Annotated in this window: 118 protein-coding genes, 8 tRNA genes and 1 other RNA gene (2 of these 127 cut by a window edge); 72 read left to right on the top strand and 55 right to left on the bottom strand. The window is 36.4% G+C overall.

All coding sequences use genetic code 11. The features are described from left to right. On the top strand, window positions 1-999 hold the 3' end of the coding sequence (locus B8780_RS00960) for a carboxypeptidase regulatory-like domain-containing protein (protein WP_084272349.1). Its footprint begins 5,175 nt before the window's first position; only the last 999 of its 6,174 coding nucleotides appear in the window; the start codon falls outside the window, past its left edge; it ends in the stop codon at window positions 997-999. 7 nt (window positions 1,000-1,006) lie between these two features. Beyond that, window positions 1,007-1,792, top strand: coding sequence for a CARDB domain-containing protein (locus B8780_RS00955; protein WP_153274194.1), 786 nt, complete (start codon window positions 1,007-1,009; stop codon window positions 1,790-1,792). 8 nt (window positions 1,793-1,800) lie between these two features. On the opposite strand, the gene B8780_RS00950 is transcribed toward B8780_RS00955, so the two are convergent. Genes B8780_RS00950 through B8780_RS00940 form a run of 3 tightly spaced genes read right to left on the bottom strand, consistent with a single transcriptional unit; the run spans window position 1,801 to window position 4,639 of the window. Then, complete coding sequence (locus B8780_RS00950; RefSeq protein ID WP_011177589.1) at window positions 1,801-2,442, bottom strand: hypothetical protein; 642 nt, start codon at window positions 2,440-2,442, stop codon at window positions 1,801-1,803. A 54-nt stretch (window positions 2,443-2,496) separates the two neighbouring features. Then, window positions 2,497-3,639, bottom strand: coding sequence for an MFS transporter (locus tag B8780_RS00945; protein WP_084272347.1), 1,143 nt, complete (start codon window positions 3,637-3,639; stop codon window positions 2,497-2,499). 34 nt (window positions 3,640-3,673) lie between these two features. Further along, window positions 3,674-4,639 carry a VIT1/CCC1 transporter family protein gene (locus B8780_RS00940; RefSeq protein WP_084272346.1) on the bottom strand — a complete coding sequence of 322 codons (966 nt, stop codon included), beginning with the start codon at window positions 4,637-4,639 and terminating at the stop codon, window positions 3,674-3,676. A 130-nt stretch (window positions 4,640-4,769) separates the two neighbouring features. Between B8780_RS00940 and B8780_RS00935 the strand changes: the two genes are divergently transcribed. Beyond that, window positions 4,770-6,116, top strand: coding sequence for an acetyl ornithine aminotransferase family protein (locus B8780_RS00935; protein ID WP_084272345.1), 1,347 nt, complete (start codon window positions 4,770-4,772; stop codon window positions 6,114-6,116). Here the strand turns inward: B8780_RS00935 and B8780_RS00930 are convergent. Then, window positions 6,109-6,630, bottom strand: coding sequence for a PDDEXK family nuclease (locus tag B8780_RS00930; protein ID WP_084272344.1), 522 nt, complete (start codon window positions 6,628-6,630; stop codon window positions 6,109-6,111). The genes B8780_RS00935 and B8780_RS00930 overlap by 8 nt on opposite strands. A 4-nt stretch (window positions 6,631-6,634) precedes the next feature. Then, window positions 6,635-7,126, bottom strand: coding sequence for an acyl-CoA thioesterase (locus tag B8780_RS00925; protein ID WP_084272343.1), 492 nt, complete (start codon window positions 7,124-7,126; stop codon window positions 6,635-6,637). 103 nt (window positions 7,127-7,229) lie between these two features. Between B8780_RS00925 and B8780_RS00920 the strand changes: the two genes are divergently transcribed. Together B8780_RS00920 and B8780_RS00915 are read left to right on the top strand one after the other, a co-directional pair. Further along, a tRNA-Cys gene (locus tag B8780_RS00920) sits at window positions 7,230-7,301 on the top strand. Between the two features lie 366 nt (window positions 7,302-7,667). Further along, window positions 7,668-8,243, top strand: a complete 576-nt coding sequence (locus B8780_RS00915; RefSeq protein ID WP_084272342.1) for a hypothetical protein — start codon at window positions 7,668-7,670, stop codon at window positions 8,241-8,243. A 67-nt stretch (window positions 8,244-8,310) separates the two neighbouring features. Here B8780_RS00915 and B8780_RS00910 read toward each other — a convergent pair whose 3' ends face one another. Then, complete coding sequence (locus B8780_RS00910) at window positions 8,311-8,928, bottom strand: winged helix-turn-helix domain-containing protein (RefSeq protein ID WP_084272682.1); 618 nt, start codon at window positions 8,926-8,928, stop codon at window positions 8,311-8,313. Between the two features lie 56 nt (window positions 8,929-8,984). Between B8780_RS00910 and B8780_RS00905 the strand changes: the two genes are divergently transcribed. Beyond that, entirely contained in the window at window positions 8,985-10,130 is a 1,146-nt protein-coding gene (locus B8780_RS00905) for an MFS transporter (protein ID WP_236719339.1), read from the top strand. Window positions 10,131-10,155: 25 nt separating this feature from the next. Here B8780_RS00905 and B8780_RS00900 read toward each other — a convergent pair whose 3' ends face one another. Then, the gene (locus B8780_RS00900) at window positions 10,156-11,502 is read right to left on the bottom strand and encodes an MFS transporter (RefSeq protein ID WP_084272341.1); all 1,347 of its coding nucleotides are present in this window, start codon (window positions 11,500-11,502) and stop codon (window positions 10,156-10,158) included. A gap of 215 nt (window positions 11,503-11,717) precedes the next feature. On the opposite strand from B8780_RS00900, the gene B8780_RS00895 reads away from it, so the two are divergent. The 5 genes from B8780_RS00895 to sor all read left to right on the top strand — a co-directional run bounded on the left by B8780_RS00895 (window position 11,718) and on the right by sor (window position 15,842). Continuing rightward, window positions 11,718-13,358, top strand: coding sequence for a COG1361 S-layer family protein (locus B8780_RS00895; protein WP_084272340.1), 1,641 nt, complete (start codon window positions 11,718-11,720; stop codon window positions 13,356-13,358). A 30-nt stretch (window positions 13,359-13,388) separates the two neighbouring features. Next, window positions 13,389-13,874 (top strand): PadR family transcriptional regulator, encoded by a 486-nt coding sequence (locus tag B8780_RS00890; protein ID WP_161939660.1) that lies wholly within the window; start codon window positions 13,389-13,391, stop codon window positions 13,872-13,874. Window positions 13,875-13,894: 20 nt separating this feature from the next. Then, window positions 13,895-14,187: RNase P RNA component (gene rnpB / locus B8780_RS00885), an RNA gene on the top strand. Between the two features lie 44 nt (window positions 14,188-14,231). Then, window positions 14,232-14,666: an NUDIX hydrolase gene (locus B8780_RS00880; protein ID WP_084272338.1), complete on the top strand. Its 435-nt coding sequence runs from the start codon at window positions 14,232-14,234 to the stop codon at window positions 14,664-14,666. 255 nt (window positions 14,667-14,921) lie between these two features. Then, window positions 14,922-15,842 carry a sulfur oxygenase/reductase gene (sor, locus tag B8780_RS00875; protein WP_084272337.1) on the top strand — a complete coding sequence of 307 codons (921 nt, stop codon included), beginning with the start codon at window positions 14,922-14,924 and terminating at the stop codon, window positions 15,840-15,842. 2 nt (window positions 15,843-15,844) lie between these two features. On the opposite strand, the gene priS is transcribed toward sor, so the two are convergent. Next, complete coding sequence (gene priS / locus B8780_RS00870) at window positions 15,845-16,957, bottom strand: DNA primase small subunit PriS (protein WP_084272336.1); 1,113 nt, start codon at window positions 16,955-16,957, stop codon at window positions 15,845-15,847. 68 nt (window positions 16,958-17,025) lie between these two features. Here priS and B8780_RS00865 point away from each other — a divergent pair, with 68 nt between their 5' ends. The 3 genes from B8780_RS00865 (at window position 17,026) to B8780_RS00855 (ending at window position 18,828) form a co-directional block, all read left to right on the top strand. Further along, complete coding sequence (locus tag B8780_RS00865; protein WP_153274193.1) at window positions 17,026-17,370, top strand: hypothetical protein; 345 nt, start codon at window positions 17,026-17,028, stop codon at window positions 17,368-17,370. Between the two features lie 105 nt (window positions 17,371-17,475). Further along, window positions 17,476-18,180: an archaeal proteasome endopeptidase complex subunit alpha gene (psmA, locus tag B8780_RS00860; RefSeq protein ID WP_011177605.1), complete on the top strand. Its 705-nt coding sequence runs from the start codon at window positions 17,476-17,478 to the stop codon at window positions 18,178-18,180. 84 nt (window positions 18,181-18,264) lie between these two features. Then, on the top strand, window positions 18,265-18,828 hold the full coding sequence (locus B8780_RS00855; RefSeq protein WP_011177606.1) for a hypothetical protein: 564 nt from the start codon (window positions 18,265-18,267) through the stop codon (window positions 18,826-18,828). A gap of 4 nt (window positions 18,829-18,832) precedes the next feature. Here the strand turns inward: B8780_RS00855 and B8780_RS00850 are convergent, their stop codons facing one another. Then, the gene (locus B8780_RS00850; protein ID WP_084272334.1) at window positions 18,833-20,350 is read right to left on the bottom strand and encodes a site-2 protease family protein; all 1,518 of its coding nucleotides are present in this window, start codon (window positions 20,348-20,350) and stop codon (window positions 18,833-18,835) included. A 195-nt stretch (window positions 20,351-20,545) separates the two neighbouring features. Here B8780_RS00850 and fbp point away from each other — a divergent pair, with 195 nt between their 5' ends. The 3 genes from fbp to purQ are packed head-to-tail and all read left to right on the top strand — an operon-like array spanning window position 20,546 to window position 22,610. Continuing rightward, on the top strand, window positions 20,546-21,682 hold the full coding sequence (gene fbp, locus B8780_RS00845; RefSeq protein WP_011177608.1) for a fructose-1,6-bisphosphate aldolase/phosphatase: 1,137 nt from the start codon (window positions 20,546-20,548) through the stop codon (window positions 21,680-21,682). 42 nt (window positions 21,683-21,724) lie between these two features. Continuing rightward, entirely contained in the window at window positions 21,725-21,874 is a 150-nt protein-coding gene (locus tag B8780_RS00840; RefSeq protein ID WP_011178337.1) for a 50S ribosomal protein L40e, read from the top strand. After that, window positions 21,864-22,610: a phosphoribosylformylglycinamidine synthase subunit PurQ gene (purQ, locus tag B8780_RS00835; RefSeq protein WP_084272333.1), complete on the top strand. Its 747-nt coding sequence runs from the start codon at window positions 21,864-21,866 to the stop codon at window positions 22,608-22,610. The genes B8780_RS00840 and purQ overlap by 11 nt, the downstream gene beginning before the upstream one ends. Here purQ and B8780_RS00830 read toward each other — a convergent pair whose 3' ends face one another. From B8780_RS00830 to B8780_RS00810, 5 genes are read right to left on the bottom strand one after another with little or no spacing between them, the layout of a single operon-like run. Then, on the bottom strand, window positions 22,611-23,201 hold the full coding sequence (locus B8780_RS00830; RefSeq protein ID WP_048059473.1) for a dephospho-CoA kinase: 591 nt from the start codon (window positions 23,199-23,201) through the stop codon (window positions 22,611-22,613). It abuts the gene before it with no gap. Beyond that, complete coding sequence (locus B8780_RS00825; protein ID WP_084272331.1) at window positions 23,176-23,457, bottom strand: hypothetical protein; 282 nt, start codon at window positions 23,455-23,457, stop codon at window positions 23,176-23,178. The genes B8780_RS00830 and B8780_RS00825 overlap by 26 nt, the downstream gene beginning before the upstream one ends. A 40-nt stretch (window positions 23,458-23,497) precedes the next feature. Continuing rightward, window positions 23,498-24,415: a cobalamin biosynthesis protein gene (locus tag B8780_RS00820; protein ID WP_084272330.1), complete on the bottom strand. Its 918-nt coding sequence runs from the start codon at window positions 24,413-24,415 to the stop codon at window positions 23,498-23,500. Beyond that, a complete protein-coding gene (locus B8780_RS00815; protein WP_084272329.1) occupies window positions 24,405-25,814 on the bottom strand; it encodes a cobyric acid synthase in 1,410 nt (469 codons plus the stop codon). The genes B8780_RS00820 and B8780_RS00815 overlap by 11 nt, the downstream gene beginning before the upstream one ends. Continuing rightward, window positions 25,780-26,802, bottom strand: coding sequence for an aminotransferase class I/II-fold pyridoxal phosphate-dependent enzyme (locus B8780_RS00810; protein WP_084272328.1), 1,023 nt, complete (start codon window positions 26,800-26,802; stop codon window positions 25,780-25,782). The genes B8780_RS00815 and B8780_RS00810 overlap by 35 nt, the downstream gene beginning before the upstream one ends. 112 nt (window positions 26,803-26,914) lie before the next feature. Between B8780_RS00810 and B8780_RS00805 the strand changes: the two genes are divergently transcribed. From B8780_RS00805 to B8780_RS00795, 3 genes are all read left to right on the top strand, one after another. Further along, a complete protein-coding gene (locus B8780_RS00805; protein WP_084272327.1) occupies window positions 26,915-29,971 on the top strand; it encodes a S41 family peptidase in 3,057 nt (1,018 codons plus the stop codon). 49 nt (window positions 29,972-30,020) lie between these two features. Next, a complete protein-coding gene (locus tag B8780_RS00800) occupies window positions 30,021-31,460 on the top strand; it encodes an MFS transporter (RefSeq protein ID WP_084272326.1) in 1,440 nt (479 codons plus the stop codon). A gap of 35 nt (window positions 31,461-31,495) precedes the next feature. Then, a tRNA-Leu gene (locus B8780_RS00795) sits at window positions 31,496-31,580 on the top strand. A gap of 219 nt (window positions 31,581-31,799) precedes the next feature. Here the strand turns inward: B8780_RS00795 and B8780_RS00790 are convergent. Beyond that, complete coding sequence (locus tag B8780_RS00790) at window positions 31,800-32,006, bottom strand: hypothetical protein (RefSeq protein WP_084272325.1); 207 nt, start codon at window positions 32,004-32,006, stop codon at window positions 31,800-31,802. A gap of 168 nt (window positions 32,007-32,174) precedes the next feature. On the opposite strand from B8780_RS00790, the gene purB reads away from it, so the two are divergent. From purB to B8780_RS00770, 4 genes are read left to right on the top strand one after another with little or no spacing between them, the layout of a single operon-like run. Next, complete coding sequence (gene purB / locus B8780_RS00785; RefSeq protein WP_084272324.1) at window positions 32,175-33,530, top strand: adenylosuccinate lyase; 1,356 nt, start codon at window positions 32,175-32,177, stop codon at window positions 33,528-33,530. After that, window positions 33,523-34,101 (top strand): cupin domain-containing protein, encoded by a 579-nt coding sequence (locus tag B8780_RS00780; protein ID WP_084272323.1) that lies wholly within the window; start codon window positions 33,523-33,525, stop codon window positions 34,099-34,101. The genes purB and B8780_RS00780 overlap by 8 nt, the downstream gene beginning before the upstream one ends. Window positions 34,102-34,145: 44 nt before the next feature. After that, entirely contained in the window at window positions 34,146-34,805 is a 660-nt protein-coding gene (locus B8780_RS00775; RefSeq protein ID WP_011177619.1) for a chlorite dismutase family protein, read from the top strand. Beyond that, window positions 34,805-35,155 carry a rhodanese-like domain-containing protein gene (locus B8780_RS00770; RefSeq protein ID WP_011177620.1) on the top strand — a complete coding sequence of 117 codons (351 nt, stop codon included), beginning with the start codon at window positions 34,805-34,807 and terminating at the stop codon, window positions 35,153-35,155. Before B8780_RS00775 ends, B8780_RS00770 begins: the two co-directional genes overlap by 1 nt. Window position 35,156: 1 nt before the next feature. Here the strand turns inward: B8780_RS00770 and B8780_RS00765 are convergent, their stop codons facing one another. Both B8780_RS00765 and B8780_RS00760 read right to left on the bottom strand, forming a co-directional pair. Beyond that, complete coding sequence (locus tag B8780_RS00765; protein ID WP_011177621.1) at window positions 35,157-35,387, bottom strand: 30S ribosomal protein S17e; 231 nt, start codon at window positions 35,385-35,387, stop codon at window positions 35,157-35,159. A 37-nt stretch (window positions 35,388-35,424) separates the two neighbouring features. Beyond that, window positions 35,425-35,859, bottom strand: coding sequence for a universal stress protein (locus B8780_RS00760; protein WP_084272322.1), 435 nt, complete (start codon window positions 35,857-35,859; stop codon window positions 35,425-35,427). A 110-nt stretch (window positions 35,860-35,969) separates the two neighbouring features. Between B8780_RS00760 and B8780_RS00755 the strand changes: the two genes are divergently transcribed. Then, the gene (locus tag B8780_RS00755) at window positions 35,970-36,077 is read left to right on the top strand and encodes a 50S ribosomal protein L41e (protein WP_083750388.1); all 108 of its coding nucleotides are present in this window, start codon (window positions 35,970-35,972) and stop codon (window positions 36,075-36,077) included. Between the two features lie 37 nt (window positions 36,078-36,114). Here B8780_RS00755 and B8780_RS08050 read toward each other — a convergent pair whose 3' ends face one another. Continuing rightward, window positions 36,115-36,270, bottom strand: coding sequence for a hypothetical protein (locus B8780_RS08050; protein ID WP_153274117.1), 156 nt, complete (start codon window positions 36,268-36,270; stop codon window positions 36,115-36,117). A gap of 636 nt (window positions 36,271-36,906) precedes the next feature. On the opposite strand from B8780_RS08050, the gene B8780_RS00750 reads away from it, so the two are divergent. Further along, complete coding sequence (locus tag B8780_RS00750) at window positions 36,907-37,335, top strand: hemerythrin domain-containing protein (protein WP_011177624.1); 429 nt, start codon at window positions 36,907-36,909, stop codon at window positions 37,333-37,335. On the opposite strand, the gene B8780_RS00745 is transcribed toward B8780_RS00750, so the two are convergent. From B8780_RS00745 to B8780_RS00720, 6 genes are read right to left on the bottom strand one after another with little or no spacing between them, the layout of a single operon-like run. Beyond that, complete coding sequence (locus B8780_RS00745; protein WP_084272321.1) at window positions 37,336-39,051, bottom strand: proton-conducting transporter transmembrane domain-containing protein; 1,716 nt, start codon at window positions 39,049-39,051, stop codon at window positions 37,336-37,338. Then, window positions 39,048-39,656, bottom strand: a complete 609-nt coding sequence (locus tag B8780_RS00740) for an NADH-quinone oxidoreductase subunit B family protein (RefSeq protein ID WP_011177626.1) — start codon at window positions 39,654-39,656, stop codon at window positions 39,048-39,050. The genes B8780_RS00745 and B8780_RS00740 overlap by 4 nt, the downstream gene beginning before the upstream one ends. Continuing rightward, window positions 39,653-40,798 (bottom strand): NADH-quinone oxidoreductase subunit D-related protein, encoded by a 1,146-nt coding sequence (locus B8780_RS00735; RefSeq protein WP_084272320.1) that lies wholly within the window; start codon window positions 40,796-40,798, stop codon window positions 39,653-39,655. Before B8780_RS00735 ends, B8780_RS00740 begins: the two co-directional genes overlap by 4 nt. Beyond that, a complete protein-coding gene (locus B8780_RS00730; RefSeq protein ID WP_201788774.1) occupies window positions 40,785-42,125 on the bottom strand; it encodes a hydrogenase 4 subunit F in 1,341 nt (446 codons plus the stop codon). The genes B8780_RS00735 and B8780_RS00730 overlap by 14 nt, the downstream gene beginning before the upstream one ends. Further along, a complete protein-coding gene (locus tag B8780_RS00725; RefSeq protein ID WP_084272319.1) occupies window positions 42,097-42,705 on the bottom strand; it encodes a hypothetical protein in 609 nt (202 codons plus the stop codon). The genes B8780_RS00730 and B8780_RS00725 overlap by 29 nt, the downstream gene beginning before the upstream one ends. Next, on the bottom strand, window positions 42,705-43,658 hold the full coding sequence (locus B8780_RS00720) for a respiratory chain complex I subunit 1 family protein (RefSeq protein WP_084272679.1): 954 nt from the start codon (window positions 43,656-43,658) through the stop codon (window positions 42,705-42,707). The genes B8780_RS00725 and B8780_RS00720 overlap by 1 nt, the downstream gene beginning before the upstream one ends. A gap of 159 nt (window positions 43,659-43,817) precedes the next feature. Here B8780_RS00720 and B8780_RS00715 point away from each other — a divergent pair, with 159 nt between their 5' ends. The 4 genes from B8780_RS00715 to paiA all read left to right on the top strand — a co-directional run bounded on the left by B8780_RS00715 (window position 43,818) and on the right by paiA (window position 46,790). Further along, window positions 43,818-44,963 (top strand): acyl-CoA dehydrogenase family protein, encoded by a 1,146-nt coding sequence (locus tag B8780_RS00715; protein WP_084272318.1) that lies wholly within the window; start codon window positions 43,818-43,820, stop codon window positions 44,961-44,963. A 71-nt stretch (window positions 44,964-45,034) separates the two neighbouring features. Continuing rightward, window positions 45,035-45,646: a hypothetical protein gene (locus B8780_RS00710; RefSeq protein ID WP_084272317.1), complete on the top strand. Its 612-nt coding sequence runs from the start codon at window positions 45,035-45,037 to the stop codon at window positions 45,644-45,646. Window positions 45,647-45,680: 34 nt separating this feature from the next. Beyond that, window positions 45,681-46,310 carry a hypothetical protein gene (locus tag B8780_RS00705; protein ID WP_011177633.1) on the top strand — a complete coding sequence of 210 codons (630 nt, stop codon included), beginning with the start codon at window positions 45,681-45,683 and terminating at the stop codon, window positions 46,308-46,310. Window positions 46,311-46,442: 132 nt separating this feature from the next. Next, a complete protein-coding gene (gene paiA, locus B8780_RS00700; RefSeq protein WP_236719338.1) occupies window positions 46,443-46,790 on the top strand; it encodes a spermidine N(1)-acetyltransferase in 348 nt (115 codons plus the stop codon). A 628-nt stretch (window positions 46,791-47,418) separates the two neighbouring features. Here paiA and B8780_RS00695 read toward each other — a convergent pair. Continuing rightward, a tRNA-Val gene (locus B8780_RS00695) sits at window positions 47,419-47,490 on the bottom strand. A 39-nt stretch (window positions 47,491-47,529) separates the two neighbouring features. Continuing rightward, window positions 47,530-48,492 (bottom strand): aldo/keto reductase, encoded by a 963-nt coding sequence (locus tag B8780_RS00690; protein ID WP_084272316.1) that lies wholly within the window; start codon window positions 48,490-48,492, stop codon window positions 47,530-47,532. A gap of 78 nt (window positions 48,493-48,570) precedes the next feature. Between B8780_RS00690 and B8780_RS00685 the strand changes: the two genes are divergently transcribed. Then, the gene (locus tag B8780_RS00685) at window positions 48,571-49,629 is read left to right on the top strand and encodes an archaeosine biosynthesis radical SAM protein RaSEA (RefSeq protein ID WP_084272315.1); all 1,059 of its coding nucleotides are present in this window, start codon (window positions 48,571-48,573) and stop codon (window positions 49,627-49,629) included. Here the strand turns inward: B8780_RS00685 and B8780_RS00680 are convergent. Both B8780_RS00680 and B8780_RS00675 read right to left on the bottom strand, forming a co-directional pair. Further along, a complete protein-coding gene (locus B8780_RS00680) occupies window positions 49,606-50,241 on the bottom strand; it encodes a Rossmann-fold NAD(P)-binding domain-containing protein (RefSeq protein WP_084272314.1) in 636 nt (211 codons plus the stop codon). The two genes, B8780_RS00685 and B8780_RS00680, sit on opposite strands and share 24 nt — an antisense overlap. Next, on the bottom strand, window positions 50,232-50,750 hold the full coding sequence (locus tag B8780_RS00675; protein ID WP_084272313.1) for a chorismate mutase: 519 nt from the start codon (window positions 50,748-50,750) through the stop codon (window positions 50,232-50,234). Before B8780_RS00675 ends, B8780_RS00680 begins: the two co-directional genes overlap by 10 nt. A 118-nt stretch (window positions 50,751-50,868) precedes the next feature. Between B8780_RS00675 and B8780_RS00670 the strand changes: the two genes are divergently transcribed. From B8780_RS00670 to dnaJ, 4 genes are read left to right on the top strand one after another with little or no spacing between them, the layout of a single operon-like run. After that, window positions 50,869-51,816: a thiamine-phosphate kinase gene (locus B8780_RS00670; RefSeq protein ID WP_084272312.1), complete on the top strand. Its 948-nt coding sequence runs from the start codon at window positions 50,869-50,871 to the stop codon at window positions 51,814-51,816. 49 nt (window positions 51,817-51,865) lie between these two features. Further along, a complete protein-coding gene (locus B8780_RS00665) occupies window positions 51,866-52,405 on the top strand; it encodes a nucleotide exchange factor GrpE (protein ID WP_236719337.1) in 540 nt (179 codons plus the stop codon). Beyond that, window positions 52,383-54,224: a molecular chaperone DnaK gene (gene dnaK / locus B8780_RS00660; RefSeq protein WP_084272311.1), complete on the top strand. Its 1,842-nt coding sequence runs from the start codon at window positions 52,383-52,385 to the stop codon at window positions 54,222-54,224. Before B8780_RS00665 ends, dnaK begins: the two co-directional genes overlap by 23 nt. A gap of 8 nt (window positions 54,225-54,232) precedes the next feature. Beyond that, the gene (gene dnaJ / locus B8780_RS00655) at window positions 54,233-55,306 is read left to right on the top strand and encodes a molecular chaperone DnaJ (protein WP_084272310.1); all 1,074 of its coding nucleotides are present in this window, start codon (window positions 54,233-54,235) and stop codon (window positions 55,304-55,306) included. Here dnaJ and B8780_RS00650 read toward each other — a convergent pair. Together B8780_RS00650 and B8780_RS00645 are read right to left on the bottom strand one after the other, a co-directional pair. Continuing rightward, window positions 55,303-56,031: a hypothetical protein gene (locus B8780_RS00650; RefSeq protein ID WP_084272309.1), complete on the bottom strand. Its 729-nt coding sequence runs from the start codon at window positions 56,029-56,031 to the stop codon at window positions 55,303-55,305. The two genes, dnaJ and B8780_RS00650, sit on opposite strands and share 4 nt — an antisense overlap. Window positions 56,032-56,078: 47 nt before the next feature. Further along, a complete protein-coding gene (locus B8780_RS00645; protein WP_084272308.1) occupies window positions 56,079-56,708 on the bottom strand; it encodes a helix-turn-helix domain-containing protein in 630 nt (209 codons plus the stop codon). A 356-nt stretch (window positions 56,709-57,064) separates the two neighbouring features. On the opposite strand from B8780_RS00645, the gene B8780_RS00640 reads away from it, so the two are divergent. After that, window positions 57,065-57,149 (top strand) — tRNA-Leu (locus B8780_RS00640). Window positions 57,150-57,371: 222 nt separating this feature from the next. On the opposite strand, the gene B8780_RS00635 is transcribed toward B8780_RS00640, so the two are convergent. Next, a complete protein-coding gene (locus tag B8780_RS00635) occupies window positions 57,372-59,123 on the bottom strand; it encodes an APC family permease (protein WP_084272307.1) in 1,752 nt (583 codons plus the stop codon). A gap of 119 nt (window positions 59,124-59,242) precedes the next feature. On the opposite strand from B8780_RS00635, the gene rpe reads away from it, so the two are divergent. Then, on the top strand, window positions 59,243-59,887 hold the full coding sequence (gene rpe / locus B8780_RS00630; protein WP_084272306.1) for a ribulose-phosphate 3-epimerase: 645 nt from the start codon (window positions 59,243-59,245) through the stop codon (window positions 59,885-59,887). Here rpe and B8780_RS00625 read toward each other — a convergent pair. Both B8780_RS00625 and B8780_RS00620 read right to left on the bottom strand, forming a co-directional pair. Then, the gene (locus tag B8780_RS00625; RefSeq protein ID WP_084272305.1) at window positions 59,884-60,837 is read right to left on the bottom strand and encodes an alcohol dehydrogenase catalytic domain-containing protein; all 954 of its coding nucleotides are present in this window, start codon (window positions 60,835-60,837) and stop codon (window positions 59,884-59,886) included. The two genes, rpe and B8780_RS00625, sit on opposite strands and share 4 nt — an antisense overlap. A 56-nt stretch (window positions 60,838-60,893) precedes the next feature. After that, window positions 60,894-61,580 (bottom strand): tetratricopeptide repeat protein, encoded by a 687-nt coding sequence (locus B8780_RS00620; protein ID WP_084272304.1) that lies wholly within the window; start codon window positions 61,578-61,580, stop codon window positions 60,894-60,896. A gap of 92 nt (window positions 61,581-61,672) precedes the next feature. On the opposite strand from B8780_RS00620, the gene B8780_RS00615 reads away from it, so the two are divergent. Beyond that, on the top strand, window positions 61,673-62,710 hold the full coding sequence (locus B8780_RS00615; protein WP_084272303.1) for a polyprenyl synthetase family protein: 1,038 nt from the start codon (window positions 61,673-61,675) through the stop codon (window positions 62,708-62,710). On the opposite strand, the gene xerA is transcribed toward B8780_RS00615, so the two are convergent. Next, window positions 62,707-63,537, bottom strand: coding sequence for a site-specific tyrosine recombinase/integron integrase (xerA, locus tag B8780_RS00610; RefSeq protein WP_084272302.1), 831 nt, complete (start codon window positions 63,535-63,537; stop codon window positions 62,707-62,709). The two genes, B8780_RS00615 and xerA, sit on opposite strands and share 4 nt — an antisense overlap. Window positions 63,538-63,606: 69 nt before the next feature. Here xerA and B8780_RS00605 point away from each other — a divergent pair, with 69 nt between their 5' ends. The 5 genes from B8780_RS00605 (at window position 63,607) to B8780_RS00585 (ending at window position 67,310) form a co-directional block, all read left to right on the top strand. Next, window positions 63,607-64,659 (top strand): NAD(P)-dependent glycerol-1-phosphate dehydrogenase, encoded by a 1,053-nt coding sequence (locus B8780_RS00605; protein WP_084272301.1) that lies wholly within the window; start codon window positions 63,607-63,609, stop codon window positions 64,657-64,659. 100 nt (window positions 64,660-64,759) lie between these two features. Beyond that, window positions 64,760-65,191, top strand: coding sequence for a UPF0179 family protein (locus B8780_RS00600; protein WP_084272300.1), 432 nt, complete (start codon window positions 64,760-64,762; stop codon window positions 65,189-65,191). A 4-nt stretch (window positions 65,192-65,195) separates the two neighbouring features. Continuing rightward, entirely contained in the window at window positions 65,196-66,311 is a 1,116-nt protein-coding gene (gene ychF, locus B8780_RS00595) for a YchF-related putative GTPase (protein ID WP_084272299.1), read from the top strand. Between the two features lie 4 nt (window positions 66,312-66,315). Beyond that, entirely contained in the window at window positions 66,316-66,744 is a 429-nt protein-coding gene (locus tag B8780_RS00590; RefSeq protein WP_011177654.1) for a 30S ribosomal protein S12, read from the top strand. Between the two features lie 2 nt (window positions 66,745-66,746). Then, on the top strand, window positions 66,747-67,310 hold the full coding sequence (locus tag B8780_RS00585; protein ID WP_011177655.1) for a 30S ribosomal protein S7: 564 nt from the start codon (window positions 66,747-66,749) through the stop codon (window positions 67,308-67,310). Between the two features lie 7 nt (window positions 67,311-67,317). Here B8780_RS00585 and B8780_RS00580 read toward each other — a convergent pair whose 3' ends face one another. Further along, a complete protein-coding gene (locus B8780_RS00580) occupies window positions 67,318-67,632 on the bottom strand; it encodes a winged helix-turn-helix domain-containing protein (protein ID WP_084272298.1) in 315 nt (104 codons plus the stop codon). Window positions 67,633-67,886: 254 nt separating this feature from the next. Between B8780_RS00580 and smc the strand changes: the two genes are divergently transcribed. Genes smc through B8780_RS00550 form a run of 6 tightly spaced genes read left to right on the top strand, consistent with a single transcriptional unit; the run spans window position 67,887 to window position 76,892 of the window. Next, the gene (gene smc / locus B8780_RS00575; RefSeq protein WP_084272297.1) at window positions 67,887-71,339 is read left to right on the top strand and encodes a chromosome segregation protein SMC; all 3,453 of its coding nucleotides are present in this window, start codon (window positions 67,887-67,889) and stop codon (window positions 71,337-71,339) included. Continuing rightward, window positions 71,332-72,036 (top strand): hypothetical protein, encoded by a 705-nt coding sequence (locus B8780_RS00570; protein ID WP_011177658.1) that lies wholly within the window; start codon window positions 71,332-71,334, stop codon window positions 72,034-72,036. The genes smc and B8780_RS00570 overlap by 8 nt, the downstream gene beginning before the upstream one ends. A 24-nt stretch (window positions 72,037-72,060) precedes the next feature. Continuing rightward, window positions 72,061-73,194, top strand: coding sequence for a PLP-dependent aminotransferase family protein (locus B8780_RS00565; RefSeq protein ID WP_084272296.1), 1,134 nt, complete (start codon window positions 72,061-72,063; stop codon window positions 73,192-73,194). 4 nt (window positions 73,195-73,198) lie between these two features. Next, window positions 73,199-74,278: a CBS domain-containing protein gene (locus B8780_RS00560; RefSeq protein ID WP_084272295.1), complete on the top strand. Its 1,080-nt coding sequence runs from the start codon at window positions 73,199-73,201 to the stop codon at window positions 74,276-74,278. Further along, entirely contained in the window at window positions 74,275-75,627 is a 1,353-nt protein-coding gene (locus B8780_RS00555) for a TldD/PmbA family protein (protein WP_011177661.1), read from the top strand. The genes B8780_RS00560 and B8780_RS00555 overlap by 4 nt, the downstream gene beginning before the upstream one ends. 5 nt (window positions 75,628-75,632) lie before the next feature. Beyond that, window positions 75,633-76,892 carry a TldD/PmbA family protein gene (locus tag B8780_RS00550; RefSeq protein WP_161939659.1) on the top strand — a complete coding sequence of 420 codons (1,260 nt, stop codon included), beginning with the start codon at window positions 75,633-75,635 and terminating at the stop codon, window positions 76,890-76,892. On the opposite strand, the gene B8780_RS00545 is transcribed toward B8780_RS00550, so the two are convergent. Further along, window positions 76,889-79,258 carry a M1 family metallopeptidase gene (locus B8780_RS00545; RefSeq protein ID WP_084272293.1) on the bottom strand — a complete coding sequence of 790 codons (2,370 nt, stop codon included), beginning with the start codon at window positions 79,256-79,258 and terminating at the stop codon, window positions 76,889-76,891. The genes B8780_RS00550 and B8780_RS00545 overlap by 4 nt on opposite strands. A gap of 164 nt (window positions 79,259-79,422) precedes the next feature. Between B8780_RS00545 and B8780_RS08190 the strand changes: the two genes are divergently transcribed. The 8 genes from B8780_RS08190 (at window position 79,423) to B8780_RS00510 (ending at window position 84,041) form a co-directional block, all read left to right on the top strand. Then, the gene (locus tag B8780_RS08190) at window positions 79,423-79,581 is read left to right on the top strand and encodes a hypothetical protein (protein WP_011177664.1); all 159 of its coding nucleotides are present in this window, start codon (window positions 79,423-79,425) and stop codon (window positions 79,579-79,581) included. Window positions 79,582-79,878: 297 nt separating this feature from the next. Further along, window positions 79,879-81,261 (top strand): cytochrome ubiquinol oxidase subunit I, encoded by a 1,383-nt coding sequence (locus B8780_RS00540; protein ID WP_236719336.1) that lies wholly within the window; start codon window positions 79,879-79,881, stop codon window positions 81,259-81,261. A gap of 5 nt (window positions 81,262-81,266) precedes the next feature. Beyond that, window positions 81,267-82,244, top strand: coding sequence for a hypothetical protein (locus B8780_RS00535; RefSeq protein ID WP_011177666.1), 978 nt, complete (start codon window positions 81,267-81,269; stop codon window positions 82,242-82,244). A gap of 93 nt (window positions 82,245-82,337) precedes the next feature. Then, window positions 82,338-82,925, top strand: a complete 588-nt coding sequence (locus tag B8780_RS00530) for a DNA-directed RNA polymerase (protein WP_011177667.1) — start codon at window positions 82,338-82,340, stop codon at window positions 82,923-82,925. After that, the gene (gene spt4, locus B8780_RS00525; protein WP_011177668.1) at window positions 82,922-83,116 is read left to right on the top strand and encodes a transcription elongation factor subunit Spt4; all 195 of its coding nucleotides are present in this window, start codon (window positions 82,922-82,924) and stop codon (window positions 83,114-83,116) included. The genes B8780_RS00530 and spt4 overlap by 4 nt, the downstream gene beginning before the upstream one ends. Next, complete coding sequence (locus B8780_RS00520) at window positions 83,094-83,591, top strand: DUF359 domain-containing protein (protein WP_084272291.1); 498 nt, start codon at window positions 83,094-83,096, stop codon at window positions 83,589-83,591. Before spt4 ends, B8780_RS00520 begins: the two co-directional genes overlap by 23 nt. After that, window positions 83,578-83,886 (top strand): 30S ribosomal protein S24e, encoded by a 309-nt coding sequence (locus tag B8780_RS00515; protein ID WP_011177670.1) that lies wholly within the window; start codon window positions 83,578-83,580, stop codon window positions 83,884-83,886. Before B8780_RS00520 ends, B8780_RS00515 begins: the two co-directional genes overlap by 14 nt. Then, window positions 83,886-84,041: a 30S ribosomal protein S27ae gene (locus tag B8780_RS00510; protein WP_011177671.1), complete on the top strand. Its 156-nt coding sequence runs from the start codon at window positions 83,886-83,888 to the stop codon at window positions 84,039-84,041. Before B8780_RS00515 ends, B8780_RS00510 begins: the two co-directional genes overlap by 1 nt. On the opposite strand, the gene B8780_RS00505 is transcribed toward B8780_RS00510, so the two are convergent. After that, window positions 84,038-84,337: a DUF2175 family protein gene (locus B8780_RS00505; protein ID WP_011177672.1), complete on the bottom strand. Its 300-nt coding sequence runs from the start codon at window positions 84,335-84,337 to the stop codon at window positions 84,038-84,040. The genes B8780_RS00510 and B8780_RS00505 overlap by 4 nt on opposite strands. Window positions 84,338-84,427: 90 nt before the next feature. Here B8780_RS00505 and B8780_RS00500 point away from each other — a divergent pair, with 90 nt between their 5' ends. Further along, window positions 84,428-84,673 (top strand): hypothetical protein, encoded by a 246-nt coding sequence (locus B8780_RS00500; protein ID WP_084272290.1) that lies wholly within the window; start codon window positions 84,428-84,430, stop codon window positions 84,671-84,673. Here the strand turns inward: B8780_RS00500 and B8780_RS00495 are convergent. Both B8780_RS00495 and metG read right to left on the bottom strand, forming a co-directional pair. Beyond that, complete coding sequence (locus B8780_RS00495; protein ID WP_084272289.1) at window positions 84,660-85,892, bottom strand: replication factor C large subunit; 1,233 nt, start codon at window positions 85,890-85,892, stop codon at window positions 84,660-84,662. The genes B8780_RS00500 and B8780_RS00495 overlap by 14 nt on opposite strands. Further along, window positions 85,892-86,218, bottom strand: coding sequence for a methionine--tRNA ligase subunit beta (gene metG / locus B8780_RS00490; protein WP_084272288.1), 327 nt, complete (start codon window positions 86,216-86,218; stop codon window positions 85,892-85,894). The genes B8780_RS00495 and metG overlap by 1 nt, the downstream gene beginning before the upstream one ends. 93 nt (window positions 86,219-86,311) lie before the next feature. Between metG and B8780_RS00485 the strand changes: the two genes are divergently transcribed. The 3 genes from B8780_RS00485 to B8780_RS00475 all read left to right on the top strand — a co-directional run bounded on the left by B8780_RS00485 (window position 86,312) and on the right by B8780_RS00475 (window position 87,642). Continuing rightward, complete coding sequence (locus B8780_RS00485; RefSeq protein ID WP_011177676.1) at window positions 86,312-86,899, top strand: 50S ribosomal protein L15e; 588 nt, start codon at window positions 86,312-86,314, stop codon at window positions 86,897-86,899. 1 nt (window position 86,900) lies between these two features. Continuing rightward, a tRNA-Ser gene (locus tag B8780_RS00480) sits at window positions 86,901-86,982 on the top strand. Between the two features lie 12 nt (window positions 86,983-86,994). Then, the gene (locus tag B8780_RS00475) at window positions 86,995-87,642 is read left to right on the top strand and encodes a hypothetical protein (protein ID WP_084272287.1); all 648 of its coding nucleotides are present in this window, start codon (window positions 86,995-86,997) and stop codon (window positions 87,640-87,642) included. Here the strand turns inward: B8780_RS00475 and B8780_RS00470 are convergent, their stop codons facing one another. Genes B8780_RS00470 through B8780_RS00455 form a run of 4 tightly spaced genes read right to left on the bottom strand, consistent with a single transcriptional unit; the run spans window position 87,643 to window position 95,530 of the window. Further along, complete coding sequence (locus B8780_RS00470; protein ID WP_011177678.1) at window positions 87,643-87,879, bottom strand: hypothetical protein; 237 nt, start codon at window positions 87,877-87,879, stop codon at window positions 87,643-87,645. A 26-nt stretch (window positions 87,880-87,905) separates the two neighbouring features. Further along, a complete protein-coding gene (locus B8780_RS00465; RefSeq protein ID WP_084272286.1) occupies window positions 87,906-89,552 on the bottom strand; it encodes a glutamate--tRNA ligase in 1,647 nt (548 codons plus the stop codon). Next, window positions 89,515-90,489 (bottom strand): NOG1 family protein, encoded by a 975-nt coding sequence (locus B8780_RS00460; protein WP_084272285.1) that lies wholly within the window; start codon window positions 90,487-90,489, stop codon window positions 89,515-89,517. Before B8780_RS00460 ends, B8780_RS00465 begins: the two co-directional genes overlap by 38 nt. Window positions 90,490-90,526: 37 nt before the next feature. Next, window positions 90,527-95,530 carry an ATP-dependent helicase gene (locus tag B8780_RS00455; protein ID WP_084272284.1) on the bottom strand — a complete coding sequence of 1,668 codons (5,004 nt, stop codon included), beginning with the start codon at window positions 95,528-95,530 and terminating at the stop codon, window positions 90,527-90,529. Between the two features lie 91 nt (window positions 95,531-95,621). On the opposite strand from B8780_RS00455, the gene B8780_RS00450 reads away from it, so the two are divergent. The 4 genes from B8780_RS00450 to B8780_RS00435 all read left to right on the top strand — a co-directional run bounded on the left by B8780_RS00450 (window position 95,622) and on the right by B8780_RS00435 (window position 99,606). Further along, on the top strand, window positions 95,622-96,419 hold the full coding sequence (locus B8780_RS00450; RefSeq protein WP_084272283.1) for an aldo/keto reductase: 798 nt from the start codon (window positions 95,622-95,624) through the stop codon (window positions 96,417-96,419). Then, the gene (locus tag B8780_RS00445) at window positions 96,416-97,033 is read left to right on the top strand and encodes a hypothetical protein (RefSeq protein WP_011177683.1); all 618 of its coding nucleotides are present in this window, start codon (window positions 96,416-96,418) and stop codon (window positions 97,031-97,033) included. Before B8780_RS00450 ends, B8780_RS00445 begins: the two co-directional genes overlap by 4 nt. Before the next feature lie 87 nt (window positions 97,034-97,120). Continuing rightward, window positions 97,121-97,777, top strand: a complete 657-nt coding sequence (locus B8780_RS00440; RefSeq protein WP_084272282.1) for a hypothetical protein — start codon at window positions 97,121-97,123, stop codon at window positions 97,775-97,777. A gap of 29 nt (window positions 97,778-97,806) precedes the next feature. Continuing rightward, window positions 97,807-99,606 (top strand): helicase C-terminal domain-containing protein, encoded by a 1,800-nt coding sequence (locus tag B8780_RS00435; protein ID WP_236719335.1) that lies wholly within the window; start codon window positions 97,807-97,809, stop codon window positions 99,604-99,606. Here B8780_RS00435 and B8780_RS00430 read toward each other — a convergent pair. Beyond that, window positions 99,603-99,770 carry a preprotein translocase subunit Sec61beta gene (locus B8780_RS00430; protein WP_011177686.1) on the bottom strand — a complete coding sequence of 56 codons (168 nt, stop codon included), beginning with the start codon at window positions 99,768-99,770 and terminating at the stop codon, window positions 99,603-99,605. The two genes, B8780_RS00435 and B8780_RS00430, sit on opposite strands and share 4 nt — an antisense overlap. Window positions 99,771-99,877: 107 nt before the next feature. Between B8780_RS00430 and B8780_RS00425 the strand changes: the two genes are divergently transcribed. Further along, a tRNA-Glu gene (locus B8780_RS00425) sits at window positions 99,878-99,952 on the top strand. A 73-nt stretch (window positions 99,953-100,025) separates the two neighbouring features. Here the strand turns inward: B8780_RS00425 and B8780_RS00420 are convergent. Together B8780_RS00420 and B8780_RS00415 are read right to left on the bottom strand one after the other, a co-directional pair. Beyond that, window positions 100,026-101,522: a PQQ-binding-like beta-propeller repeat protein gene (locus B8780_RS00420; protein ID WP_161939658.1), complete on the bottom strand. Its 1,497-nt coding sequence runs from the start codon at window positions 101,520-101,522 to the stop codon at window positions 100,026-100,028. A 187-nt stretch (window positions 101,523-101,709) separates the two neighbouring features. Then, complete coding sequence (locus tag B8780_RS00415; protein WP_084272279.1) at window positions 101,710-103,050, bottom strand: dihydrolipoyl dehydrogenase; 1,341 nt, start codon at window positions 103,048-103,050, stop codon at window positions 101,710-101,712. Window positions 103,051-103,156: 106 nt separating this feature from the next. On the opposite strand from B8780_RS00415, the gene B8780_RS00410 reads away from it, so the two are divergent. From B8780_RS00410 to B8780_RS00400, 3 genes are read left to right on the top strand one after another with little or no spacing between them, the layout of a single operon-like run. Next, window positions 103,157-103,582, top strand: a complete 426-nt coding sequence (locus B8780_RS00410; RefSeq protein WP_153274121.1) for a CBS domain-containing protein — start codon at window positions 103,157-103,159, stop codon at window positions 103,580-103,582. Between the two features lies 1 nt (window position 103,583). Next, window positions 103,584-104,705, top strand: a complete 1,122-nt coding sequence (gene gltA, locus B8780_RS00405) for a citrate synthase (RefSeq protein WP_011177690.1) — start codon at window positions 103,584-103,586, stop codon at window positions 104,703-104,705. 29 nt (window positions 104,706-104,734) lie between these two features. Continuing rightward, on the top strand, window positions 104,735-105,256 hold the full coding sequence (locus B8780_RS00400) for a class I SAM-dependent methyltransferase (protein ID WP_084272278.1): 522 nt from the start codon (window positions 104,735-104,737) through the stop codon (window positions 105,254-105,256). A 9-nt stretch (window positions 105,257-105,265) separates the two neighbouring features. On the opposite strand, the gene B8780_RS00395 is transcribed toward B8780_RS00400, so the two are convergent. Both B8780_RS00395 and B8780_RS00390 read right to left on the bottom strand, forming a co-directional pair. Continuing rightward, window positions 105,266-105,348, bottom strand: a tRNA-Ser gene (locus tag B8780_RS00395). A gap of 39 nt (window positions 105,349-105,387) precedes the next feature. Then, on the bottom strand, window positions 105,388-105,831 hold the full coding sequence (locus tag B8780_RS00390; RefSeq protein ID WP_084272277.1) for an Lrp/AsnC family transcriptional regulator: 444 nt from the start codon (window positions 105,829-105,831) through the stop codon (window positions 105,388-105,390). A gap of 93 nt (window positions 105,832-105,924) precedes the next feature. On the opposite strand from B8780_RS00390, the gene B8780_RS00385 reads away from it, so the two are divergent. Then, on the top strand, window positions 105,925-106,878 hold the full coding sequence (locus B8780_RS00385) for an asparagine synthetase A (protein ID WP_084272276.1): 954 nt from the start codon (window positions 105,925-105,927) through the stop codon (window positions 106,876-106,878). A 35-nt stretch (window positions 106,879-106,913) separates the two neighbouring features. Here B8780_RS00385 and B8780_RS00380 read toward each other — a convergent pair. Both B8780_RS00380 and B8780_RS00375 read right to left on the bottom strand, forming a co-directional pair. Further along, window positions 106,914-107,000 (bottom strand) — tRNA-Ser (locus B8780_RS00380). 35 nt (window positions 107,001-107,035) lie between these two features. Continuing rightward, window positions 107,036-107,425 (bottom strand): CoA-binding protein, encoded by a 390-nt coding sequence (locus tag B8780_RS00375; protein WP_011177694.1) that lies wholly within the window; start codon window positions 107,423-107,425, stop codon window positions 107,036-107,038. A 75-nt stretch (window positions 107,426-107,500) separates the two neighbouring features. Here B8780_RS00375 and B8780_RS00370 point away from each other — a divergent pair, with 75 nt between their 5' ends. Both B8780_RS00370 and B8780_RS00365 read left to right on the top strand, forming a co-directional pair. Next, a complete protein-coding gene (locus B8780_RS00370) occupies window positions 107,501-107,806 on the top strand; it encodes a transcription factor S (RefSeq protein WP_011177695.1) in 306 nt (101 codons plus the stop codon). A gap of 34 nt (window positions 107,807-107,840) precedes the next feature. Then, window positions 107,841-109,211, top strand: coding sequence for a signal recognition particle protein Srp54 (locus B8780_RS00365; RefSeq protein ID WP_011177696.1), 1,371 nt, complete (start codon window positions 107,841-107,843; stop codon window positions 109,209-109,211). A 2-nt stretch (window positions 109,212-109,213) separates the two neighbouring features. Here B8780_RS00365 and B8780_RS00360 read toward each other — a convergent pair whose 3' ends face one another. The 5 genes from B8780_RS00360 to carA form a co-directional block, all read right to left on the bottom strand. Continuing rightward, complete coding sequence (locus B8780_RS00360; RefSeq protein ID WP_011177697.1) at window positions 109,214-110,407, bottom strand: digeranylgeranylglycerophospholipid reductase; 1,194 nt, start codon at window positions 110,405-110,407, stop codon at window positions 109,214-109,216. Further along, window positions 110,391-110,603 (bottom strand): DUF362 domain-containing protein, encoded by a 213-nt coding sequence (locus B8780_RS00355; protein ID WP_011177698.1) that lies wholly within the window; start codon window positions 110,601-110,603, stop codon window positions 110,391-110,393. Before B8780_RS00355 ends, B8780_RS00360 begins: the two co-directional genes overlap by 17 nt. Window positions 110,604-110,685: 82 nt before the next feature. Then, the gene (locus tag B8780_RS00350) at window positions 110,686-111,333 is read right to left on the bottom strand and encodes an endonuclease III domain-containing protein (protein WP_084272275.1); all 648 of its coding nucleotides are present in this window, start codon (window positions 111,331-111,333) and stop codon (window positions 110,686-110,688) included. A 31-nt stretch (window positions 111,334-111,364) separates the two neighbouring features. Continuing rightward, on the bottom strand, window positions 111,365-114,520 hold the full coding sequence (gene carB, locus B8780_RS00345) for a carbamoyl-phosphate synthase (glutamine-hydrolyzing) large subunit (RefSeq protein ID WP_084272678.1): 3,156 nt from the start codon (window positions 114,518-114,520) through the stop codon (window positions 111,365-111,367). Between the two features lies 1 nt (window position 114,521). Beyond that, window positions 114,522-115,343: the 3' portion of a glutamine-hydrolyzing carbamoyl-phosphate synthase small subunit gene (carA, locus tag B8780_RS00340; RefSeq protein WP_236719333.1), read on the bottom strand. It continues 270 nt past the right edge of the window; 822 of the gene's 1,092 nt are visible here — the last part of the coding sequence; its start codon lies beyond the right edge, outside the window; the stop codon is at window positions 114,522-114,524.

Here is a 115,343-nt window from a genome sequence, read left to right as displayed (position 1 = left end):
TACATAAATGTAAATTCATCAAAGCAGATCTATGTCCTTCCACAGGGAAAATACAATGTATCATCGAATTTAACATCAGAGCATTTAAGCAGCACAAACATAACTATAAATGTAACATACTCCGCATCACAGTCATTGTTCTTGAACAAAACACAGTACGTTAATTTGTATCTAACAAAGATAAACGTCTATGATTATCAACTAAAGCAGATAAATAATGTAAAGAATGTAACTGTAGATGAAAATGTTACTTACAGGGTTAGGCTGACAAACCTTGGAAACACAAACAGTACATTATATCTTTACTCAGGAAATTCAACCTGGGCAATGAGGTTTAGTGATAATAACTTCACACTGGCGCCTGGAATGAACAAAACAATAGATATAAACGTAACAGTTCCAGAGAATGCACCGGCAGGAACAAACTATGTACCGGTGAATGTAAACTATACATCAGGAAACATGACTGCCGGATACCTTGAGTTCAACGTTTCAAAGCACTATGGCTTCAGGCTCCTAATAGGAAGCACACTGGTTAACACAATAGCAAACGGCAATGTGACCTTAATGCCAGTGACAATATCAAATACTGGAAACACTCCGATAAATGTTACATTGAATATAACGAATAATAATACATTATTTAGCATAGATGAATGGCATGCGTACATAATATACAATGGAAAGTATGTAAGAAATATTACAGTGCCATATAATTCAAATGTAACATTTTATGTTAAGCTTGTGCCGGTAACATCACATCCAGATCCTGATATAACTGTGAACGTCGAATCATATTATAATAATATATACCAGAATGAATCACTTAAACCTGTATTCCAGAACGTAACTGTAAGCGTTACCGGCAGGGGGAACAACGTTATTGTAAACTACGATAAGGATCCATACACAACAATATACTATGGCGTAATGATAATACTAATAGCATTAATAGTTGGTCTTGCAGTATCGACTTATAGATCAAGGAAGAAAAGGTGAAATTTAAATGAATTATAAGGTATTTTTTATATTAATACCATTGATACTTTCGATTGCGGTGCCGGTGAATCATGATTCTTACAACAGTACTGGCACCAATTTAAACGCCACTGTTAGCATCCCGGGCATTGTCTATGAGGGTGAGAACTTCACCCTTTATATAAACGGTACAGAGCCCGGTCTTTCAAATTATACATTTGCACTGTACATTGCCGGGGATAATCTTACAGGCATCACAACGTATTACCATGGATTTTCAAGATCAAATGGGAACTTCAGTGAAAGGATAACAGCACCGGATATAATAGAAAATCTTTACTTTATGTTCTATGAATATGCATATGACAACAAAACAAATCAGAATTACACATATGAAAGGACATACACGGTATCTGTTCAAAAGCCAATAGTTCTAAGTGCAACAATAAAGAATGTAAATAAAACACCTGTTAACAACGTAACAGTTTACTTTTATCTTGATGGAACCATGGTCGGAAGCACACTGGTCAAGGAAATAAACGCAAATTCAAATTACACCGCAAATATAACGGTACCATCATCCATTGTACCCCATGGTGAGAACACCCTCTCAATAAGGACAAACTCCGTAGAACTTGGCATTGCAGGCCAGGATTCGGTCAAATTCTACTATGGAAAGCCGCCCAACTATGACTGGATATATTACATAGCAGGCATAGCAATAGTCTTTGCAGCAATTTTAATAATATCCTCTGGCAGAAGGACAAGGCTAAAGGTTCCAAAGTGGAAGAGAAATAAAGGCAAAAAGAAATAATTATAAAATCACTTTATTACGCTTTTTAATGTTATAAATTCCTTTTCATAAACGTTCTTCCTGCTGAATTTTTCAGGAACTCTTGTGCAGTCATAGTGATCCTCTATTAGTGATATTCTTGCAGCCGAGAGTGCATTATCATGGATTTTATGGGGTGTGCTTGTATTTTTTTCATTGACAATGATAATTGGCGCTATGCCCTTTATCTCCTTTATTATTAATTCCCTGTTTGGTTTATCACCATTTCCTATTTTTATTAATATATTTTCATAGATATAACCATTTATAATATCGCTTAAAAGATCCCTAATCTTATCAATTGATGGGCATTCAAAGGCCTCCATTAATATATTATCTGCCATTACTGCTATTCCGGGTCTTGGACCTGGATCTATGCCTATTATAACCCTGTAGAATCTCTCGCCTGCCACAAGGTATGATAATGACATCCTTATTGCCTGCATGGAATTCTCTGCCTTAATCTGTCTTGGTATATCAAAGTCATCCTTTCTTGAGCTTAAAACAACGGTCACATCATCAGGCACATTCAGACTGGCAAGGCTTACAAATGGCAGCCTCCATCTTTTTAAGTCCTTTACCACATCATGGTAGAATTTGAAATCTGTGGTATAAACTCCAATTCGAACCATCTAATATATAAATTATATTATTGCTTAAATGTTTTTTGTTTTTAAAAATGAAAATTATTTATTTCTGGATAGGTACATTGCTGAAATTAGTATTATACCTGCAACAATACCAATCAACGCACCGTATGTATAAGAGTAAACGGCACTTACACTGTAAAGTGCACCCATTATAATATTTGCCGCAAAGAACCCAATTGATCTCGATGCGGATAATATACCCTGTGAAGAACCCTGTGTCCTGGCAAGCCTTGATATTATGGAAGGTTCATATGTTTCAACAAAGCCAAAGGCAACAGCAAGGATTATTGCAGATGTATAAAATCCGGCTATGCCCATTCTGTATATTATCGATAGAACAAAGCCAAATGTACCAAGGCCGTAAAGTATGTATCCAAAGATGCTAAGTGATAAAGCCTCATTCCTTGATTTGAATCTGCTTAACAGAAAGCCTGTTAATGAAGAGAATCCAAGAAATATACCGTATATTGCAACACCAGTGGCTATTCTTAAATATAAACCATAGTGTGTTGATTCGGACACCGTTATTATTGGAAAGCCCATGCTGTATGAACTGAATCCAAAGAAGGCTGTTGCTATTATTATACCATTAAATATGTTCTTTTTGGATATTTTTTCCCTTTTTACAGGCCTTCCAAGCCTCAATGGTATTATTATCAGTGTCGATATTATTAAAGGAATAATTGAATATAAGAACAGTATTTTATATGGAAACCTTTCCAGAACAAGTATTATTAAAATAACTATTGAAAAAAGACCGCCACCAACATCAAGGCCATGAAGTATGCCGAAGCTCCTGGTTCTTTTTTCATCTTCAGTGTTCTCGGCCAGGTACGCCCTCCTTGCCGGGGATCTTAAATTTCTCATCCACCAGCCTGCAGAGAACAGTGATATGGATAGAACAGGTATTAATGTAAATGCAGTAAACGATAACAGCGGTATCAATGAATTACCAAGAATCCAGGTTTTTTTGCTTCCATAGATATCTGATAATCTACCACCAATATAAGAGAATAATGATCCAAGGCCATATATAAAAGCCTCAACAATACCAAATTCAAGAAAATTGAGTTTCAACGCAAAGATCAAAAACACCGGTAGAATGGCCATGGCCCCCTGGTATCCCAGATCTGCAAAGAAGGCAGAGAAGCCCACGTAGTAAGGTAATCTGTCATCCATTTTTGAGTGATATTATAATTTTATTTAATTTTTTTTAAATAACTGATATATGGAAAACGATGTGGAACATGTAACCGATTAAGAATGTTACAAGTGCCGCCCCAAGGGCAAGCATTGACGCTCTTATCGCATTTTTTATTATTGCTATTCCCATTGATAATGATATTATTGAATTTGATATCCCCTGTGCCATGGCAACAAGAAAAACTGATAACATAATTGCATAGTATTTATAAAGGAAGACAAAGGGCAATATCGGTATAACAGCACCTATTACATAGGATATGGCCGTGGCAAGTGCTGAGCTGTTTGCCTCCTTTTTATACTCATCTATCCTTTTGGATTCGTTTTTTATGTTAAAAATGTTGATCTTCTTTATCCTTGTTATCTTATAATCCGATTCGGTTTTCTGTGATAAATAGGCGCCAAGTGTCATGCTGAACGTTCCAGATATTCCTATCACAACGCCGCTCAGGGCTATTAAAATATGATTATCTATTATTGCTGTAAGCCCTGCCAGTGCGGCAAGAACCTCAACAAGGCCATCGCTCATGCCATACAAAAAATCACGGCTTCTATCAATTTTCTGTGCACTTCTGTCTATATCACTTTCAAAGATGTCCTCATGCTGCATCTCCTCTGTTATAAGCTCCCTTAATCCTTTAATATTCCCATTGCTTGATTCCATGTAGTTCTTGTATTTTATTATCGATGAGTACTCACCATGCTCAAGCAGATTTATTGTTAATGATCTGCCTATAAAAAGTATTATAATCTTCAAAAAAATTATTTTTAGCCGCCTTGGAGTTACATTCTTTGTTTCTATACCCTCGCTTTCCAGGCTCTTTCTCCAGAATTCAGAGTGTTTTCTCTCTATTTTTGAAAGTTTTATCATTGTTTCCCTCATATCATTGAATCTATTTGAAAGGTAGATGTAAAATGTCATATCTGTTAATTCATCCCTTAGAAAACTTAAACGCATTTTTTGATCGTAATTCATTATAAGTTAATTATTATTGTTATATAAATATTAAAAAAATTATGTTCACTTAACCTAATTATCGAAAAATGAAGAAAAAATACGAGATTCTTTTAGAAAAATATATAATATTATTTCTATTTAATATATCATGGAAGCTTTGAAAGGTATAAATATAAAGGTTGAACCCCCTGGACCAATAGCAAAAAAGATTATAGAAATGGATGAAAAATATCTCGCAAGGAGCACAAAATCACTGCCAATTGTTGCAAAACGTGGCTATAATTCATACATAGAGGATGTTGATGGAAACGTTTTCCTGGATTTTACAACAGGTATAAGCACAACAAACATAGGATACATGAATAAGAACGTCCTTGATGCCGTTGAGGAACAGCTTCATCAGCTCTGGCACTTTGCAGGAACTGACTTTTATTACGAGGCACAGGTGAACGCCGCAAAGGCATTAGGCGAGGTTACCCCTGGCAATTTTAACAAAAAGGTGTTTTTTGCAAACAGCGGTGCTGAAAGCAATGAGGCATCATTAAAGGTTGCAAAGAATTATACAAAGAAGAGGCAGTTCATAGGCTTTATCGGTGCATTTCATGGCAGGACAATGGGTGCACTTGCATTTACAGCATCAAAACCGGTGCAGCATTCAATGTATTTTCCTGAAATGCCTGGCGTTGTCCATGTGCCATATCCAAATCCTTACAGGAATCCATTTAACATAGATGGATATGAAAACCCTGACGAGCTTGTTAACAGAACCATTGATTTCATAGAAAAGTACACACTTGAAACATATCTGCCTGCAGACGATGTTGCGGCAATAATGGTTGAACCAATACAGGGCGAGGGCGGATACATAGTACCACCTGAGAACTTTCACAGGGAACTGATAAAGCTTGCGCATGAAAACAACATACTTTTAATAATGGATGAGGTTCAGACTGGCTTTGGCAGAACAGGATACTTCTTTGCATCGGAATACTTTAAGGTTGAGCCTGATATAATATCTGTTGCAAAGTCTATAGCATCTGGAATACCAATGGGTGCATCAATATTCAATGAAAAATTCGACTTTGATAAGGAGGGATTACATTCAAACACCTTTGGCGGGAATTTGCTTGCATCAGTGGCCTGCACTGCCACAATAAATGAAATAAAGGAAAAGAAGATGCTTGAAAATTCAAGAAAGATGGGAAAATACCTTAACAAGAGGTTAAACGAACTAAAGGACAAATACGAGGAGATCGGTGATGTACGTGGTCTTGGATTAATGCAGGCCATTGATTTTGTGAATGACAGGTCAAGGAGGGACTTTAATGTAGGGCTCAGGGACAGGGTTATAGAAAGATCATTCAAAAACGGTCTTTTACTTCTCGGTGCTGGTGAGAGCGCAATAAGGCTGATACCACCATTGATAATAACAGAGGAAGAGATTGATAATGCAATGGAGATCATTGATGAATCAATAAACAGGGAGCTTAAATAATATTATTTAGATATGAAACAAGTTTAAGCAGTGGCAGGCCAGAACTCCACTGCAGTATAAAATTACCATTTTTTGTAACCTCCTGCTTTGGGAGAATATTATAAAGACCGGAAAGATTTCCTTTATATTCAACATCGCTTTTTATTGTGAAAAAATGCCAGGGATCACCGGATGCCTTTTTTAACCTGTATGCATATGTTATAAACAATCCGGATTTAAGGCATTTGTTATGAAGCCTAAGGGCCTGTTCCTGCTTTGTGCCGGAGTTCTCACTGAAGATTAATTTATCTCTCTCTGAAGATTTCACCTCTATAACCATTGAGTAATCATCACGGATTGCAACAAGATCCGCACCAAGGGAGCCAGCAGCCCTTGTAACATAGAATGGCCTCTCAATAAGCGATGATAAAACGTATTTATAATATGGATCCCTGCTTCTGGAGATCCTTTCTATGGATCTTTCATCACCTGATAGTATATTTAAAAGCTCCCTTTCGTAGATGCTGCCGTTCATGGACTTATATTTTAAGAGTGGCTTTAATCCTTTCCTTTGTCTCTGCAAGCCTTTTAAGCCTTTCGGCGCTTCTTATTTCACCTTCCTTATACCTTTTCATCTCCTCATCGTTTTCCGGCTCAATCTGGTTTATCTCAACAGGCTTTCCATCGCCGTCTATTGCAACATATGTAAAGAATGCCTGGGTTGTTATCTTTTTATCTCCTGTTATTGCATTTTCTGAAAAAACATCTATCTCGATCTCCATTGTAGATCTTGTTGTGTATGTAACGAATGATCTTATTGTAACGATATCTCCAAGTCTTATCGGTGATATAAAAAACAGGCTGTCTATGCTTCCTGTTACTATGTTTTTCCTTGAATGCTTGTATGCGGTTATGCTTGCTATATTATCCATCCATCCCACAAGCCTGCCACCATAAAGTGCATTTACAACGTTTGTATCCTCAGGAAGGACAAGTCTACTAATCTCAACCATTGAATCCTTTACCTTCATAAATCTTGTATAATAATATTGCTTAAAAAAATAATTAAATGATAAAAATTAATTTAAAACATCAGGGCTAAAAATATATATCAAAAAACAATAATGGCTATGTGGATAGGTGGCAGAGAGGTCATGCGTGGGACTGCAGATCCCATTTACTAGGGTTCAAATCCCTACCTATCCTTTATCAGGATTTATAATTATTATCCATTACAAACCTGGTAAATTTATATATGGACCCTGGCACATCAGGCTCTGAAATCAAAATTCTGTTCAACATTTAACAGCACCTTGGTAAATCAATAACATTTAAATCATCCGGGGCCGTTTCAGGAAAGGGTCTATTTTTATATATTAAATTTTATGTAAGTTTTGTTGTGTTTATTAAAAATAAATTTTCTATTTTTGTTGATAATCAATGAGGAAATCCATCATTGATAATATTATTTACTGTTATGAGCTGCAGTTAATTTTATCCAGATATATATTTAGTAAATAATAAATACTGAAGTTTAAATATAAATATATAATTCTATAATTCGATTTTAACATGTTTGGGAATAACATTGACAGAGATAAATTTCTTGAGTATGCATACACAAAGGATATTATGAAGATTACAGGACCACCATGCGACTGGTTAAAAACATACAACCTAAAATCCTGGGGTTTCAGGCGTTATGATAAAACCGAGAGGGCCTATGCATCATTTAAAAAAGGCGATATCTTTGTATTCCACTCAATGAAACAGGAATATTTGCCTGCTGATCCGGGCGTAAAAACAGGTATAATAGGTATCGGAATCCTTTCATGCAAAAAAATAATTGATAATGAGCCATATGACGGTGCATTCACGCCAGAGGGTTACAGGCCGCTAAAGATCTATTTTTTAGATGTCTGGTTCTTTGGCGACACAGATAAAATTATAAATGAAAGCATAGCAGAAAAGAAAAAGAAGGGCATTGGCTATATTATGAAAGATATATACAACCTTACAAAAAACATAATATCATTCTCTGAAATGCGTGAAAACGACTGTGTAATATCCACACAGGGGGCAGTTTCAAAAATTTCCCCTGAAAAATCTAAAAGATTGTTAAAAATCATAGCCGGCAGGCTGCATTGAGCAAAACGATCATGTCCAGGGATTAATTTTTAATGGATAGAAATTCTTTTAATAATTTTATAATCTATCAATGGTGATTCCTTCTATTTAAAAACATTGAGTATGGCGTTACCGGAAAGGATATAACATAAAGTAAATGATCATAGTTCTGATCCTCATCGCTATCAACATCCTCCATGAATTTTCTGTGAATATCATAATATCTTGAAGCCATCTCCTTTGAAATGGATGAAAATGACATTGTAATAAACCTGTTTTTTATCTCTTCATGATAGCGTTTCATATCATCTGTATCTGCCATTGCAACCTGGCCTGCGATCATTGATATTACTGCAGAGGCAGTTGTAAGAAATGATACCATGAAATCCCTGAGCCTTTCATCATTCATATTTGATATGGCATTTATGATGTCCTTGGATCTTACACTTGAAAAGAGCTTCTCATTTATATTATAGTATTTTTCAACGTAATTTTTATTTGTTTCGACCCTGTCCTGGATTAGTACATTATCTCGCAGCATGCCCTTAATTATCTGGTAAAGGTTGGATCTGCTCGTCTTTATAACCTTTGATAGCTGTGTTACAGTCATTGGACCGTTGTTTATTATCAATGTTATTATCATAAGCCTGGTTTTGTTTGAGAAATTATTTAAAAGAACATCAATGTTTTTTATTAAACCGTCCATGGCACCATATTTTTATATATGATAATAATCTACGTATAAGTGATAATTTTAAACTAATGATATTAAACTCATCCTTTTCCAGGCTTGGCCTTTCTGCATATAATCTCGTAATCATCTGGGTAATACTTGATATTACAAGAAGCCCGGTTCTGGCAGGTTTATCAGACAGCATGATGACACTCCCATTGATGCTAAGCATAATAGTTGGATCATTTGTTGATAGAACGATGATAAAAAAGGAGCTTGCAATGGCCGCAATGATTATTAGAATATCCCTGATATTAATAATATCTTCATTATATTATAATGTTGATGCTTACATCGTTTTATCTATATTTATATCAACCTTCATGCTTGGTTTTACATCAGACATCGTTGACTCTGTAAGGGCTTCATGGACAAAGGCATTCCTGGGTGAAGCGCAGTATAAATCAGGATTATCACTTATGTCATTTTCATCCATGTTTGGGGAGGGGCTTGGTTTTGTAATATCCGGCATAATAATAGCACTTGGTGATATTAAATCATTTATAATAATTAACATAATATTTATTGCGTCGTTGATACCTGTTATAATTATAAAACATACAGGGTACGGTGGTACCGGGTCAATAAATGAATACATTAAGAATGGAATAAAATTTGTTGTTAATGATAAAAGGATAAAAGAAATTATATTAATAGGTCTAATAGTGAATTTTATACTTGGAATGTTTGGAATACTTTTTATATCAATGATACAGGTGGGTTTTGGACTCCCTGCAATTTATGTTTCAATAGTTTTTGGATTATTCATATTTGGTGTTTCAATAGGATCATTTACAGGCCAGAAAATTAAAGGTAACATTGGAGTAATAAGTGTTATTATCTTTGCTGTTATAGCATCGGCACTCTTTATTATATCAATATTGAACAATATTATTTTCGATGTATTTCCAGTCCTCATTGCCGGCATTTCAATAGGGATCGAAAACGTTGCAATTAACACATCATTGATAAGGATAATACCAATAAATATGATGTCAAGAATCCAGGGGAATTTTAATACATTTACAATAGCAGTTACGGCACTATCAAGCGTAATAGGCGGTCTGCTTTACGATTATTCTGGTTTCCGTTCTTTTATGATTTTAAGCATACCAATGTTTATAATGGCAATTTTAATAAAATTTCTTAAGAATTTCTCTGGCATGGAATATTAAATAATTTATTGTTTTTAAATATAAATCATTCCCCTGCAAGCTCATCTATGCTCCTTTTCTCTGTATTCACCATTCCCGGGGACTTAAAGTTCAGAACAATAATTGTTATTACATCTAAAAGTATCATGAATCCAAAGATTGTGTAAAGCACCGGTAAACCGTAAACTGAGATTAAATAAGGTGTGTAAAGTCCAAAGAATGCAACCTCAATTCTAAGTGAAAACCAGATTAAACCCTGGCCACTTGCCCTTATGCTAACCGGTAGATGCACTGTTGAGTATAATCTATTTATTATATCAAAGCCAAGACCAAGACCAACTGCAAGAAGAATGGCCGTGAATATCAATAGATATATACTATGGTAAACAAACCTGCTGCCAAGCATGTACATGCCTGCTGCGTAGATCGATCCACTTATTATATAGGTTTTTACCCTGCCTATAAGATCAACAATGTATCTAAACACAAAGACTGATAGCAATGTAATTATGAATATCATGGCCTCAAGCTCATAAGACTGTGCAAGTGAGAGACCAAGTAACCTGAATATATAAGGATAGAACTCACCATTTGTTGATTCAGGTATTCCGCACATCATGTATAATAGAAATGCAAGCAGCATGTACCTTCCATAGTTATTAAATAGTTCCCTGTAAGCATGCCTTTTATAGCTCTTTATATTTTTTTCATTGCTGCCAACCATGTTTGCCGTGCTTATTAATTCCTTTTCATTATTGTTTAATGCATTGTACCTTGGCGATTCAGGTAGCTGTTTCCTAAGGAACCAGACAAAGAATGCTATAATACCAAAAAAGGCCCACTCTATCCTGAAAAGAAGCATGCCATAGGGAACCAGAAGAACTGCAAGCAGCGTTCCTATAATACCTCCAAGGAACCATAGTATGTATGTAAATGAAAAAAGACTGCCACGTTTATCCTTTGGTGCAAATTCTATTAACAAAGACCATGAATTTGGCACATCTCCACCAACACCGAAGCCAACCATAAAGAAGAATACCATTGCCCAGTAGAGATTAAACGTTATTGAAAGCATTATTGCAGCTATTCCGTATATTATTGCATCAAATGAATAAATATGCTTCCTTCCAAACTTGTCGCCAAGCCTGCTTACGCTTATTGCACCGGCTGCTGTTCCGAGAAGCGTTAAAAATGCCGGTATTCCCTGCTCAAAAGAATTCAAATGAAGGTAAGGTATTAATGGTATCAATGTTATTCCTGTTATCCCGAACATTGCACCATCAAGAAAATCACCAAGCGTTGTTATTACTGTCCATTTCAAATGCAATGATGACGTTCTTGCATTATCTATGTCATCTATTACATTACCTATAGTATAAAATATTAAAATCATACTTAAAAATTTTTATTATTTAAATACTTTTTTAAATATACATAAATAATTTTTGATCCATGCATATTAAAACAATGTCAATAATATTAAAAAAATAAATATTAATTTAATAATATGTTAAATAAATACATTTTTAATTTAACATATTTTAGAATAAACGGTGACAAAAAAATCTTTTATATTAAATAGATATGTCGAAATAGACAGGTGTTAAAATGAAAATAAAGTATTTTATTCCTGCAGTAATCGTTTTAATGCTTCTGGCATCTGCCGTGCCAGTGGTTCATAATAACCAGCCGGCAGTTTCGAACAGCAGTTCTTTGATAACGGTAACAGGTACCCACTGGTATTCCCCGGAATCAGATAAGTTGGTCTCTCCTGGAATGAACAATGTACCATTGTTTGTGAACTTTACCTCGGTAAAGACAGTTGATAATCTTAATGTTACACTGAATTTAAAGTACTTTAAGGACTCTCCATTTTCATGCAGCTACATAAATGGTCCTGACAAAATGGTAAAAAACAATGTTTCATACAAAATATTCCAGGCAGGAGAACCCGGTCTAATATACCAGTTCGTTAACATAAGCCCTGTGGCAGGTACTGGATACTACGAGGAGGCACTTGTTTATAATTACACGATCAACGGAACCTTTTACAGTGGCAACACAACATTTATAATACCATTACTTGGCAATGTCAGGCTTTCAGTGCTGACATCATACTTCGGCGAGGCATCAGAACATATAAACGGAACCCCTGGAATGAAAAATATACCATTAACGGTAATTCTTGAAAACCTTGGCAATATGCCAGTTTCAAACATTACTGTTATGTATAAGCCTTCAAATCCATTAACAGGTTATAAACAGTATGAGAATATATCTGCATTGAATTCATTTGGTGTTGTCAATTTAACATTCATTGCATCAATAAAGAATGTTAATGATTCATTTTACAGGCAGAACCTAACACTTTACTACAATGGTGCATGTCATAACACCAGCTTTATGGTTCCGGTTACGGGTTATTCAAACATATCACTTGTAAGCTATTACTCAAATCCTCCTGTAATATATCAGAACGAAAAATTCATAAAAATGACGTTTGTTCTTGAGAATTCCGGTAATTCATTTAAAAAGGATTTAAACGTTTCATTATATTCAAAATACTTTAAGGTCGTATCACCAGACTATTATCATTTAAAATACTTTGAGCCCGGGGTAATAAACGTTACATTTTATGTCAATGCAATGAACATAACAGGATATCATAAGGTATATCTAAGTATAGATTCAATGAACTATACAATAAATGAAAGAATACACTCAAGCGGTTACAATGACCTTAAGATAAGCTCAGGAACAGTTAAATTACTATCAAATACAAAGAAGCAGCTCATGACATTTTATTTAAACAATACTGGAAACAAAACATTCCGTGATGTTGAAATTCATTTACTTACGCCCAGTGTGATTTCAATACACGTATCATCATCAAATCCACTTAGCGCACTCGATGTAAACAATGTTACATTTTCAGAGATCAGGCCTGGCCAGTCAATAAAGGTTACATTTATAGTTGACACAAGCCCTGCTGTAGCGAACGGAACCTATCCATCACAGATTCTAGTTACCTGGCATTTTAACAACACACAGGAATTATTTACAAAAACATACAATTTCAATGCAAAGATATCACCAACAATATCGCAGAAGGTTGTAAAGACATTTACAGATCCACTGTACATAATTATAATCGTTCTGATCGTAATAGTTCTGATACTTATTGGAATCGTGGCAGCAAGATCCAGGAAGGGCAAAAAGGAATCAAAAAGTGAAAATAAAAAAGAATAAATTTAATTAAAATATTTTTAAATGATTTTTATGATAAATTTAAGGGGTTACCAGCTCAGAATATTATATTATCTCAGCCTTCAGGATATGACCGGATATTCATTATCAAAATTATTAATTAATGAATCAACGGGTAGGAACATTTCAAACGGGACACTAATACCTGCCTTAAATAAATTGATATCCATGGGTTTAATAGAATTCGAGATAAACGGCAGAAAAAAGGTTTATAAAATAACAGAACGTGGCAGGGAATACATAGAAAATCTCAAATCTTTAAGTCTTGAAATAAAATCAAACGTTATAAAAAACTCTTTAAGTGAGGATGCCCCATTCCTAGAGGTTTTATCAAGCCGCGATGATTTTTATATATTAAAAGATGTTGTAGACAATCACATAGACATAATAATAAACATTATAAGAATCATTTTTAGGTTAAAGAAAAACAGGATTCCTGAAGATGACTTTATAAAAAGTATTAATGAATTAATAGACCGTTACAAAAAGATTATCTAAAAATTTTGTATACAGTTATGAAAAGCCCGAGGGCAACCGACGCCGCAAAGGTGAGGAAAGTCCCCCCTCCTGGATGGAATGCGTCCGTCGAAAGGCGGAGTCCCGAGAGGGATGGTAAAGAGAAAAGAAATAAACGGTCCGGGTAAAAGCATGATTCGAAAAGATGACGTTCCCCGGCAGCCGATGAGAACTCTCCCCGCATGGAGCAAGTCTAAGATGGGCCCGTGAGCACCATCCCGAGGCCCAGGTAAGACGCATAGTCGAATGTTGCCAGCCTTAAAGGTGAACAGAAGGGGGCTTACTCCGGGCATTTCATTCCTTTAAGAAATTTTTTATAATAATTGATATTTTTATTAAATGGACTGCCAGGCCTCTGTTTCAATAATAATAAACGATAAAAGTATACTTTTAATAAAAAGGCAGATAAATTTAAATGACCCATGGTCGGGTCACATGGCCCTTCCAGGCGGACATAGATTAAACCATGAAACATGCGAGCAGGCGGCAGTTAGGGAGACTTATGAGGAGGTTGGTTTAAAAATAAAAATAATTGATTTTCTTGGCATTTATGTACCTGGAAATAGAACCGATCTAAACGTTGCCGCATTCATTGCAAGGCCGCTAACATTAAACATAAAGATTGACAATGAGGTCTCTGAATGTTTCTGGGCATCGTACAATGATCTAAAGGAACTCGGCAATACCTATATTATTAAAAACCACGTGGTCTTTGGCATGACATACAGGATTTTAAAGGATTTTTTTATGAATAAATATCATATTTATGATTAATTTAATGGAAGATGCAGGAATTACATAAAAGTTCTAAGAAGAAATATTATATTTTTTATATTAAATGTAAATCTATGTTTTTACTTTTATATATTTATATATTTATGATATATTCATGGCTATTTTTGTATAAATTTTTAAATTTTCATATTAAAAATAATCTATTTCGTTATAAAAGATTATATTTCGCTTATTTCTTTTTTTATGAAAAAAAAGGCTTATATATGAATTAATGATACATCATATGGTGAAAAAATGCCAAAACCATACGTTGCCATAAATATTGTAGAAATGCTGAATAATGAAACAACAATGAACATGTTCCAGCAGGTCGGTCCAAAGGTCTGCATGGTTACAGCACGCCATCCAGGATTTGTTGGATTCCAGAACCATGTGCAGTTCGGTGTTATACCTCTTGGAACAAGATACGGCGGTGCAAGCATGGATATGACAAAAATGAGCACAATGAATGTTTACCAGTACACAATGTGGAAGAATATAAAGGATCATGAGGACATGCACAGGGAGAACTTCTCATCAATATTCAGATTATGCTCATCATGCCTGAGCCAGGTTGTATATGGACCATGGGAGCCATTATTCGAAATAGTCGATGCAGACATGCCATTGAACACAGATATGATGGATTTCACTGTAATGTTTGGAAAGAAGTTTGCAGCAGGAGACCCAAGTGGTGTACCGCCAATATCACAGCCATATGGCAGGAGGACAATAGCTCTTTCAGAGCACACAGTTAAGAAGGGAATGGAAAAGGACTTTGAGTCAAACATAGTTGAGGTTATGAAGGACTTTAGCAATGCACCAGGATTCCTTGGATACATGATATTAAAGGAAGTCGGTGTATCTGCTGTTGGAAGCTTCCAGCTGAAATCACAGGGTATACACGAGGCACTTGAATCAAACGGCGAGGTACCGCAGCACCAGGAGGGAGCATTCTCATACGAGGAGGCAAGGCCAACACCACCAGAATACTTTGTCCACATGGAATGGGCAACACCACAGGATGCACAGTTCGGAATAGCAAGGGTTTTATTCAAGCACGAGACAAGGGTTTTACACGACAAGGTTCTTGATACATTGATAAAAGGACCATACATAAGATTATTAAACCCAATGATGGAAGGCACAAGCTGGAGAGAGTACCTAAACCAGTAAATTTATTTTTTTTCTATAAAATTTCCAATTTTCATGCCTGTTAAAAACAGTGCTAGGTAAAGTGGAACTTTATTTTCGCCTGCATTTAAAGAAAATTTTTCATTCATCATTGTTATCACATAATCGCTGTTTAAATAAACATGCTCATATTTATCTTTAAAAACCTCTGGAACTGCCGAGCTTAATGGATCAAAATCATCAAGTTCATTAATATTTACAGGCGTAACCGCCAAACCGGTTTTGCCATGAAGACTTCCAGGGAATCTTATCAAACGATGGATATCTGTGGTTACAGGTTCATCAATCTCTGCGGAATATTTATCCTTAAAATCATTTAATATATTGTTCAGGACATCCAAATCCCTTTTTGAAACAATCTTAAATTTTTCATAATTATTTTCCCTCATTATATCAATCTTTTTTTTACCATCTTTATAAACATCCAGGGATTTATAGTAACTGCCAAAATCACCATTATAAAATCTTTTTAAATAATTCTCATTGCTGTAAATCTCTGAAATATATTCATTGAATCTTTTTACAGGTCCGCTTTCAGGTCTCTCCCTTGATGCTTTTATTATGTTATCAATGGTAAAATCCTCCATTTTTATGTAATTTCCTATCTCACGCCTCGCATCTGAATCAAGGGAGTAAACCCTGTCAGAGACAACATGAACATGGTAACCACGGCCACCTGAAAAGTATAATTTTATGCTGTCATCATCAAATCCAAAGTCGTTTATAAGGTAATTTAAAAGCCTTAAGACGTGCTTTTTTACCTCCAGGAGTATCTCCTCATATGTCATTTTATCTGATCCAGGAATATGATCAGCATCAAGATCAAAGATTAGCTCAGCACCCTCCCAGATCTTTTTTTCCATACGTTTTTCATCAGGTTTAACATAATACGCCGATGAATAGTAAAGATGCCTTGGTGTATTTCTTTTAACAAAGCTTTCTATTTCTCTATGATTCCTGAATGATAAATGCCTTATCATTGTTCCGGAGAATGGTATGTAACCAATCTCCCTTTTTGATATAAGATCAGGCATTATTAGGTGATTTGATCTGTAATACAATGAAAAATAGTTTAAAGATTTATCATATGAAATCATGCATTTATTATATTATCTATTCTTATAAACATTGCCAATATTTTTATATTGATATACGATGTATTTTTATGGAAATTGAAAAATACATGCATGAATTACTGGCCGGGCGTATAATATCATTTAAAAAAAGTGATGATTTAAGTGATTTGATAAAAAGGAAATTTAGAAAAAGCATAGGCCTGCCCTGCGGCCAGATTGCGGATTACAGGGGGAGCATTAATGGTTTTTCAATTCATATAAAGGAATACTATGATAAATATGAAGTGCATCTGGATAAATACGATCCAAGGTATAATCCATTTATGCATCTTATAAAGGATGTACCAAAACCATTTATAATATCGGCAGCCGCAATGATGGATGCCTCGTTTTCTGTTATCCTATCAATGTTTATGATTCTGTCTGGTTATTAACAGTTTTTTATGAAAATATTTAAAGAAAAGTTAATAATTTAAATTGACATTCTTTATGGGAAATATTTATAACACATTTATAATAAAGGAATAGAGGGTGAATACATGCAGCAAGGTCAAATGGCTTATGATAGGGCTATAACCGTGTTCTCTCCTGATGGCAGACTGTTTCAGGTTGAGTACGCAAGGGAGGCCGTAAAAAAAGGTTCGACAGCTCTCGGTATAAAATTCAAGGATGGCGTTGCCTTAATATCAGAAAAAAAGGTAAGGAGCAGACTTGTTGAGAAAACATCACTTGAAAAGATACAATTAATAGATGACAGGGTTGCAGCGGTAACATCAGGCCTTGTTGCCGATGCAAGGGTTTTAATTGATTTTGCCAGGATAAGCGATCAGCAGGAAAAGGTGACATACGGATCATTAATGAACATAGAAAACCTTGTTAAGAGGGTTGCAGATCAGATGCAGCAGTACACACAGTACGGTGGTGTCAGGCCATATGGCGTTTCCATAATATTTGCAGGCCTGGATTCAATTGGACCAAGGTTATTTGATTGCGATCCAGCAGGCACAATAAATGAGTACAAATGTGTTTCAATTGGTGCCGGAAAGGATCAGGTCACGGCATACCTTGAAAAGGAATACAAGGAGAATCTTAGCGAGGATGAGGCAATAAGGATGGGCATTGCAGCCTTAAAATCCGCAGTTGCAGATGAATCATCAATGAAGGAACCTGAAATAGCCTCAATAAAGATGGGTGAGACTTTCCACGTCTTTACATCAGAGGAAGTCTCAAAATATTTGAATTAAAAATATTTTAAAATATATTAACTTTGCATTTTTTGTGAATATTTACATCAGAAATTTATATATACAATTTCATTATTCATAAATATGACTAAGATATCCGATGCAGTCAAGGTAATAGTTGAAAACAATCTTGTATACTCACTTTCTATATCAAGCGGCATGTGCAATTACACAAAGCTTGCACAGGCCATAAAATCAAAGGTTGAAACAATGACCGGCAAGGATGTAAAGGTGAATACAATAGTAAAGGTTCTTGCAGGCATGAAGGAAAATGCAAAGAGCTATGATCAGAGCCTTGACATCTTTAAAAAATCTTCAATGACCATTGAATATAAATACAACAAGGTTTACTGCAATAATATAAGGGAAATCCCTGAGAATTCAATACTTGTAATGAAGGAATCAAACTACTATACATGCATAGCAAACGTAAACGATGAGAAGAGCGATTTTGCATTAATAAAGATACTGCTTCCAAAGGAAAGCGCATTTACACCAGGATTAACACTCCTAATAACTGATTATCTAATGACATATGATATAAAGTTCACAAACATATACAGACTTGATACAGAGATATGGATAATGATTGATAATACAAATGCAGGAAAGGCGCTTTATCATTTAAGCAGCCTCTTCTACTCATAAAAATTTAAAAAATTCTGGGTGCTATTATAACCCAGATCAGTATAAGAAAGACAAGAACACTGGCGCCGTAGTATATTCTGTTAACATTTTTTTCATCCTTGAGGAACCTGAACCTTCTGGAACCTATTGTTAAACTATCCTTGAAGAACTGGCCGCCATCAAGTATTGATAGTGGCAGGGCATTTGTTATACCAAGCAGAAAGTCTATCCAGAAAAGCCAGTAAAGCACGTTTGCAATCCCAAAGAATATATAAGGATCAAAAGGCGATTTAAAAAGATGCGTCATTGATGCCGGTATTGGTGAAAGCCCTAATAAAGGAAGGCCTATCTCATCAAAGAAACCCGGCCCAAACAAATAACCGCCAAAGACAAGTTTGTGTATATAATTTATCGGCTCGTATCCAAGACCGGAGTATCCTATCTCAACACCGATAAAACTCTGATTTTTGTATGCATTCGAATTCTGTATAGGATCTGCCTTTGCATAATATGAATATGTTGACACCGTTCTCATTGTGTATGTCTTTGTTATATGGCTTGCGGGGTAAAAAACAGTCATATTTATTAAAGATCCAGGTCTTATATGATCCAGAACGTTTCCAAGGGTATTGACATTGTATATTGTTTTATTGTCTATTGACATTATTATTGAATCCGGTTTAACACCGGCCTTTTCACTTGGATAGCCTGAGATTAAATTCTCTATGTAAACACCTGCGTATATGCTTTCATTGTATACATTTTTACCATTGTATATCTCGGCATGTGCAATGGTTCCTGGCTTTATCATTGATGTATACTCTATGTTGCATAGCATTGATCCAGTGTAATTATTAATACCTATGATTTCGGTTCCGGTTGGTATACTGGATACCGCGGAATCCTCTATATAAATTCCATTGTGCACCGGCGCGGATGCAGGCATCATAACAAATATTAGAAGCACTATGCATATAACAGCTATGACTATGTTTATACCCGGTCCTGCGGCAAAGATTCTCCTTCTTATTACCGGATCTGCCTTTGTGACCTCATCCTCATCCGGTTCAACGAAGGCGCCAACAGGCACTATAAAGAACAGTGCACCGACGCTGTTAACCTTGATGCCATGGCGTCTTGCAACGATACCGTGGAACATCTCATGTATAACAACGGCGAATACAAGGGCAAATATACCGTAGCCTATTGGTATGTACGGATTTATACCGGGTATTGCAAGATATAAATTAAGTGCGGGTGCCCTTGATGGAGGTATAAAAAAGGCAAGATACGATTCATAAAGAAGCATACCAAGGGCCGATATTGCACCAAGAATAACAATAACAACAGAAATCCTTGAAAAAATCTTTCCAGGAAAATGTTTTGATATCCAGTCGATAATTCCAAAATTTTTTGTGGATTTTACCATGAGGGCGGGGCCAAGCAGTGAAAAATACTTTGATTTTCTTATTGATGGGGCCAGCCCTATGATTATAATTATCCATGCGAATACTACCAGTGCAGCTATTAAATAACCGTTCATCTAGATCAAATAATGAAATCATAATTAATAAGTTTATACATTGAATTTTTTAAAATGATTAATGTAATGGTAAAATTCTTTAAATATGATTTTTCAAATCAATAAATTATGTGTTTTGAAACGATTTATGCATGGTAAAAAATAATAAAGTATAAATATAAAAAAATTTAATACTATACTTTGTAATACATATGCATGAAGGTTACAATAAGCCATATAAAGGCAGATATAGGCAGCCTGCCAGGACATACCACAGTTTTCGAGCCTGTTGTTGATGCTGTTGAGGATTATATAAAATCAAATGGTAAGAATATAATAAGTGATTACAGAATATCACATATAGGTGATGATATACAGATAACAATGGTTCATAATCATGGTGTGGACAACCCGGATGTTCATGGGCTTGCCTGGAATGCATTTAAGGCAGGCACCGAGGTTGCAAAGAAGTACGGGCTTTACGGTGCCGGTCAGGATCTTTTAAAGGATGCGTTTTCGGGAAACGTCAAGGGCATGGGTCCTGGCGTTGCTGAAATGGAGATAACACCGAGAAAGTCAGAGCCGTTTATTGTTTACATGATGGATAAAACAGAGCCAGGATCCTTTAATTATCCAATATATAAAATGTTTGGAGATCCATTCAACACGCCCGGCCTGGTAATAGATCCAAACATGCATGCCGGATTCAAATTTGAGGTCTGGGACATAATTGAGGGAAAGCGCATAATGCTATCATTGCCCGAGCAGACCTATGATCTGCTTGCCCTGATAGGCTCGAAGGGAAGATACGTAATAAAAAGGGTTTATACAAAGGAAGAGCACACAAAACTGCCTGCAGAAAACGTTGCTGTAATATCAACGGATAAACTATCATTCATAGCAGGAGAATATGTCGGAAAGGACGATCCGGCTGCGGTTGTTAGAATACAGTCAGGTCTTCCTGCGGCAGGTGAGGCACTGGAACCATTTGCAAATTCTTACCTTGTTTCAGGATGGATGCGTGGCTCATTCAACGGTCCGTTAATGCCGGTTGGAATAAAAAACTCCAGAATGACAAGGTTCGATGGCCCGCCCAGGGTTGCTGCGCTTGGCTTCGTTTTGAAGGATGGCAGGCTTGCAGGACCGGTTGATATGTTTGATGATATAGCATTTGACTATGCCAGAACAAAGGCACTCGAAATGGCAGATTATCTGAGGCGCATGGGTGTTTTCGAACCACACAGGCTTCCTGATGATGATATGGAGTACACCGCGCTTCCAAAGATACTTGAAAAGCTTTCATCGAAATTCGAAAAGTTAAGCGATTTAAATGAATTAAAGGAAGTGCAATAACAAAATTAAAATATTTTTTAAATATTAAGTGAAAGTGATACTATGCCTTTTCCAGAAGCAATTGAGAGGAGACTTAATAAAAAGATATGCATGCGTTGCTATGCAAGGAACGCTGTTAGCGCCACAAGATGCAGAAAGTGCGGTTACACAGGTCTTAGGTTAAAGGCCAAGGAGAGAAAGAGTGGACAGTAAAAGGGCCATGGTTCTTAGGATGGAGGGCACAAACAACGAGGAGGAGGCCTTCCTTTCCCTTAAAAGAGCCGGATTTGAGCCTGAGTATGTTCATATAAATGATCTTGCCAGAAAAAGAAAGTTTATTGACGATTATAATTTAATGTTCATACCTGGCGGCTTTTCTGCAGGTGATTATATAAGGGCCGGTGCTATATTTGCCGCCAGGCTGAGGCCATTTTTAAGCGATATAAATAAATTCATAGATTCTGGAAGATTTATTATAGGCGTCTGCAACGGTTTTCAGGTTCTTACAGAGCTCGGCCTGTTCTTCAATGGAGACAGGAAAATAGCATTAACTGTAAATGAGTCAAACAGATTTGAATGCAGGTTCACATACATAAGATTATCAACAAAAAAGGTTCTTTCCGATCTTGGAAACAGACCGTTTCAGGTTCCTGTTGCACATCTTGAGGGCCGTGTTTACTGTGATAATAAAACACTTGATGAATTAATAGAAAACGATCAGATTATATTTAGATACGTTGATAACAATGGCAATTATTCAGGATACCCATGGAATCCAAATGGTTCCATAATGAACATAGCTGGAATAACAAATGATTCAGGAAATGTCATAGGCATGATGCCACATCCTGAACGTGTTTACTATCCATACCAGATGTCAGGAAATGAGCGTAATTCAGATAAGGGCACAGGAGAGATCTTCTTCAGGATTTTATACAATAGCACATAATCATAAACCAAGCTTTTCCCTAATTTTTGGCCTCGAATCAATGATCGTCTTTAAAAGGCTTTTCACATCGCTTTTGTATTCCTCAAGGCTTTTGTTGTTCACAATCATGTAATCTGCAAGTGATATAACCTTGCCTATTCCCCATGTCAATTCCCTGTCATCCCTGCTCTTCATCTCATTGTAGCTCTTTATATCGTCCTCCCTGTTTCTTTTTATTATTCTTTCAAAGCGCTGCTCCTCATTGGCGAATATTGCTATGACAATTATATCATCATAGTTGTTTTTAAAATATTCGAGCTCCTCGTAATTTCTAAGTCCATCAACTATTGTTATGTCCTCGTCCAGTATGTACTTTGATGTTCTTTTCGCCCATATGTCCATGCCATACTTTTTCCTCTCATCACTGGCAAATTTACCTATGTTTGTATCATCAATTTTTATATTATTTTCATATGCGTATTTTTTAACGGTGTTTCCCATATGAACATCCAGAAAGCCCATGGACTTTGCGACCTTAACGAATTCGTCCTTGCCCGCACCGGGCATACCGGTTATAATTATCATATTAACCAAAAATATATCCCATACCATCCTGGGAGCTGTTCTCCTCATCCTTTATTTTTTTGTAGATATCCTCTCCGTTCTCAATGATTTTAAGATTTGTTGAGATTTTATCCAGTGAATCGAAGATCCCGCTTGAACCCTCTATTATAATTATGTATTTGCCAGGGAAACCATAATTATCGCCATCCCTGTATATTACCGTCTGCCTTCCTATAACATCGTCATTTAATATTTTATCAAGATCCTCCCTGGAGTTTTTATCCAGGCTGTAAACCTTAAACATAATGGCTTATCATTTAATTGTAGTTAAATTTAACCTATCTTTATATTAAAATTACAGAGTATATATTAAGATAAAACAATAATATTGAGATCATAAATGATATTAAAAATGCAATAAAAGATGCCCTATTATATATTTTCAATGCAGTCTCAACATCTCCTATGCTTGGATTCCTGGCACCATCGTTTATTATATACTCCCCGGGCTTTTCCAGCCTTACATTTAATACATGTGCCATAAAGGACATTGGATAACCAGCATTGTAACTATCCGTTGTATTATCAGGCCATTTAAATCCAGAATTGGAATATTTAATCGCGGCAATGTAGAAAAGGTATGGTGATATCCTTGCAGGTATGTAATTTATTACCGTATCAAATATGGCAGCGGCCCTGCCAAAATTCTTGTAATCATCATTCTTATAAGCTATGTTTGAATCCATTGTGTTTATTATTCTAAATGCATAGGCCCCGGCCATTCCAAGAAATGGAAAGATCATGATCTCGGAAAGGAAGCCGTCAACAAAGCCCTCTGCTATGGTCTCTATTGCGGCTGAAAACATTAAAACATCATCTATTTTAGTATCCCTTCTAACAACATATGAAAGGTAATGCCTGGCCGCATCAGGGTCATTGTTTTTATAGCTATTTATTATTCTTTTTATATGCTGATTCATGGATTTTACAGCAAATGTTGATTTTGCAATGTAAATCGAAAAGATAATATAGATTAAGAACAGAACATCTTTTAATAATATTAAGATTATTATCAATGGTATTAAATTTATTATTATAATAAAAAGCTCGAAAAGAAGCCCATTTATAATACTATCTTTATAAAAGTATTTTTTGAAAAACGATATTGTTTTACCAATAAAAACCACAGGATGCAGGTAAGGCTCACCTCGTAAAACATCGTATACATATGCAGCAGGCAAAACTATAAGCTCAAGCATCATTTAAAAGTTCCAGGAATTCTTGAATATTTATGCTCTTTTTAACAATCCCTGCAAGCGTTTCAATGCTGTTTTCAATTATATTATCATAGTCTAGGTATTCTCCAGTTATGTACCTATAAAACTCATTGTTCTCTAAAATTCCATGGACATTTGTTCCTATGACCATGCCATTGCTTGAAACGGATCCCTCAGGGCCGTGATCCGTTATTAAAAGCGGCATCTCATTGTTTTTTACTATGCTACCATAATGTATCTCATAGCCTGTTCCTGAGCCATTGATTTTCAATTGGTTCTCTGCAAATCTATATTTTACGGATCCGGTTGTTTTTGTTTTATTATAATATGTTTCTATATCTAGCAGGCCAAGACCTGGAATAGAAACACCATCTGACTCAACACCGGATGCATCGTTTATCCTTTTTCCAAGCATCTGATAGCCGCCGCATATGCCTATTATCATCTTCTTTTCACTGCATCTTTTTATTGAATCTGCAATGCCATTACTATTTATGTATTCAAGGTCATGAAAGACATCCTTTGATCCTGGCAATATTATAACATCGCATCTTTTTAAATCTTCCTTATTTTTTATATAAAACGCCTTTTCATTGAATATCAAAGGATCAAAATCGCTGTAATTCTCCATGTAAGGGTATCTAACTATGCCTATGCTTCCAGAGCCTGAAAAATTGTAATCAAGGGAGTCCTCTCCGGGAAGCTTTAAATCAATGTAAGGTACTATGCCAAGGCATTTCCTACCAGTTAGCTCTTCAATCCTCTCTATGCCAGGGTAAAGAAGTGATTGATCACCACGCATCTTATTTATTATATAATATTTTAGAAGATCACTTCTCTGCATTAAATTTATTGTTCCGTATATTGATGCAAACACTCCACCGCGGTCTATATCAGCAACAAGAATGGCCGGTGTATTATATAGCGACGATACATAAATATTTGCAAAATCCCTGCCGGCAAGATTTATCTCTGCTGGCGATCCTGCACCCTCGGATATTATTACATCATATTTATTTGAAAGAAAATCTATGCTCTCCTTTATTATTTTTGCATTTTTATTTATGTAATTATAATAATCATTTATGCTCATAGAACCAATGGATCTTCCAAGTACTATTACCTGTGATTTATGATGGCCTTCTGGTTTTAACAGGACGGGATTCATATAGGCCGAGGGCTCGGTTCCAGCAGCCATGGCCTGGACCCACTGGGCCCTTGCAATCTCAGAACCATCCTTTATCGCAATGGAATTCAGTGACATGTTCACAGCCTTGAATGGCGAGACCCTGTATCCAAGGTCTTTTAGGATCCTGCAAAACGCGGTTGCCAGCGTAGATTTACCAGAATCAGAAGAGGTCCCGAGAACCTGAATCATTTTCATTTAAAAACCCCCGGATGGCATTAACAAGTTTTATATTAAATTCGTGCCTTCTAATGCCTATTCTAATGTATTGTTCTCCAAGGCATTCATAATCATCCAAAAGCCTTACAAGAATGCCGTTTTTTATAAGATAGGAATAAAAATCATGGGCATCTATAAAATCAGGAATCATAAATGTTATAAAGTTTGCACTGTGATCGCCTGCGGCCCTGAAGCCCATGGCCTCCATATTATTTATCATAAAGGACTTTTCATTTTCCATTATATCCAAAAAATCATAATCTAATTTGATGCTATTTATGTAATCTATAACATAATCCGGCACGCTCCATGGACCTGTTATCTTTTTAGATATTTCCATGTTATAATCATCGGTGGCTATGTATCCAATCCTAAGGGATGGAACTCCAAGGATCTTTGTTAATGACCTGCCTATTATCGTGCTTCCATTTAAAAGATCATTTTCATTGTATCTGTTTTTTAAAAAAAAGATAAATGATTCATCAATAAATAGCAGGGCGGATTTTTTTCTGCATATCTCGGATATTGTCAATAGAGAATCCCTTGATATTAGATTTCCCAGTGGGTTATCAGGATAAACAATAATTATCAGCGAGAAATTGTAATTATTTAGTATTTCAGGATTATTATTAATTAAATTAAATGGCAGATTTATCCTTGTTCCATGTGTAAAAGCATATTTATACTCATTGAACGTTGGTTCAACAATTATAATATTTCCATTTATATACGATAATAGCCTGTGTATGAAGAATGTTAATCCAGGAACCGGCAGGGCATCATTAAATTCACATAAACTTTTATTTTTTATTTTAAGCCCCTGCGGGTACATTTTTATCTGATCCTTTTTTATAATTATGTCATTGATCTCCATGAAATCATTTATGCTGGCTGAAAAGTCAATAATATCTCTTATTGACATGCCCGATTTTGATGCAGCCTCCAGTACGTTGCCGCCATGACCCATTTTAAGTTAATGCAATATATATTTAAAATGTTTTTTAATTAAAGACAGTAAGCTTTAGTTAATGTAAAATTCATGCAACATAGATTTAAATAAAATCTTAACTTATCTGATTATGCAGCGTTATTTTATGTATCCGGATATAAGAGATGATCTGCTTGTTTTTGTCAATGATGATGACCTCTGGGAATATAATATTTCAACAAAGGAGATTTCAAGGCTTACATATAACATGGGTGTTGTTACAATGCCGAGAATATCACCTGATAAGAGGGGCGTTTACTTCCGCGTCATGACAGGAAAAAGCGCGGATTCTTCTGATATATATTATGTATCATTAAATACCGGTGAGATAAGCCGTGTAACATATTTACAGGGAAGAAGCACGAGCCGCAGGATGTACACATCCGTTGCAGGTTTTACAAAGGATGGTAACCCTGTTATATCAACAGATGCATACTATCCATTTAGCTCCCCGATGCTATATGAATTAAAAAATAATAATCTGTATCCAATGAACCTCGGACCGGCCATGGAGATAATATACAACGGTGATGGTATCTTAATAGGCAGGAACACTGTTGACATGCCACACTGGAAGCATTACAGGGGCGGCACCAGGGGAAAGATACTTTATTCTGAGAATGGCAGGGATTTTAAAATTATAGTGGATCTTAACTCAAATGTAAACTCACCAATGATTGTATCAAATAGAATATACTTTATATCGGATCATGAGGGCACCGCCAATATTTATTCATGCGATTTAAACGGTAAAAACATTAAAAAGGAAACAGATTTCAATGAATACTATGTAAGAAATGCAAGATCAGACGGTAAAAACATAGTATTTCAGATGGCCGGTGATCTCTATTTAATGGGCAATGGTATAAAAAAGCTTGATATAAATATAAAGGCACCAAAGCTAAAATCCCTTCAGAAATCGATATCCATGGATGATTTCATCACATCGTATGATATAAGCCCGGATGGGAAGCGTTTTCTTGCCGTTTCCAGAGGGCAGGTATACTCATCTGGTATATCCGGTGGGCCTGTATTTAATATAAAAAAATTGAAGAACCAGATATCAGTATTTTCAAAGGACTGCATAGTATCATATATTTACAATGAAAAGGAAGGCAAGATACTTTTCCATGATTTCAATGGAAGATTAATAAATGAAAAGGATTTTAATGACGGAATCATAAGATCAATGGTAATATCCCCGGATGGTAAAAAGATAGCAATTGGAAATAACAGGTTCTCGCTTTACATACTTGATGACCAGCTTAATTTAAAGAAGGTTGATGAAAGTGAATCAGGTGCGATCCTTGATTTCTCATGGTCAGGAGACTCAAGGCTGCTTGCATACTCATATCCTGAGAAAAAGTACTTTTTAAGCGATGTTGGCAGCAGCTCCATAAGGATCTATGATACAGTAAATGATAGTATACACCAGGTAACAACGCCGGGATACATAGATTTTTCACCATCATTTAGCAGCGATAATTCATATTTATTCTATCTATCAAAAAGATCCCTTGATCCTGTACAGGATGAGCTTGTATTCGACCTGGGATACCAGAATATAACAAAACCATTTGCCGTTCCAGTAAGATCAGGTGTAAGGCCACCATTCATCGAAACATTATCAGAGAACAATCCTGGTGATTACGATCTAAATAACCTTGATAAAAAGAGCACGGCCTTCCCTGTGGATTCAAGGAACTATGAGGCCCTGGTTGCCGTTGATAACGGAGTTCTACTGTTTCACTTCCCTGTTGAGGGATATATGAAGTATTATCTATTCAGCAATGAAAAGAGAACCGGAAAGATATCATTCTTTGACCTTGCAAAAAAGAAGGAGGAGGACTATGAGGATCATGTCATGGACTTTTCAGTATCATTGAACAAGAAATATTTATTAATAAGAAAGCCGGATTCATATATAAAGAAAAATACAGGCGATAAAAAAACCGAGGAGATAAAAATAAAGAACATATCAATAATGATAGATCCTGTAGATGAATGGCGTAACATGCTTTATGATGCATTCAAATTGATACAGGAAAACTTCTGGAATCCGGAAAAGGTAGAGGCCCTTGGAAGAAAACCATATGAAAAGTATGCAAAATTAATAGATAAAATAGGAACAAGGTTTGAGCTCTCTGATTTAATAAGGGAGATGCAGGGTGAATACGAAACATCCCATTCATACGAAATTGGCGGAGACATAACAGATGTTAAATCTGTTCCTGTTGGCAAACTCGGCATAGATTATTCCTATAAAAATGGTAAATACATTGTGGATGAGATATACTATGGCGACGTATCAAACGAGAATGAGAAATCTCCAATGCTGTTTACAAACATATCCAGGGGTGATGCAATAATAGAAATAAACGGAGTTAAGCTTGATGAAAAAACAAATATAGACAGGGCACTTCTTAATATTACCGATCCGGTTAACATTGTATACGAGCACGAAGGAAAATTATGCAGCGACTATGTAATGCCAATGCGTGATGAAAAGTATCTGAGATACCGTGCATGGGTTGAAAGAAACCGCGACTATGTACATAAAAAGACGGATAATAGAATAGGATACATACATATACCTGACATGGGCATGAACGGCTTCAACGAGTTCTTCAGACTTTACTCAAGGGAATCAAAGCTTGACGGGTTAATTGTTGATCTGAGGTTCAATGGCGGTGGTTTTGTTTCACAGCTTTTAATGGAAAAGCTTGCAAGAAAGCGCATAGGCTATGATATACCAAGGCGTGGGGTTATAACACCATATCCGGAGGACTCGGTTGATGGGCCAATGATTGCAATAACAAATGAGTATGCAGGTTCAGACGGTGATATAGGAACCTTTGTTTTTAAGGAATATAAGCTTGGAAAGGTCATAGGCACAAGGACCTGGGGAGGCGTTGTGGGAATAAATCCAAACATAAGATTAATAGATGGAACAACAGTAACCCAGCCTCAATTCGCAACATGGTTTAAAGGCGTAAAGTACGGCATAGAGAACTACGGCGTCGATCCTGATATATACATTGAAAACATGCCGCAGGACTTTTTAAACAGCAACGACAAACAGCTTGATGAGGCAATAAAAATAATAATGGATGATCTGAAAAACTACAAAAAATTAAATATAGATTAAATTATTTTACAAAAAGCTTTATTAATTATGTATTTATTAATTAAGCATTATGGAGTATAAATCAAGAAGCATGGTTCTTATAAGTGTATTTATAGGCACGTTGATGTCAGCAATAGATACAACAATAGTGCTCCTGGCCATTCCAACAATAACTGATGATCTTAAGGTTCCATTTATAAAGACAATCTGGATTATTATAATATACCTTTTAATACTGGCGGCCCTGACAACCCAGATGGGCAGGCTTGGGGATATTTTTGGCAGGTCAAGGATATTCTATATAGGCTTTATAATATTCATAGCCGGCTCCGCCGCCGCAGGTGCATCGCCAAATATAAACTATTTAATAATATCCAGGGGATTCCAGGCCTTTGGAGCGGTTTTACTTCAGGCAAACAGCAATGCAATTGTTGCAGATTACTTTCCGGTTAACGAGCGCGGCAGGGCCTTTGGCATAACAAGCATGGGCTGGAACATAGGCGGCTCTCTTGGCATAATACTTGGCGGCATAATAACAACATTCATTGGCTGGAGGTACATATTTTATATAAACGTGCCGATAGGAATCATAGGATTTATTATAGCATTAATATACATAAAGGATAACAACAAAAATCCTGATGCAAAAATAGACGTTCCTGGAACAGCATTGCTTTTGATATTATTATCATTAATAGCGTACGGTGCGGTTGAAATAGCCGGCATAGGAATAAAATTAACATATATTGCAATGATATTGGCCGGCATAATACTTATAATACCATTTATATTTATAGAGAAAATCTCAAGGTATCCTGTTATAGAGATCTCAGCATTTAGGGAGCGCATGCTGTCATTCTCATTAATTGCAGCCACACTTCAGGCCATTGGATACCTTGCCGTTCTTTTTATATTAATAATGTACCTGCAGGGGATACGTGGATTTACACCATTTTATGCGTCATTGATACTGATTCCAGGATATATCCTGGCAAGTTTTCTTGCACCTAGGATGGGCAGGCTTTCAGACAGAACCGGTCCAAGGATTCTATCATCAATAGGCATATTCATAATGGCCGCTGGCATAATAGTATATCTAACAATGAAGGTTTCATCTCCAATATATATTGTAATAATAGGCTCAATAATAACCGGAATAGGCAGCTCAATGTTCTGGCCATCAAACAGCAGCGCGGTTATGTCAAGTGCACCAAGGAGGCTTTATGGCTCAATATCCGGACTATTAAGATCATTGTCAAACATAGGAACATTAATAAGCTATGTTCTTGCAATAACAATCGCATCGATAACGGTTCCAAGGTACGTTGCCTTCGAGGTTTTCCTCGGTATAGGAAAGCTCAACGGCGCTGTTTCAGTTAAATTCCTGTCAGGAATAGACACATCACTTTTAATAAGCTTCTTTATACTAATCGTTGCAGGCATTGCTGCACTAATAAAGGGAAAATCATACAATGAAAATAAAAAATACAGTGCTGATTACACAAAATGAAAAAAACTTATTAATAACTTATAAATATCCTAAATGCGAGGATAACTAAGCTTGGCCAAAGGTGCAGGACTTAAGATCCTGTCCCGAAGGGGTTCGTGGGTTCAAATCCCACTCCTCGCATTATAAAGGCTCAACTTTTATACATAAAATTTCAAATTTTACAATAAAAATAGCATTTATAATTAATGAAAATTAAATATTTTTATAGTTAAAAGCCTGTTTGTATATTAATATGTTCAAACATATAAAATAGTTACAGTTTATCTTTATCCATGAAAAACATAATATTAAATTTGTTTACTTTTTAATAAAGCTATATAACAATCATTATAAAATCCTTTATTTGGTAATTTTCTTTTCAGGAAGCATAAGAACCAGAAGCACGCTTATTATTGTAAAAACAAGCCCAACCATGGCACCTATATTATATGTTATATATGCATTTGCCCGGTAACTCAATATGCCCTGCAGATTAAGATATGTTGCAATAAATGATATTAAAATGGTTATTATAATAAGTACCTTAAAGAGTTTTATAGATAACATTATATAGGATGTACAATATATATATTAATTTTATGCATAATAAAATGTTAAATATTAATGGTTCAGGAATATTTTGTATTAAAAATAATATTTATATAATTATATGATTGTATTAATTAAATATCAAACAATTACAAAAAATTTTTAATATAGCTGCAATAAGCTTACATGATTATTTCTCCAATAGATTATAGATACGGCAGGGATAATGTAAAATACATATTTTCTGAGGAGAACAGGATGAGACTTATGTTAAGGGTTGAGGCCGCACTTGCACAGGCCGAGTATGAATATAATATAATTAGCAGGGATGCCTTTCTTGACATTAAAAATGCGGTCGATTCAAATTCCGTGAGAATTGAAAGGGTTCATGAAATAGAGTCAAGAATACATCATGATACAATGGCACTTGTTGAGGCACTCACAGAGCAGTGCAGCGCAGGAAAAAATTTTGTTCATTTTGGTGTAACATCAAATGATATTATTGATACTGCAACAGCAATGCAGATAAAATCAGCAGTAAAAATAATAAAAGACGATATAAAAAATCTTATGAAAACATTGATAAAACTAATAGATGAGAACAAGGACTCGGTCATGGTTGGAAGAACGCATGGGCAGCACGCAAGCCCAATAACCTTCGGCCTTAAATTATCTGTATACCTTGATGAAATGTCCAGGCATTTAAAACGTTTAACAGAGGCAGAGGATAGAATAGTGGCCGGAAAGATATCAGGACCTGTTGGCACCGGTGCATCCCTTGGAAAGGATTCAATAGAGATACAGAATAGGGTATGCGAGATACTTGGAATAAAAAGTGAGCTTGCATCCTCGCAGATCGTCTGCAGGGACAGGTACATAGAGTATTTATCAATTATAAATAATATTGCAACATCACTTGAAAAGTTCGCAACCGAGATAAGAAACCTTCAAAGGCCTGAGATAAATGAGGTCTCTGAATACTTCGATGAGCGATCACAGGTTGGTTCAAGCTCAATGCCAAGCAAGAGGAATCCAATAGTTTCTGAGAATATATCAAGCCTGTGCAGATTCATAAGGTCATTAATAATACCAGAATACGAGGCTGCTGTTATATGGCACGAACGTGATCTTGCAAACAGTGCTCTTGAAAGATTCACGATACCATACGCCTCTGTGCTTATTGATTACGTTTTATATAACATGAACGATGTGTTCTCACATCTATATATAAACAAAGAGGAGATGCTTAGAAAGGCAAGATCCGATGAGTTTATAATGTCCGAAAGTATAGTGAGGGCATTAACGTTGAGTGGCATGCCAAGGCAGGAGGCGCATGAATTTGTAAGAAAAGCTTCTATGGAGGCCTATAAAAATAATAAATCTTTAAAATCATCTCTAATTTCAGCAGGTGTATTAAAATACATTGATGAAAAAATACTTGAGGCTGCCATGGATCCTGTTAAATTCACAGGGCAGGCCGTTAGTATATGTAATAACGTAATAAATAATGCGGAAAGGGTGATGAAAGACGCAGATGAATAATTTGGATGAAAAGAGGATTATGGATATTATATTCGATGATATCGGCTCCGAGGAAAAATCAATAACAGGGATACAGAAATCACTTGAAAAGAAGGGTCTAAACATACACAGGCTGGTTCTCACAGGCTATTTAAGGGCATTAACAGAGATGGGCATGATAAATGAAAAGGAGATTAAACCAGCAAAGATCTATTCAATTATAAAAAGGAATGATAAGGATATATATTCAATGGTTGGTGAGGTGGCAAGAATGGATGACGAGGAGGAATCAGGCAACAATGCATTACTGCTTTTATACTCGCTCTTTGACAGGCCGGTATTCATGCGTGAACTTGAGAAATGCAATGTCAGCCAGCCAAGGGATTATAAGATTGTTACATCATCATACAGATCAGAATATATAAAAAAGCTGGACGAGGCCGGATTAAAGATACCAAAGAGCAATCAGCTCATAGAACCACAGAACATAGATCGATTAAAATTAATATCGCTTTTAAAAAACTTTATATTCCAGCAGTATGATTTAAAGAAATACTGTGTTTCAAACAATAACCAGCAGAGGCTTGACTGATAAATAAATTTATAAGAGAATTATTAATTATTAAAGTGATGGCTATGATATACATGTATATACTTAATTACAAATTATACGGATCATTCTGGCAGCTTCCAGTACAGGAAAAGCAGAATATAAATTCATCAATAATTTCAGAAATAGATGAAAATATAAAAAATGGCAATCTAATTAATGTAAAATATTATAAATCAATGAGATATGATAGCGATATTATATTCTGGGCATCATCAAATGAACCATTGAACATTGTCAAATTAAAGGAAAGATTAAATGCAATAATAGGGAACTATGGTTATCCACAGTACAGCATGCTCTCACTTTATGAGGAATCGCCATACATAAAGGAGGGCCAGAAGCTGGAGGACACATTAAAAACGGAACCAAAAAAATATTTTATAGCATATCCAATGAGCAAGGACCGTGAATGGTACCTTTTAAACTACGATGAAAGAAGAAAGATCATGGCAGGGCATATAGGTGCTGCCAGGAGCGACAAGGAGGGTCAGGATATACTATCATACACGACATACTCTTTTGGCCTTGGTGACCAGGAATTCGTGGTTTTGTATGAAACAGACTCATTAAGTGCATGGTCCCATGTAACGGAGCATTTAAGAGAGGTTCTTGCAAGGAAGTGGATCATAAAGGAGGAGCCAATCTTCGTTGGCATTTATAATGGAAGGGAGCTGCTTTTATAATGTTTGAATTTATAACAGATTATTTTAAGGATCCAGAAAATCTTGAAATACTAGGTCCAAAGGATGTAATAGAATCATTAAAAAATAAGGATGCAATAATCATCGATGTTAGAACAAAATATGAGTATTCCTCTGGTCATATAAAGTCTGCAATAAACTATCCTCTTGGTCATGAGGGTGATATAGAAAAGGAAATACCAAAAAACACCAGGATTATATTAATATGCAAGACAGGTCATAGAAGCAGGGCTGCGGCAAACAGGTTAACAAGAATGGGCTATAAAAATCTTGCACACCTCGAAGGTGGCATGGATAACTGGAAAAAACAAAATTTTCCTGTTGTAAAATAATTTATGCAAGCCCAAGCTGTTCCATCTCGCTTTTTTCCTTGGACTTCTTTTTTAATATGTATCTTGTTACATAGCCCGCTATTGCATTCATTGTCTTCTTTGTAACAGAATTCTTCAGCATCTCAGATAATATCTTCTTGTTGTTTTCGAAATCCTCATTGAATATACCAGGGTTGTTATCCACAATCTCCTCGGCTATCCTCTTTATATTTGATGGTCTTATGCTTCCCAATTATATCACACTCCTGAATTATAATTTAGTATATAAATCAGCTGGGCGGAACAACCAGAACAGGAATCTCTGAATGCGCTATAATTCCTGAGCTAACGGATCCCAATATTAACTTGCTTATGCCATGCAGCTTCCTTGTACCGGTTATTATCATATCAGCACCGTTCTGGACTGCATAATCTGCTATTAACTTTGAAACCTCATCACCTTCGGATCTGATCTTTACAATGTTGTATTTCACATTTTCATTATCAAGTATGGCCCTGGCATTGTTTAATATCTCATCTGCAGTCTTGTCCTGACCCTGGTAAACTGTTTCCGGAACATAGGAATCAAAGGATGCACTTATACCAACTATGGCTGGAATAACATACACAATGATGTACTCATCAACGATCTTTTTAAATTTCAGGCCGTATTTAAGGGCCTCCTTTGCACCGTTCGTATCATCATAGGCTATTAATATCTTCATGGTTATAAATTATAAAGATAAATATAAAATTTGTTTTTTTATTATAGCAGTTTATAATGCCTATAGATATTTATATTAAAAAACAATACCTGAGTATCTGAGGTGACATTTTGAAGAGAAGTTCAAGAGACTGGAAAAAGAGAGGCAAGATGCGCTGGAAATGGAGGAAGAAAAAGATAAGAAGGCTCAAAAGGGCAAGAAAGGCAAACAAACAGTAAAATTAATTTTTATTTTATAAATTATTTAAATAAAAAATCAGTCACCATTTCCATGTTCTGTGTATTCATTGAAGTCAGGCCTTTGCATAGCCTCAACGTAGCTCCTTAACATCTTATTCACAAAAAGGCTTACATCATCCCCTGATGAGGATATGTATTTATAAACATTTTCATCTATCTCTATGCTTGCCATTGTCATTATATTATATAACATCTATTTATATTTTGTCTATGTCTGTTTCGTTAATAACCGTAAAAAATTCCATAAAAAATGATCAGAAATTCATAATTTACATGATAATTATATTTATGTTTCATTGGAAAACCTTAAAAATTAATGTTGTAAAAAATCCATAAAAAAATATTATATATTCTTTTATTGACGTTAATTTAAGATATCAATAATCATTAACATATGTAAATTAACGCAAACTAATTTTAAAGAACATTCCAAATGTCATGATAAAAGCAGATTAAAATAATGCTGTAATACCTTAATATTTAAATTATTAAATGTAAATGAACAATCATAAAGATTTATAATTTGAAATAATAAGGCCTGGTAAACCTGTAAAAAATTTTATGATAATTACATGGAATTTAAAAAATTCAATGTATATCAATGTTACTAAGAAAAGATCCCGGCCATTTAAAATGCATAATTCATGAAGATCATAAATGTAATAACCAAGATCGCATGGATATAATATAAGGTATTTTTATTGATGTATCTTTTAATATCTTTATAAATGATCATCATGGCCCTGGAAAGTTAATTTTTCTTAATATTCTTAATAAAAATTTATATAAAATAGCAAAATTTTTGATCATGGACACCGAATCAGAGATGAAGAATGACCATGTAATCGTTGATGAGATGCTGTCAAAACTTTTGGAATCCATGGAAAATAACCCTGATGTTAATTTATACAGCGAGATAGAGAAAGGACTTAAAAGGCATATATACGTTGAGGAGGAGGTAATGTTTCCGCGGGCATTGAAGCTTGGAGTTGAACCTGCAAGAATATCAGGCCTGGAGATGGAGCATGCATCAATATGGATGCTCATGGATCGAATAGACAGGAATATAAATGATGCACATAATAAAAAATACATAAATGAGATTATAAGCATATTAAGGGCACATAATAAGCAGGAAGAGGATTATGTCTACCCGGCATTTGGCAACGACGATTCAATAAAACTTGAGGAATACACTGTGCCTGAAAACTGGGTCTGTGTTAAACTAAGAAAATAACTAATAAAAAATATAGACAAAGATTATTGCAAAGAAAAGCCCGAGAACCATGTAAAGCATGTAAATTGACATTGAACTGGACATTATTTTATATAATAATTTTTTTGCAAACTTCCTGTATTCAACAGATATTAAAATCATAACCTCCCAGAAAACATCTATTTTTTCAGTTATTAATTTACTCAGCATTGCCTTTATGTTTGATGTAAATGCTATGGAATTGTATCTTTCAAAGTATGATAATCCATTGTTCCATGGAATATTATATCTTATTCTGGGCTTTTTGAATATTATTAAAGATAATAAAAATGAGATCGCTATTATTGCAATGGCATAAGCCGGCGCTATGAGGCCAAAGTCACCAGAGCTATACCTTGACTCTATTAAAAAACTATTGGCTATGCCTATCGATTCAAATCCAGATATAAAATTCCTGTTTATTATTAAAACACTGAGCAGGCTTAGTATAATCACAAGGGCGCCTGTTATTATAACCGGTTGCTCTTTGATTTTTACCCTGCCCTTTTTCCTGAAGAGCTGTGAGAACGTTATGTATTTTATATATGCAGCAGATACAAGACCCTCTCCAAGTGCTATCATTGCACCTATAATTATCGAATAAACGCCATAAACAGAATATATTGCATTCATAAATAATGATTCCAGGAGCATCCATGTGGCCACGCCTCCTATGGTTGGATACAATCCTGATAATGATGCTCCAAGGATTACCGCCCCGATATAGGTCATGCTGCTCTTTTTATCCTCTATGTTAAATAAATACTCATGCGTCCTGGATGAAACATTGCCGCTTACCATGAATATACCAGTCTTTGCAAGTGAATGTGCCATTGAGAAGACAAGAACCGTGGATAGGAAGAAGATCCTTATCAATGAATCATCTACTGATATGTAAAGTCCAAGGGCCACAAGTATGCCCCCGTTGTTTTCAACAGTGCTGAATGCCGGTAGTGACTTTACGTGGTCTGAGAGGTATGAATATAAACCTGCAAAGAGCACTGTAAATGCGCCTATTAGCATTAATATGTATCCAAGGTAGATATTATACGGACTTAACATGGCCATTTTTAGGATTCCATAGACACCCATTAACGTCATGGTTGCACTTAGTATTATGGAGGCGTTTGCAGGTGCATTGCCATGACCTATGGGCAGCCATTCGCTGATCATAAAAGGGAACATGCCCATCTTTGTCATAAAACCAAATGAAACCATTATCAATGGAACAATTGATTTTATTATAACGAAGTTGAATGTGCCCGTGATATAATAGGCGTATGCAAATCCTGTTATTATAAGAACGGTGCTGATCTCGCTGAACGCAGAAAAAACAAATGCAGGATAGCTTTTATTGCTGTATAATGCTATTATTAAATAGCCTGAAATGGACATGGTTTCCCAGCCTGCAAGGAACATTAAATAATTATTTGATATTAGGACCGTGACCATGCCAAGTATTGAAATATTGTATAGTATCGATAAATACCCTTTTTCATCATCGTATGATATTGAATACCATGATGACAGTGCCCAGACAGTTCCTGATATTATGTAAAAAAAGTGCAGGTATGAAAAATTTATTATGCCATATATTATCAATAAAAATGATGATATCACTGAAATTATGTATCCGGTCCTTTTAAATATAAATGAGATCAGCGCCGCAATGATGAAAAATAAAATTATGTACATCATAGCATGAGCCTCCTAAGACCCTTTAATATTGTATATGGATTCGGCGGGCATCCTGGTATTTCAAGCACTGCTTTTATCTCATGCCCGGAACCAATAATGCCTCCTGATAGGGCGCAGGCACCAAGCAGTATCAGGTACCCTGGTTTTGGCATTGCACCTAATGCATTATCTATTACATCCTTCATGGATTCATTGTATATTCCTGATAATATTATTGCATCGGCATGCCTTGGTGTGTTTGTAAAGAATATATGATACCTTGTCAGATCGTATTCAGGTATTGATATTGAAAATAGCTCTGAATTGCATGCACCGCAGGTTCCTGAATCTATGCTGTATATGTTAAGCGATTTCCTAAATTTTTTATCTATGCTTCCTGATATTATAGATATATCATCGTTTCCATTTATGTTATATTCAGGATAGCACCGCCTGCAGTATATGCATCTTCTGCTATCCCAGGTATTGTTTGATATTGCATTTGTCGGGCATTTAACATCCCCGGAGCCTGTTATTTCAGTTGACCACTGTGGTTTGTATTCACTTTTGTATATATCCTCTGTTTTTATACCGGATTTTATACCCTTCAAAAACCATATATTCATATTATATTCACCTCATCAGCCGCCCAGAGGCCAAAACTTTCAAAATTAAAATGGAAATCTGTAAATATTGTTCCGGTTGATGATTTCAGAAAGCTTTTCATGTTCCTTTCCAGGGCTGTATGGATCTTCAAATCTTTTATAACGCCATTGCTTAATTCAAGATAAAATGCGACATCACCAGATGGCGATTCAACCCTTGTTAATCCCGTGCCGGAACCATCTAATATATTATAGCATGAATCCCCTGTTTTATTCTCGGCATTTTCTATTATATCAATGGAGTTAAGGATCTCATTGAACCTTACATTGAACCTTGACATAGCATCTCCAGAATCATCTGTTTTTATCTCATAGCCTGTATCATTATAGTAAAATATATCAAAATCGTATCTTGAGTCATATTTATATCCTGCGGCCCTGGCAGCAGGGCCTGTCATATCATCATCAAGAATCCTTCCATTGTCCTGAAGTCTGTCCGTGAAAAGCCTTGAATTTAGGAGATTTAAATATATATCATTTATCTCGTTTTTATATACATTTATCATTTTGTAGATATCAAGTCTTTTTGATTTTAACTGATTCACACCAAAGAAATACCTGTGCCCAAAGGTTATATCTATTATCCTTGAAAATCTTTCCTTTATGTGCATTAACATGTTTGCCGGAACGTTAAAGCCTGCAGGCTCGCACATCCTTGCAAGTACATACAAATGATTTCTTATCCTTTCAAGCTCCATCTCAATAATATAGTACATCTTTAATTCATATGGTATTTCAATTTCAAGCGCGTCCATAACAGAACTTAAGAAGCATATAGTGTATGATGCTGCAAAGTTTCCGTTTATTCTTTCAATGTATGGTATTGCATCTTTTATATTAATTCCCTTTAATTTTATGTTTCTTATCTTGTAATTGTAATATTTTATGTAATTTATTTTCTCACCGGATGTGTTTATATCAAATCTAAATGGTTCTGGTATACCACCTGTCAATGGTCCGTATGAAAAATTGAACGAAAAATCAGTACTTTTTTCATTTTCATGATTAATATCATCGTAATTGTAGGTTCTAGCATAAATTGTAAGATCGCCAGCCTTACCTATAAGCCTTCCGGATCTCCCACCATAGCTATAGTATCTCATGATAAACCACCAGGTAAAGTCCTATAATAAGTGATATAACAGGCATGATCAATGATGTGTAAAGCATGATCTTTGGTATCTTAATATCATGGTTTTCATCTCCAAGCATCATGCCAGTTACGTTCATGTTTATCGAAACAAATGCCATGAAGATAAATATAATAACAGGTATTGCAAGATACCATAATCCGGATTTAAATATTCCATAGATTATAAGAAACTCTCCTATGAAGGTTCCAAAAGGAGGTGTTCCTGTCACCGCCAGTGACGATAGTAAAAGCGAGATCCCAAGAACCTTGTTGTTTTTGTAAATTGAATTAATATCAAATATGCTTTTTTTATCGCTGTAATAAAGAATATTCCCGGATGAGAAGAAGGCCCCTGCCTTGCCAAAGCTGTGTGCAAGTAAAAGTATTATTGCACCGAGGAATGCATAGCCTCCAAGGGCAATGCCAAGAAGGGCCATGCTCATGTTCTCCATCGTTGAGTATGCAAACATTCTCTTGTACCTTGTCTGGTATGATAAAAATATGGCTGCAAATCCCATGGATGTAATTGAAAATATTATAAAAAGCATCCTTAATCTATCAATTTCATAGATTCTATAAACAACGTAAAGTGCCACTGGCAGCAAAACACCGGAGAACATTGCACTTGTTGGTGCAGGTGCCTCACTATGCGCATCGGGAAGCCAGGAATGCATTGGAAATATCCCGGCCTTTGTGCCGAAGCCTATCAATGATAATGCAACAGCCAGGGCAATTAGTATGCTTTTTTTATTTTCATTGATTATTAATGATACAGTTAATGTATGGAAGGAATAATAAATTAATATTATTGCAATAAATGCTATTGAAATGCCGGCCGAAACGATTATTATATAACGCCAGGTCGCCTCCTTTGCCGTTTCAGTGCCCTCTGTTATAACCATGAGTGCCGAGCTTATGGTTGTGCCCTCTATGCCAACCCACATGAAGCCATAGTTGTTTATCATGACTGTGAAAAGCATTGTGAATGCAAACAATGAATTAAGCAAAAAATATGTATTATATGATATAAATGATGCATATTTTTTTATATATTTTGTTCCATAGATCGATGATGCAGTGTATATCGCAAGTATCATAAATATAAAGATTCTCGATGTTGAATCTATTAAAAATATATTCTCTGAATTTTTTATAAATAACAATAAAAACATCGCTATTATTCCGGATGCAAATGACGAATAATTATTGTATTTATAAAAAATAATCGATATCAGTGGCATTAACATTAATATAATGTCTATTATCATCTCAACCACGCAGCTCCTCCATTGGTTCATGCCTTGTCTTTTCTTTTATTACTATAAATGCTATTATTATAAATGCAAAGACATCGAGAAGGACGCTTGCCTCTATTATAAATGGCACGGGTATAATAAAGATTGCAAGGAGTATCATGGCATTCTCCTCCTCTATGTATGCCATAACGTGTGCAAATGTGCTCTTTCTGAATATAAAAAGAAAGAGTGCCAAAAATAGTATTATCAATGGGAAAACTATGATATTTGATAATATATTAAAAATATAATAATAAATAAAGAATGCCGGCACAAGAGAGAATACTATCGAGAATATTAATGAAGATGCAAGACCGCTGTGCTTCTCACGATAGATCTCCTTAATGCCAGGTATTCTTCTCTCAAGCATGTATGATATTAAAAAACCTCTTAGTATTACAATTAAAATACCTAAAATGATTAAATCAGGCTCCTTTAAAATTATGCCAATGTAAATTGATAGAATTCCAAGAAGCATGGCCTCAATGACAATACCCCTGATCATTGCCCTTATGTACTGCTGTGTCTGAACGTAAAGGGCAGCTATCATTATAAATGCCGAGATTATGTAAATGTAAATCATTATATCACCGATACTATTAAGAATGCTATTGAAAGGGTGAAGGCCGTGGCAAGGAAGTCCTGGACCTTATAAAGCCTCAGTTTTGACAGCGTTGTTTCTATGAATAACAGTATAAGCATTAAGAGAAGCCATTTTAATATCATCACCGGAACATCCAGAAAGAATAACCTGCCGGAGAACATAAACCATGGAAATATAAAAACGTTTAAAAGAACAGAGCCTAGAAGATAGTTTTTCATATAACCGGACCATTTGTTTATTGCCAGTAGCTTGCCGCTGTACTCGTAATTAAATGCACCGTCTATCATGCCAAGTTCCATTAGGCCCTCGCTTTCGACAGGTATCCTTCCGGTTTCGAATAAAAAGACCATGAAGAATGCAACGCTTGCGAAGATATGTAAAAGCGTTAAATAGCTAAAAGGATGCATTACAAGGTAATGGTTTGTTACATAAGGATTATCAGTTCTTGTTATAAAGGCAACTGCAAAGAAGACCGTTATTAATGTTGCCTCACCAAGGTATGTAAAAGACGATGCCCTTGCAGCACCCATTACAGAATAGTTGCTGCCGGAATCAACAGAGCCAAGAATCTTTATAAATGACGCAAGGGAAAATAGCAGTGCACCCCCAAGGAAATCTGCTGATGCCGTGAAATATACCGGCTCAGGAATGACAACAGGTATTATAAATGATATTAATACAAGTATTGCAAAGACAAGATATGAGCCGTATATAAATAGAAATCCGGCATTGTAGGGTACTATGGTCTCCTTTTTAATGTATTTAAAAAGGTCATAATATGGCTGGAATACCGATGGCCCTTTTTTTAATTCAACCTTGCTCTTTAAATTCTCGTAGATACCGGCTATTAAAGGCGATATAAAAATTACCGTAATTATCTGTATTAATGTTTCAAGCACCAGCATGACACCACCCGCAAGAGTAGACGCCATCAGCCTTTCGGCGGTTTGGGCATGGCCCGCGGAGGTGTCATTCCGCATTTTCGTAATTGATTATGTATATTTAAATATTTACATCGTTTTTTTATGTTTATAATCATTCATCATAGGTTTTAAAATAAAGATTTAAATAAGCATTAAAGAATTCATCTCATGGATTTCTCATTCACTGAGGAGGATCTTGAAATAAGAAAAAACGTATCCGAATTCCTGCAGAGGGAGCTTGGGCCAATATCAAAAAACATAGATAATTCTGGAATACCACATGATTTCATATTAAAGGCGGCATCACAGGGAATAATAGCGCCTGTGGTATCATCGAAATACAATGGTTCAAATCTTACATTTTTGCAATCTGCAATAATAGCAGAGGAGATATCAAAGGTTGATACAAGCATGGCTACGTCCGTATATTTCCTGCTGGACAATGCATGGCCATACATAATTGAAAAGTATGGCAACGACTCAATAAAAGATGAGTTATTATACGATGTCACCTCAGGAAAAAAGTTCATAGGCGTTGCATCAACAGAGCCATCAGGCGGCAGCGATGTTGCAGGTATAAAAACATCGGGAAGAGTTGAAAAAAACAGGGTTATTATAAACGGTCAGAAGATGTATATAAGCGGTGGCATGGAGGCGTATAAATATGGTGGCGGTCATCTAACCCTTTTCAGAACATCCGGCACAGGTCATAGTGGCATAACAATGGCATATGTACCTGCCAGTGCATTAAAAATAGAGAAGATAGAGAACATGGGCAGGATGGGCATATCAACATGCATTATGTACTATGAAAACACAGAGATACCTGATTATTACATAATAGGTGATATGAACCGTGGTTTTTACTATTCAATGGATGGTTTTAACCATGCAAGAATAGCGGTTGCAGCAGCATGTAACGGGCTCTCTGAAAAAATACTCGATCTTGGCATTGATTATATAAAGAACAGATCAGCCTTTGGTAAAAAACTCATGGATTTTCAATCAATATCATTTGAGGCTGCGGAACTGAGAACCGAGCTGGAAATGACAAAGCTTCTTACCTACAAGGCCGCATACCTGGCTGATAAAAACTCAGATGAGTTACCAGTGTACAGTGCAATGGCAAAACTGAGGGCACCGCAGCTTGCATTAAAAATATTAAAAAGTGTTATGATGTGGTATGGTGCCTACGGTTACACAAAGGATGCCGGGCTTGAAAGGGCTGCAAGGGGCATTTACAGCTATCTTGTCGGTGCAGAAGGTGCGCTTAACATAATGAAATTAATCATATCAAAGAGGATATTCTCATAGTTTTATATTAAAAATTTATATAATATATAAAGATTTATATTCAATGGTTTCTTTGATTTACAGGTGATAAAATGGCTGTTTATGTTTACAGAAATGGCGCTGTCTATGATGGCGAGACAAGGATCGCTGATATTACCAGGACAAATTCAGGTCTTAGAACAGATGAAATAATAATAAGCGGGAATTATAACATAGATATAAAACGAAGGGATAGAAACCGTTTTGAAATAATGCAATCAGGTGCCCCGGTGGGCGATGAGACCAGGGGCCTTAAATTGAATTATTACGGTCAGGAATACCGCATCATAGGCGATCTGAACTGGTTTGTTAAGTCACCTGCGGCAGAGCTTACAGTTGATTCCATGGGCACACCGGTTGCAACAATATCAAAGTCAAATGGTGAGATAAAGGTGGATACATCGAATACCGATGTTGGCCTGATATACCTTGCCTTTCTATCGCCATACGCATCACCGGTGTTAAATAACAGGTACTACAGAAGAAACGTAAGCCCTGCGGCAAGATACATACCATTACTAATACTTTTAATAGGCCTTGTTTTTATATCATTATCATCCTATGGTTATCTTGGCCTTAACTACAATGATGGGCTTTATATATTCTTTGCAGCGATTATATTATCATATGCAATCAGGTTTTTATTCTTTAGAAGGCGTTATTAAACATTATTAATATACAACATTTGAATTACTTTTTATGATTGTTACATCAAGGTCATTTGTTGTTGCATCCACAATCGTGATATTAATATTAAGTGCAATATTAACCTATGTGATATCAAAAACATACATGAAAACCAAAAGAACGCATTTATTTTACTGGAGTGCCGGCCTGTTTGTTTTTACTGTAAGCGTGCTTCTTGAAACCCTGATGGCCTCGGGCATTTACAATGTTTTTATAATATCACTTTACCTGTTTCTTGTTGCCGTGCTTGTTAACTTCCTTTCACTTGGTTCATTTGCACTTTACAATAATAAAAAATTTGAGAACTATTATTATATTTACTCCGGAATAACTGTGATATTTTTAATAATCACACTTGCATTGTATCCTCCAGGTTATTTAATATCAGATTACATCGTTTACGGACCGCTGCCACTGCCAGTAACAATTTCATCATCATTTGTTACTTTTCCTGCAGCATTTTTTATAGTCTTAATAGCAATTATAAGCTATAAAAAAAATAAAAACAAAAAATTGTTAAGCATTATAGCCGGTGTTATAATAGTAAGCATAGCTGGAACACTTTACATAGCAAGATTCCCTGTATTTCTTTACTATGCCGAATTTATAGGAATAGTGCTCTTATGGATAGGCTTCGTTTAATAAATTAATTTAACTTTAAATTATTAATAGTGTTATATTCAATTTATCTATATAAAATATTTAAATAGCAAATTTGGTGTATATAAAAAACAAATCAGCTTTATAATTATCTGGAGGCGAATTACCATAGATGTGATAACGATTAAGAAATTAACTGCTGAAGATGTGGATGCCCTGATTGAAATTGCCAGAGAATCATGGAAATGGACATACAGGGACATTTACAGTAACGAATTCATCGAGAGCTGGATAAGTGAAAAGTATTCTAAGGAAAAAATTTTAAATGAAATAATAAGGTCTCTATCAAACTTTGATATAATTTTCCTTGGTGCTCTTGTAAATTCAGCACTAACCGGATTCATAGAATTAAAGATAATTGCTGACAAAGCTGAATTACTACGCCTATACCTAAAGCCAGAATACACACGCAGAGGAATAGGAAAATTATTGCTGTCGGAAGCTGAGAAAATTATGAACTAAGGGTATTGTAGAATGCAGATTATAAGTTCACCAACAAAACAGTATTGGCGTATCGTTTTATAAAAAGAATGGATTCGATGTTAGGTATATTTATTGAGATGATTTCGTAATGGAAAAAAGGTACAAATCTTAACGATAAAAGACCGAATATACATCGAGAGATCTGTTTCTACATTACCAACAAATAGAGGTCATCACACTTTCATGTTGGTTCACAACGCAATAGCAACGAAAAAGCCTTAGATAATATGGATTTTACATAAAATGTATGAAATTTCTGCAATAACAATCTTTGTTTACACTACCTGCCCGTCTGTTGGGCACTCCGGGTATACATTTTGTCCAAAGTTGCCCACACAAAAGTATGGATAACAACAAATAAATTAAAAATGGAAGAAAATGGCCATTAATTCATGGTATTATTTGAATTGATACAGGTCGGATCACCAAGTAGTATATATGCTCATTCGCCCAGAGGCCACTGTCTCATGAGATTGACATAAAAGTCATCCTGCTCTGGAAAGAACTTATTTAGAGAGAAGGAACAAATTACTCTTTCATATACACTTAATCAATTACACAACGCTTTACCTATCCGCAAGAATTAGGGCCTGATTATAATTTTGAATGGGCCCGACCGGATTCGAACCGGTGACCTCCTCCGTGTCAGGGAGACATCATACCACTAGACTACGAGCCCTTACCACCTAATTTTAAGATAATATTTAATTTTTTACTTTTAATAACCAGCGGTACCATTTATAACGTTATGTGGCTTATAATTTTCCTCGATTCTTTTAATGTCATCATCGCTGAGCTTTATTTCAAGGGCCTCAAGATCATCATCAAGGTACTCCGGTTTTGTAACACCAATAACGGGTATAAAATTCTTTGATATTACATAGGCCAGTGCAATTTGAGATACCTTGACATCTTTTTCCTCTGCGATATTCTCCATGGTTTCAAGAACGTCAAAGTCATAATCCTTGAAATACCTTGATTTCATGACTGGATAGCTCCTGGTTCTCGCTGTTTCATTGTTTCCATGTCTTGAATACTTTCCTGATAAAAAGCCTGCGGCCATTGGTGAAAACGGCGAATATGATATTTTATGCTTATAACAGAACGGTATAACATCACGCTCATCCTCCCTGTATACCGCATTGTAATGGTTTTGAACTATTACAGGTCTGAAGTTATAAACCAAATCAGATATTGCATAAAACTCACCGAGCAATGATCCTGGAAAGTTGCTTAATCCTATGTAATGTGTTTTATTCAAATCAATTAATTCTGATAGCGTTTTGATTAAATCATTTAGATCAGTAGAATAAAATATTGTATGCATGAAATAGACATCAACATAATCTGTTTTTAGATTTTTCAGGCTCATATCAATTTCCCTTTTAATTACCCTCTTGTTGAAGCCCTGGTAAAAATCAGAGAGTTTGCCGCCGCCCTTTGTGCTTATTACAAGGTCATCTCTGTAATCCTTTATGGTGTTACCTATGATTATTTCAGACTCGCCATTTGAATATATATTTGCAGTATCTATAAAATTTATACCGGAATCAATTGCCTTTTTAATAATTCTATCTGCATCCCCGCCGCGAACCATCCATTCAGAGCTGCCAAAGGACATTCCACCAAGGCATAGCCTTGAAACCCTTAGATCTGTGTGGCCAAGATTAACATAATCCATAAACAAGAATTTTTTTATTCTATATTAATCTATAATATCAATAAATAACTAAATATATCAATAATCAATATTTAATCAATGATTAACAGAGATCTTGCACTGTTTGTTAAAAATCTCATGCCCGAATTCGAAAATTCAAAAGATCCAAACAAGCCGGTATCTATATGGAAGGAACTTGATAGATTAAGAGGTTTTCCTGAAAAGACCGTTGTATGCATATTCAGAACAAACGGCTGTGCCTGGTACAAATTCAGCTCATGCTCAATGTGCGGTTATTTTAATGACGTTTCATCAGGTATAATAGATGAGAATCTATTTAAGCAGATAGATATTTTAAAGTCATCACTCAATGGCGCAAAAGTCCTAAAGATCTTTACCTCAGGGAGCTTTCTTGATCCAAGGGAAATACCAAAGAACGTCCGTGACTATTTCTTTGAAAGTTTTAAGGATTCTGTCGATAAAATCTTAATTGAATCAAGGACAGAGTTCATAAAACAGGAAACACTGGATGATATAAAAAGACATAAAATACCTCTAAGAATAGCAATAGGTCTTGAGAGTGCAAACGATTACATTATAAAATATTCAGTAAACAAGGGAACAAATTTTAATAAATTTTTATCGGCGGCAAAACTTTTGAGGGCGAACAATCTTGAATTAAGAACATATCTAATTTTAAAGCCACCGTTTATATCTGAAAAAATGGCAATTTCAGATGTGATATCCTCTGTAAGGGCGGTAGCAGGGTACTCAAACGATGTTTCAATAAATCCCATGAATATACAGAAAAATACCATGGTTGAGGCATTATGGAAACGCGGGCTTTACAGGCCCCCAAGGCTTTTCTCTCTGGCCGAATCATTATTAAAATCAAGGGATTCTGGTACCGAGGTTTTATCATATCCAACAGGAGGGAACAGGGATCGCGGCGTCCATAATGATGAATTCGATGGAAAGCTTCTTGATTTAATTGTAAGATCCTCATTAAACCAGGACTTCAATGAATTGGATGAATACTATAATTCAATTGATAAATCAAAATACTACATGGAAATCGATCTTGAGGACAGAATGATCTTTCAAAGCGATTACAAAAAGCTTGTAAGTCATCTATCAGAGTCTGTTATGTTCTATTAAATCCCTTGTTTTATTCAATCTTTCTATTAAATCATTTATTACATTCATTGTATAAGGATTATAAATTAGCGTATCATTAAAGACCTTCCAGCTCTCTTTATTCTTTATTTCAGAGACCTCTAAAAGCTTTTTATATGAACCTGTTTTTATATCAGATTTGCAGTCAAGCATCATTGATATAATGTATGGCTTCACCATAATTTCAGACATTAATAAATCGTGTTCATCCGATGTCATCTCTATAAAATGCCAGTTTTTAAAAATCTTATTTAATTCATTTAAAGAATTATCCCTTGATATGTCATTTATAAATATAACATCATTTATTTTATTATAGCTCATCGGGCCGAATAATGGATGTATTGATGTAATCTTACCGGAATACTTTTTAAACGGCCATTTAACAGAAGATATCTCAACAAAGTTATTATAATCATAACTATCAATAATATTCAATGCAGCATCAACAGGAACTGAAAGAAAAACATGGTCTGCCTTTTTTATGTAAACACCAAGCTCATTTATATTATCAATATCAATGCATATCCTGTCATCAAGTAAACTGCAGAGCAGCGATCCGAACCTGCCATTGGCGCCAATTATTATTTCCATTTTACAAGCACCGGTTTGCTGTCAAGAATTACCTCTGTTTTTATTCCTGAGTTTATATTAACAATGTGATGATCCCTATCAGGCAATCCTATAATAACATGGCAGAATGCTTTTGAAAAGGCCTCCTCTATGAGATCATTATTATCCTCAATGTAGATCTCACGGCCCGGTCTTGATATGATCTTTGCAATTGATAATATCCTTGATGCATAATCACCGTTTACCTCTATAATTGAATCCTTGTTTATATCCAAACTAATATTTTTTTCATAATGTATTGTGAACTCAAAGATCATGTTTAGAATGGATAAACCAAAATCATCAAGTTTTAAATTATTTTTTATGTAATTTTCCCTTGATGAATCCCTTGGGCTTAAATGATTCCTCATCTTTGATATGCCAATCATCGTGGCAAGCTCCCTTCTTTTTTCAATTAATTCTATTATCTCCCTTGTATTCTTCATAATCTCTGATCTTAGAAGCTCCATCTCGTCTATAAATGCTACCACCCTGATAGATTATATCTATCATATATAAAAATTTAATTGGTCATTAATCACTTTTTTTATGCATTGATGATAAAAATATTTTTAAAGATGTTTTTATCCTTTTATTTTATACACAACAATGAAGCTCAGCGAGCTTGGTGAGAGGCTTATCATAAAAGAGCTTGAACCTGAACCCGGGGACGACTGCTCATTAATAGAATCCGGTAACAGTTATTATTTAATATCATCAGATCTTATAACAAGGAAGACGCACATACCGGATGGTGCATCGTATGATCTTGCAGGAAAGTTCTTTGCAACAATAAATCTGAGCGATATAGCCGCCATGGCCGGAAGGCCCATTGGCATAATGGTATCATATTCCGTAAACCCGGATCTTGACATAAGAGATTTAAAGGCCTTCCATGACGGTATAAAAAAGCAGATGAATAGATTTAATGCAAAGATCCTCGGGGGTGATACAAAGGAGGGTGAGGATTTCACGGTATCAGGTACAATCATCGGCATCCAGGAGAGATCCCTTGTAAGACGCAGGAGTGATATAAAACCAGGCCAAAAGGTCTATGTTACAAACGATATAGGAAGATCATCCTCGGGCTTTTTATTTTATAAAAATAATTATAAAAGGGATCTTGGCATATCATTAATGATGAACGTCGAGCCCAGAATAAATGAGGCAATAAAAATAAGCCAGTCTGGGGCAATGTTTATGATGGATCTTTCCGACGGCCTTGCCGCATCATTTTATCAGATAAGAAATGACTATAAAACCGGATTTAAGATATACTATGAAAGGATACCAAAGAGCATGTATGTCAAGGAGGCATCAAAAATATCAGGCGTTGACGAAAAGGAAATAATACTTTCAGGTGGCGGCGACTACGAATTATTATTCTCTGTTCCATATGATACATCAGAGGCCTTTGAGAGGTCAATGTCTTTAAACAATATTAATGTCTCATGCATAGGCGAGACCTATGATGGCGCCAATATTATAAACATGGACGGCTCATGGGAGGAATTGAGATCACACGGCTATGAACATTTCCTAAAGGAGCCGTTTTAGGGAATGTTTATATAGAAAATATTTATATAGAAGAACAAATATACCAATGATGACCTATAACAAAAAATATATAGACAGTGTGGAATACGACCTGATAGAAACAAGGAAGAGAATGTGGATGATGGAGCGCAAAAAAAACGAGGAGCTCTTAAAAAAATATCAGCAGGCAATGAGCGATCTTGAGGATTACAAGAACCTATACATGAGGCAGAGAAGCGAAATGGAAAACTATCAAAGATACATTGAAAAGACCATTAATAACATAAAGGCAAATGCAAATGCAGATCTTATTAAAACAATGCTGCCAGTACTTGACTCTCTTGATGCCGGAATACTACACGATGAAAAGCTTAAACCAATTAGATCACAGTTAATTAAAATACTATCAAACTACGGTTTAAAGGAGATTGAAAGCCGTGGAAAAAAATTTGACCCATACCTTAATGAGGTAGTGGGTATAGTTAAAGGCGATGATGACATCGTCGTTGAGGAAGTTCAAAAGGGATATATATTAAACAATGAGGTTTTAAGAACCTCGAAGGTTATAGTTTCAAAAGGTGGTAATAATGAGCAAGATAATAGGAATTGATTTGGGAACAAGCAACTCAGCTGCCGCGGTTGTAATATCAGGAAAGCCAACTGTTATTCCGGCAGCCGAGGGCGTTTCACTTGGCGGTAAGGCATTTCCAAGCTATGTTGCCTTTACAAAGGATGGTCAGCTGCTTGTTGGTGAACCTGCAAGAAGGCAGGCCCTGTTAAACCCCGAGGGTACAGTATATGCCGCAAAGAGGAAGATGGGCACGGATTATAAATACAAAATCTTTGGAAAGGAGTACACACCGCAGCAGATCTCAGCTTTTATACTGCAGAAAATAAAGCGTGATGCAGAGGCATTTCTCGGGGAACCAGTAACAGATGCTGTGATTACGGTGCCTGCATACTTTAACGACAACCAGAGGCAGGCAACAAAGGATGCCGGTGCAATTGCAGGCCTCAATGTAAGAAGAATCATTAATGAGCCTACAGCGGCATGCCTTGCCTATGGTATTGACAAATTAAACCAGTCATTAAAAATCGTTATATATGACCTTGGCGGTGGAACGCTTGATGTTACCATAATGGACTTTGGTCAGGGCGTTTTCCAGGTGCTTTCAACATCCGGTGATACGCATCTCGGCGGAACGGATATGGATGAGGCCATTGTAAACTTCCTGGCGGATAACTTCCAGAGGGAAAACGGCATAGATCTCAGGAAGGATCATTCCGCGTACATACGTTTGAGGGATGCTGCAGAGAAGGCAAAGATAGAGCTTTCAACGGTTCTTGAAACAGAGATAAACCTGCCATACATAACTGCAACACAGGACGGTCCAAAACATCTTCAGTACACATTAACAAGGGCAAAGTTTGAGGAGCTTATAGCGCCAATTGTTGATAGATCAAAGGTACCTTTGGATACTGCACTTGAGGGCGCAAAGCTAAAGAAGGGCGACATCGATAAGATCATATTAATAGGCGGTCCAACAAGAATACCATATGTAAGAAAGTACGTTGAGGATTACTTTGGCAGAAAGGCAGAGGGCGGTGTTGATCCAATGGAAGCGGTCGCAATGGGTGCTGCCATCCAGGGAGCAGTTCTTGCAGGTGAGGTAAAGGATATCGTTCTTTTAGATGTAACACCATTAACACTTGGCATAGAGACCCTGGGCGGCGTCATGACACCGCTGATACCTGCCAACACGACGATACCCACGAAAAAATCACAGATATTTACAACAGCAGCTGATATGCAGACCACTGTTACAATTCACGTTGTACAGGGGGAAAGACCGCTTGCAAAGGATGATGTATCACTTGGCATGTTCAATCTTGATGGAATTCCGCCTGCACCTAGGGGTGTGCCGCAGATAGAGGTAACATTCGATATAGATGCAAACGGTATATTAAACGTATCCGCAAAGGATCTTGGAACAGGAAAGCAGCAGAGCATATCAATAACGGCCACGAATAAATTATCAAAGGACGAGATTGAGAGGATGAAGAAGGAGGCCGAGCAGTACGCTGAACAGGACAAAAAGGCAAAGGAGGAGATAGAAACAATAAACAACGCCGAGACACTTGCATACACGGCAGAGAAAACAATAAATGATGCCGGGGATAAAATCGATGAATCATCAAAGGAAAGCGTCAGATCTATTGTAAAGGATCTTAGAGATGCAATATCATCAAAGGATATAAATAAGATAAAAGAACTCTCTGAAAAATTAACAAAGGAGATACAGGAAATAGGAACAAAGATGTACCAGAGCCAGGCAACCCAGGGCGCATCCCAGAACAGCTCACAGAATAATAACTCACAGAATAATAATGGCGATACCGTTGATGCGGATTTCAAGGAATCAAAATGAGGGGATAAATGGCAAAGGATTACTATGCCATTCTTGGCGTTGACAGAAACGCTTCGCAGGATGATATAAAAAAAGCCTTCAGGGAGCTTGCAAAGAAATATCATCCTGATGCAAATCCTGGAAACAAGGAGGCCGAGGAAAAGTTCAAGGAGATAGCAGAGGCCTACGAGGTTCTATCAGACCCGCAGAAGAGAAAACAGTACGATGAAACCGGAACAACGGATTTCAATGCCGGTTCAGGATTCAACTGGCAGGATTTCACGCATTTCGATGATATAAATGATATATTCAACCAATTTTTTGGTGGCAATTTCGGTGATACATTCTTCGGCGGTTATACAAACCAGCCAGATCTTGACATATATTTAAGGGTTAATATATCTCTTGAGGATGCATACTACGGTGCATCCAAAAACGTAAAATATAGAAGAAATGCAATGTGCGAGCACTGCTCTGGTACAGGTGCAGAGAACAAGGTTCTTATCACATGCCCGACATGTCACGGCTCCGGACAGGAGAGGATTACCAGGGGTCAGGGATTTTTCAGAATGGTTACAGTAACAGAGTGCAGAACATGTAATGGACGCGGAAAGATACCGCAAAAGCCATGCACCGTCTGTCATGGAACAGGTACAGTATCAAAGAACGAGGATATCTCTGTTAACATACCAAAAGGCGCGGATACAAACCTTAAGCTCAGGCTAAAGAACATGGGCAACTCCTATGGTGGTGTTACAGGCGATCTATACATAGTACTTATTGTAAATAATCCGCCTGGCATAAGAAGATCCGGCCAGGACATATACGTTGAGCACACAATTGATTTTCCTGAGGCCGCACTTGGCGGTGAGGAGGAAATAAAATTATTTAGGGAAAGCTACAATCTCAAGATTCCTGCAGGAACCCAGCCAGGTGAGATCCTTAAGATAAAGGGTGCCGGCATGCCAAGAATAAACGGACATGGCTCAGGAGATCTTAATGTAATAATAAAAATTGAGGTTCCAAAGCATTTAACATCAAGGCAGAAGGAACTATTAGAAGAATTTAGAAATGAAAAGAAGAAATCGTGGTTCCATTTTTAAATTAAACCTATATTTTTGAGTCTTTCCTTAAACTTCTCAACAGTTGTATCAAAAAGCGATGTCAATTTTATTATGTCATCACCCTTTAATAACTCACCTGCCTTATCCTTGTATGGTGCAACATCCTCCCTGGAAAGAACACCGGCCTCTGTTAGATTTATAATTGTTTCCCATCCATTCAATCTAATGTACGGGTTCTTTTGATCAAGAACCGAGAGTATATGGCTTTTATATTTTACATAATCATCCCTGTTTATTATATTATCACGGAGCATTAAAGGTATCATATGCCAGGCATCCGTTAATGTGCCTATATCGCTGTCATGGAGCTTTTCTATGAATATGTCCTTGTATTTTCTTAAATAGTCCGGTTCAAGGTATTTTCCGTTGATTAAATCATCGGCGTTCCACCATGCCGTTAAATCACCTGCTTTTATGTATGGCAATAGATAATCCTTTCTTTTCTCTATGTCCTCCTTGCTTATATATCCGGCATCAGCAAATCTCCTGGCAAGAACCCAGGCATGAACCTTAACCATCTCATCATCCGTGGTTAATAAATCAAGGAATAGATCCTTATGATTTACCACATAATCCTTGTCTAATATGTTATTTTCAATCAAGAAATTAACCTTATACCAGGCATCAAGTCTAGAAAACTCATCATCATCCGCTAACGATTTAATGTAATACGATTTGTTGTTTTTTATTGCATCACTTACCATAAAATGAAAAGAGAATATTTCTATAAAAACTTATTCGAATTTATTTTTCATTTTAGGCTCTCATCAAGCACTGTTTTTAACGCCCTTCTCAATATTAAATTCAATGTTGTTGGCGGTATATGTAATATCTCTGAAAGCTCATTTAAACCTATGCTCTTTGGCACATTGAAAAATCCAAGCTCGTATGCCTCTTTTAATATGTAAATTGACCTTGTGTCTATTGTTCTTCCCTTATCTATTTTTACCGAGATATCATCTATTGAGAGCTTTTCCCTTAATGCCTCTGAGATATGATTCACCTTATGCATGCTATCAAGTTTAATCTTCCAGAACATCTTTCCGTCCCTGTCAACGCGCTCCATCATGGGATATTCATTACCATGCATGCCGAAATTCTTCATTATATTAAAGATTGGGCACTGGTCAGTTACGATATTTACAAGGGCAAGCTTGTCATTTCTTGATATTACCTCAAGATTATATATATGATCATACTCACTTAGGTACTCTATTGCATTTTCAATGGCCGCTGGATTAACAGAGAATATCTCCACTATCTCCTTTAAATGATTGTCCTCTGTAATTTCCTTTTTTAATATTCTAAGCCTGACATCAAACATTCTAACAATCGCGGATGTAAAGCATTTGTCATATGAAAGTACGTAGGTGACATTCATTAATTTATAAATAAGGAGCAGATAATAAACTTTTCTATTTTAATTTTATTATTTTGCAGAAAGTATTTATATTATTTAGGTAAGGTTAACCTAATATTTTTACTATGATAAATAATAGCATAATGTTTTACCATTTATTGAAAGACAAAGCTTCAAAAAATTATTCTAAAATAATATTAAACAACAAAAATTAAATATAAATCAAAATAAAAGTTTAATATAAAAATTTTTAAATATATATTATTGCAATTTAACCCTATGCCATAAAAATTAACAATTAAAATATAAAAATTATAAGAATATAATTTTAAATCATCCAGTTAAAGTTAATATATTTTAAATTAATACAGGTATGAGCAGAGGTTGCCGAGACTGGACAAAGGCGCTAGATTGAGGGTCTAGTTCCGTAGGGATCCGCGGGTTCAAATCCCGTCCTCTGCATAAATATAAAAGTCCAATGCATGTTTTTATAATTATCAAGAGCATTGAAGTTTATTGTTGAAATGAAAATAATAATGGCTTGGGTCTGGAAATAATTGAATATGGCATATTCTTAATATAATTAATTTAACATTGAAAAATAGATTATTAAATTGTACTTATGCAGGGGAATAATTTTTAATACCCAGTGAAAATTATGGAATTTAAAAATATTGAATAATTTTATTCATTTGATGTATTTACATAATCTTCCAGTGATTTTGTTCTGTGACCTGTGGCCTGTGCAACAATATAGAATATCAAAGCTATTATACCATCCGCTATGAAATCATAAGGAAATTTTATTATATTTATTCCACCGTATGCTGCCGGTCCTATATATGATAATATCATGGCTGCAAGAAGCATGTAAACGTACCATGAACCACTGATTATATCGGTTTTTCCTGAGAGCCTTAAATATGAATATATTGATACAATAAAAAGCACTATATCTATGTAAATCACATAAACTGGCCAGGAGTAAGTATAATACAAAACAAGTATCAACGAGAACAGGAACGGAACAACCATGCTTAAAAGGAACATGTAGCTCTCATTCCTGCTAAATTTTTCATTGCCTGATAATAAATATAAGAAAAAGAACATCAAAAGGCCTGCAAGGGTGACTATAACAACCTCACCTGACAGTGGCCATCCGGACCAGTATATAACAAGAAATGTAAATATAAAGGCAACTGGTGCTATTACTGATGAACCCCTCAGTGTAAATGGCCTCTCCACATCCGGTGCGGTTCTTCTTAATATATTTATGGAGGCGGGGCCAACAACGTAGGCTATTACAAGTGTGGACGTTAATATTCCAACAAGCAGATCCCAGCCAGGAAATTCATATATAAAGGCAAGTCCAAGGAAGAATCCAAGGATCAGTGCCCTGGATGGCACTCCCCTTCTATCCAGTTTTGAAAAAAACTTTGGGGCGTATCCGTAATTTGCCATGGACTGGAAGATCCTTGCAGGATAAGCTGCATAGCTTATTCCGGCACCTCCGGGTGATATAACAGCATCAACAAGGAGTATCACTGCCAGCCAGCCAAAGCCTATGTCATAGGCTATCCTTGCAAAGGGCCCGTTTGTCAATGATGTGCTTGTTATTGCACCCCAGTCGCCCGGCTTTATTCCTATGACACTCCATCTGACAGCCCCAACAAAGGCAACCTGTAAAAGTGTGTACAGTGCTATGACAAGAAGAAGTGATATTATCACGGATTTCCAGATGTAATCCTTTCTCCTTGCCTCACCTGCCATGTTCACGGCAGCGCGGAACCCCTCAAATGAGAATATTATGCCTCCAAGGACCAGGGCATAGAAGATACCATGATAGCCGGCATAGAACGGATTATACGTTGTTAAATTTGCCGGATGAAATGCCAGTGGTATCAGCGTTACTATGACAAGCAATGGTATTAACCATTTCCATATCATAAGTATTGACATGGCATTGCCAAAAACCCTTACTGAAAGAAGGTTTACCAGAAGGACTATGATCATTATTGCCACGGCAAATATATAACCATCCGTTAAAAGTATTCCATGCCTGTTTACAAGTCCAGGTATGAATGCTGATGCGTATGTAACCATGGCTATTGCCTCTATTGGTGGTGTCATTATATCAGAGATCCAGGCACCCCAGCCTGCGATAAAACCAACAAGCTTGCCATGGGTCATCTCCCCTATCGGGGTTGAGCCGCCGGCAAGTGGAAATGCAGATGAGACCTCCATGTATGTCAGTGCTATCATTAGAACTATAAATCCACCGAGAAGCCATGCTATAATTGATCCAAGAGACCCGGCATAGCTGCTTGCATATAGTTCGGCAAAGAGCCAGCCCGATCCTATCATGCCCATTGCATTAAGCATTATTAAATTAACAAGACTTAAATCCCTTTTATAGGAGACGGATACCTCAGCCATGTGGCATTAATGTTATATTTTATTTAAATTTTATCAACTCTAATATTTTGATATTAAAAAACACATTTATATGCATATTTTACTGTTAATATTAATATTTACATTAAATATATTCATACATGGTAGAGGTTTCACCATCGATCATATCATCAGATCTTTCACATCTTTACGATGAAATAAAAAGATGCGAGGATGCCGGTGCAGGATCATTCCACCTTGATGTTATGGACGGTCATTTTGTAAACAACATTACAATGGGCCCGGACCTTATAAGGGCAATAAGAAAATCAACAGGGCTAAGACTGGATGCACATTTGATGATAGAAAGGCCTGATAAATATTATAAATCATTTCTGGATGCCGGTGCAGATGTTCTTTTAATACATTATGAATCGCCTGTAAACACAATGGAGCTTCTTAAAAAATTTCATAGGGAAAATATAAGGTATGGCATAGTAATAAATCCTGAAACCAATTTTGAAAGGGTAAAATCATTAATTGAAAATGCAGAGATATTATTAATAATGTCTGTTAACCCGGGTTTTTCAGGCCAGAAATTCATCGACGACTCATTAATAAAGGTCTCACAGGCCAGGGAATTTATAAGGGCCAACAATTTAAAGACAAGGATTGAGATAGACGGCGGCATAAATGATGAAACTGGCAGGCTTGCGGCAAATGCCGGTGCTGATATACTTGTTTCAGCGTCATTTATATTCAAAAATGGGGTTATAAATCCAATAAAAACATTAAAGAACTTTTAAGCTTTTAATAGTATCCTGCCCGTACTCCTGTTCTTAAAATAGTTCATGGCCTCCTTTAAATCCCACAGACTAAAAGTTTTTTCAACAGGTAAATAGATCCTGTTCATTGAAATTATTTTTATTAATTCAAGTAGATCCTTCCTTGTACCTCCGGTGCTACCGTAAATTTTTATCTCATTTGCGTACAGGCTTCCTATGTCAATTTTTGCCTCACGGCCTGTTAAAATGCCAAAGGTTACTATCTTGCCACCCGTTTTAATATGCCTCAATGATTCCTCAAATATTGAACCGCCAAGTGGATTTATAATATAATCAGCCTTAAAATCTTCCGGCACGCTGTCAAGTACATTTATATTATACCTTTCAAGATCCTTTTTTCTTGATAAAACGTACGTTTCAAGGCCGAATATCCTGGCAAGCTGTGCTGTAAATATTCCTGTATTACCGGCACCGTAGACAAGTATGGTTTTACCAGCCTCTATGTTCATGGTTTTTAACGCCCTGTATGCGGTCAGCGCGCCGACCCCCATGCTTGCTGCAACATAATCATCTATTGAATCCGGAATCTTAAAAAGGTTCATCTCGGGTAATTTTATCATCTCACGGTAAACGCCATTTGATGCAACGCCCAGAATTCCACCATTCAGGCACAGGTGTTCATTGCCTGTTATGCACTGCTCACAGGTACCGTCAAAGATCCTGTTGTATATTATTACCCTGTCGCCCCTTTTTATGTAATTTCCATCGGCCATTGCAATGCCTATTGCCTCTGAACCAGGTACATGCGGCATTGGTTTAACACCATACATAATGTTTCCGTTTACTGTTGAATAATCCACCGGATTTAATCCGGCCATTGTTATTTTCACCGGTATTCCGGGAGATTCATCATTGATATCCTCAATCTTTATATTTTCTATACCAAATCTTTCAAGAACTATGGCCCTCATTGATTGATATTATTTAATCAATAAAAAAACCTTTCCAATAAAGAAAAAGATATTTATTAATTAATTTTGCTTTCAATGTCCTTTATCATGCTCTTTATTCCAATGTCATTTGAATACTTTTCAGCCTCCTTAAGTGTATTTAGCGCCTCCTTGAATCTTCCCTGCTTTTCATAGATACCTGCCATATATTTAAAGTACTCAGGATTCGGTGATATCTTTATGCAGCTGTTTAAATCGTTTAGCGCCTCATCGTATCTTTTTAGATCATCAAGCAGCATCGCCCTCTTGTAAAGGAATATTGTCTCCATGCTGTTCAATTTAACAGCCATATTGTAGTCCTCCAGAGCCCTGTCGAACATTTTTAACTCAAGGTATACGTTTCCCCTGTTATAATAATAATCAGGGACATCGCTCTCTATTCTTATTGCGTTTGTGAAGGCCTCTAGTGCCCTGTCAAATTTTTTTATGTCATCGTATATCGATCCAAGTATATTATAATAATCACCCTTTGATGAATCAAGGCTTATGGCCTTTTCGCAGTCCTTTATTGCCTCGTTGTACATTTTAAGCGAGTAATATGCAAGGGCCCTGTTATGATAAAGATCCGGGTCATCGCTTATCAATTTTATTGCCTTTGTGAATTCCTTGACCGCATCCTCATATTGCATTACATTAAAGTATGATATACCACGCTCGTTATAGTCATCTGCCTGCTCACTTTTGTTATATATATAATCTGCCATCAATTTATATTATTATATAATATTTAAACTCTTTTCGATTATAATCCGCCAGCGAAAGTTAATTATATAAAATAAAACTCACCATTCTAAATATGAACGAATACAGTATACATTTATCATCATTAAAGGATAAAATAGAAAAAGAGCTAAAAAACTTTTTCGAGAAAAAGCTGGATGCATGTGACGACGAAAACATAAGGTATGTAATAAAGGAGCTAATGGAATTCACAATGAATGGCGGTAAGCGATTGAGGCCGATAATGATGATAACCGGCTACTCGCTATTCCATGATATCGATGATAATATAATAAAGGCATCGATATCAATAGAGCTTGCACAATCATATTTATTAATACATGATGATATAATGGATCAAAGCGACATGCGCCGCGGAAGGCCAAGCTTTCACAGATCCGTGGAGACAAGACTAAATGATCCAAGGAACTCAATGAACATAGCAATAGTTGCAGGAGATCTTATAGATTCATTTTCACATGAGGCACTGCTAACATCTGGTTTTGATATAAAAAATCTTATATCTGCTGATTATGAATTTTCAAAGGTTATTGAGGATACCGGAAAGGGGCAGCTGATAGACATCTTTTCATCACTTGACGATGAATTTTCTGAATCAAGGTTAATGAAGCTGCATTATATGAAGACTGCAAGGTACACAATTGAAGGGCCATTGGTGATGGGAGCCATGCTTGCAGGAAATAAAAAGGACATCGATTATTTAAGAATCTATGGTAAGAACATAGGCATAGCATTTCAGATAAAGGATGATATTCTTGGACTTTTTGGTGATGAAAAACAAACAGGTAAATCTATAAAAAGTGATGTAAACGAGGGCAAAAAAACCCTTTTAATGATAAAGGCCTATGAAAGATCAAATAGTATGATAAAGGATTACATAAAAACATGCCTCTCATCCGGCGATATAAGTGATATAGATTTTAAAAAGCTTAAGGATATTGTTGTTTCAACAGGCTCATATAATTACTCGTTAAAAATCATGGAAGATTTAATATCAAAGGGCAAGAGCGCATTGAAGATGGTTAGCGGCAATGAGGAATCAAAGGCCATGCTTGAATATTTATCTGATTATATATTAAACAGATCAAATTAATAATCTGGTCTGTGCTTTTTATACATGTCCTTTAGTGTTCCGTCATCTATATGTGTATATATCTGTGTTGTTGCCACGCTTGCATGTCCAAGTATTTGCTGTATAAACCTTATATCACCGCCGTTTCTGAGAACAGATGTTGCAAAGGTATGTCTTAGCACATGCGGGGTGACATGCTTTTCTATACCCGCCTTTACTGCAAGCTTTTTTATTAATCTTTCAATAGTGCTTGTATCGTATCTTGATTTTTTATTACTGATAAAAAACGTATCACCAGGATACTTTAATCTATCATTGTAATATGATCTTAATATCTCAGAGCATTCATCTGGTATTATGGCTATTCTATCCTTGCCTCCCTTTCCGGATCTTACATATATTATGTTTTCATTCAGGTCTATATCCTCTATTTTTAAATTGCAAAGCTCGCTTACCCTTATTCCAGAGTAAAGCAGCAGTGATACTATGGCAAGGTGTTTCCTGTTATTTGATGAGGCCTTTATAAGGTTTTTTGCCTCATTTGTGTTTAAATAAACAGGTATCTTTTTATTTCTTCTTGGTGCATTTAGTGTTCTTGGTATCTTTATGTCACGTGACTGCAAAAAGAGCTTTATTGCCTTCATGCTCAGGTACTGTGAGGACTTTGAGTATCTTTTATCAACGGCAAGATGCCTCTTGTAATCCTCTATATCAAAATCATTTATATCCTCGGGTTTTTTGTTTATATAATTTATAAAATCACGGACAAGTGATTTATATTCCTTTATCGTGTTAAGGCTCTTTCTCTCGCCTATCATGTAGTTCTCAAAGTTTTTAATGTAATCCATGGGTTCATATCCATATTTTGGATTTAAAATTAATGAATAGATTTATATGCATTATAAAGATAGTTGCACATGAATTTCAACAAGATAAAGAGCATGCACTTCCCAAGCGATGTTTACATAGGTCACGATGCAATTTTAAATATAGGCAGTGTTGTTTCAAAGTTCTTAAAGTCAGGCGATGTTCTTTTAATAACCGGTGAAAACACATATAATATAGCTGGCAAAAAGGTTCTATCAAACTTAAATGATTTTGATGTTAATGTAATAATAGCATCCAGGGCAACAAGGGATTCAATAAAAAGCATAGAGGAATCTTTGAAAAACAGGAGATCAGGTATAGTGCTTGGCGTTGGCGGTGGCTCCAAAATAGATATAGCAAAGAAGATAGCATATGATTTGGGCATACCTTTTATAAGTGTGCCAACGACGCCAAGCCATGATGGCATAGCATCTCCAAGGGCATCAATATATGATGGCAAATCTGTTTACTCCGAGGAGGCAACGATGCCTTCGGCAATAGTTGCGGACACATCAATAATGGTTCTTGCACCTTACAGATACGTTGCCGCAGGCGCGGCAGATGTAATATCAAATATAACAGCGGTTCTTGACTGGAAGCTTGCAAACCGTTTAAAGGGGGAGGAATTCAGCAGCACAGCTGCCGTTATGTCTGAATACGCCGGAAGGGAGCTCATTGAAAGATCATCGATGATCCAGCCCGGGCTTGAGGAAAGCATATGGCTTGTAACAAAGCAGATACTGGCCTCTGGCGCAGCCATGGCCATAGCAGGCAGTTCCAGGCCTGCAAGTGGCAGCGAGCACCTGTTCTCGCATGCAATAGAAATACTTGGTCCTGGCAGCTCAATACATGGTGAGCAGTGTGCCATGGGGTCCTTAATATCAATGTACCTTCACGGCGGGGACTGGGAGCTTTTAAAAAATACATACAGAAAAATAGGTTTAAACACAAGGGCAGAATCCTATGGAATAGGCAGGGAGATAGCAATAAAGGCATTAAGCATAGCACACAGGATAAGGCCATCAAGGTACACCATACTTGGTGAAAGCGATTTATCATACAATGTTGCAGAAAGAATATTATCAATAACAGGAATTATATAATAATGTAAATTTATATATTATAATAAAATAATTTACAATTGTAACAGTTAATTTTGAAAAAACACAATGTTAATATGTTAAGGCTTTTTATCCCATTATTATGAGCAAAATTACACTTATAGGAACAGACCTTGCAAAGGCAGGTATGGAGTTCACATTCGTTGGTCCATTATCAGGAAAGTGTGATGAATGTAGCCTGAAGAACGTATGCTTTAACCTTGAAAAGGGCAGGCATTACAGAATTTTAAACGTTCGTGAGAATATTAATCCATGCTTTATATACAATAAAAACAAGGTTTCAACAATAGAGGTTGAGGAAGCAACAAGTACATTTAATGTACAGTACAGCAGGCGTATAATGGAGGGCTCATCAATAGAATTAAAGTCCATGGAATGTGATTACTTGACCTGCCCGAATATAGAGACATGCAATTTAATACATATTAAGGAGCCAAGAAAGATTGTAATAAAAAAGATACTGGGCAGGATAGAATGCCCGAAGGGCTATGATATGAGAAAGATAGAATCGTGATATTATGATAAAAATCGGCATAGTTGGAAAACCTAACGCCGGTAAGTCAACACTATTCTCAGCAATAACACAGATCGATGTTGATATAGCAGATTACCCATTTACAACGATAAAGCCAAATGTTGGAATATCATATATAAAAAGCAAATGCCCGCATACAGAGATAAATGTACAATGCAATCCAAGGGAGGGGAAATGCATTGATGGTACAAGATACATACCCATTGAGATCATAGACGTTCCGGGATTAATTGAGGGTGCAAGCGAGGGTAAGGGTATGGGAAACCAGTTCCTGGACAATATACGTGATTCAGATATAATAATAAACCTGTTTGATGCTTCATCTGATTATAAAAATGATATATCAATGGTTAGAAATGAAATAATAAAATGGATATCATCAAAGATCTATGACAACTGGCAAAAGTTTTCAAGAAAGGAGGATGCATCTGGAGACAGGCTGGCATTAAAACTATTAAAGAAGCTCGCGACATTTGGCATTAATGAAAAACAGGTCGAATATCTTATAACAAAGGTTAACATGCCACAGCAGCTTTCGGTATGGACAGAGGATGATGTTATTGAACTATCCAATGCAATATTAAAGTACATAAAGCCTGTCTTTGATGTTGGAAACAAGGCCGATCTATTAAATGAATCGAATATAAAAAAACTAGAATACCCTGTTATATCGGCAGGATACGAGCTTGCACTGGCCAGGGCATATAGAAATGGTTACATAGATAAGTATTCAAGAGATTTTAAAATATCGGATAGGTGCAACGGGCAGCAGAGGGCTGTTTTAAACAGTATCCATGAATTCTACGAGAAAAATACCATGTTCGATGATGTTATATCAGGCATTGTCAACTCGCTTGGATATATAATAGTATACCCGGTCTACGATGAGACGAAATGGACAGATAAAAATGGAAACGTCCTTCCTGACGCATTTATAATGAGGGATGGTGATACCGCACTGGACCTTGCATTTAAGGTTCACAGCGAGATAGGCGAAAATTTTATAAAAGCAATAAATGGAAGAACGCACAGGATTATTGGAAAAGATTATAAATTAATAAATAATGATGTTGTAAAAATAGTTTCAGGTTCAAGGTGAGCTAATGGCAAATGGATTAAACGCAGGCAAAAAGCTTATGAAGTCAAGAAAAACGTATAGATGGTCTGACAGGGATTACAAGCGCAGGGTATTAAATCTAAAGAAGAAGAGTGATCCCCTGGAGGGTGCCCCGCAGGCCAAGGGTATAGTCATAGAAAAGGTTGGTATAGAGGCAAAGCAGCCCAACTCGGGTATAAGGAAATGCGTTAAGATACAGCTAATAAAGAACGGCAGGCAGCTTTCAGCATTTGCGCCCGGTGATGGTGCAATAAACTACATAGATGAGCACGATGAGGTCGTTGTTGAGGGCATAGGCGGAAGAATGGGAAGAAGTAAGGGTGATATCCCTGGAGTCAGATACAAGGTTATAAAGGTAAATGGCATTTCACTGCATGAGCTTGTTAAGGGCAGAAAGGAGAAGACGGTGAGGTAAGCATGGATCGTTTAATAATGGGAAAGTATGATGTTTCAGGAATACAGATACATGATATGGGCCTTGCAAAGTATATAAATTTAAATTCATACTTTAATCTTCATACAGGCGGCAGATATTCAAATTACTCCGCGGGAAAGAGAAACGTAAACACCATCGAGCGCCTTTTAAACAAATTGATGAGAACTGAGAAATGGACCGGTAAAAAGTATTCCGCATATCGTGTTTTAAAGGAGGCCTTTGAGATCGTTGAGCAGAAGACAAAGCAGAATCCTGTTCAGGTTTTAATAAATGCAATAGAGAACAGCGCTCCAAGGGAGGAGGTAACAAGATTAAAGTATGGCGGTATAGCTGTGCCGAAGTCCGTTGATGTTTCACCTTCAAGGAGGCTTGATGAGGCACTCAGAAACATATGCATAGGCGCAACAAGCAAGTCATTTAAAAGCAAGGTTCCAATAGAGGAATGCCTGGCAAACGAAATAATACTTGCGTCAAGAAACGATGGAAACTCATACGCCGTCAGCAAGAAGGAAGAAATAGAAAGGGTTGCAGCATCCGCAAGATAAAAATTTTTTAATAAATTTCATTTGCCTCAAATTTTTTCATTACCTTTTCGTAGTAATATTCTTCATATGTATATTTCCTTAACAATGGATAATACATAAATCCAAGCTTTTTAAGAATCTCCCTTATCTCCTTTGTTGAGTAATCAACATCAAATCTATTTTTTATGTAATCTCTTATCTCCTTAACGGTGCAGAATTTTTTCCTTACTATAAAGTCCCTAAGCTCTGCAATCTGCTCCTTGCTCAGCTTGCATGGCCTGCCTATATATGATCTTATCTGTGCCTTTGGCCTTATAATTTCATTTTCATTTTGTGTTATCATAATTAGTCATTACAAAGATAATATAAAAACATTTTTCTTTTTTTGCAATTTTTTTTATTAAAAAATACATTATATGTATTAAAATAAAAATTTTAACGAAATAAATTATTTTTCATTATAATTAAGCATAAAATTTATAAAAGAGTAAGATATAATGTAAATCACACTTCCATTTCTTTAAAAATTTATAAAATGCACTGTGTATTTAAAAGAAGCGTAAAATAATTATATTCCTACGACATTGTCATACATACATGTTTATAGAATCAATAGAAATAGATAATTTCAAATCATACGGTAAAAAAACAAAAATATATTTCAAGCCAGGTTTTACCGTAATAATAGGTCCGAACGGTTCTGGCAAAAGCAACATAGGCGATGCAATTCTCTTTGTTCTTGGAATAAGGTCAAATAAAACAGTAAGAATTGAAAGGCTATCAGATCTTATACATAAATCTGAAAAATCATCAAGGAACTACTGCTATGTAGAATTAAACATAAATGATAATGGCAATTTATATTCAATAAAGCGTGAGATAAAAAAGGAAAATGGTGAATACAAGTCAAACTATTATATAAATAATAATAAATCAAAGTACAATGATGTATCAAATCTTATAGATTCATTTCATATATATCTTGATTCGTACAGCTTTGTACTCCAGGGTGATATAAATAATATAATTACAATGTCCGGTTCTGAAAAGAGAAAGCTTTTTGAGGCACTGGCAGGCATAGAAAGCTTTAAGGAAAAGATAGAGAATGCAAGGTCGGATATACAGGGTGTTGAGAACAACATGAATACCGTTAGTGCATTGATATCAGAGATCTCATCAAGGCTTGAAAAGCTGAGAATAGAGAAGGAGACAGCAGAGAAATACCATGAATTAAGCGAGAGCATTAATTCAATGGAAAATTATCTTAGATTCAAGGAAAAGGAACGATTGCTTTCAGAATTGGAGATATTTCAGAAGAATGTGACTGATATAGAAAATAAGATAATCGGGCTAAGAAAAAAAGGCTCCGAAAATAATGATGAATTAAACAAAACAAGAAATGATATTAATGAGCTCGAGAAAAAGATAAACGATTTATCAGGCAATGAGATAAACAAAATAAGATCAGAGATCTCATCAATAAACGTTGAGATTGGAAAAATAGATGCCATTATATCATCAGAGGATACCGAACTGAAAAACATACAAATGAAATTAAAAACTGCAGAGGAGGCCCTGGCATTTTCAGAGAAAAACATGAAAAAGCAGATCGATGAAAGGGATTCAAAATTAAAGAGGCTATCAATAATCGAATCAAATGTTTCAAAGGCCGCAAAAGAGCTTGAGCATTTCAGGGAGGAAAATCTAAACAGGTCAAAGAGGCTCTCAGAGCTAAATTTAAAGCTTAAGTCCATAGATGAGAAGATAAAAATCAAAAGCGATGAAATAGGCAGTATAAATGAAAGAAAATCAGATTATATTAACAAGAAATCATCGCTTTTAAAGGAATCATCAATACTTGAGGAGGAATTAAAAAATCTTCGATTAAAAGAAAACGACCTTAAATGGAGGATCAAGAACTCAGAGATTGAGATGAATGATATAGAGAACTCAATGAAGACAGCTAATAAAAACTATGAGCTGTTAAGAACAGAAACCTATAATATATCAGAGAATATAAAAAACAATAACAGTAAAATAAAAAGCCTTGAGAGGGAGCTAAGAAACCTTAACTACAGGCCCGTTGTTTCAGAGGCGCTTAAGGAGATATATGCATTAAAAGATGTTTTGAAGGGCATATACGGCCAGGTTAAGGATTTAATAGATTACAGGGATGATTATTCAAATGCAATAATAGCCGGAGCAGGGAGCAGGCTATACAACATTGTCGTTGACAGCGATCTGACAGCCCAGAGATGCATAGAAACACTGAAGGAAAAGAAGCTTGGCAGGCTTACATTTCTGCCAGTTAACAAAATATTGAAGCCCCGGGATCATCCAAAGGCCATTGATTTAATAAACAGTGATGGCATACTTGGATTTCTAAGGGATTTTGTTTCATACGATAAGGAATTTGAGAATATTATATACTATGTATTTTCTGATACACTGCTTGCAGATTCCATGGAAACTGCAAGGAAGCACATGACCGGTGTAAGGATCGTAACACTTTCAGGCGAGATCTTTGAGCCGGCAGGTGCAATAACAGGCGGTTATCTAAAAAACGATGAGCTAATATACAGCAAAATAACGAAGGAGATATCAAATCTTGAAAACGAGAATAATATACTTAATGATGAGCTAAAGGTTAAGAGTGATGAACTTAACAGAATATCTGCAGCATTAATTAATATAACAAAGAAGAACACAGCACTTGTCGAGAATATAAAGAACTATAAATCATCCATTGAGGAGACAGTAATATCAATAAATGAAAAAGAAAAAAAACTTGGTGAGATAAAAAATGCTATAAATGAAATTGAAAAAGGCATTCAAAAACTTTCCTTTGATGAGGATAGCCTGAAGCTTGATCTTTACAAATTAAACAATGAAAAATCAGAGATCTTTAACGAGCTGAAAAAGATAAGTCCCGAGGATCTTGAAATAGAAAAATCCATGCAGAAGAATCTTGATGAATTAAACAATGAATATAACAATGCAAAGAACGAAATTTCAATTTTAATGAATGATATAGATCATCTAAATGAAAGAATAAATGATCTTAAATCAAGAATATCATCATATAATAATGAAATAGCATCGAAGTCCAGCAACATAAAGAATTTAAATGATAAAAAGGAATCCATGGAATTTGAATTAAACAAGAAAAATTTAATGCTATCAAGGCTGGAGTCATCGTTCAAGGAGGTTTTTAATCAAATAGAATCCAAAAAGAGGTATTACTATGAACTTGAGAAAAGGCAGAAGGAGATCGATGATTCAATCAATGAAAATAATATAATCATTGTGAACATGAAATCAAGGATGGAAAATATATCATTGAAAATAAATGAGATAAATTCGTCTTTAAATGGTGATATAAAGGAGTATAATAAAAGCATCTCAGAGATAAAGGCCCTGGTTGATAAATACAAGTCAGAGATAAACGCACTTGGCCCAATAAACCAGATGGCCGTTTCAGAATACAACGAGACCCTGGAAAGATACGGCGAGAATATGGAAAAGTACAAAAAGCTTGAGAGTGAAAGGTCAGAGCTTAGGGAGATAGAAAGCAGGCTCATCAATGAAGAAAAAATGGCATTTTTGGATCTTTTTAATAATATAAACAATGAGTTTAAGGATATATATTCAAGGCTAAGCGATGGTGGTGAGGCAACGCTTGAACTTTCAAACCAGAACGATCCGCTGAATTCGGAGGTATTTATAAAGGCCAGGCCAAAGGGAAAGTATATGATAAAGATAGAATCACTTAGCGGCGGTGAAAAGAGCCTTGCAGCGCTGTCGCTTATAATGGCATTTCAGCGTGCAAAGCCATCGCCGTTTTATTATCTCGATGAGGTTGATATGTTCCTGGATGGTTACAATGCCGAGCACATGGGTTCAATGTTCAAGGAAAATTCAAGGCATGCGCAGATAATTATGGTTTCATTGAAGGGTGCCGTTTCAAAGTATGCCGATCATATAATAGGTGTGACAACCTATGATAAGGAGAATACCGAAATTATAGAAAAGAGTCTTGACGATGAATAAGGATGATATATTAAAGATACTTGTAAACAGCGATGATATAGAATATTATTCGAGGATACTGGATAATCTCGATGATGATATAAACTATCCTGATCAGATATCCAGGACAATATCCACACTTTTTAAATTATGCATACTTGGAAAGATAGATCCATGGAACGTTGATATCTCAAAGCTGAGCGAGGCAATAAGCCATATCGATAAAAGGGACTTTGAGCTCCACGGCATCATACTTGCAAGGGCATGGCATATACTATATGAAAAGAGCAAGTCGCTTATACCAAGGCAGCCAGAGCCGGAACCGGATTACTATGATGAGCCTGTATATAATGATGATTATTACATACCCGAGATCGAGGAAAATATAGCACATAAGGAGACAGCAAAGGTGACGATACTCGATATAATAGAGGATATAAAAAAAATAAGGAAAAATGACGTCCAGGAAAAGAGGCAAACCGTTTCAGAGGTAATTGTAAAATCAAACCGTGATGAGATAGAGGAGGGTATAAAAAAGTTAATATCAGACATGGAATCATTTGAGAATCCATTTAAACTTGAGGATCACTGGGGAAATGAAAGATCAGAGCGGGCAAATTTTATACTTTACTCATTATTCCTGGTTAAAATGAATAAACTAAAATTCTCACAGGAGGTACCATACGGTGATGTACTTTACTTCAAAACTGAAAAATAATTAATAACATAGATATTACAATACATGATTCTTGATTTAATAAAAAAGAACGATGAGTACCGTGCATCTTTTATTCCGATGCAGGCCTCGGAAAATATTCTAAGCCCAAATGTAAGGACCGCGCTTTCATCGGACCTGGCATCAAGGTATTCACTTGATTTCAACGGCGATGATGGCTATGCCGGGAATAAATATTTCCATGAGATACTTGATAATATATATAAGAACGTTTCAGATCTGTTCTCGGCAAAATTCTGTGACCCAAGACCATTGAGCGGTCATATAGCTGCTTCTGTTTCATTGTACTCATTAATGGAGAACAGAAAGGTCATGGCAGTTCATGAGGACAACGGTGGCTATCCTGGATATGTTGCGCTCCAAAATCTTTTAAATTACAATTTGATAAGCATCCCTGTAAAATCTGGAAGTATAGACTATGATGCAATGGAAAAGATTGCAAGGTCAGAAAGACCATCGGTCATTATTCTTGGCCAGTCTGAATTTACAATGCCATATGATATTAAAAGGGTTTATGACCTTTCAAGGGAGATAGATTCCAGAATTATATATGATGCGTCGCATGTTCTTGGTTTAATTGCCGGGAGGAGGTTCCAGCCCGACGCATTGAGGTATTCTGATGTGCTCCTGGGCTCAACGCACAAAACGTTCTTTGGACCACAGGGTGGAATAATATTAACCAACAATGATGAAATATATAAAAAAATAGAAAAAAATATAATGTTTAAGTTCATGGATAACTACAATTTATCAAGGTTTGCGGCACTTGGCGTTGCCGTTGAGGAGATGCTTAGATACGGTGTGGAATACGCATCAAAGGTTATAGAAAATTCAAAAAAATTAAGAGAATACATGAATGAAAGATCATTTAATATACCGGAGACCGAGAGCCACCAGCTTCTTTTAAATATAAATGATTTAAAAGCAAAGGATTACGATTTTAAAAGCTTTTCATACTCAATGGAAAGGGCAGGAATACTAATAGACCGTGTTGGCAGAATAGGCCTTCAGGAGATCACAAGGCTTGGTTATGATGACATGTATAAAATCTCAGAGATATTTTATTCTGTTTACAATAAAATAAATATGGGTATAAGCATTAAAGATATAGTAAGACAATTTAAAATAATGTACTGGTGATATCATGGAAGTAAAGGACATAATGACAAGGGATGTTGATACGATAGATAAGGAGGAGCCAATATCAAAGGCACTATCAATAATGAAGGATACCGGCATAAAGCAGATGCCGGTTCTTGACGGTAAGAGATACGTTGGCATGTTAACATACAGGGAGATCATGAGGCGTGGCAGCATAAAAACAAGCTCAAAATGCTACAATTTTTCCATAAACACGCCAAGGCTCTCAGATAACATGGATATATACAAGGCAATAGAACTTTTAAAGGAAAGCGGTTTAAACGCAATACCAGTTTTTAATAAAGACAGTTTAATAGGCATATTATCAAGAACAGACATAATAAAAAATATAGACAGGATCATAGGCAACGCGGATAGCATAAAGAATTTTCAGATTATGAACAGCGATCCTGTAACAATAGAAATTAATGATACCGTTGATGATGCAATAGACGAGATAAGGGGCTTTGATGAGTACGAGATCCCGGTTACAGAGAAAAAGGTGCTCAGGGGCATACTAAGGATCGAGGATGCAATGAATGCAATTATACAGGACAAGGAAAAGATAAGCTACGGTGAATTTACCTCGGGAAAGTCAAAGGTAGAGGTCATTGTCTCATCAATAATGGATAATCCAGTCTCGGTTTACGAGGATGACAGCATAAAAAAAACATGCGATGTAATGATAAAAAACAATCTTCATGTTGTTCCGGTTGTAAACGATAAAAACATAGTCACAGGAATAATAGATATATCAGATATACTAAATGCAATACAGACAGGCGAGCAGGAGGGATACTTTATAGAAATCTCCGGTTTAAATGACTATGATGATGACCTTTATGATATAACATACTTCATGGCAGACCGTTTTCTTTCAAATGTCTCAAGGATCATAGGTAAATCAGGCAGGCTTTTAATACACGTAAGGAAGTACAAAACAGAGGGCCGTGGTAAATATTCAATAAGATCAAAGCTTATTGCCGGAAGATACCATTTAAACGTTGACAAGGCAGATTACAACTACGGAAGGGGCCTCAAGGAAATCTTTGAAACATACGAGGAGATGATAAAGGAAAAATGATTGATAAGATCCTGGATTATGCATCAAAGAGGTCAAGATATGCCGATGTAAGATACATATCAATGAACGATGATTATTTTAATGTAAGAAACGGCGAGTTCCAGGGAATAGAAAGATCGTCATCATCTGGATACGCTGTTCGCGTTATAAACAATTCAATCGCAATGGCCTATATAACTGACTTCGATAGAGACAAAATCGACGTTGCAATAAAAAAATCGATGATGCCTGGAAAGAATATTATTGACGAATCCGGTGGAATAAAATCATCCTGGAACTGCCTTGGGAAAAGGAAAATCGATGATGTTGATTTAAGCGAAAAGATCTCATTTTTAATGGATCTTGACAGGTTAATGCTTGAAAATGATGCATCTGTAAGAATAAATGGCCTGAACGAGACAAGGGTTAATGAAATATACTTAAACACATCCGGATCAGAGATAAAATCTGAATATTCAAGAATATTCTATTTTTATATGGCTGGAATAGAGGATTCAGGTGACTTTGAGGAATCATTTCAGGAGTACGGCTGCACGGGCGGCTATGATTATATTTATAATTTAAATCTTGATGAAAGAATAAAAAATGATATTAATTCACTTAAAATGTCATTGAAATCGAACAGGATTGAACCTGGAAGATACGATGTCATGGTTGGTCCGGAAATATCAGGCATAGTTGCACATGAATCCGCAGGCCATCCAATGGAATATGATCGAATCATTGGCAGGGAGGCTGCACAGGCAGGGAAATCATTTATAAATAAAAAAATGAGGATTGGCAGCGAGCACGTTAACGTTGTTGATGATCCAGAAATAAAAAACAGCTATGGTTTCTATCTTTACGACGATGAGGGTTCACCTGCAAAAAAGAGATACCTTTACAAAAATGGCATGGTTAATGAATACATACTAAACAGGGAGAGTGCCGGTATTTTATCTCAGAGATCAAACGGCGGCGGGAGATCATCATCATGGAATATGGAGCCGCTTGCAAGGATGAGCACAACATACATAGAGCCCGGAGATTACAAATTTGACGAGCTTATTGAAGACATAAAAAATGGTGTTTACATAAAATCATTTACTGAATGGAACATAGATGATTTAAGATTCAATGAAAAGTACGTTGGCAAGGAGGCATATATAATAAAGAACGGAAGAATAGAAAACAGGGTTAGAAGGCCTGTTATTGAAACGAACACTGTTAATTTCTATTCATCCATAGATGCCGTTGGCAATGATCTTGAGTTCAGCGCCGGCACATGCGGCAAGGGCGATCCGGAGCAGGGGGTGCCGGTATGGATGGGCGGCCCCCATTTAAGGTTGAGGAACCTTTACATAAAGTGATTTTTATGATTGATGAGATAAAAAAGTATGCTGATGAATACTCCGTCAACGAATCATATTATGATATAGATGAGATAAGATTCTCAAACAATGAATGTGATTTAAACAATGTTTGGTCAGATCATTTATATAATATCTTTGCCGCAAGTGGCAGGAGGATTGTCAACATCGAGATTCAAAATAAAAATGATATAAATAACATTGAATTTTTAATGAAAAATGCGGTTGAGAATCCATCCTACAATGGAATAAACAACAGGCACTACTCGTTTGAACAAAAAGACATGGAAATGGATGATCTTGAGATCTATGAGATCATGAAACAGATGGTGGATTCCGCAAAACTTTCCGGTGCTGACAGCAGTGCGGGCCTGGTTTATAAAAAGAAATTTAAAAATCGTGTGATTACAAATTACAATGATATAAAATACATCACCGGTGGCTATGAGATCGTTATAAGATCATTTAAGGATGGCTTCAGCGGTCAGGAATCTGTGCATACAGGTTTTAAATTCAATATAGATCCATACAGGTACGGTGAGCTTGCGGCTGAAACTGCAAGAAAGACCAGTAAAAAAATAGATATAGATGAGGGGAAATATGATATTATATTATCGCCATATGCACTTGGCACAATAATGACGTACAATTCAAATTTTTTTTCATATTATAATATAGACGCAGGGATCAGCCCATTCATTGATCTTTTAAATTCCAGGGTCGGCCCTGAAAATCTAACATTAAATGACGAGCCATTGAACATGAACGGGATTGGATACCGGCCCGTGGATGATGAGGGAACATTAACATCAAACAAGAAAATTATAGACCATGGGGTATTAAAGACATATCTTCATTCATACTCAACATCTGTTAAGGCCGGCACGGCAACCACAGGAAACGCAGGAATAATACATCCTGTACCATGGCAGCTCTCAATAGAGCCAGGATCAAGGAGCTATATTGATATTATAAATGACATTGATACCGGAATATTTATAAACAATTCCTGGTACACAAGGTTTCAGGATCAGCGTGCCGGCATATTCTCTACAGTTCCAAGGGATGGCGTTTTTTACATAAAATACGGTGAGATCGTCGGCTCGGTTTCAGGCATAAGAATAAGCGACTCGATAATAAACATACTGGGAAACCTTCAGGAAGTGTCAAGGGAAAGGGTCAATGTAAAATGGTGGGATGAAATACATCCATCGATAATGCCATACGCACTTGTAAATAATATAAATATAAGTAAGGGTTTTTAAATTTTATATTTATTATAAAGCCTTGAATAGACCTCAAGGTACTCGAGACCCTTTTTAATGCCCCTGTTTATTTCTTTTGTTTCAATGGATTTTAACTTTTCCTTTATGTCAATTGATAGTCCTATGTAAGGTATTATCGATTCTATGACCATTGATGTGTATCCAGAGCCCTCGAATATCCTTGAAAGTTCCTTTACAATGTAATCCAGCTTACCGTAAATATATTCTCTGGACATTGGATTCATTGCTGCGTTTATGTAGTACCTCATTGTGTCCTGTTTTTTAATATCTCCTGTGGCCATTGCATCCTCAATGATTTTAAAATTCCTATCGCCATGTGTAAGCGCCATTGCATTTATTATCTTTACCTTTGTTTCATCACTGTCTGTTTTTTTGAGCATTTCCCTTAATCTTGAAGCATCGTTTAATGCAACGGCATATCCATTTAATACAGAGGCATTCATATCGCCATCGATGTTATCAAAATCATCTATTTTTTCTGCAAGTTCCATTGCGTATTCTTCATCGAACAATGCAAGCCTGGAGGATACAATTCCCCTTATTATGGATACATTGAAGTCCTCGCCCGGTTTTTTATCACCAAGATAATCAAGGATCATTCTGTGGTATTTCTTTCCGTATTCAAGCAGCCACCTGTTCTCAGGTATTATCGTTTTCAATCTAAACAGTTCATTTGATATCTCGTTTATTACAAGGTAATTCTTTAATTCAGAGAACTTTTCTATTATCATTTTGTATAAATTCATATCGATTCTATCTGCCAGAAGAAATGCATACGCATCGTTTACAATGCCCCAGGCATCAAGGTTTGATAGATATTTTAAATCCAGATCATTGTAGAAGGCCTCATCGTATAAAACCCTGTAGAATCCAGATTCATCAGCATTAATCTTTATGAAATCCCCGTTTAAATCAATTTCATCATAATCCTTTGATAAAAGCATGCTCTTTATACCATTTTTATATTTTATCGTCAGCGGAACCTTCCATATTCTGTTATCAGAGCCATTTAGCAGAAAGCGCTCCTGTTTTAGACTCAATTTTTTACCGTTTACTGATGCCCTTATCATGGGATAGCCGCTCCTCTTTATAAAGGACTCCATGATCTCACGTACCGGTTCATTTGAGGTCTTTGCAAGATACTCCCAGAGATCTGTACCCTCAGCATTTTTGTACTTAAAATTTGTTAAATACCTGTTTAATCCATTTTTAAAGTTTTCATCACCAATGTATTTATTTATCATCCTTAGGATGCTACCGCCCTTTCCATAGCTTATCTCATCGAAGATCTGTGATATCTCATCAGAGTTCTTTACCTCAACCTCTATAGGATGCGAGTTTATTAAAGAATCTCCGGAGAGTGCGCCTGACGTCTCGCTTATAACAAAGTCACCAAACATGTCAAACTCAGGATACATACTATCAATGGCCTTGTATGACATGAAGGTTGCAAAGCTCTCATTTAGCCAGAGATCGTTCCACCACTTCATTGTAACAAGGTCGCCGAACCACTGATGCGCTATCTCATGGGCTATGACATCTGCTATGGCCTTTTTTACAGAGTTTCCCGTGTGCGAATCCACATTAAGATATATCTCCCTAAAGGTTATTGCACCCCAGTTCTCCATTGCACCGGCTGCAAATTCAGGAACAGAGATTAAATGCATCTTTGGCAGCACGTAATCTATTCCAAAGTAATTTTCATAGAATTCTATGGATCTCTTTGCTATCTCCATTGGATAATCAGAACCTGTAAGCCTGCCCTCTGGAGCGGCAAGGATTATATCTATATTTTTGTATTTATCATGTTTTTCCTCAAACCTGCCGATACCAAGATAGATAAGATATGTTGACATCCTCGGGGTTTCATGGAATTCAACGATCTTTCTACCATTTTCAATGGTCTCTGATTTTACAGGCATGTTTGATATTGCACTTAAATCTTTGTCAATTATAACCCTGATTTTAAAAGTGGCCTTGTATGATGGATTATCTATGCATGGAAACATCCTTCTTGCACTGCTTGCCTCAAACTGGGTTGTGTACATCTCATTATCTCCGTACCTTGCCACGTAGAAACCATCGAGGCTTTCCAGGATCTTACCATGAAACCTTATTTCAACAACAGATCTTGATGTTATTATACCGTCTACAACGAGCTCATCATTTTCACTGTAAAACTTGTAATTTTTTTCTTTGTTGTTCACTTTTATTTCATCTATGACAAGGCCAGACTCATTTAATATTAGCTTTTCCTCGTTGCCATCCAATGTAATTATCTCATGCCCTGTGTATTTATGATCATTTTTTATGTCCAGTGTTATTTCATAACTTAAAATATCCATGAAACGTTATATTTTATATGGTTATAATGTTTTGTTATATATAATAAAAATTTTGATTTTAATCTGATTTTAAGAAGATATTTTATTTATAATTTTTAAAAATTAATGCATGTTGGAGCTTAAAAATCTTTAAATATCTTGTTTATCTAAACTTTTGTGATAGTATGGAAGAGCTCCTTTGCAACATAGAATTTGAGAAGACCGAGGATGGTTACCTTGCCAGGCTTAGAACTGAAATGGGTGGTCTAAGGGAATATACCGGATTAACACTTGAGGACGTTCTAAGCGAGGTGATGCTTGAGCTTGAGGAAGAATTTTCATAAAATCAAATTTTGATTAATTATTCATGATAATACTGTTTTTAAACATTTATTTTTTTATGGCAATGATTTAATTATGCAATTATTTAACGATTTTTATTTTTTAATATTCTTTTAGGACTTTTTATGCCGTTATTAATTATATAATATTTCTTACTGCTTATATTTTTATTATTTTTTAAATAAATTGTGTATCATTATCAATTACAAAAATCTTTTATATTATATCAAAAAGTATTTATTAGAGGATGCGATCATAAATCGATAACTATGGTTTCATATCCGGTATGGGATAGTGCCATGTTTGCGTATACAATATCATCCCACATACTTTTGGTAACGTTAACACTTGGACTTGCGCTTTTAATAACAATCTCAGAATTTATCGGAATAAAATACAAAAACAGGTACTTTTTAACACTGGCAAGAAAGGCATCAACAGCCCTTGTCATAAACTTTGCCGTGGGAACGGCCTCAGGCATCTTTATGGCCGTTGAGCTTTATCTCTTCTGGCCAGAGTTTATGAAGGTTGTTGGGGCAGTTGCAATGTCAGCATTTTATGCAGAGGTCTTTGCATTTCTATTGGAATCCATAACATTAATGATGTATGTCTACTTCTGGGACAATTTTAAGAACAGGTGGAACCACTGGCTAACCTCGATCGGCGTGCTTGTAGGCACCGGTGGATCTGCAGCATTGATAACAGACGTAAATGCATGGATGAACACACCAGAGGGCTCATTTAACATTCCATATTATTTAAAAACTGGAATTATAACAGATGTAAACCCATGGAAGGTTTTCTGGGAGCCATCAACATTTGCGGAGCAGTTCCATATGTATGCTGTGGAATACTTTGCAGGTTCAATGATGCTCCTGGGCTATTTTGCATACAAATATCTAAGATCATCGGGTGCAGATGAGAGGCTTGTTTACAGCGCAGGGCTTAAAATTTTATCAGTCATTGCAATAATAGATATAATAATAGTTGGCGCCAGTGGTTCAAACGAACTTGATACATTACTGGTTGTTGAGCCATTAAAGTATGCAGCCCTGGAGCAGGACATGGTTCCTGTTACATACGGTGCACCTGAGCACATCTTTGGTGTAATAATAAACGGACATCCTGCATACTATGTTAATCTGCCACTGGCACAGTCATTGCTTGCATATCCGTTTACATTTGGACATGGATACATACCTGGACTTTCATCATATCCTTCAAGTGTATGGCCGCCATCATTTGTTCATGATACACTGGATCTAATGGTCGGCTTCGGAGTATTAATGGGATTCTTCTGGCTAATCGTTGTAATAATGTACTTCATGAAGAAGGATCCATTAAATAAAAGATCCGTGCTTAAGGCTTTAATGTTCTTTTCAGGCATGGCCGTTTACACAATGGAGGATGGCTGGTACACGGCAGAGGTTGGCAGGGTACCTGGCATAATACTTTATGATAAACCACCGTATTATGTTATGACCATAGGCCAGGCAGCATCAACATCACCTGTGGTGTTTCCGCTTGGAATGGCAATAATAATCTTTTACATCGTTCTAATACCATTGACGCTATATTTCATGGCCAAGGTGCTTAAGGTATCAAATATAGAGGACGATCTAAGGCATGCAGATGATGACCTCTCAAAGGTTGGGAAATCAACACCTGCTGGAATGAGGTGATATAATTGTTATACTATGAAAATGAGATATTTTTTAAGATTGTTCTGGCATCAATGCTAACATTTTTATTATCGGAATTCATGGCAATTTATCCAATAATTTCAAAAAACTTTGAGAGATACGAGAAAAATGTTTTAAAGCACATAGTTCCTGTATGGGAGATAACAGGTACATTCATTGTTTTCTTTGTTGTTGAGCTTGAGCTTATATACTCATCATTAGTTCCGATCTCATCATACCTTTTAATACCGCTTGTTGGCATCTTTGTTGCCTTTTTAATACTAAGAAATGCATGGATAATATACGCCGAGTTCCTATGGAAGGACGGTAAATCCATAAATAAGAGGAACTTATACAGGTTCTATTCAATAGCAACTTTTATAATGGTCGCGGTTTTTTTGATAGCCGTCTCCGCACTTATCTATGGAAAGGGCATAAACCTTGATTCATCGAATTTATCAGGATCATACATTAATTTTGTACCACTATTCTCAACTTTTTACTTTTATCTATTCTTTGCAGGCACGCTGATATTAATGTACGGTTTCTCAATGGTTTTCTACAGGACATCTGAAAAAAGGTACATGCCACTTTTATTTAATATAGCAGGCATAATCATATCAGCCTATGGTCTTTATGGTTTAACATTTAACGACAAGCTACTCAGCATTGATTATCTTTTAATACCTGTAATAATAGGAATAATAATACCGGTACTTTATATATTTGATAAAACAACGTACCTTGCATCATACAAGCCATTCTTCTTCGTTTTAATGATCATAGGCATATTCTTCCTGGAGTACCCTGTAAATTATATTGCAGCCGGTGCATTCCCTGTTAAAATCTTTGAATCACCAGCACCAATGCTTGGCTTTAATATAATATTAAGCATTGCTGGCGGTATAGGTGTAACGCTCTTAATGATAGCATACTCTTTTGTTTACAACAACGGCAGCCTAAAAATAAAGGATGTAAATTAAATTTTATTTTAATAATTTTGCCTTTAAATTAAATATTAATTGAAAATATTTATACAGATAAATTAATATCCAATACATTAATGGTAGGTAATTATGTACATCTCTTTGGAAAATGATTACGTTGCAAGGGTTCCGCCAGAGCTCCTCGGTGATGATTACAGGGAGGCAGTGCTTGAAATCACTAAAAGGAACCTCGTTGGAAAGCTTGTCGATATAAATGATTCCACCGGCAGAAACATGGGCAAATGTTTTATTGTCTCAATAGAAAATATAGAGCTGGTTGGTGATGGAACCATAGTACATGGTGACGGCGGGGTTTACCAGGATGTTGTTTACACTGCCATAGCCTACTATCCAAAAATGCATGAGGTTGTTGACGGCGTTGTTATCTCAATACAGAAGTTCGGGGCCTTTGTCAAGTTCGGCCCGTTTGAGGGGCTTCTGCACATAAGCCAGATCATGGATGATATAATAAATATAGACATGGCAAATCAGAGGTTTGTTGGCAGGGATACGAAGGAGGATCTTAAGATCGGCGATAAGATACGTGTTAGGATAGTGGCAATGAACCTGTCATCATCATCAATAGAGGATGCAAAGATAGGACTTACTGCAAAACAGCCCGGCCTTGGAAAGGAGAACTGGACGACAAGAACAATTAAAAGGGGTGAAACACAGTGAAAAAGCAGTATCTTGCATGCAAGATCTGTAAAAGGCTTACCACGGACCAGTTCTGCCCTGTTCATGGCGATGAGAAGACCACAGAGGAGTGGTTTGGCTTTGTTATTGTAAATGATCCTGAGGGTTCTGTAATAGCAAAAAGAGCCGGAATAACCGAGCCTGGTATGTATGCAATTAAAGTTCGATCATGACCTTGTATTAAACCAGGAGTCCATAAATAAAATAAAAGAATTTTCACATAGTATTTGCAGCATTGATGATATTAAAAAACATGGTGGCAGGATCATAACCGTGGGCGATGTAACAACAGAGAACCTTGAAAGGGCAGGTCTTGATATATTTATCGAGGTTGTTGACCTAAAAACGAAGCGCGGAGAGAAAACATATAATCATAGGGAAAATTCCATATCCATAGAAAACAGGCCAGGAACGATATCGTTATCGTTAATAAGGGCCATAGAATCATCAATAAAAAGTAATAAAAAGACAAGAATTGAAATAAATGGTGAGGAGGATCTTGCCGTAATACCGATAATTTTTTATGGCGATATTAATACACTAGTTGTGTATGGTGTACCAGATACAGGTATGGCATGCATATTTATAAATACTGAAATAAAATCTATGGTAACTGATATATTGAGGGATTTAAATGGCAAAACTTGAATTTAACGTTGATATGGAGAGGGATAACAAGCTACTGTTTAGAAAGGAGATAAATTACACAATAAAATTCGAGAACGATAAGACACCAAGCAGGGAGGATATAAGAAAGCTGCTTGCCAATAACTACGGCTCAGACGAATCATTGATTATAGTCGATAAAAACAGACAGGAAACAGGCAAGCATGAAATAAAGGGATACGCAAAGATTTACGATACAAAGGAGCATGCAATGCTCTATGAGCCGGATTACGAGCTTTTTAGAAACAAATTAAAGGTAAAGGAAGGTAATCAGTAATGGAGAAGAGAGAATTATATGAATTAAAGGATAACAAAATAGTAAGAAAGAGAAGGTTCTGCCCAAGATGCGGCCCTGGCGTCTTCCTTGCAGAGCACGAGGATAGATTCTCCTGCGGCAGATGTGGCTACACAGAATTTAAAAGGAAAAATTAAAGTTCATAAATCATTTTTGTTGTTTCGCCACTTGCCTTTTCAAGCTCCTTTATTTTCTGCCTTGTTATTTCCTTAGATTCGTCATCCTCTGGCTTTATGTTCAAAAGCTCAACAAGGTATGTGAGCTCATAGTCCAGGATCAGGCTCAGGGTCCTAAGCTTCTCTATCTTATTTTCCTCTATTTTTAATCTCTTATCTGAAACAAAGCAGTCAAGATGAACCGAACCCTCCTTTGTAAATGTGAACTTCTCCCCGCTTCTGAAAGCCTTCTTGCAAATATAGCATTTGTACTCCATGTTTACATGTATAATAGATTATTTATTAACTTTTTTTAAACTTCTTTTAAAAACTGGAAAAATAGATTAATTTATAATTGATACAGAAACGTGAAATCATCAATATACAGAAAGAGGTACATTCTAATCAAGGGAAATGTTGATTACAGGCATTTATCAGGGTACGGTGTAAAGGTAAAATTTAATGATAATAACTATACAATAGTTCTTGCAAACCAGTTCAATAAGGATTTAATAATAAGGCTTTTAAGGAAATCAGGCCATGATGTAATATACGTCAGCGGAACCATAAAAAAATGCAAGAAAATAATGTCATTGCAGTCTAAATTTGCTTAACCTCGTTATCGCTTAGATCCAGTATTCTTGATATCCTTTTAAATTCAGCCGTTCTTTTAATAATCCTGTAAAACCATAGATATGATACAATCACATTTGATGATGTATGGTTCAATGCTGCAAGCTTTTCCAAAAGTGTTCTTGCGCCGTTTATTCCCTTTCTGGATGAGTACATCTTTATTATATCCGGCATCGAGTACCTGCCGGTGCTTCTGTTTTTGTTTTTAACCATTAATGAGACACCAGCAGCTATTTCCTGCGAAATGCCTGTAAGCATGTAGTTTGCCCTGTATGAAAGCCTGCCATAGAGATCCGCAATTGATAGGATATCATATGCATTTTTTAGATCTTCAGGATCCTGATACTCCTCCTTTAGGTTCTGGTCTATCCATTTTATATAATAATCAGGATCAAAGTCTGCATCGCTGAATGAGTTTATTAATTTATCATAATCATGGCTGTGAAATGTATCAATTACATACCTGTATATATCGATCTTTTTATTTCTTGTTCCCGGATTTGAATCCTGTGCATATGCCTCAAGATCATTTATTATCGATCTTATGTCAGGCTCGTTCTCCTTTATTATTCTTATTATATCGTTTTCAGGTACGGATTTTCCCTCCTTTTTTAATATGTAATGGCATCTTTCAAGGCATTTGTTTATAAATTCACGGTACCTCTGATCGTTTCTTCTCCTGTATGGCCTCATCTCTATAACCAGTGAATTGTCAATGATCTCCCTGCCGCTCCTTTTCGATCTAAATGAATAGTAGTCGTTCATGGTTATTATAACAGGATTCCTTGTTTCCTTTACAACATTTAATAGTTCTGTAATGCCTCCATAGTCACCGCCCCTTTTTGGATCCCTGGATTCAAAGATGTTATCAGCCTCATCTATTAATATTAATCTGTCTGGTATTCTCCTCTCGGATAATAGATCTGAATACAGCGATGACATTAATGCAACACGCTTCATGCTATCCGCATTTCTTTCATCAGAGGCGTTCATCTCTATTAATGGCACATTAAGGTAATTTGCTATCACCGTGGCTGTTGTTGTTTTACCCGTTCCCGGATCACCGTAAAGTATAAGCGACTTTTTTATTACCTCATTGTTCCTCCATGAATCGGCCCATCTTATTATACTGTTTAATTCATCAGATGGCATTATAAGCTCGGAAATATCCACCGGCCTGTACTTGTCAGCCCATGCCATTAATGAACCCTCGTGCCAGGCTTTACGTCTTTATCCGTTGTCAGCAGCGAAACCCCGGATTCATCCTCGGCCGCAAGGAGCATCCCCTGGCTTTCTATGCCCATAAATTTTGCAGGCTTTAAATTGTTTATTATAATAAGATTCCTTCCAATAATATCCTCTGGTTTGTAATAATCCGCTATGCTTGATACTATTTGCTTTCTCTCATCGCCAAGGTCAAGAACAATTCTTAATAAAGATCTTGATTTCTCAACCTTTTCGCATTCTATGACCCTTGCAACCCTGAGATCTATGGTATGAAAATGGTCTATATCTATCTGATCCATATGGTGTATTTTTAATATGGTTTATAAATTTAACCTTAAAGGGATACAATAATCTATTTATATTATTTTAAAATAAGGTTTTAGGTCTTTGGAATGTTAAGCTCATATTCAATGATTAGAGATTCATGGAAGAAATTAAAGAAGTCCGATATATATCCTGTGCAGAAGGCCAGGATGGTATCATGGAGGAAAAGTGGCTCAGTTGTACGTTTAGATTATCCAACAAGGTTAGACCGTGCCAGGAGCCTTGGTTATAAGGCAAAGCAGGGCTTTATTATTGTAAGGTCAAGGGTAAGAAAGGGTGGCCAGCACAGGCCAAAGATTATGGGAGGCAGAAGGCCCAGAAGGCTGGCATACAACAAGCTTACTGTTAAAAAGAGCATACAGCTAATAGCAGAGGAGCGTGCCGCGGATAAGTATCCAAACATGGAGGTCCTGAACTCATACTACGTTGGTGAGGACGGTCTTTACAAGTACTATGAGGTAATACTAATAGACAGATCATCTCCTGCTGTACTATCAGACAAAAATGTATCATGGATAGCAAACAGCGCAAACAAGGGTCGCGTCTATCGTGGATTAACATCCGCAGGCTACAAATCGAGAGGCCTTGGACACGGCCGGCTTGGTTCTGCAAAGAGCAGGCCATCAATAAGGGCCAATGGCCGCCTTAGAAGATAATGCCACGGTGGCCCAGCGGTACGGCGCCAGCCTTGAGAGCTGGTTCCCATAGTGGATCGGGAGTTCGAATCTCCCCCGTGGCGCCTTTATATAATATGAAATGGAATATCATAACCAATTTTGTATCCGATTTTAATTCATCGGGAAGATCATATTATAAAAAAAGGAATTTTAAACATTCAACATCAAATAAACGGTACTTTCCATGCATACATGATGATGAAAACAACGTTTTTTATTCAACGATGATACTTAATATAAATGACCATTATTCATTGCACAGAATAGAGAAAAGAAATAATGCCTTTTACATTTACATTGCCGATAAAAGGCTCAGGGAATTATACATAGGCAAGAATAGAAATGGCCTTTTAAAGGTAAAACTTTTTGCAACCGGTTCCATGCCATTCCTGTACGCCGCATCAGTACACATGGAGGATAAAATAAAATACCTTATGAGATCTGGCGTTACATTTATAAAGGGTACATGGCTTCCATGGGATTCAGATGTTATAATAGATGCATTATTAACTCCGGAATTCAAAAACTTTGATGAAACATTTATCTTCGGTTCAGGTAAAAAATTTGGCTCGATAAAATATCAGAAAATAAGGATAAAGAGGATTAAATTTTCAGAGATGAAATGCCATATGATCGTTCAGGGCGGTTCAGACCATTATAAATTGTTTAAATACGCGCTTTCTGTTAACAGGGAAGAGGCACTAAAATACGGCAAATTTTAATTATTTTTTTAGTTTTACAGTGACATCATCATTGACATTGTATGAGATTAAACTTAAACCCGTTGATTCAGCTATCTCACTGAATTTTTCCTCCCCAAGGCTGAACTTATCCTTTGAGAATAATATCTCAACCTCCTCATCATCATCCAAATCAAAGTAAAGCCCTTTGAAATAGGCCTTAAGATAGCTTTCAGGTGCACCACCGCACATGATATTTCTCTGATCCTCAGTTCTCATGTTTATTGTATTAATATAAAATATATTTATCTATGCAAGAAGTATCCCTTTCTGTTTATAATATTTACGTAGCCATAGCGCTCAAATTGTGATACGCCATTGTAATTATATGCAAGGGGTTCAAGCATACCAGAGTCAACAGTTCCATCAGGCTTCTGAACGGTAAATTCATGGCTGTTTTCAGGGCACCATTGTATAATCTTGAGCCTTTTGCCTGAATCATCATCAATGTATGCTATTCCATCCTCTGTTCTTTTAACCACGCAAAGATCCTTTAATCTGAATATCTCGTCAGGTTTGATATCATCAAGGTCACGCCTGCTTAAATATATCCTTGAATGGCTCTTTATAATGTATTTTCTGTATCCAAGATCAATATCAGGATGGTACCTTGCATGGCTCTCAAGGTCAATATCATTGTTTAAATCAAGTAGAACAGGATCATTAACAAAGAAGAACCTCATTGCATCCCTATCGATCAGCTGCCTGTTTATTGAATCAAAGATCTCCCAGGAGAACGTTGCACCTGTTTCCTTCATGCCGGAGTTTATCCAGTATCTTCTAAACGTCTCAGGCCTGTAACCCCTCTTTCTTAGCGCACGTATCGTTCCAAGCCTTACGTCATCCCAGCCTGTGTACTTTCCAGATTTTATACCATTCTTTATTATGCTTGTTTTTAATACCGAACCTGGTATCTTTATAATTCCATAATGGTAATAGTAAGGAAGCTTCCAGCTGTTGTAATTAAATATATATTTCTGTTTCTCTGTATTTACCAGATGGTCCATGCCCCTTATAACATGTGTTAATCCAAGATAATGATCATCAATGGCAACGGAAAAGTTCATCATTGGATAAACACAGTATTCATCGCCTGTAAGCGGATGCCTTTTATATGATATTCTAAAGGCTATCCAGTCCCTTATTGATGGATTTGGATGATTCAGGTCAGTCTTTAAAACAGCTACAGCCTCGCCCTCCCTGTATTCACGGTTAAGCATTTTATCAAATCTATCCAAATGTACGCCAGGATCCATGGATCTGTCTGGCAGGGCCATTGATTTTAATTTTAATTCCTTAAACCTTTTCTGATCGGTCTCCGCTATGTACATATATCCATTTTCTATAAGCTTTTTTGCCTCCCTGTAATATAGATCCATTCTCGATGTCTGTATAACCGTTTTTGTTACATTCACATCCAGCCATTTTAAATCTTCAGGTATCATATCATAGGCATCTATATCTATGTTTCCGGGATTGGTATCCTCTATTCTTAGTATTAGATCACCACCGTATCTTTTTACGTATTCATCGTTGAGTATTGCCATCCTTGAATGGCCTATGTGCAATGGTCCTGATGGTGAAGGCGCCATCCTCATGACAACGCCATTTTTTGCATTTGGCAGCTCTGGCAGCTCGTGCTTCTCCTCCTTTTTTTCCTTTATTTTAAATTCCGGGTACTCATTGTTTATTATTTCAATAATACGGTCCTTTCCCATTGAATTTATCTCATCAACGCATTTTTTAACATCGTTGATTAAATCACCAGGATTCTTTCTGGCCTCAGGAAACTCCGCCATTAACTTGCTAACTACGGATTTTACATCGGCCCTTCCATCATGCAAGTATGCATTTTTAATTGCCTGCTTCCTTATTTCTTCTGTAATACTCACCGACCTCACCCTCTATAAATTCCATAAAATGATCCATACCATCACCGGTCACGGCTGATACTGCAATATCCTCATATCTTTTTGATAGATCAAGCTTGGTCTGAACCCTAATTATCCTGTTTGGGAAATTCTCCCTTATCTCGCTGTATAGCCTGGCCTGTGCATCTAAATCAACCTGTCCGGAGTAATCAAATAAAAATAATATTATACCATCTATGTATGACAATGCTATTATTGCCTTTTTTTCCATATCATTTCTTCTGGACATGTCCCTGTCAAGAAGGCCCGGCGTGTCTATGAACTGTGCTTTTCCTGATTTAAAGCTGCGGTATCCTATTATAATGTCCAGCGTTGTAAACGGATACGGCGCTATCTTTGGCCTGACATCTGTTATTTTTGATATCAGTGAGCTCTTGCCGGCATTTGGCATTCCGGCCATGATAAATGTGGGCATATCTGTAATAATGCCTGGAAGCCTTCTCATTGAATCCCTGCAATTTCCAAGAAAAACAAGATCATCATTTATGTTTTTTACCAGTGATGAAAACCTTCCATAGTAGCTCTTCATTAAAACGTTCATCTCGTTTATGGTCTTTGCATACCTCAATTTTTTTATATAATCAGTGCTAAGTCTTTTTATGTTATCACTTGTCCACTGAACCTTACCAAGGCTTAATTTGTAATGATCAACATCAAACATCAGGTCTATTAAATGGTAATAGAATGGATGGATCTTTTCAATTGTTGGAAACTTTTTTATTATCCTATCGAAATGTGAGCATGCAGTGGATTCTATTGTTGATATCCTGTCCATGATCTCCTTTTTTACCTTATCCTCCTTCCTGGGAAAGTAAGGTTCCTCTATATTCGATGCCCTTTTAAAGGATTTATTTATTATTTCCTGTGATCTTAATATCGTTGGTATGTAATCAAACACTTATAGGTATTGTTATTATATATTAAAGCATTTAATTCTATTTGCTGTTAACTATGTAACCTGCACTGGACATCTCGCTCTTTATCAAATCCATGTAGTCGTTATTCTCTATCATTAGAAATCTTCCTGATTTTTTCACCGAAAACGATGTTTTGATTTTTCCATCATCCATTAATATGTAAGAGCTTCCGTATCTGGCCTTTAAATAATCGCTATAATAAAGATAGAACAGATCCTTTGGCGTCACAACCATCGTGCCATTGTTATGGTTATTTTTCTCAACTGATAGATAAACAAGCTTTTTTTCATCCAGAACTATGGCGTCTGCTATTTTATTCTCCATTTTTAATTCCCTTACAGCATCAATGTAATCATTATCTATATCAACGGAGAACATCCTTTTATAATGCTCATCGTCAAAGAAGCCAAAGGTATTTAATATGCTTTTCAGCATGGTTTTTATTGCATCCTTTCTTGATATGCTTTCGTGTATAAATACATACCTTCTCTTATAATCGCGCGCCACTGCGTTTATCTTAAACAGCGACTTTATTGCGGATTTTACCCTGTATGATTCATGGATATCTCTTATTAGCTCTGATTCGGTTTTGCTATCATTTAATAATATCTTTACTATCCTTTCCTCGATATCATTTAATTTCCTTGATCTTATTGAACGGTATAAACTTATCATGTTCTTTGTAATGTACGTGCTGCTATCAAACGGGCCGTTTATTATGTATAAAAATCCGGATTCAAAGTATTTTTCCATGTCAGCCGGTTTTATGCCCGTGTATATGCCCTCGACATCTGTCCTTATGCCAAGATGCAGCCTCTCAAGCTTATTGTAATTCAGTGGCTGCTCGATCATCTCCGGCGTAAACATGGATATTAAATCATTCATGCTGTTTATAACCAATGCATTTGTATTGCAAAGGTATCTGCCATACCTTTTGTATTTATCATCATGAAGATCATTATTATCTATGACAATGCTATAGTTAAAATACCTAGAATTTATATAATCCAGGAAGCTTTTTTCCGATCCACTTTCAAGCTCAAGGCCCTCTATCCAGAGAACAGATCCACTGTCGAATATCCTCATGAAGCCGGACTCATGGCCGTTATCTATGAATATTGAAGAATCGTTGTCCGAAAATTTTCCAAGGTATATTAAAAGCGGGTCAAGAACGTTTACAATGATCCTTGATGGTCCAGAATCTCTGATATCACCATAATATACCTCATTTTTATAATACAATGGAACCCTGCCTGATAAATCAATTCTTGATGGGCTTACCCAGAAAAATCTTGTTAGCTCCTTTAATGTCACGGGCCCGAATTTATCCACAAGGTCTCTTACATCATTTCCTGGTTTGTATTTATAAATCCTTTTACCATCGTTTATAATCTCAAGGCGGTATTCAAGATCCTTTACAATAGCCTTTACAACGGAATCTCCAAGGCCTGTGAGTTTTGAAATCTCATTTATTCCAAGGCCATCCTCTATGTATTTAATTATCCGCTCATCGTTCCTGCCCGGATTTTCCCTTCTAAGATAATATAATGTGTCAAGCAGCCATTTAGCAATGTAGACATACCTGTTTTTTATTGCCCTTGTGTAATAAACGGCACCGGATTCCATCAGGCTCTTAAGATTATTATAATTGAAATTCTTCACCCTTGATTTTATGTTTTCCAGAGAAAAGGCGAAGCCATATTTATCAAAGTAATCTTCAATGGTATCGCATGGCTGTGAAAAATAGTTTATCCTCTTTTTGTTTATATCATCATTATTAACGTTTACAAGGTTCTTTAAATCAGATGATAGAATATACTGCCTAACAAACATTGGTGTAATATAATCGTTTACCACGGTTTTATTCATTATAAGATCATTCAACGCAGATTCCATTTCTGACTCGTTTACAGGTATTTTTATTATCAGCTCATCAAAGGAAAGCGGTCCATAGGCACCCAGAGTTAATTCAATGGCCCTTTTAATGGCATCGATTCTGTTTATTTCGCCTGGTTTTATATCATTCTTTATGTAAATGGTGATTTTATCCTTAACATGCTTTCTTATAATGTATGATGATTCCAGTTTTATAAGTGATGACTCTATTACATCATCATCGAGCTTTGTTTTCAACTTTATCTCCTTAAAGCTTGTGTTATCTATAACATCGTATATCATTTTATCAACGTCATTTAATTCGTGTTCTTTTCTAAACAACGTATAAAATATGTTATAGTAATCTATTGAAGTCCACTGTGTTGACCTTATAAAAACAGAGACTATCTTATCGCTATTTATTAATTCCTCTGTTGCGTTCTCTATATCTATTATTGAGTAATCATATGGACCGTTAAACCTTCTTTTAAATGGATCTATGTACGGGAAGTGCCTTGCAAAATCCATGTAGGATTCAATGCTGTCTATCCTTGGCACGTTATTTTTGTAGTAATTCTCAACAAGCCTCGCATCGTTTACAAGGAAGTTTATGCTGCTTCCATATATTTTATCAAGCAATTTATTCTGGAATTCCCTGAGAAGTTTTGATTTATCCTCCATTAAAACAACATCTGATGCGCCTGATATTATAAGATTATATGAAAACGGGCTTGTTTCCCTTGAATAGTCATTTATTTTAAACCTCCCCTTTTCTATAACATTTTTTATGTATAATAGCGCATGCTCCATATCCATAACATCATTTAATATCTCATTGTAAGTTTCCTTTATCACAGGAAAATTGTCCATGTTTTCAAGAACCCTGAGGAGCTTATCACTTCTTAGCTGCTGTCTGGTTACAGGCACATCTGCACTTTTATATTTCCTTAAGACCATCAATGCCCTTGTTGCACAGTATCTAAACCTCTGCTTAAACATCTCGGTATTCTCTATTGACCTTTTTAATATATCATCGAAGTTCCTGGATGTAAGCATTCTAATAACATCTTTTATCTCTATCTTTTTATCAAAGCTTATCATGAAACCATTATCATTGACACTTATCCTTGCATTGACGTCATAATTATTTGATATAATGTATGCATAGGCCCTGGAAAGGGCATCATTTACGCGCCTGCCCAGCGGTATATGGAATATTATATTGTAATTTTTATCCATGTAACCCTCTATTAAAAGGAAGTCCTCAGATGGTATTCCGTATGGTTTCTGGGCCTTTATGTATGATACAAGGCTCATGGCCCCAAACTCATCTATATAATAATTTTTCATCAGCCATTCCTTTGCGGAATTGTCATCCATGGAGGCAAGCTCCTTTCTGAATCTTCCTATTAATACACCAAGGTCATAGCTTCTTGGCAAAAGCTCGCCGGTCCAGGAAGGAACGGTTGGTGTCATGCCTGTGGCATCACTTACCATAACCCTGTTTCTAACGGTTTTTATAAATTTATATGTTCTTGCCCCAAGGACAAAGATATCGCCTTGTCTGAGTTTTTCAACAAACTTGTCGCTGAGCTGTCCTATCATCCTGCCATGGTCATTAAAAACGTTGTAGTTAGCCTCATCAGGTATGGTTCCAACGTTCATGAAATATATTAATCTAGTGCTCCTCTTCTTTCCAAAGGTTGATGTTTCCTCATCGTACCAGATCTTTGAGTAAATGGTATTGCCCTCTATCTTGCCGGACAGGTATTTTAATGTATATATAAAATCCCTGTAATCAAGGGTATGAAATGAAAACGAGTTTTTTATTATTTTATATGCCTCATCGACATTCCAGGTCTTTTCAAGGGCCATGCCAACAAGTGCCTGTGAAAGCACATCCAGCGGGTTTAAGGGAACCTGCACCCTGTCTATGTTATGATCATATGCAGCCCTTGTAAGCACAGTGCATTCCATTAAATCATCAATATCAAAGACAACAAGCCTGCCCTTGGAAAAGTCCCTCACACCATGGCCGGATCTGCCTATCCTCTGAAGTGCCCTGGAAACGGATTTCGGGCTTCCTATCTGTATTACAAGGTCTATGTATCCTATGTCTATGCCAAGCTCAAGGGACGTTGATGTTATAACGCATTTTAATTCACCGCGTTTTAATTTATTTTCAACATCGACCCTGGTCTCCTTTCCCAGGGATGAATGATGCGCCTCTATGTTTTCTATGCCACGGGCCTTTAAGCGCATGGCAACGTGTTCTGTAGAGCCCCTGGTGTTTGTGAATATCAATGTTGTTTTATGTGAATTTACCAGATCCACTATTATATCATACATCTTCTCGGTTGCTATTTCATAGCTTACCTTTGTAAGATCCTTTGACGGCGTTATAACCCTTAAGTCAAGGTATTTATTTGTGTTAACCTCTATTATCCTGCATTCACGCCTTTTTTCGCCATCGTATCCGCAGAGATAGGCCGCTATTAAATCCAGCGGCGCCTGCGTTGCGGATAAACCTATTCTAACAAAGTCGCCGGCTATATAAGCAAGCCTCTCAAGATTTAAAGATAGGAGCGATCCGCGCTTTGTTGATGAGATCTCATGTATCTCATCAACTATTACATACTCAACACCAAAGAACTTCTCCCTAAATTTATTTGCTGTTAAAACCAATGATAACGATTCAGGCGTTGTTATTAAAATATGCGGCGGCTTGCTCAACATCCTTGCCCTTTCCCTTGCATCAGTATCACCGGACCTTACAGCTATTCTTATATCAGGAAGATCAATTCCGTGACTCCTGGCTATTTCATATATCTCATTTAAAGGCGTTTTTAAATTTTTATTAACATCATTTGCAAGCGCCTTTAGAGGGCTTATATAAACACAGTATATCTTATCCTCAAGGCTGCCTGATCTTGCCTTTATAAAAAGCTCATTTATTATTGATAGAAAACCTGTAAGTGTTTTTCCGGTACCAGTTGGCGATGAAACAAGAACATTATTTTTATTATGAATTAAAGGTATGCCATACCTTTGTGGCTCGCTTAATGAATCGTATTTTGAGTTGAACCACTCTGCCACCACCGGGTCAAGAAACGGAAACTCATCCTCAATTCTGAAATCTGTGTACATAAAGACCTTATTAAAATGCTTAAAACTATTTAGCTTTTGTTAAAATTCTGTTTCATAAAAAACTTTTTATTTATTTTAAAAATATTAAAAGATGAGGATAGACGATAAAAATTTGCCCTCAATTGGGTTTGGGACATACAGGCTTGGCGGCAGCTCAACGCCAGTATATGAAAACGATGAATACGATTTAAACATTATAAAATATGCATTATCACGTGGATTAAGTGTAATAGATACAGCCGAGTACTATGGTAATGGTCATACCGAGGAGCTAGTTTCAAAGGCAATAAAGGATTTTAACAGGAATAATATATACATAATATCAAAGGTATGGCACAACCATTTACATTACGAGGATGTAATAAGATCGCTTAAAAACAGCCTGAAAAGGCTTAACACCAATTATATAGACCTTTATTTAATTCACTGGCCGAATAAATCTATACCATTAAATGAGACCCTATCAGCAATGGAATACCTGAAGGATTCAGGATACATAAGGGATATAGGTGTAAGCAACTTCAATGAGTCACTTCTTGACGAGGCATTATCATCCATGAAGAAATACGAGATCGTTGCAAACGAGATAGAATACAATCTGAACAACGCATCTGTCGTTGAGAACGATGTAATAAAATACTGTATTAAAAACAGGATATCGGTAATAGCATACTCGCCGTTAAACCGTGGATATTTAAACAGATCAATAGACAGCATCGCAAAGAAGAATAATATGAGCAATGTTCAGCTTACGCTTGCCTATTTAAAAAGGTTGTCACTGCCGATACCGATGTCAAGGAATATGAAACATATTGATGAAATAGTATCAGCCATGAAGATAGATCTAAGTGATGATGTTTATAATGAAGTAAGAAATTCCATATTATGATTATTGATTACATAAAGGGCCATGTCGATAATGATAAAGACGCCTCGATAATAGCCGCAATGATGTATGCAAGGGCCATTGGCCTTGAGTACAATTTTGACATAAATCCATACAGATCAAAATATCCTGAACTTTACAAAAAAATGGAATCAATGCTTGATAACGTTAATTTGCGTGATATATTATTTTATAGAATAAATTCAAAGAAGGACGAAATAAAAAACATAATTAAGAAATACAATAAAAACCTTGTTTATATCTCGCTTGCAGGCACTCTTGGATATGCATCGATATCTTCAATGCTTGGCCTTCAGCTTCTCTCAGGCTTTTCATGGAATATCGACAGATTTAATGAATTTAAAAGGGATGAGATAGAAACAATGCAGGACATGATTCAATATATAATAGAGGATGTATGGAACTTTCTTGAGGAATTTGTCAGCATAGGCATTGCAATAGAATTCTACGGCTCATACACAACGAACATAGCAATGCCATTGAGGGAGATGATTGATTCAGGAATAGAGATAAATAGAACAGATTTAAAAATAGATTACTTTAAATCGTTGAATGATGCCGGGAAAGAGGCCTTTGTAAGATCGCTCATTTCATAATATTATTTAATATAATAATTTAGTTATTACCGTAATTTTTTTAAAGAGACCAAAAAAGCTTTTTATCCATAAATGAATCATAATAGAATGAAGATTTACGCTGAGATATATCCATATTCAAAAAAGGATTCATTGCTCGATGAGATAGAATCAATATCGCAGTTCGATGGCATAGACATTCCTGATAACCCGCTTGGCTATCCCACAATGAGCCCGGAGGTTATTGCATACATAATTAAAAATTACTATGATAATAAGGATATAATAATAAACCAGAGGTTAAAGGATATAAATGAATTGAAGTTAAGGTCATTAATAAAAACGGCGAAATTCCTTGGTGTGTCAATGGCGTTTACCCTTGGTGACGATCCAAAATACGGCATATCTGTGAACGATGTCGATTCATTAAAAGCTTTTGAAATAGCACACAAAAGGCATCTAAGAGCCGGTCTTATACTAAGCCTTAGAAAACCTGAATCTTTAATCAGGGAAAGATTAAAAACAAGGGCCGATTTCTTTTTGGGCACGAACTTTGATGGCCTTACATTTTACAATGATGAAAGGATAATACCATATATTATAATAGAAACAGAAAAGAATAGAAACATTATAAGATCAATGAGGCAGCACAGCTTTAATTTAAATGAGGTCTACGATCTTTTCTATATCCTTGATTATAGTGCCGTTTTATTATCATGCCCTGGCGACTTTGAATCACTTTCATTTATAATAAACAGGCTCTAATTTTATATATTATGCATCGATATTTATACGTGGAAGGATTCAGACCAAGAGGCTGGCAGGATGGAATAACCTCGACGATTCTGTCAAATTTAAATAATAATGGCAAGATCGCACTGGAGGCCCCAACGGGCTCAGGTAAAACAAGCTTTATACTGTATCTTGCATTTCTGTCCGGGAAAAAATTTATATACAGTGTTAGAACGCACAATGAATTCACAAGGATATACGAGGATAACAAAAGATTCTTTAATCTGGATATTGCATACATGTTTGGTAAAAAATCATTGTGCCCGCTGCCGGACAGGTGGCTTGAAAATGATGATTCAGACCGTGATATATGCACCGGCTGCTTTTTAAAGGACAAAACCATTGATGTCAAATTTGATATGGAGCCCGAGGAACTATGTAATTTTTTATTAAGGGAATCCATGGAGAATATAAACATAGATATAAAGAACAGATCCCTTGTTAAAAATGAAAAGGGTGATTATTATTATAAAAGGGAGAAGAACTCTCTTGGATTCTGCCCGTACTATTCTGTTAGGCTGTCTGCATTATCTCATAATATAATAGTAATGACGTATAATTATCTTTTAAATCCGGGAATAAGGTACAGAACCTTTGGCATTGAAAATTTTAATGATTACTGCATAGTTTTTGACGAGGCGCATAACATAGACGATTTTGTTGAGAACTTTGGGAGATCATTAAGGCCAAAAACCGTTGAAAGAGCCATAGAACAGTCAATGAACTATTTTCCGGTTAAAGAATACAAATGCAATGATAGGACAAGGCTTGGCATAATGCTTGAAAGATTACTATTAGAGCTCGATTTAAAAGAATCCGGAACATTAAAAAGATTTTCATTCTCAAAGGATTTCATTGATAATCTTGATATAGATATAATAAAAAGATTCAGCGACATGTTCAATGACATAAATGAGAAAAACCCTGCAGGGCAAAGGCATAGAAATTACCTAGAATCATTATACAATTTTCTATATGATGTATTTAATTCTGAGAATTCTGGTTTATACTATTACAGCGATAAAAATGGAATATTATTGAAAATCATGTACTATGATGTATCATCATTTTTAAGATTTTTAAACAGCTCACCCGTGATTTTCATGTCTGGAACCATGCCGTCACCGGAGCATATATCACTGGTCTGGGGTTTTGAAAATATTATTTACATATCAGTAGAAAAAATCTTTAAAAATGCCGGCGGCGAGAAAAAATACCATATTGTCACAGGGTTTACAACATTGAATAAATACAGATTAAAAAGCGACACCTGGGAGCCAATGTTAAAAAAATACATGGATTTTATCAAAGAAAGATATAACAGCGCATCAGGCTCGGTTCTTGTTGCCGTACCGGCTTACAGCATCCTCTCTGGGGATAAAAGTATATCATCATTTATAGATGATGATATAAAACCGCATGTTATAATTGAAACAAGAAAATTATCATTTTCTTATATAAAGGGCAGGGCATTAAGGGAAAAACTGTTAATATTTTCCGTTCATGGTGGTAAACTTCTCGAAGGCGTTCAGCTTGTAAATAAAAACAGGAGCCTGATAAGCGATGTCATAATAATGGGCCTTCCATTAATACCAATGGACGATTACAGAACCGATAAAATAAAGTTCATTGAAAGGCAATCCAAAAGGAATATGCAGGATAATCTTTACTATGAAAACGCAATGATAAAGGTAAAGCAGGCCGCTGGCAGATCAACAAGGTCTGAAAACGATGTCGCCGATATATGGCTCTGCGACGATCGCTTTTCATTAGCTTACTGGCGTGACATCTTTCAAAATTAAACCGGCCAGAAGATCTTTGCAAGCTCAACTATAACGGCCATGGCTATGCCTATGTATATAATTAGCTTTGGATCAAGTGCCGGGCCCTTTATCTCCTCCTCATTAAAGTACCTTATAAGTCCGGCTCCGGACTGGAAATTTTCATTTGTATTGTTCTTTGGCATGATTAATTGAATTAAAATGTTTGATTTAAACTTTTTTAATCATTTCTATATTTAAAAGTGTAACAGTATGCGCAAGAATAATATAATACATAGCAATTCACTATTAGGCTCCCGTGGTGTAGTCCGGCCAAGCATTAGGGACTCTCAATCCCCCGACTCGGGTTCAAATCCCGACGGGAGCATTATTGCAGATTTTTATAATGAAAAATTTCCTTACAGATCAATACAGAATATATTTTTAAATAAAAATATTGATTATTTTATTATATCCTTTAATGGAACCGCGTATGCATAGTTTGTTATTGAATCCTCTATTAATGTATTTCCAACTATCAGTGGCTGCTGTATTGCGTAGATATAGTTTGTTGTATAGTTAGCTATTATTGAGCCGGTTGTTGCATTTATTATTGTTATATTATTCAGATCCGGAACAAAAAGCATGTTATTGTAATATGCTGGCTCATCGTGCAAAAAGGCATACACGCTCAGCTCTGGAGATTTCCATAGAATCCTTCCGTTTGTTACATTCACTGCTATTATCCTATGGTCTATTATTGATGGCACATATGCTATACCATTAATTATTAAAGGCGAGTTTCCGTTATTTGTACCGCCAACATGAAACCTTTTTGTGAGGTTTTCATTTATTATTATTTTCCCTGTCTTTATACTGGCAACAATGAAGGCCTGTTTTATTGAGATCTCCTTAAGCTCAGGCCCATAGTATACCGGATACGCTGTGAATGTGTCAACGATGTTTCCATTGTATATTGCGGGAACCGCATCACCTGCACCGGATGTTGCTGCAAACGGCAGCCTTATTATTTTGTACAATGTTCCATTTGTATATAATTCAACAAATGCAGACATGTTCGTTGGATAACCCGATGAAAACCCGGCAATTATTAATTTCATCGGCCTGTAATATAATAATGATGCCATGTTTGCGGAGCCATTGTAATGGTATTTCCATATAGTATTACCATTTGTTAGGTTCATTGAATATATATTTCCGTCACCATCGTCCCAGATCAACTGGTTATTCGCTATCACACCCGTTGGCATTGCCTGTGCTTTTGTTAAATGCAGCCATAAAGGCCTTCCTGTTGTGGCATTAAACGCAAGTATGCCTGTTAAACCTGAATACCTGCCACGGTAGCCACCGCCAAATGCATTTAAAAGACCCTGATCATATGTAAAGAATGCAGATCCAAGTCCAACGTAACCTATGTTTTTATAAACAAGCGTTTCAGACATTATTGATGACGGGACACTTAGTGAAAATATCACATTGCCTGTTTTATCATTTATTCCATAGACCATACCGTCCGATGACGTTATGTAAACTATGCCATTTACAATCGTTGGTGCAACAACGTCACCGACCATCTGTGTGTATCCCGGAATCCAGCCATAGCCAAGCTCCTTAAAATCCTTATAAAAAACGCTTATATTGTCCTCAAAGGCATCGCTCTGTTTTAACGTCCATCTTGCGGAAAGATTACCATTGACTGTATTATCCCTTGAGTTGTTATTTGCATATTCAATGTAGCTTGATGGTCCTGTTATTAAAAGATTTTTTAGATTATTTTTGTAATATACATCGCACACCGGAATTCCGTTTAGATATTCCATGTATTTCTTTTCAGGCTTTTTTATCGGTTCATGGTAATAGTATCCACCGGCAAAGGCTGCTCCTATAAATAAAACCACGATTATTATTATAATTATATTTCTAGATCTTTTATCCATTTTAATCATAATTATGAGTAATATATCATATTTAAACATTATTTTTCATACTAAGTATCTTTGAAAGAAATTATAATTTTTTCGATGAAAAATGCATAAATATGATAAAATAAAACATTCAATAACGTATTTAAAAATTAAAAAAATTATATCATAATAAATGAAAATAAATTAAACAATATTATAATTAGTAGAACTTTCTGGCAGCAGAATCTAGGCCTTCAAATGACATCGGATGCTGATGTGACATCTCTGCAAGGTCTCTTAGGCTTAAACCCCTGGAAACACAAAGGGCTATCTCATTTATAATATTGCCGGCATCATTGCCTATTACGTAGCCGCCAATGATCTTCATTCTCTTATCAAAAACCAATGTTATTTCACCGTAAACCTCGTTGTTTATCTCTGCCAGGGAATCCTTTTTCATATCGTATGTGGCCTCGTAATGCTCTATACCAAGCCTTTCAGCCTGTGCTGGGAGTATGCCAACGTATGCGAGCTGTGGTATTGTATATAAAGTAAATGGAACCGAGATTGGATCAAAGTAATCAACAGGTACATTTCCGGCCATGATGTTATTTGCCGCTATTATCGACTGCCTCTTTGCAGCATGGAACAGTGGTGTTATGCCATTTACATCCCCGGTTGCATATATATTTTTAATGTTTGTCTGCATTGACATGTTTACATTTATTCCATGCTTTGTATACTTTATTCCAAGGTCGTCAAGTCCTTCAGGAAGCACAGGATGCCTGCCTGCAGCCATCATTACCATATCAGATACAATCTCACCATCGTTTAATAAAACCTTTAATTTATCGTTGAATTTTTCTATGGATTTAACCTCACTTGATGTTTTTACATCCATCCTTGGAAGAAGAGGTATTAATTTATCTATTATATCGGTCTCCATGCTTTCCAGTATTCTATCAAGCATCTCTATTATTGTAACCCTTGAGCCTAAAATGGATAGAAATGAGCCTGTTTCAACGCCTATGTAGCCACCACCAATAATTGTTATGCTTTCCGGGACGCTTTTTATTTTTGGATCCATTGAGTAAAAATCCCTGCTTGTTACCGCAAGCTCGCTTCCCTTTATATTTGGTATAAATGTATCAGCACCAGTGGCTATTATTATATTATCTGCGTGATACCTCTCAATGCCGGTGCCTGTGTCAACCTCCACGGTATTTTCGTCAACGAGCCTTCCAGTGCCCTTTATTATCTTTAGATCCGCCTCACCAAGCTCCCTATCATGGTCACTGTAACGCAGCCTTTGGACGCTATCCTTATGATCAACAATTTTTTTGTAATCCACTTTAAGGTCAAGGATTCCCTTTAATGTATTGTATTTATGAACGGATTCTATAATTGCCTTTGAAGGAACGCAGCCCTCTGAAAGGCAGTTTCCTGACATTACTCCCTTCTTGTCTATCATGATTACATTATAACCTGATCTCTTCAGTTTAAATGCGGCCGGATATGCGGCACCCCCAGCCCCAATTGTTACAACATCGTATTCTTTCATAATTGATTATCATTTTAAGTAAAAAAAAGTTTGTATTAGTCTAAAAATTTGCATTTAACATAATTCCTAAACATAATGTTTATGTTTTAAGTATAAATAAATGAGCATGGGGATCTCAGTCAGGGACGCAATGAACAAGAGGCCGCTTTACATAAATGATAATGAGAGTATTGAAAAGGCCGCCAGCATAATGTCCGGTGAAAACAAGGGATCCATTCTTGTTGGAACCCCTGAAAAATTAACAGGAATAGTAACAGAGCGCGACATAATCAGGGCAATAGCAAAATCGATTCCTGTTAACGACAATGTATCAAAGATAGCAACAAAGAATAACCTAATATTTATAGATGAGGATGAACCGATAACAAAGGCCGCTGCACTGATGGGAAAACATAACATAAGGCATTTGATAGTTAAATCAAAATCAGGAAAGGTTACAGGAATAATATCAACAAGGGATCTTTTCAGGGAAAAGGACATTATAAGGAATCTCGGCAATATTAATGATAGTGACTGGGAGGGAAGTGATTAATATGAGTATAAGTCTTGGTCTTGAGGACGTTTTCATAAAGTACACATCATTAACATCGATAGATGGTGAAAAGGGGGAGCTCAGGTACAGGGGTTATGATATAAAAGATCTCGTTGAACACTGCTCCTTTGAGGAGGTTGCCTATCTAATGTTTTACGGCGAGCTTCCAAAAAGGGACGAGCTAGAACACTTTAAAAGCAATGTAATGAAGAATTATAAAATTCCTGAAAATGTAAAAAACATCATAAAAAACATGCCAAGGGATGGCGATGCCCTTGCAATCATGGAGGCAGCCTTCGCGGCATTGAGCACCGAGGAATACACATGGGAAAAGGAAAGGGATCGTGAAAAGGCCGCAGAGATTATGGGCCGCGCCCTTGGAATTGTCTCGGCTGTCTTTAGGTACAGGGACGGAAGGGAAATAAAGGATCCTGAGAATAAGGGTTATGCCGAGGCATTTCTTAATGCATGCTTTGATTCAGGCATAGATGAGGATAAAATAAAGGCAATGAACGCAGCATTGATACTTTACATAGATCATGAGGTACCGGCATCAACCACGGCAGCACTTGTTGCATCATCAACGTTATCTGATATGTACTCATGTGTTACAGCAGCAATAGCTGCACTGAAGGGCCCGCTTCACGGAGGGGCGGCAGAGGCTGCCTATAAGCAGTTCCTTGCAATAAAATCCCCTGAAAACGTTGATTCATGGTTCAATGAAAATATATTAAACAATAAAAAGAGGTTAATGGGCTTTGGCCACAGGGTTTATAAAACATACGATCCAAGGATGTTAATCTTCAAGGAGCTTGCAAGGAAAAATGCAAAAACCGATGAACAGAAAAAAATACTTGAGCTTGCAGAGAGGCTTGAGGCTCTGGGCGTTAAGAACTTTGGCCAGAAAAAGATCTTTCCAAACACTGATTACTATTCAGGCATAGTCTTTAATGAGATAGGCTTTCCATTATACATGTTCACAACGCTCTTCGCACTTTCAAGGGTTGTTGGCTGGGTTGCACACATATCAGAGTACGTTGAGAGCGAGGAGAGATTAATAAGGCCAAGGGCAATATATATAGGCCCTGAGAAGAGAGATGTTGTACCAATAGATAAAAGATAATATTATTAAATATTATTTTATATTAGCCCATGAAGTTTGATAGAAAACGAATAGCAGAGATGAGAAAATTATACATACCTGATTCAAAGGTTCTTGAGGCGATGAACATTCAGCCAGATGACAGGATAATAGATTTTGGCGCCGGTGATGGTTACTATTCAATCTTGTTCTCAAACTTTTTAAGATGTGGTTACGTTTATGCCATTGAGAACGATGATGAGGCCATATCAATGATAAATGAAAGGATAAATGATAATAAAAAGGTTCAGATCATCAATGGCGATCTCTGTGATATGGAGCTTCCAGAGCATAACAAGGCATTTTTTTCAAACGTTTTTCATGATATAGAATGCAGGGATAAATTAATGAAAAAGATAGTTAATACAAAGTATGTTGTTTTAATAGAATTTAAAAAGGGTACAAATTTTGGGCCGCCTGAAAGCATAAAGATAAATCAGGATGAGCTTGAAAGCATCTTTAATAAATATGATTTTAAACGGGACATGCACATAGAACTTGAAATGCATTACATAGACAGGTATATAAAATAACTGCAAATGCGCTGGGAGGGAGATTTGAACTCCCGAGCTATTTCAGCACAGGTTTTCCAGACCTGCGCCCTACCAGGCTAGGCTATCCCAGCATCAATTCTGAATCGAATCTTAGATTATGAATATTACGGTTATAAAATCCTTTCAAATATTGGTATTGTCTGCGATCTCTGGACGCCGTCCATTGTTCTAAGCTTTTCAAGGACAAATTCTGATAGATCCTTCATTGATTTCTGCACAGTCAATATTATTATATCCCAGTCTCCTGTTATTATGGATGCTGATATTACGTTTTCCATTGCGGCAAGATTCCTGCAAAGTGTCTTCTGATCCACCTTTGCCTTGGAATCGTACTCTATTAATATGTATGCCATAACTGAATAACCAAGCTTTTCATAGTCAAGGTCAACAGTGTACTTTTTTATAAAGCCCTCCTTTCTTAAACGCTCCATCCTTTCAAAAACCGTGGCCCTTGGTATCTGAAGGCTGTTCGAAATATCAGATATCTTATCACGGCCATGATCCCTTAAATATGATATAATCTCCATATCCTTCTTATCAACCTTGTCCAGCATTAAAACAAAATGACAAGGAAGTATTTAAATAAAACTATTTTTGTTTATTATTTTGATTAAAATGTTTATTAATTCAAAAATGCTTATGATATTATGTCAATGAATATTGAAGAATATGTACAGAATGAGATAGAATACTCATTAAAGCATCTCGGCGATGAGAAGGTCAGGCATGCAATAAAGGTTGGCAGTGATATACGCGGATACATATCAGAGTTCCTTAGGGGAAAAGGCTATATAGAAATACCTCCTGTAATAATATCGCCGTTAACAGACCCATTAAACCATCCTGTTTATGATCCAAAGATAAGTGCATATGGCGGTGACCTATGGCTTACAAAGAGCATGATCTTCCATAAGCAGATTGCAGTTCAGTCATTAAAAAAGATATTTATAATGTCACCAAACATCAGGCTTGAGGTTGAGGAAAAGTCCAAGACTGGCAGGCACCTTTACGAATTCACTCAGGTCGATATCGAGGCTCTTGAAAAGACCAGGGAGGAGATGATGGATCTGGCAGAAGATCTCATTATATACACAATAAAAAAGATAAAGGAAAACGATGCAGATGAGCTTAAATTCTTTAAGAGGTCACTGCCAGATTTCAAGAAGCCATTCCGGAAGATCACGTACATGGAGGCCGAGAAAAAATATGGAAAGGACTTTGAGCGCGAGCTATCAATGGAATCAAAGGAGCCTGTATGGTTAATAGATATACCATTAGAGGCAAGGGAATTCTATGATCGTGAATACGATGATAAGCCCGGAATACTAAGGGACATGGATTTAATATGGCCGGAAGGATACCAGGAAGCATCATCCGGCGGCGAGAGGGAATATGAGCTGCCAAGAATAATAGAAAGGATACACAAGAAAGGCCAAACAGAGGAGCAGTTCAAATGGTTTATTGAACTTGCAAGGCACGGTATAAAGATGTCTGCAGGCTTTGGCATAGGCATTGAAAGGTTTACAAGGTATGTCTGCGGTCTTGAGAGGATAGAGGATACAAATCCATTCCCAAAGGTACCTGGTAAGGTCTCATTATAATATTATTTTTAATTCTTTAGAATCAATGCATCTTATGGCGCTGGGAGGGAGATTTGAACTCCCGAGCTACAGAGAGCAGTAGATTTCGGGTCTACCGCCTTACCGGGCTAGGCTATCCCAGCATCAATGCATAATTAAAAAATCACATAAAAATTTTTCATTTTAATTTCATGTGCTCCTTCATCATGCATTTATCCATTACCACGGTAATATTATTTTCCTCAGCGAGTTTTTTTGCATCCTCGTTAATTATTCCTTCCTGCATCCATATAACCTTTGGTTTTTTATTCAATGATTGCCTCACAATGTCAAGAACCGCCTCCGGCCTTCTGAATATCTCTATTACATCTATATTCTCATCCACATCTGATATATCCCTGTATGATTTTATGCCATCCCAGGACTCTATGTTTGGATTTACCGGTATAATATTATATCCATGATCCCTTAGGTATTTTGGAACGTAGTATCCGGGCCTGTCAGGCTTGTCAGATATACCGATTACTGCTATATTTCTATATTTTTTCAGAATCTCGGATGTATCCATATTTATAAATCCGCGCTGGATATTAAACCTTTCTGATGTATAAATTTAAATACTTTTTATCAATATTAAAAATCTATGTTTTGCCCAAAATGCGGTTCTCTTATGACTCCATCAAATGGAAAATACATATGCAGAAGCTGTGGTTACGAGATGTCAAAGGGAGCTGAAAAGAGTACAAAAATAGTTAATAAGAGCTCAGATAAGGAAATTATAATGATAGAAAAGGAGGTAAATGCAGAGCCCCTTGACAGTGAGGCTGTATGTCCAAAATGCCATCATGTTGGTGCATACTATCTTTTAAAGCAGACAAGATCTGCAGATGAGCCTGAAACAAAATTTTACACATGTGCAGCATGCGGCTACAGATGGCGTGAGTATTGAAAATATTATATACTTTATTTATATAATTTAAATCATGGTTCTTGAAAATTTATCATCATCATTAAAGGATGTATTTAAAAAGATTTCAGGATCAAGTTACATTGATAAGGAAACGATAAAAGAGGTATCAAAAGATATACAAAGAGCCCTTCTTAAGGCAGATGTTAATGTAAAGCTTGTTATTTCATTAACGAACAGGCTGCAGGAGCGCGCAGCAACTGAAAAGCCGCCGGCAGGCATGAGTGAGCAGGATTTTATATTAAAGATCATCTACGAGGAGCTATTATCAATACTTGGTGAGGAATCAAGGATTGAGCTAAAGCCCCAGACAATAATGCTTGTCGGTCTTTATGGAAATGGAAAAACGACGACCGCAGGGAAGCTTGCAAGATTCTTTATAAAAAAGGGCCTAAGCGTTGGCCTTATAGCGGCAGATGTTCACAGACCAGGAGCTTATGAGCAGCTTGAGCAGATATCAAAACAGGTGAATTCGCTATTCTACGGTGAAAAAAATGAAAAGGACCCTGTGAAAATTATAAAAAATGGGCTTGATAGGCTTGGGGATGCAAAGGTAAAGATCATAGATACCAGCGGCAGGGATTCGCTTGATGATGAATTAATAGATGAAATTAAAAGGATTAAGAACGAAATAAAACCTGACGAGGTTTTATACGTTGTCGATGCAACCCTTGGCCAGCAGGTCGGTCCACAGGCAAAGGTACTAAATGACGCAGTTAGCATAAGCGGTGTAATAATAACAAAGATGGATGGTACAGGAAAGGGTGGTGGTGCACTGAGCGCCGTTGCCGAGATAAAGTCTCCAGTTTATTTCATAGGCACCGGGGAGCATATGGAGGACTTTGAGGTATTCAATCCAAGGAAGTTTCTTTCAAGGCTTCTGGGCATGGGCGACATTGATGCGTTAATGGAGGCCGTAAAGGAGACAAATATAACAGAGGAGGAGGCTGAAAAATCACTTGATAAATTAATGTCCGGAAAATTCAATTTAAAGGACATGTATGATGTCTGGGAAAAATTCTCAAAACCAGGGCTGTTAAAAAAGATATTTAATTCAATGCCACTGTCAAGAATACCTGGCGGTGATAAACTAAACGATAGCGAGATAGACCGTGCCAATGAAAAGCTGAACATTTACAGGGTTATACTTGATTCAATGACATACAGTGAGCTTGAAAATCCAGATATAATAAATGCAAAAAGGATAAAGAGGATATCCATTGGTTCAGGAAAGGATGAAAGGGAGGTTCGTGCCCTTTTAAAGGAATACAATGCAATGAAGAATAACATGAAGATGATAAAAAGCAACAGAAACTTTAAAAAATTGTTAAAATCACAGATGAAATCAGGCAACTTCGGTCTTGAGGATCTGGAAAATATAAAATAAATTTATATAAGGCTTTCAAGCTCCTCAACGAGCTCAGGATACTTAAGCTGCACTGCCTTTAATATTTCCTCAACAGAGATCTCATTTATTTTTACATCGGCAATTACATCAACAAGCTTGTCCAGTGTTTCATCAGAGAGCGTTCCAAGTTTTTCCTTGGCAAACCAGTTTCTAAGGTGCTTCCTCTCGAATTTATCCTTTACCATGCGCTCGTAATTGTTCATCATCTCCTGTGAGTAATCCTCATTGTCTATTGCCTTCTTGGAAACCTCCGCAGCGTACTTTCCAGAGATCATGCCGTTTGCTATGCCTCCTCCTGTTATTGGGTCTATTAACCTTGCGGCATCGCCCACTGTTAATAATCCTGGTAATGTGAATTTGTCCCTGACCTTTGATACTGAAACGCCGCCTGTTATTAACTGTATTGTTTTTCCCTTGCTATAGCCTGGATGTGACTTTATAAATGCATCAAGATAGTTTTTAACGTCAAAGCGATCCCTCATCTTTGATATTGTTACACCGATACCAACGTTTGCCTCATGCTTACCCTTTGGAAAGACCCAGATGTATCCTGCAGGTGCGCATGAACCAAGGTAAAAATCTGTGTAATCCTCATCGGAATCAACATTTATCATTCTGTACTCAACGCATGATATTATATCGTTTTTGGCAAGTATCAATGATTTTAATCCTGCCCATCTGCCAAACTCGCTCTCAAAGCCATCAGCAGCTATAACCATCTTTGCCCTTACATCAACGATCTCGGAGTTGTGCCTGACCTTTGCGCCAACTATTCTATTTCCGTCCTTTATAACTGAAAGCGCCGGTGATTTTACCCAGACATCAGCACCCTCGGAAGCTGCAAGTGCTGCTATGTGCTTGTCAAACTTGTCCCTTTCGACAACGTAGCCAACCTCATTTCCGGCGTTCTCCGCGGTGAGCATTATCGGTTTTTTCTCAGATGGACCGTAGATCCTTGCCCCCTTTACCTCATCTGATATCCAGTGATCTTCAGGTTTTAGCTCAACCTCGGGCATCCATGACTTTGAGACACCCTCACCACAACGGACAGGTGAGCCAATATCAGGCCTCTTCTCTATTAAAAGTGTTTTAAGCCCCTTCCTGGCAGCAAACCTTGCAGCAGAGCTCCCTGCAGGGCCGGCACCTATAACCAGAACATCATAATTTACTTCCATGGAACCACTCCGCAGTTATTGCGCCTGTTGGGCAGCCAACAACACAGAAACCACATTTTATACATTTTTCCTCATTTATGTCTATTACAGTTTCATCCATGAATATTGCATCAGTAGGGCACATGCCCACACATGCGCCGCAATAATTACATAGACTTCGATCAACGTCCATCTCACTCTTTAGCTTAACTTCCATGCACTATGAATTATTAAGAATATATTTATTTTTTGTTTATCCTTAAACAAAGTCTTTATATTGCTAAAAATTGAAGGAAACATCATGCTTTGTTTGCTTTAACATTATTTATGGATTTTCTCGAATAATAATCACAGCAATCCCTGACAAGGCATATATCGCATTTTGGTGATACCGGTTTGCATATATTTTTTCCAAACTCAACAAGAACAGGATTGAACTCTATTTGGTATTCCAATGGTATAATCTTTTTGAGCTCGGTCTCTGTCTCCTCTGGTGTTCTTGTATTGACAAAGCCTATTCTATTTACTATTCTGTGCACATGCGTGTCAACCGGTATAGCAGGTTTGTTAAATGATTGTGTTAGCACTATATTTGCCGTCTTTGTGCCAACGCCCTTTATCTTCATCAATTCCTCATAGGTATCCGGGACATTACCATTGTAATTTTTTAATATGTATTTCGCGGCGTCTATAACCCTTTTTGATTTTACATTGCTGAATCCAACATTTTTAATAATTTTTTTAACGTCCTCGGGCTTTGCCATAGCGAGTCCAGCAGCATCATGATATCTATTGTAAAGCGCCCTTGCGGATGCATCGGTTACATTATCCTTTGTCCTCTGTGATAGTATCGTTGTTATCAAAACCCAGAATGGATCCCTGAATTCAAAGTGATGTTCAGGAGCCTGCATCTTTATCTTTTTATAAATTGAAACAAAATCCTTCACTTTAGATTAATATAAAAATAATATATAAATTTTAAAAGTATTCTGATATCTCCATGTAATTTAATCTTGGTTTCTTTATTAAAGCCTTTACAAATGGTTCTGCAAACCTTACATTTGTTATCAATGGTATATTTAATCTTATAGCATACTGCCTTATTGAAAAACCGTCTCTTATCGATCCATAGCTGTTTGTTGGGGTGTTTATTATCAGTGAAACATCGTTATTTATTATTATGTCCATCAGCCTGGGCTCGCGCATGTCCTTTATTCTATAAACCGTTGTGTTTTCTATTCCGTGCTCCCTTAAAAATTTCGAGGTGCCTGGCGTTGCGTATATTCTTACACCGTTTTTGTATAATTCATATGCCATATCAATGATCCTTTCCTTGTCATTATCATTTACAGTTATAAGCACTGATTTTAGCTCAAAATTCTTCTTAATAAGCTTCGATGCCTTGTAAAATGCCTCCTCAAGTGTTTTACCGCAGCACATTGCCTCGCCTGTTGATTTCATCTCAGGCCCAAGTATTGTATCCATATCCCTGAACCTGCGGAATGGAAAAACAGGTATTTTTAAAAAGTATGAATCAAGCCGTACATCCCTTTTTTCAAGGTTCATGCCAAGCATAACAGATACAGCAATTGATGCCCAGTCAATGCCTGTGGCCTTCGATACAAATGGCACGGATCTTGATGACCTTGCGTTGAGCTCTATAATATATACCTCATCATTTTTAACCGCGATCTGCAGGTTTGAAATCCCATTTAATTTTAATTCCTTTACGAGTTTATCTATAATGTTTTCTATCTTCATTTTTATATCATCTGATGGAAATCCAGGTCCAAGTATCATTGATGCATCGCCTGAATGTGTACCGGCCTCCTCAACGTGCACTGATATGCCTGCTATTTGAAATTTCTCGCCGTCTGATACAAAATCGACATCCATTTCCGTGGCATTTGATATGTACTCGCTTATTAAAACCGGATAACCGGGCATGTCCCTAAATACCTCTGAAACCCTAGATTTTAAATCATCGACATCATAGATTATGTCCATGGCCCTGCCGCCTATGATAAAGCTGGATCTTATAATCACGGGAAGTTTTATCATCTTTATCCTTTCATCAACATCATTTATGTTGTTTACCTCAATGTAGTCCGGCTGTTTTATATTAAGTCTTGACAGTAATTTTGAGAATTCAACCCTGTTCTCTATAATGTTAATGCTTTCCGGCTGCGTTCCAAGGATTATGCCATTGAATATCCTGTTAAGATCCATGGCTATGTTCTGTCCAGTCTGGCCAGAGAACTGTATTATTATTCCGGCCGGCCTTTCCCTGTAAATTATATTTGATACGTGCTCAAGTGTTATCGGCTCAAAGTATAACCTGTCAGAGACATCAAAATCTGTTGAAACGGTCTCTGGATTGCTGTTTACCATTATAGCCTGGTATCCAAGACTCTTTATTGCCTTTATTGCCTTAACAGAGCCGTAGTCAAATTCAACTCCCTGGGCTATCCTGTTTGGCCCTGAACCTATTACAATGATCTTCCTTTTATTTTCAGGCATCATGTCCGAGAAATCATCGTACGTTGAGTAAAGGTATGGTGTATCAGATTCAAACTCACCGGAGCATGTATCTATATTTTTATATGATGGTACAATGTTATTTTTTAATCTCTCTCTTATTATGGAAAGCTCGTCTATTCCTGTGAAATATGATATTATGGCATCGCTTATACCGTATTTTTTCAATTCTTTTAGATTATCCGGCATCTTATTTTTGAGCCCGCTTAAAAGATCAACAATGTTCTTCATTTTATAGATAAAAAACACGTCATATTTTGTTAATTTTGATATGTACTCCGGATCAAGCCCCGAGAATAAAGCCTCAAAGATGTAAAATATCCTTAGATCTGTTGGTTCTTCAAGATTTTTTATTATCTCATCCTTTGTTGCCTTTATTCTTAACCTTCTTGAGTAAGGTATGTCTATTGATGATATTGCCTTCATTAAGGCCTCTTCAAAGGTTCTGCCTATGCCCATGACCTCGCCTGTTGATTTCATCTCTATGCCTATCCTTCTGCTAACAGAGAATTTATCAAAGGGCCACCTCGGTATTTTTACTGTTACATAATCAAGAGACGGCTCAAATGCAGCGTATGTGTTCTTTGTTATTGGATTTATTATCTCGTTTAAATTATAGCCAATGGCTATCTTTGTTGATATTCTTGCTATCGGGTATCCTGAGGCCTTTGATGCCAGTGCAGATGACCTTGATGTCCTTGGATTGACCTCAACGACATAGTACTCATTCCTTTTTTGATCCAGGGCAAACTGTATGTTGCACGCGCCTATTACACCTATTGCGCTTACAACGTGTATTGCAGCCTTTCTTAACATCTGATAATCATCATTGCTAAGTGTCTGTGATGGTGTTACAACAATGCTCTCACCAGTATGTATGCCCATTGGGTCAAGGTTCTCCATGTTGCAAACTGAGATGCAGTTTCCGTTATTGTCCCTGATCATCTCATATTCGAGCTCCTTTAATCCAAGCAATGATTCATCAACCTCTATGTCAAGATCGCTGGTTAAAAAGTACTCTTTGCAGTAATTCAGCAGCTCATCCCTTGAATTTATTACAGTTCCTCCTGAACCACCAAGAGAAAATCCTGTTCTTAATATCAATGGATATCTTTTTATATTTTCAACATCATTTATATAATTATCCTTTGTTATCGTGTATGAACTTATAACGGGCTCATTTATATCCCTCATTAAATTAAAGAACTTTTTTCTGTCCTCTGCAAGCTCTATGGATTTCACAGGCGTTCCAAGAACCCTTATATTGTACTCGGATAATATGCCAAGTTTGTCAAGCAGAACAACAAGGTTTAAACCAACCTGCCCTCCTGTTGATGGAAGTATCGAATCTATGCCCTCCCTTTTTATTATCTCTATAACAGTATCCGGCTCTATTGGCTCTATGTATATCCTGTCCGCTATATCCCTATCGGTCTGTATCGTTGCCGGATTGGAATTTAAAAGAACTGTTCTTATACCCTCCTCGCGCAGGGCAAGGCAGGCCTGTGATCCGGAGTAATCAAACTCGGCAGCCTGGCCTATCACAATTGGCCCTGAGCCTATGACCAGTGTGCATTTAATATCTTTATATCTCATCTCAATCACCAAGCATCTCCCTTAACTTTCCAAAAAACCATTCGCCATCGTATGGACCGGGATGCGCCTCAGGATGAAACTGAACTGAAAAGGTTTTTAACTCATCGCCCTCAAGCATTTCAACAGTTCCATCATTAATATCCCAGCCGGCCAGCCTTAGTCCTGTGCCATTTAATGAATCCCTTGAAACGGCGTATCCATGGTTATGCGATGTTATGTATATTTTATCCCCATTTGTTACGGCATGATTCACACCGCGATGGCCAAACTTCATCTTTTCTGTTCTTGCACCAGCCGCCAGTGCTATGATCTGGTTTCCAAGGCAAACACCAGTCACCGGGATGCTTCCAAATGATCTTTTTATAAAATCTCTTAGTTCATCAAGTGATTCATGTGCAGGATCTCCAGGGCCATTCGGTATAAAGATCATGTCATAATCATCCTTTATTGAATCAAAATCATAGTTGTATGGCACAATGTGCAGCGATGCAATTTTTGCCAGGTTATTTATAAGTGAGTTCTTTGTTCCAACATCGATAAAAAGTATCCTCTTTGAACCTGATTTTACAAAGCTCTCCCTCTTTCTTGAAACAAGGCCGACAAGATTTTCACTCATTGTATCAGGGAAATCATCGGGCATTTTTTCTGTGTTTCTAATCCAGGCCTTCATAACACCTTTTCTTCTTATCTTTTCAACCAGGTGTCTCGTGTCTATGCCATCTATTCCTGGAACTTTATTCATCCTCATGAACTCATCAAAGCTGATACCAAGATTTCCTGCCGGCATCTCAGCATGCGCATCCCTTGTAATCAAACCAGAGAC

Origin of the sequence: Picrophilus oshimae DSM 9789, assembly GCF_900176435.1 — an archaeon.
Taxonomy (GTDB): Archaea; Thermoplasmatota; Thermoplasmata; order Thermoplasmatales; family Thermoplasmataceae; genus Picrophilus; species Picrophilus oshimae.
Note: the sequence above shows the minus strand (reverse complement) of the source record. Positions and strands in the feature narration are given on the sequence as shown.

Coding starts and splice junctions, on each gene's coding strand:
- B8780_RS00915 (WP_084272342.1), top strand. CDS start 7,668: ATGTTTGGGAATAACATTGACAGAGATAAATTTCTTGAGTATGCATAC.
- B8780_RS00760 (WP_084272322.1), bottom strand. CDS start 35,859: ATGAAGATATTAATAGCCTATGATGATACGAACGGTGCAAAGGAGGCC.
- B8780_RS00900 (WP_084272341.1), bottom strand. CDS start 11,502: ATGATTTTAATATTTTATACTATAGGTAATGTAATAGATGACATAGAT.
- B8780_RS00445 (WP_011177683.1), top strand. CDS start 96,416: ATGATTATTGATTACATAAAGGGCCATGTCGATAATGATAAAGACGCC.
- B8780_RS00745 (WP_084272321.1), bottom strand. CDS start 39,051: ATGATGTACATAATTTTATTTTTCATCATTGCGGCGCTGATCTCATTT.
- B8780_RS00355 (WP_011177698.1), bottom strand. CDS start 110,603: ATGGAAGTTAAGCTAAAGAGTGAGATGGACGTTGATCGAAGTCTATGT.
- B8780_RS00730 (WP_201788774.1), bottom strand. CDS start 42,125: ATGAACCAATGGAGGAGCTGCGTGGTTGAGATGATAATAGACATTATA.
- B8780_RS00645 (WP_084272308.1), bottom strand. CDS start 56,708: ATGAATGTCACCTACGTACTTTCATATGACAAATGCTTTACATCCGCG.
- psmA (WP_011177605.1), top strand. CDS start 17,476: ATGCAGCAAGGTCAAATGGCTTATGATAGGGCTATAACCGTGTTCTCT.
- B8780_RS00625 (WP_084272305.1), bottom strand. CDS start 60,837: ATGAGGGCCATAGTTCTTGAAAGATTTGGTATAGAAAATATAAAGATT.
- B8780_RS00365 (WP_011177696.1), top strand. CDS start 107,841: ATGGTTCTTGAAAATTTATCATCATCATTAAAGGATGTATTTAAAAAG.
- B8780_RS00710 (WP_084272317.1), top strand. CDS start 45,035: ATGGCTGTTTATGTTTACAGAAATGGCGCTGTCTATGATGGCGAGACA.
- carB (WP_084272678.1), bottom strand. CDS start 114,520: ATGAGATATAAAGATATTAAATGCACACTGGTCATAGGCTCAGGGCCA.
- B8780_RS00670 (WP_084272312.1), top strand. CDS start 50,869: ATGAAGCTCAGCGAGCTTGGTGAGAGGCTTATCATAAAAGAGCTTGAA.
- B8780_RS00470 (WP_011177678.1), bottom strand. CDS start 87,879: ATGAGAACTGAGGATCAGAGAAATATCATGTGCGGTGGTGCACCTGAA.
- B8780_RS00690 (WP_084272316.1), bottom strand. CDS start 48,492: ATGGATTATGTTAATCTTGGCCACACAGATCTAAGGGTTTCAAGGCTA.
- dnaJ (WP_084272310.1), top strand. CDS start 54,233: ATGGCAAAGGATTACTATGCCATTCTTGGCGTTGACAGAAACGCTTCG.
- B8780_RS00410 (WP_153274121.1), top strand. CDS start 103,157: ATGGGGATCTCAGTCAGGGACGCAATGAACAAGAGGCCGCTTTACATA.
- B8780_RS00810 (WP_084272328.1), bottom strand. CDS start 26,802: ATGGGTCATGGCGGCAACGTACTGGAGGCTGCATCAAAATCGGGCATG.
- B8780_RS00440 (WP_084272282.1), top strand. CDS start 97,121: ATGAAGATTTACGCTGAGATATATCCATATTCAAAAAAGGATTCATTG.
- B8780_RS00850 (WP_084272334.1), bottom strand. CDS start 20,350: ATGAACGGTTATTTAATAGCTGCACTGGTAGTATTCGCATGGATAATT.
- smc (WP_084272297.1), top strand. CDS start 67,887: ATGTTTATAGAATCAATAGAAATAGATAATTTCAAATCATACGGTAAA.
- B8780_RS00360 (WP_011177697.1), bottom strand. CDS start 110,407: ATGGAAGTAAATTATGATGTTCTGGTTATAGGTGCCGGCCCTGCAGGG.
- B8780_RS00825 (WP_084272331.1), bottom strand. CDS start 23,457: ATGTTTAAGGTTTACAGCCTGGATAAAAACTCCAGGGAGGATCTTGAT.
- B8780_RS00580 (WP_084272298.1), bottom strand. CDS start 67,632: ATGATAACACAAAATGAAAATGAAATTATAAGGCCAAAGGCACAGATA.
- B8780_RS00720 (WP_084272679.1), bottom strand. CDS start 43,658: ATGGCGTCTACTCTTGCGGGTGGTGTCATGCTGGTGCTTGAAACATTA.
- B8780_RS00865 (WP_153274193.1), top strand. CDS start 17,026: ATGGAAATTGAAAAATACATGCATGAATTACTGGCCGGGCGTATAATA.
- B8780_RS00560 (WP_084272295.1), top strand. CDS start 73,199: ATGGAAGTAAAGGACATAATGACAAGGGATGTTGATACGATAGATAAG.
- B8780_RS00775 (WP_011177619.1), top strand. CDS start 34,146: ATGATATACATGTATATACTTAATTACAAATTATACGGATCATTCTGG.
- B8780_RS00450 (WP_084272283.1), top strand. CDS start 95,622: ATGAGGATAGACGATAAAAATTTGCCCTCAATTGGGTTTGGGACATAC.
- B8780_RS00565 (WP_084272296.1), top strand. CDS start 72,061: ATGATTCTTGATTTAATAAAAAAGAACGATGAGTACCGTGCATCTTTT.
- B8780_RS00620 (WP_084272304.1), bottom strand. CDS start 61,580: ATGGCAGATTATATATATAACAAAAGTGAGCAGGCAGATGACTATAAC.
- B8780_RS00930 (WP_084272344.1), bottom strand. CDS start 6,630: ATGAACGGCAGCATCTACGAAAGGGAGCTTTTAAATATACTATCAGGT.
- B8780_RS00375 (WP_011177694.1), bottom strand. CDS start 107,425: ATGGATACATCCGAGATTCTGAAAAAATATAGAAATATAGCAGTAATC.
- priS (WP_084272336.1), bottom strand. CDS start 16,957: ATGATTTCATATGATAAATCTTTAAACTATTTTTCATTGTATTACAGA.
- B8780_RS00910 (WP_084272682.1), bottom strand. CDS start 8,928: ATGGACGGTTTAATAAAAAACATTGATGTTCTTTTAAATAATTTCTCA.
- B8780_RS00520 (WP_084272291.1), top strand. CDS start 83,094: ATGCAATTAAAGTTCGATCATGACCTTGTATTAAACCAGGAGTCCATA.
- B8780_RS00505 (WP_011177672.1), bottom strand. CDS start 84,337: ATGGAGTACAAATGCTATATTTGCAAGAAGGCTTTCAGAAGCGGGGAG.
- B8780_RS00545 (WP_084272293.1), bottom strand. CDS start 79,258: ATGGATATTTTAAGTTATGAAATAACACTGGACATAAAAAATGATCAT.
- B8780_RS00740 (WP_011177626.1), bottom strand. CDS start 39,656: ATGAATATATGGTTTTTGAAGGGTATAAAATCCGGTATAAAAACAGAG.
- B8780_RS00420 (WP_161939658.1), bottom strand. CDS start 101,522: ATGGATAAAAGATCTAGAAATATAATTATAATAATAATCGTGGTTTTA.
- B8780_RS00895 (WP_084272340.1), top strand. CDS start 11,718: ATGAAAATAAAGTATTTTATTCCTGCAGTAATCGTTTTAATGCTTCTG.
- B8780_RS00555 (WP_011177661.1), top strand. CDS start 74,275: ATGATTGATAAGATCCTGGATTATGCATCAAAGAGGTCAAGATATGCC.
- B8780_RS00880 (WP_084272338.1), top strand. CDS start 14,232: ATGGACTGCCAGGCCTCTGTTTCAATAATAATAAACGATAAAAGTATA.
- B8780_RS00935 (WP_084272345.1), top strand. CDS start 4,770: ATGGAAGCTTTGAAAGGTATAAATATAAAGGTTGAACCCCCTGGACCA.
- B8780_RS00635 (WP_084272307.1), bottom strand. CDS start 59,123: ATGGCTGAGGTATCCGTCTCCTATAAAAGGGATTTAAGTCTTGTTAAT.
- B8780_RS00715 (WP_084272318.1), top strand. CDS start 43,818: ATGGATTTCTCATTCACTGAGGAGGATCTTGAAATAAGAAAAAACGTA.
- B8780_RS00615 (WP_084272303.1), top strand. CDS start 61,673: ATGAACGAATACAGTATACATTTATCATCATTAAAGGATAAAATAGAA.
- B8780_RS00905 (WP_236719339.1), top strand. CDS start 8,985: ATGATATTAAACTCATCCTTTTCCAGGCTTGGCCTTTCTGCATATAAT.
- B8780_RS00370 (WP_011177695.1), top strand. CDS start 107,501: ATGTTTTGCCCAAAATGCGGTTCTCTTATGACTCCATCAAATGGAAAA.
- B8780_RS00735 (WP_084272320.1), bottom strand. CDS start 40,798: ATGAGATACTATAGCTATGGTGGGAGATCCGGAAGGCTTATAGGTAAG.
- B8780_RS00770 (WP_011177620.1), top strand. CDS start 34,805: ATGTTTGAATTTATAACAGATTATTTTAAGGATCCAGAAAATCTTGAA.
- B8780_RS00585 (WP_011177655.1), top strand. CDS start 66,747: ATGGATCGTTTAATAATGGGAAAGTATGATGTTTCAGGAATACAGATA.
- B8780_RS00790 (WP_084272325.1), bottom strand. CDS start 32,006: ATGTTATCTATAAAACTCTTTAAGGTACTTATTATAATAACCATTTTA.
- B8780_RS00925 (WP_084272343.1), bottom strand. CDS start 7,126: ATGAAGGTAAAGGATTCAATGGTTGAGATTAGTAGACTTGTCCTTCCT.
- dnaK (WP_084272311.1), top strand. CDS start 52,383: ATGAGCAAGATAATAGGAATTGATTTGGGAACAAGCAACTCAGCTGCC.
- B8780_RS00725 (WP_084272319.1), bottom strand. CDS start 42,705: ATGATTTACATTTACATAATCTCGGCATTTATAATGATAGCTGCCCTT.
- B8780_RS00955 (WP_153274194.1), top strand. CDS start 1,007: ATGAATTATAAGGTATTTTTTATATTAATACCATTGATACTTTCGATT.
- B8780_RS00855 (WP_011177606.1), top strand. CDS start 18,265: ATGACTAAGATATCCGATGCAGTCAAGGTAATAGTTGAAAACAATCTT.
- B8780_RS00485 (WP_011177676.1), top strand. CDS start 86,312: ATGTTAAGCTCATATTCAATGATTAGAGATTCATGGAAGAAATTAAAG.
- B8780_RS00650 (WP_084272309.1), bottom strand. CDS start 56,031: ATGGTAAGTGATGCAATAAAAAACAACAAATCGTATTACATTAAATCG.
- B8780_RS00805 (WP_084272327.1), top strand. CDS start 26,915: ATGCAGCGTTATTTTATGTATCCGGATATAAGAGATGATCTGCTTGTT.
- B8780_RS00570 (WP_011177658.1), top strand. CDS start 71,332: ATGAATAAGGATGATATATTAAAGATACTTGTAAACAGCGATGATATA.
- B8780_RS00495 (WP_084272289.1), bottom strand. CDS start 85,892: ATGGCATGGGCTGACAAGTACAGGCCGGTGGATATTTCCGAGCTTATA.
- B8780_RS00390 (WP_084272277.1), bottom strand. CDS start 105,831: ATGCTGGACAAGGTTGATAAGAAGGATATGGAGATTATATCATATTTA.
- B8780_RS00510 (WP_011177671.1), top strand. CDS start 83,886: ATGGAGAAGAGAGAATTATATGAATTAAAGGATAACAAAATAGTAAGA.
- B8780_RS00430 (WP_011177686.1), bottom strand. CDS start 99,770: ATGCCAAAGAACAATACAAATGAAAATTTCCAGTCCGGAGCCGGACTT.
- B8780_RS00840 (WP_011178337.1), top strand. CDS start 21,725: ATGCCTTTTCCAGAAGCAATTGAGAGGAGACTTAATAAAAAGATATGC.
- xerA (WP_084272302.1), bottom strand. CDS start 63,537: ATGGATTACATTAAAAACTTTGAGAACTACATGATAGGCGAGAGAAAG.
- B8780_RS00455 (WP_084272284.1), bottom strand. CDS start 95,530: ATGTACACAGATTTCAGAATTGAGGATGAGTTTCCGTTTCTTGACCCG.
- B8780_RS00940 (WP_084272346.1), bottom strand. CDS start 4,639: ATGAATTACGATCAAAAAATGCGTTTAAGTTTTCTAAGGGATGAATTA.
- B8780_RS00385 (WP_084272276.1), top strand. CDS start 105,925: ATGTCAATGAATATTGAAGAATATGTACAGAATGAGATAGAATACTCA.
- B8780_RS08050 (WP_153274117.1), bottom strand. CDS start 36,270: ATGGCAAGCATAGAGATAGATGAAAATGTTTATAAATACATATCCTCA.
- B8780_RS00475 (WP_084272287.1), top strand. CDS start 86,995: ATGAAATGGAATATCATAACCAATTTTGTATCCGATTTTAATTCATCG.
- B8780_RS00800 (WP_084272326.1), top strand. CDS start 30,021: ATGGAGTATAAATCAAGAAGCATGGTTCTTATAAGTGTATTTATAGGC.
- B8780_RS00945 (WP_084272347.1), bottom strand. CDS start 3,639: ATGGATGACAGATTACCTTACTACGTGGGCTTCTCTGCCTTCTTTGCA.
- sor (WP_084272337.1), top strand. CDS start 14,922: ATGCCAAAACCATACGTTGCCATAAATATTGTAGAAATGCTGAATAAT.
- B8780_RS00550 (WP_161939659.1), top strand. CDS start 75,633: ATGATTGATGAGATAAAAAAGTATGCTGATGAATACTCCGTCAACGAA.
- ychF (WP_084272299.1), top strand. CDS start 65,196: ATGATAAAAATCGGCATAGTTGGAAAACCTAACGCCGGTAAGTCAACA.
- B8780_RS00705 (WP_011177633.1), top strand. CDS start 45,681: ATGATTGTTACATCAAGGTCATTTGTTGTTGCATCCACAATCGTGATA.
- B8780_RS00830 (WP_048059473.1), bottom strand. CDS start 23,201: ATGGTATGGGATATATTTTTGGTTAATATGATAATTATAACCGGTATG.
- B8780_RS00415 (WP_084272279.1), bottom strand. CDS start 103,050: ATGAAAGAATACGATGTTGTAACAATTGGGGCTGGGGGTGCCGCATAT.
- B8780_RS00515 (WP_011177670.1), top strand. CDS start 83,578: ATGGCAAAACTTGAATTTAACGTTGATATGGAGAGGGATAACAAGCTA.
- fbp (WP_011177608.1), top strand. CDS start 20,546: ATGAAGGTTACAATAAGCCATATAAAGGCAGATATAGGCAGCCTGCCA.
- rpe (WP_084272306.1), top strand. CDS start 59,243: ATGGTAGAGGTTTCACCATCGATCATATCATCAGATCTTTCACATCTT.
- B8780_RS08190 (WP_011177664.1), top strand. CDS start 79,423: ATGGAAGAGCTCCTTTGCAACATAGAATTTGAGAAGACCGAGGATGGT.
- metG (WP_084272288.1), bottom strand. CDS start 86,218: ATGGATCAGATAGATATAGACCATTTTCATACCATAGATCTCAGGGTT.
- B8780_RS00605 (WP_084272301.1), top strand. CDS start 63,607: ATGAATTTCAACAAGATAAAGAGCATGCACTTCCCAAGCGATGTTTAC.
- B8780_RS00530 (WP_011177667.1), top strand. CDS start 82,338: ATGTACATCTCTTTGGAAAATGATTACGTTGCAAGGGTTCCGCCAGAG.
- purB (WP_084272324.1), top strand. CDS start 32,175: ATGATTATTTCTCCAATAGATTATAGATACGGCAGGGATAATGTAAAA.
- B8780_RS00665 (WP_236719337.1), top strand. CDS start 51,866: ATGACCTATAACAAAAAATATATAGACAGTGTGGAATACGACCTGATA.
- B8780_RS00750 (WP_011177624.1), top strand. CDS start 36,907: ATGGACACCGAATCAGAGATGAAGAATGACCATGTAATCGTTGATGAG.
- B8780_RS00890 (WP_161939660.1), top strand. CDS start 13,389: ATGATAAATTTAAGGGGTTACCAGCTCAGAATATTATATTATCTCAGC.
- B8780_RS00680 (WP_084272314.1), bottom strand. CDS start 50,241: ATGGAAATAATAATTGGCGCCAATGGCAGGTTCGGATCGCTGCTCTGC.
- B8780_RS00600 (WP_084272300.1), top strand. CDS start 64,760: ATGAGCAAAATTACACTTATAGGAACAGACCTTGCAAAGGCAGGTATG.
- B8780_RS00950 (WP_011177589.1), bottom strand. CDS start 2,442: ATGGTTCGAATTGGAGTTTATACCACAGATTTCAAATTCTACCATGAT.
- B8780_RS00780 (WP_084272323.1), top strand. CDS start 33,523: ATGAATAATTTGGATGAAAAGAGGATTATGGATATTATATTCGATGAT.
- B8780_RS00820 (WP_084272330.1), bottom strand. CDS start 24,415: ATGATGCTTGAGCTTATAGTTTTGCCTGCTGCATATGTATACGATGTT.
- B8780_RS00540 (WP_236719336.1), top strand. CDS start 79,879: ATGTTTGCGTATACAATATCATCCCACATACTTTTGGTAACGTTAACA.
- gltA (WP_011177690.1), top strand. CDS start 103,584: ATGAGTATAAGTCTTGGTCTTGAGGACGTTTTCATAAAGTACACATCA.
- B8780_RS00815 (WP_084272329.1), bottom strand. CDS start 25,814: ATGAAAATGATTCAGGTTCTCGGGACCTCTTCTGATTCTGGTAAATCT.
- B8780_RS00400 (WP_084272278.1), top strand. CDS start 104,735: ATGAAGTTTGATAGAAAACGAATAGCAGAGATGAGAAAATTATACATA.
- B8780_RS00590 (WP_011177654.1), top strand. CDS start 66,316: ATGGCAAATGGATTAAACGCAGGCAAAAAGCTTATGAAGTCAAGAAAA.
- B8780_RS00685 (WP_084272315.1), top strand. CDS start 48,571: ATGATTAACAGAGATCTTGCACTGTTTGTTAAAAATCTCATGCCCGAA.